Source organism: Buchnera aphidicola (Pseudoregma panicola) (assembly GCF_039376655.1).
GTDB lineage: Bacteria > Pseudomonadota > Gammaproteobacteria > Enterobacterales > Enterobacteriaceae > Buchnera_G > Buchnera_G aphidicola_C.
Genome location: NZ_CP135000.1, coordinates 288,358 through 403,700, shown reverse-complemented (window position 1 = coordinate 403,700; position 115,343 = coordinate 288,358). Strand labels below are relative to the sequence as shown.

Annotated in this window: 118 protein-coding genes, 14 tRNA genes, 2 rRNA genes, 1 other RNA gene and 2 pseudogenes (2 of these 137 only partly in view); 81 read left to right on the top strand and 56 right to left on the bottom strand. The window is 19.4% G+C overall.

The genetic code is table 11. The annotated features are described in order from the left end of the window. The 8 genes from RJT18_RS02035 to epmA form a co-directional block, all read left to right on the top strand. Positions 1 to 1,276, top strand: partial view of a UvrD-helicase domain-containing protein gene (locus RJT18_RS02035; RefSeq protein ID WP_343154775.1) — the 3' portion only. It extends 644 nt beyond the left edge of the window; the window shows 1,276 of its 1,920 coding nt (coding positions 645–1,920); its start codon lies off the left edge, out of view; it ends in the stop codon at positions 1,274 to 1,276. A 54-nt stretch (positions 1,277 to 1,330) separates the two neighbouring features. Next, the gene (gene trxA / locus RJT18_RS02030; protein ID WP_343154774.1) at positions 1,331 to 1,660 is read left to right on the top strand and encodes a thioredoxin; all 330 of its coding nucleotides are present in this window, start codon (positions 1,331 to 1,333) and stop codon (positions 1,658 to 1,660) included. A 197-nt stretch (positions 1,661 to 1,857) separates the two neighbouring features. Then, complete coding sequence (rho, locus tag RJT18_RS02025; protein ID WP_343154773.1) at positions 1,858 to 3,117, top strand: transcription termination factor Rho; 1,260 nt, start codon at positions 1,858 to 1,860, stop codon at positions 3,115 to 3,117. A gap of 226 nt (positions 3,118 to 3,343) precedes the next feature. Beyond that, positions 3,344 to 3,416 (top strand) — tRNA-His (locus RJT18_RS02020). A gap of 30 nt (positions 3,417 to 3,446) precedes the next feature. Further along, positions 3,447 to 3,520, top strand: a tRNA-Pro gene (locus tag RJT18_RS02015). A 76-nt stretch (positions 3,521 to 3,596) separates the two neighbouring features. Continuing rightward, positions 3,597 to 4,439 carry a diaminopimelate epimerase gene (gene dapF, locus RJT18_RS02010; protein ID WP_343154772.1) on the top strand — a complete coding sequence of 281 codons (843 nt, stop codon included), beginning with the start codon at positions 3,597 to 3,599 and terminating at the stop codon, positions 4,437 to 4,439. A gap of 190 nt (positions 4,440 to 4,629) precedes the next feature. After that, positions 4,630 to 6,126 carry a hypothetical protein gene (locus RJT18_RS02005; RefSeq protein WP_343154771.1) on the top strand — a complete coding sequence of 499 codons (1,497 nt, stop codon included), beginning with the start codon at positions 4,630 to 4,632 and terminating at the stop codon, positions 6,124 to 6,126. Between the two features lie 100 nt (positions 6,127 to 6,226). Further along, positions 6,227 to 7,210: an elongation factor P--(R)-beta-lysine ligase gene (gene epmA / locus RJT18_RS02000; RefSeq protein WP_343154770.1), complete on the top strand. Its 984-nt coding sequence runs from the start codon at positions 6,227 to 6,229 to the stop codon at positions 7,208 to 7,210. 31 nt (positions 7,211 to 7,241) lie between these two features. Here the strand turns inward: epmA and RJT18_RS01995 are convergent, their stop codons facing one another. The 3 genes from RJT18_RS01995 to hslV all read right to left on the bottom strand — a co-directional run bounded on the left by RJT18_RS01995 (position 7,242) and on the right by hslV (position 10,070). Further along, on the bottom strand, positions 7,242 to 7,991 hold the full coding sequence (locus RJT18_RS01995; RefSeq protein ID WP_343154769.1) for an FAD-binding oxidoreductase: 750 nt from the start codon (positions 7,989 to 7,991) through the stop codon (positions 7,242 to 7,244). 204 nt (positions 7,992 to 8,195) lie between these two features. Then, positions 8,196 to 9,530 carry an HslU--HslV peptidase ATPase subunit gene (hslU, locus tag RJT18_RS01990; protein WP_343154768.1) on the bottom strand — a complete coding sequence of 445 codons (1,335 nt, stop codon included), beginning with the start codon at positions 9,528 to 9,530 and terminating at the stop codon, positions 8,196 to 8,198. A gap of 9 nt (positions 9,531 to 9,539) precedes the next feature. After that, on the bottom strand, positions 9,540 to 10,070 hold the full coding sequence (gene hslV / locus RJT18_RS01985) for an ATP-dependent protease subunit HslV (RefSeq protein WP_343154767.1): 531 nt from the start codon (positions 10,068 to 10,070) through the stop codon (positions 9,540 to 9,542). Between the two features lie 180 nt (positions 10,071 to 10,250). Between hslV and rpmE the strand changes: the two genes are divergently transcribed. Further along, the gene (gene rpmE / locus RJT18_RS01980) at positions 10,251 to 10,463 is read left to right on the top strand and encodes a 50S ribosomal protein L31 (protein ID WP_343154766.1); all 213 of its coding nucleotides are present in this window, start codon (positions 10,251 to 10,253) and stop codon (positions 10,461 to 10,463) included. A 136-nt stretch (positions 10,464 to 10,599) separates the two neighbouring features. Here rpmE and RJT18_RS01975 read toward each other — a convergent pair. Both RJT18_RS01975 and orn read right to left on the bottom strand, forming a co-directional pair. Then, positions 10,600 to 10,673: transfer RNA gene (locus tag RJT18_RS01975), tRNA-Gly, on the bottom strand. Between the two features lie 65 nt (positions 10,674 to 10,738). Next, positions 10,739 to 11,281 carry an oligoribonuclease gene (gene orn, locus RJT18_RS01970; protein ID WP_343154765.1) on the bottom strand — a complete coding sequence of 181 codons (543 nt, stop codon included), beginning with the start codon at positions 11,279 to 11,281 and terminating at the stop codon, positions 10,739 to 10,741. Positions 11,282 to 11,418: 137 nt separating this feature from the next. On the opposite strand from orn, the gene pgi reads away from it, so the two are divergent. From pgi to rplI, 6 genes are all read left to right on the top strand, one after another. After that, positions 11,419 to 13,056, top strand: a complete 1,638-nt coding sequence (gene pgi / locus RJT18_RS01965; RefSeq protein WP_343154764.1) for a glucose-6-phosphate isomerase — start codon at positions 11,419 to 11,421, stop codon at positions 13,054 to 13,056. 139 nt (positions 13,057 to 13,195) lie between these two features. Further along, positions 13,196 to 13,741, top strand: a complete 546-nt coding sequence (gene miaA / locus RJT18_RS01960) for a tRNA (adenosine(37)-N6)-dimethylallyltransferase MiaA (RefSeq protein ID WP_343154763.1) — start codon at positions 13,196 to 13,198, stop codon at positions 13,739 to 13,741. Further along, positions 13,705 to 14,133 carry a hypothetical protein gene (locus tag RJT18_RS01955; RefSeq protein ID WP_343154968.1) on the top strand — a complete coding sequence of 143 codons (429 nt, stop codon included), beginning with the start codon at positions 13,705 to 13,707 and terminating at the stop codon, positions 14,131 to 14,133. Before miaA ends, RJT18_RS01955 begins: the two co-directional genes overlap by 37 nt. A gap of 65 nt (positions 14,134 to 14,198) precedes the next feature. After that, a complete protein-coding gene (gene rpsF / locus RJT18_RS01950) occupies positions 14,199 to 14,549 on the top strand; it encodes a 30S ribosomal protein S6 (protein ID WP_343154762.1) in 351 nt (116 codons plus the stop codon). Positions 14,550 to 14,579: 30 nt separating this feature from the next. After that, positions 14,580 to 14,807, top strand: a complete 228-nt coding sequence (gene rpsR / locus RJT18_RS01945) for a 30S ribosomal protein S18 (RefSeq protein ID WP_343154761.1) — start codon at positions 14,580 to 14,582, stop codon at positions 14,805 to 14,807. Between the two features lie 37 nt (positions 14,808 to 14,844). Continuing rightward, the gene (gene rplI, locus RJT18_RS01940) at positions 14,845 to 15,294 is read left to right on the top strand and encodes a 50S ribosomal protein L9 (RefSeq protein WP_343154760.1); all 450 of its coding nucleotides are present in this window, start codon (positions 14,845 to 14,847) and stop codon (positions 15,292 to 15,294) included. Positions 15,295 to 15,421: 127 nt separating this feature from the next. Here rplI and rph read toward each other — a convergent pair whose 3' ends face one another. After that, positions 15,422 to 16,153 (bottom strand): ribonuclease PH, encoded by a 732-nt coding sequence (gene rph, locus RJT18_RS01935; protein ID WP_343154759.1) that lies wholly within the window; start codon positions 16,151 to 16,153, stop codon positions 15,422 to 15,424. 59 nt (positions 16,154 to 16,212) lie between these two features. After that, positions 16,213 to 16,285, bottom strand: a tRNA-Ile gene (locus tag RJT18_RS01930). A 119-nt stretch (positions 16,286 to 16,404) separates the two neighbouring features. Here RJT18_RS01930 and RJT18_RS01925 point away from each other — a divergent pair. Beyond that, positions 16,405 to 16,477 (top strand) — tRNA-Asn (locus RJT18_RS01925). A 30-nt stretch (positions 16,478 to 16,507) separates the two neighbouring features. Next, positions 16,508 to 17,941, top strand: a complete 1,434-nt coding sequence (sbcB, locus tag RJT18_RS01920; protein WP_343154758.1) for an exodeoxyribonuclease I — start codon at positions 16,508 to 16,510, stop codon at positions 17,939 to 17,941. Here the strand turns inward: sbcB and RJT18_RS01915 are convergent. After that, on the bottom strand, positions 17,938 to 18,174 hold the full coding sequence (locus RJT18_RS01915; protein ID WP_343154757.1) for an oxidative damage protection protein: 237 nt from the start codon (positions 18,172 to 18,174) through the stop codon (positions 17,938 to 17,940). The two genes, sbcB and RJT18_RS01915, sit on opposite strands and share 4 nt — an antisense overlap. Positions 18,175 to 18,304: 130 nt before the next feature. Here RJT18_RS01915 and trmB point away from each other — a divergent pair, with 130 nt between their 5' ends. Then, positions 18,305 to 19,030: a tRNA (guanosine(46)-N7)-methyltransferase TrmB gene (trmB, locus tag RJT18_RS01910; RefSeq protein WP_343154756.1), complete on the top strand. Its 726-nt coding sequence runs from the start codon at positions 18,305 to 18,307 to the stop codon at positions 19,028 to 19,030. A 1-nt stretch (position 19,031) separates the two neighbouring features. Here the strand turns inward: trmB and hemW are convergent, their stop codons facing one another. The 6 genes from hemW to dusA form a co-directional block, all read right to left on the bottom strand. Then, entirely contained in the window at positions 19,032 to 20,171 is a 1,140-nt protein-coding gene (hemW, locus tag RJT18_RS01905) for a radical SAM family heme chaperone HemW (protein WP_343154755.1), read from the bottom strand. A 7-nt stretch (positions 20,172 to 20,178) separates the two neighbouring features. Further along, on the bottom strand, positions 20,179 to 20,598 hold the full coding sequence (gene ruvX, locus RJT18_RS01900) for a Holliday junction resolvase RuvX (protein WP_343154754.1): 420 nt from the start codon (positions 20,596 to 20,598) through the stop codon (positions 20,179 to 20,181). A gap of 3 nt (positions 20,599 to 20,601) precedes the next feature. After that, a complete protein-coding gene (locus RJT18_RS01895; protein WP_343154753.1) occupies positions 20,602 to 21,168 on the bottom strand; it encodes a YqgE/AlgH family protein in 567 nt (188 codons plus the stop codon). Continuing rightward, positions 21,165 to 22,148: a glutathione synthase gene (gene gshB, locus RJT18_RS01890; protein WP_343154752.1), complete on the bottom strand. Its 984-nt coding sequence runs from the start codon at positions 22,146 to 22,148 to the stop codon at positions 21,165 to 21,167. The genes RJT18_RS01895 and gshB overlap by 4 nt, the downstream gene beginning before the upstream one ends. Positions 22,149 to 22,260: 112 nt before the next feature. After that, the gene (gene dnaB / locus RJT18_RS01885) at positions 22,261 to 23,655 is read right to left on the bottom strand and encodes a replicative DNA helicase (protein WP_343154751.1); all 1,395 of its coding nucleotides are present in this window, start codon (positions 23,653 to 23,655) and stop codon (positions 22,261 to 22,263) included. Positions 23,656 to 23,719: 64 nt separating this feature from the next. Continuing rightward, the gene (gene dusA / locus RJT18_RS01880; RefSeq protein WP_343154750.1) at positions 23,720 to 24,703 is read right to left on the bottom strand and encodes a tRNA dihydrouridine(20/20a) synthase DusA; all 984 of its coding nucleotides are present in this window, start codon (positions 24,701 to 24,703) and stop codon (positions 23,720 to 23,722) included. 161 nt (positions 24,704 to 24,864) lie between these two features. On the opposite strand from dusA, the gene ssb reads away from it, so the two are divergent. Continuing rightward, positions 24,865 to 25,389: a single-stranded DNA-binding protein gene (ssb, locus tag RJT18_RS01875; protein WP_343154749.1), complete on the top strand. Its 525-nt coding sequence runs from the start codon at positions 24,865 to 24,867 to the stop codon at positions 25,387 to 25,389. 72 nt (positions 25,390 to 25,461) lie between these two features. Here the strand turns inward: ssb and RJT18_RS01870 are convergent, their stop codons facing one another. After that, the gene (locus RJT18_RS01870; protein WP_343154748.1) at positions 25,462 to 26,187 is read right to left on the bottom strand and encodes a hypothetical protein; all 726 of its coding nucleotides are present in this window, start codon (positions 26,185 to 26,187) and stop codon (positions 25,462 to 25,464) included. A gap of 364 nt (positions 26,188 to 26,551) precedes the next feature. On the opposite strand from RJT18_RS01870, the gene RJT18_RS01865 reads away from it, so the two are divergent. Next, positions 26,552 to 26,842, top strand: coding sequence for a NifU family protein (locus RJT18_RS01865; protein WP_343154747.1), 291 nt, complete (start codon positions 26,552 to 26,554; stop codon positions 26,840 to 26,842). Between the two features lie 55 nt (positions 26,843 to 26,897). On the opposite strand, the gene RJT18_RS01860 is transcribed toward RJT18_RS01865, so the two are convergent. Further along, positions 26,898 to 26,985: transfer RNA gene (locus RJT18_RS01860), tRNA-Ser, on the bottom strand. A 296-nt stretch (positions 26,986 to 27,281) separates the two neighbouring features. Here RJT18_RS01860 and aroK point away from each other — a divergent pair. From aroK to rplQ, 39 genes are all read left to right on the top strand, one after another. Next, positions 27,282 to 27,815, top strand: a complete 534-nt coding sequence (gene aroK / locus RJT18_RS01855; RefSeq protein WP_343154746.1) for a shikimate kinase AroK — start codon at positions 27,282 to 27,284, stop codon at positions 27,813 to 27,815. 34 nt (positions 27,816 to 27,849) lie between these two features. Next, positions 27,850 to 28,938: a 3-dehydroquinate synthase gene (aroB, locus tag RJT18_RS01850; RefSeq protein WP_343154745.1), complete on the top strand. Its 1,089-nt coding sequence runs from the start codon at positions 27,850 to 27,852 to the stop codon at positions 28,936 to 28,938. A 33-nt stretch (positions 28,939 to 28,971) separates the two neighbouring features. Next, complete coding sequence (gene rpe / locus RJT18_RS01845; protein WP_343154744.1) at positions 28,972 to 29,646, top strand: ribulose-phosphate 3-epimerase; 675 nt, start codon at positions 28,972 to 28,974, stop codon at positions 29,644 to 29,646. 81 nt (positions 29,647 to 29,727) lie between these two features. After that, positions 29,728 to 30,735, top strand: a complete 1,008-nt coding sequence (gene trpS / locus RJT18_RS01840) for a tryptophan--tRNA ligase (RefSeq protein WP_343154743.1) — start codon at positions 29,728 to 29,730, stop codon at positions 30,733 to 30,735. A 209-nt stretch (positions 30,736 to 30,944) separates the two neighbouring features. Then, the gene (gene tusD / locus RJT18_RS01835) at positions 30,945 to 31,331 is read left to right on the top strand and encodes a sulfurtransferase complex subunit TusD (protein WP_343154742.1); all 387 of its coding nucleotides are present in this window, start codon (positions 30,945 to 30,947) and stop codon (positions 31,329 to 31,331) included. 38 nt (positions 31,332 to 31,369) lie between these two features. Continuing rightward, the gene (gene tusC / locus RJT18_RS01830) at positions 31,370 to 31,729 is read left to right on the top strand and encodes a sulfurtransferase complex subunit TusC (protein WP_343154741.1); all 360 of its coding nucleotides are present in this window, start codon (positions 31,370 to 31,372) and stop codon (positions 31,727 to 31,729) included. A 15-nt stretch (positions 31,730 to 31,744) separates the two neighbouring features. Then, a complete protein-coding gene (tusB, locus tag RJT18_RS01825; RefSeq protein ID WP_343154740.1) occupies positions 31,745 to 32,032 on the top strand; it encodes a sulfurtransferase complex subunit TusB in 288 nt (95 codons plus the stop codon). A gap of 88 nt (positions 32,033 to 32,120) precedes the next feature. Then, positions 32,121 to 32,495, top strand: a complete 375-nt coding sequence (gene rpsL / locus RJT18_RS01820; RefSeq protein WP_343154739.1) for a 30S ribosomal protein S12 — start codon at positions 32,121 to 32,123, stop codon at positions 32,493 to 32,495. Between the two features lie 43 nt (positions 32,496 to 32,538). After that, on the top strand, positions 32,539 to 33,009 hold the full coding sequence (rpsG, locus tag RJT18_RS01815) for a 30S ribosomal protein S7 (RefSeq protein WP_343154738.1): 471 nt from the start codon (positions 32,539 to 32,541) through the stop codon (positions 33,007 to 33,009). An 88-nt stretch (positions 33,010 to 33,097) separates the two neighbouring features. Next, positions 33,098 to 35,212 (top strand): elongation factor G, encoded by a 2,115-nt coding sequence (gene fusA / locus RJT18_RS01810; protein WP_343154737.1) that lies wholly within the window; start codon positions 33,098 to 33,100, stop codon positions 35,210 to 35,212. Between the two features lie 63 nt (positions 35,213 to 35,275). Further along, positions 35,276 to 36,460: an elongation factor Tu gene (tuf, locus tag RJT18_RS01805; RefSeq protein WP_343154736.1), complete on the top strand. Its 1,185-nt coding sequence runs from the start codon at positions 35,276 to 35,278 to the stop codon at positions 36,458 to 36,460. A 184-nt stretch (positions 36,461 to 36,644) separates the two neighbouring features. Further along, positions 36,645 to 36,956: a 30S ribosomal protein S10 gene (gene rpsJ / locus RJT18_RS01800; RefSeq protein ID WP_343154735.1), complete on the top strand. Its 312-nt coding sequence runs from the start codon at positions 36,645 to 36,647 to the stop codon at positions 36,954 to 36,956. A 52-nt stretch (positions 36,957 to 37,008) separates the two neighbouring features. After that, positions 37,009 to 37,644, top strand: coding sequence for a 50S ribosomal protein L3 (rplC, locus tag RJT18_RS01795; RefSeq protein ID WP_343154734.1), 636 nt, complete (start codon positions 37,009 to 37,011; stop codon positions 37,642 to 37,644). Positions 37,645 to 37,656: 12 nt separating this feature from the next. Then, positions 37,657 to 38,274 (top strand): 50S ribosomal protein L4, encoded by a 618-nt coding sequence (rplD, locus tag RJT18_RS01790; protein ID WP_343154733.1) that lies wholly within the window; start codon positions 37,657 to 37,659, stop codon positions 38,272 to 38,274. Next, positions 38,264 to 38,563 carry a 50S ribosomal protein L23 gene (locus tag RJT18_RS01785; RefSeq protein ID WP_343154732.1) on the top strand — a complete coding sequence of 100 codons (300 nt, stop codon included), beginning with the start codon at positions 38,264 to 38,266 and terminating at the stop codon, positions 38,561 to 38,563. Before rplD ends, RJT18_RS01785 begins: the two co-directional genes overlap by 11 nt. Positions 38,564 to 38,592: 29 nt before the next feature. Next, positions 38,593 to 39,411 (top strand): 50S ribosomal protein L2, encoded by an 819-nt coding sequence (gene rplB, locus RJT18_RS01780; protein ID WP_343154731.1) that lies wholly within the window; start codon positions 38,593 to 38,595, stop codon positions 39,409 to 39,411. Positions 39,412 to 39,425: 14 nt separating this feature from the next. Further along, positions 39,426 to 39,722 (top strand): 30S ribosomal protein S19, encoded by a 297-nt coding sequence (gene rpsS / locus RJT18_RS01775; protein ID WP_343154730.1) that lies wholly within the window; start codon positions 39,426 to 39,428, stop codon positions 39,720 to 39,722. Positions 39,723 to 39,743: 21 nt separating this feature from the next. Next, the gene (rplV, locus tag RJT18_RS01770) at positions 39,744 to 40,073 is read left to right on the top strand and encodes a 50S ribosomal protein L22 (RefSeq protein WP_343154729.1); all 330 of its coding nucleotides are present in this window, start codon (positions 39,744 to 39,746) and stop codon (positions 40,071 to 40,073) included. A 26-nt stretch (positions 40,074 to 40,099) separates the two neighbouring features. Continuing rightward, the gene (rpsC, locus tag RJT18_RS01765; RefSeq protein ID WP_343154728.1) at positions 40,100 to 40,804 is read left to right on the top strand and encodes a 30S ribosomal protein S3; all 705 of its coding nucleotides are present in this window, start codon (positions 40,100 to 40,102) and stop codon (positions 40,802 to 40,804) included. Positions 40,805 to 40,825: 21 nt separating this feature from the next. After that, positions 40,826 to 41,239 (top strand): 50S ribosomal protein L16, encoded by a 414-nt coding sequence (gene rplP / locus RJT18_RS01760; RefSeq protein WP_343154727.1) that lies wholly within the window; start codon positions 40,826 to 40,828, stop codon positions 41,237 to 41,239. Beyond that, positions 41,233 to 41,436 (top strand): 50S ribosomal protein L29, encoded by a 204-nt coding sequence (locus RJT18_RS01755; RefSeq protein WP_343154726.1) that lies wholly within the window; start codon positions 41,233 to 41,235, stop codon positions 41,434 to 41,436. Before rplP ends, RJT18_RS01755 begins: the two co-directional genes overlap by 7 nt. After that, positions 41,429 to 41,677, top strand: a complete 249-nt coding sequence (gene rpsQ, locus RJT18_RS01750) for a 30S ribosomal protein S17 (protein ID WP_428994277.1) — start codon at positions 41,429 to 41,431, stop codon at positions 41,675 to 41,677. The genes RJT18_RS01755 and rpsQ overlap by 8 nt, the downstream gene beginning before the upstream one ends. Before the next feature lie 25 nt (positions 41,678 to 41,702). Further along, entirely contained in the window at positions 41,703 to 42,074 is a 372-nt protein-coding gene (gene rplN, locus RJT18_RS01745; protein ID WP_343154725.1) for a 50S ribosomal protein L14, read from the top strand. Between the two features lie 13 nt (positions 42,075 to 42,087). Further along, a complete protein-coding gene (gene rplX / locus RJT18_RS01740) occupies positions 42,088 to 42,402 on the top strand; it encodes a 50S ribosomal protein L24 (protein ID WP_343154724.1) in 315 nt (104 codons plus the stop codon). Positions 42,403 to 42,443: 41 nt separating this feature from the next. Beyond that, positions 42,444 to 42,983, top strand: coding sequence for a 50S ribosomal protein L5 (gene rplE / locus RJT18_RS01735; RefSeq protein ID WP_343154723.1), 540 nt, complete (start codon positions 42,444 to 42,446; stop codon positions 42,981 to 42,983). Between the two features lie 18 nt (positions 42,984 to 43,001). Continuing rightward, on the top strand, positions 43,002 to 43,307 hold the full coding sequence (rpsN, locus tag RJT18_RS01730; RefSeq protein WP_343154722.1) for a 30S ribosomal protein S14: 306 nt from the start codon (positions 43,002 to 43,004) through the stop codon (positions 43,305 to 43,307). Between the two features lie 41 nt (positions 43,308 to 43,348). Next, positions 43,349 to 43,729 (top strand): 30S ribosomal protein S8, encoded by a 381-nt coding sequence (gene rpsH / locus RJT18_RS01725; protein WP_343154721.1) that lies wholly within the window; start codon positions 43,349 to 43,351, stop codon positions 43,727 to 43,729. 51 nt (positions 43,730 to 43,780) lie between these two features. Next, positions 43,781 to 44,314 carry a 50S ribosomal protein L6 gene (gene rplF, locus RJT18_RS01720; RefSeq protein WP_343154720.1) on the top strand — a complete coding sequence of 178 codons (534 nt, stop codon included), beginning with the start codon at positions 43,781 to 43,783 and terminating at the stop codon, positions 44,312 to 44,314. Between the two features lies 1 nt (position 44,315). Continuing rightward, positions 44,316 to 44,675 carry a 50S ribosomal protein L18 gene (rplR, locus tag RJT18_RS01715; protein WP_343154719.1) on the top strand — a complete coding sequence of 120 codons (360 nt, stop codon included), beginning with the start codon at positions 44,316 to 44,318 and terminating at the stop codon, positions 44,673 to 44,675. A 10-nt stretch (positions 44,676 to 44,685) separates the two neighbouring features. Continuing rightward, complete coding sequence (rpsE, locus tag RJT18_RS01710) at positions 44,686 to 45,195, top strand: 30S ribosomal protein S5 (RefSeq protein WP_343154718.1); 510 nt, start codon at positions 44,686 to 44,688, stop codon at positions 45,193 to 45,195. Positions 45,196 to 45,199: 4 nt separating this feature from the next. Continuing rightward, positions 45,200 to 45,385 (top strand): 50S ribosomal protein L30, encoded by a 186-nt coding sequence (gene rpmD, locus RJT18_RS01705; protein ID WP_343154717.1) that lies wholly within the window; start codon positions 45,200 to 45,202, stop codon positions 45,383 to 45,385. 4 nt (positions 45,386 to 45,389) lie between these two features. Next, entirely contained in the window at positions 45,390 to 45,827 is a 438-nt protein-coding gene (gene rplO, locus RJT18_RS01700) for a 50S ribosomal protein L15 (protein WP_343154716.1), read from the top strand. Positions 45,828 to 45,844: 17 nt separating this feature from the next. Continuing rightward, positions 45,845 to 47,197 carry a preprotein translocase subunit SecY gene (gene secY / locus RJT18_RS01695; protein ID WP_343154715.1) on the top strand — a complete coding sequence of 451 codons (1,353 nt, stop codon included), beginning with the start codon at positions 45,845 to 45,847 and terminating at the stop codon, positions 47,195 to 47,197. Between the two features lie 14 nt (positions 47,198 to 47,211). Beyond that, entirely contained in the window at positions 47,212 to 47,328 is a 117-nt protein-coding gene (gene rpmJ, locus RJT18_RS01690) for a 50S ribosomal protein L36 (RefSeq protein ID WP_343154714.1), read from the top strand. Between the two features lie 35 nt (positions 47,329 to 47,363). Further along, positions 47,364 to 47,720 (top strand): 30S ribosomal protein S13, encoded by a 357-nt coding sequence (rpsM, locus tag RJT18_RS01685; protein ID WP_343154713.1) that lies wholly within the window; start codon positions 47,364 to 47,366, stop codon positions 47,718 to 47,720. Between the two features lie 30 nt (positions 47,721 to 47,750). Then, entirely contained in the window at positions 47,751 to 48,140 is a 390-nt protein-coding gene (gene rpsK / locus RJT18_RS01680; protein WP_343154712.1) for a 30S ribosomal protein S11, read from the top strand. A 22-nt stretch (positions 48,141 to 48,162) separates the two neighbouring features. After that, positions 48,163 to 48,783 (top strand): 30S ribosomal protein S4, encoded by a 621-nt coding sequence (gene rpsD, locus RJT18_RS01675; protein WP_343154711.1) that lies wholly within the window; start codon positions 48,163 to 48,165, stop codon positions 48,781 to 48,783. A 30-nt stretch (positions 48,784 to 48,813) separates the two neighbouring features. Next, the gene (locus RJT18_RS01670; RefSeq protein WP_343154710.1) at positions 48,814 to 49,797 is read left to right on the top strand and encodes a DNA-directed RNA polymerase subunit alpha; all 984 of its coding nucleotides are present in this window, start codon (positions 48,814 to 48,816) and stop codon (positions 49,795 to 49,797) included. A 59-nt stretch (positions 49,798 to 49,856) separates the two neighbouring features. Continuing rightward, the gene (rplQ, locus tag RJT18_RS01665; RefSeq protein WP_343154709.1) at positions 49,857 to 50,255 is read left to right on the top strand and encodes a 50S ribosomal protein L17; all 399 of its coding nucleotides are present in this window, start codon (positions 49,857 to 49,859) and stop codon (positions 50,253 to 50,255) included. Positions 50,256 to 50,334: 79 nt separating this feature from the next. Here the strand turns inward: rplQ and fmt are convergent, their stop codons facing one another. Both fmt and def read right to left on the bottom strand, forming a co-directional pair. Then, a complete protein-coding gene (gene fmt / locus RJT18_RS01660; protein ID WP_343154708.1) occupies positions 50,335 to 51,282 on the bottom strand; it encodes a methionyl-tRNA formyltransferase in 948 nt (315 codons plus the stop codon). After that, on the bottom strand, positions 51,279 to 51,782 hold the full coding sequence (gene def, locus RJT18_RS01655; RefSeq protein ID WP_343154707.1) for a peptide deformylase: 504 nt from the start codon (positions 51,780 to 51,782) through the stop codon (positions 51,279 to 51,281). The genes fmt and def overlap by 4 nt, the downstream gene beginning before the upstream one ends. Positions 51,783 to 51,921: 139 nt before the next feature. On the opposite strand from def, the gene RJT18_RS01650 reads away from it, so the two are divergent. The 6 genes from RJT18_RS01650 (at position 51,922) to cysS (ending at position 58,296) form a co-directional block, all read left to right on the top strand. Further along, positions 51,922 to 52,491 (top strand): L-threonylcarbamoyladenylate synthase, encoded by a 570-nt coding sequence (locus RJT18_RS01650; RefSeq protein WP_343154706.1) that lies wholly within the window; start codon positions 51,922 to 51,924, stop codon positions 52,489 to 52,491. Next, positions 52,484 to 53,326 (top strand): shikimate dehydrogenase, encoded by an 843-nt coding sequence (gene aroE / locus RJT18_RS01645; protein WP_343154705.1) that lies wholly within the window; start codon positions 52,484 to 52,486, stop codon positions 53,324 to 53,326. Before RJT18_RS01650 ends, aroE begins: the two co-directional genes overlap by 8 nt. A 115-nt stretch (positions 53,327 to 53,441) precedes the next feature. Next, a tRNA-Glu gene (locus tag RJT18_RS01640) sits at positions 53,442 to 53,514 on the top strand. Positions 53,515 to 53,670: 156 nt separating this feature from the next. Next, positions 53,671 to 56,641 (top strand): 23S ribosomal RNA (locus tag RJT18_RS01635). Positions 56,642 to 56,729: 88 nt separating this feature from the next. Further along, positions 56,730 to 56,844 (top strand): 5S ribosomal RNA (gene rrf, locus RJT18_RS01630). Positions 56,845 to 56,877: 33 nt separating this feature from the next. Continuing rightward, entirely contained in the window at positions 56,878 to 58,296 is a 1,419-nt protein-coding gene (gene cysS, locus RJT18_RS01625) for a cysteine--tRNA ligase (protein WP_343154704.1), read from the top strand. A 14-nt stretch (positions 58,297 to 58,310) separates the two neighbouring features. On the opposite strand, the gene folD is transcribed toward cysS, so the two are convergent. Continuing rightward, positions 58,311 to 59,168, bottom strand: coding sequence for a bifunctional methylenetetrahydrofolate dehydrogenase/methenyltetrahydrofolate cyclohydrolase FolD (gene folD / locus RJT18_RS01620; RefSeq protein WP_343154703.1), 858 nt, complete (start codon positions 59,166 to 59,168; stop codon positions 58,311 to 58,313). A gap of 123 nt (positions 59,169 to 59,291) precedes the next feature. Here folD and RJT18_RS01615 point away from each other — a divergent pair. Then, positions 59,292 to 59,365, top strand: a tRNA-Arg gene (locus tag RJT18_RS01615). Positions 59,366 to 59,373: 8 nt separating this feature from the next. On the opposite strand, the pseudogene RJT18_RS01610 reads toward RJT18_RS01615, so the two are convergent. The 4 genes and pseudogenes from RJT18_RS01610 to dnaX all read right to left on the bottom strand — a co-directional run bounded on the left by RJT18_RS01610 (position 59,374) and on the right by dnaX (position 63,460). After that, a pseudogene (locus tag RJT18_RS01610) lies at positions 59,374 to 60,023 on the bottom strand (adenylate kinase family protein). A gap of 35 nt (positions 60,024 to 60,058) precedes the next feature. Continuing rightward, complete coding sequence (htpG, locus tag RJT18_RS01605; protein ID WP_343154702.1) at positions 60,059 to 61,915, bottom strand: molecular chaperone HtpG; 1,857 nt, start codon at positions 61,913 to 61,915, stop codon at positions 60,059 to 60,061. 109 nt (positions 61,916 to 62,024) lie between these two features. Next, positions 62,025 to 62,354, bottom strand: coding sequence for a YbaB/EbfC family nucleoid-associated protein (locus RJT18_RS01600; RefSeq protein ID WP_343154701.1), 330 nt, complete (start codon positions 62,352 to 62,354; stop codon positions 62,025 to 62,027). A gap of 26 nt (positions 62,355 to 62,380) precedes the next feature. After that, on the bottom strand, positions 62,381 to 63,460 hold the full coding sequence (dnaX, locus tag RJT18_RS01595; protein WP_343154700.1) for a DNA polymerase III subunit gamma/tau: 1,080 nt from the start codon (positions 63,458 to 63,460) through the stop codon (positions 62,381 to 62,383). Positions 63,461 to 63,582: 122 nt separating this feature from the next. Between dnaX and ffs the strand changes: the two genes are divergently transcribed. Beyond that, positions 63,583 to 63,681, top strand: an RNA gene (ffs, locus tag RJT18_RS01590) — signal recognition particle sRNA small type. A gap of 14 nt (positions 63,682 to 63,695) precedes the next feature. On the opposite strand, the gene RJT18_RS01585 is transcribed toward ffs, so the two are convergent. The 5 genes from RJT18_RS01585 to clpP all read right to left on the bottom strand — a co-directional run bounded on the left by RJT18_RS01585 (position 63,696) and on the right by clpP (position 71,943). Next, entirely contained in the window at positions 63,696 to 65,450 is a 1,755-nt protein-coding gene (locus tag RJT18_RS01585; RefSeq protein ID WP_343154699.1) for an ABC transporter transmembrane domain-containing protein, read from the bottom strand. An 8-nt stretch (positions 65,451 to 65,458) separates the two neighbouring features. Further along, positions 65,459 to 67,219, bottom strand: coding sequence for an ABC transporter transmembrane domain-containing protein (locus RJT18_RS01580; RefSeq protein ID WP_343154698.1), 1,761 nt, complete (start codon positions 67,217 to 67,219; stop codon positions 65,459 to 65,461). Between the two features lie 282 nt (positions 67,220 to 67,501). Continuing rightward, a complete protein-coding gene (gene lon, locus RJT18_RS01575) occupies positions 67,502 to 69,859 on the bottom strand; it encodes an endopeptidase La (RefSeq protein WP_343154697.1) in 2,358 nt (785 codons plus the stop codon). Between the two features lie 181 nt (positions 69,860 to 70,040). Further along, on the bottom strand, positions 70,041 to 71,291 hold the full coding sequence (gene clpX, locus RJT18_RS01570) for an ATP-dependent Clp protease ATP-binding subunit ClpX (RefSeq protein WP_343154696.1): 1,251 nt from the start codon (positions 71,289 to 71,291) through the stop codon (positions 70,041 to 70,043). A gap of 40 nt (positions 71,292 to 71,331) precedes the next feature. Further along, complete coding sequence (gene clpP / locus RJT18_RS01565) at positions 71,332 to 71,943, bottom strand: ATP-dependent Clp endopeptidase proteolytic subunit ClpP (RefSeq protein ID WP_343154695.1); 612 nt, start codon at positions 71,941 to 71,943, stop codon at positions 71,332 to 71,334. Between the two features lie 275 nt (positions 71,944 to 72,218). On the opposite strand from clpP, the gene cyoA reads away from it, so the two are divergent. Genes cyoA through cyoE form a run of 5 tightly spaced genes read left to right on the top strand, consistent with a single transcriptional unit; the run spans position 72,219 to position 76,894 of the window. Next, a complete protein-coding gene (cyoA, locus tag RJT18_RS01560) occupies positions 72,219 to 73,073 on the top strand; it encodes a ubiquinol oxidase subunit II (RefSeq protein WP_343154694.1) in 855 nt (284 codons plus the stop codon). Between the two features lie 36 nt (positions 73,074 to 73,109). Then, the gene (locus RJT18_RS01555; RefSeq protein ID WP_343154693.1) at positions 73,110 to 75,068 is read left to right on the top strand and encodes a cbb3-type cytochrome c oxidase subunit I; all 1,959 of its coding nucleotides are present in this window, start codon (positions 73,110 to 73,112) and stop codon (positions 75,066 to 75,068) included. A 25-nt stretch (positions 75,069 to 75,093) separates the two neighbouring features. Next, a complete protein-coding gene (locus RJT18_RS01550) occupies positions 75,094 to 75,717 on the top strand; it encodes a cytochrome c oxidase subunit 3 (RefSeq protein WP_343154692.1) in 624 nt (207 codons plus the stop codon). Further along, complete coding sequence (locus RJT18_RS01545) at positions 75,714 to 76,037, top strand: hypothetical protein (protein WP_343154691.1); 324 nt, start codon at positions 75,714 to 75,716, stop codon at positions 76,035 to 76,037. The genes RJT18_RS01550 and RJT18_RS01545 overlap by 4 nt, the downstream gene beginning before the upstream one ends. Then, a complete protein-coding gene (gene cyoE, locus RJT18_RS01540; protein ID WP_343154690.1) occupies positions 76,034 to 76,894 on the top strand; it encodes a heme o synthase in 861 nt (286 codons plus the stop codon). Before RJT18_RS01545 ends, cyoE begins: the two co-directional genes overlap by 4 nt. Before the next feature lie 11 nt (positions 76,895 to 76,905). Here the strand turns inward: cyoE and RJT18_RS01535 are convergent, their stop codons facing one another. Then, positions 76,906 to 77,217, bottom strand: a complete 312-nt coding sequence (locus RJT18_RS01535) for a TusE/DsrC/DsvC family sulfur relay protein (protein WP_343154689.1) — start codon at positions 77,215 to 77,217, stop codon at positions 76,906 to 76,908. A 65-nt stretch (positions 77,218 to 77,282) separates the two neighbouring features. On the opposite strand from RJT18_RS01535, the gene RJT18_RS01530 reads away from it, so the two are divergent. Further along, positions 77,283 to 78,482 carry an MFS transporter gene (locus RJT18_RS01530; protein WP_343154688.1) on the top strand — a complete coding sequence of 400 codons (1,200 nt, stop codon included), beginning with the start codon at positions 77,283 to 77,285 and terminating at the stop codon, positions 78,480 to 78,482. A gap of 39 nt (positions 78,483 to 78,521) precedes the next feature. On the opposite strand, the gene nusB is transcribed toward RJT18_RS01530, so the two are convergent. Beyond that, positions 78,522 to 78,932, bottom strand: a complete 411-nt coding sequence (nusB, locus tag RJT18_RS01525) for a transcription antitermination factor NusB (protein ID WP_343154687.1) — start codon at positions 78,930 to 78,932, stop codon at positions 78,522 to 78,524. A gap of 125 nt (positions 78,933 to 79,057) precedes the next feature. Between nusB and RJT18_RS01520 the strand changes: the two genes are divergently transcribed. Beyond that, positions 79,058 to 79,134 (top strand) — tRNA-Met (locus RJT18_RS01520). 5 nt (positions 79,135 to 79,139) lie between these two features. Here the strand turns inward: RJT18_RS01520 and recD are convergent. The 8 genes and pseudogenes from recD to RJT18_RS01480 form a co-directional block, all read right to left on the bottom strand. Beyond that, on the bottom strand, positions 79,140 to 80,918 hold the full coding sequence (gene recD / locus RJT18_RS01515) for an exodeoxyribonuclease V subunit alpha (protein WP_343154686.1): 1,779 nt from the start codon (positions 80,916 to 80,918) through the stop codon (positions 79,140 to 79,142). Positions 80,919 to 80,937: 19 nt separating this feature from the next. Then, positions 80,938 to 84,387: an exodeoxyribonuclease V subunit beta gene (recB, locus tag RJT18_RS01510; protein WP_343154685.1), complete on the bottom strand. Its 3,450-nt coding sequence runs from the start codon at positions 84,385 to 84,387 to the stop codon at positions 80,938 to 80,940. Positions 84,388 to 84,406: 19 nt separating this feature from the next. Continuing rightward, positions 84,407 to 85,252: a hypothetical protein gene (locus RJT18_RS01505; RefSeq protein ID WP_343154966.1), complete on the bottom strand. Its 846-nt coding sequence runs from the start codon at positions 85,250 to 85,252 to the stop codon at positions 84,407 to 84,409. Between the two features lie 1,398 nt (positions 85,253 to 86,650). Beyond that, a pseudogene (locus RJT18_RS01500) lies at positions 86,651 to 87,415 on the bottom strand (exodeoxyribonuclease V subunit gamma); the annotation flags it as partial. A 98-nt stretch (positions 87,416 to 87,513) separates the two neighbouring features. Then, complete coding sequence (gene mscS, locus RJT18_RS01495; RefSeq protein ID WP_343154684.1) at positions 87,514 to 88,365, bottom strand: small-conductance mechanosensitive channel MscS; 852 nt, start codon at positions 88,363 to 88,365, stop codon at positions 87,514 to 87,516. Between the two features lie 60 nt (positions 88,366 to 88,425). Then, on the bottom strand, positions 88,426 to 89,517 hold the full coding sequence (gene fbaA, locus RJT18_RS01490; RefSeq protein ID WP_343154683.1) for a class II fructose-bisphosphate aldolase: 1,092 nt from the start codon (positions 89,515 to 89,517) through the stop codon (positions 88,426 to 88,428). Between the two features lie 22 nt (positions 89,518 to 89,539). Then, positions 89,540 to 90,688 (bottom strand): phosphoglycerate kinase, encoded by a 1,149-nt coding sequence (locus RJT18_RS01485; RefSeq protein WP_343154682.1) that lies wholly within the window; start codon positions 90,686 to 90,688, stop codon positions 89,540 to 89,542. A gap of 39 nt (positions 90,689 to 90,727) precedes the next feature. Further along, the gene (locus RJT18_RS01480; RefSeq protein WP_343154681.1) at positions 90,728 to 91,324 is read right to left on the bottom strand and encodes a YhgN family NAAT transporter; all 597 of its coding nucleotides are present in this window, start codon (positions 91,322 to 91,324) and stop codon (positions 90,728 to 90,730) included. Positions 91,325 to 91,646: 322 nt separating this feature from the next. Between RJT18_RS01480 and asd the strand changes: the two genes are divergently transcribed. Next, positions 91,647 to 92,774, top strand: coding sequence for an aspartate-semialdehyde dehydrogenase (gene asd, locus RJT18_RS01475; protein ID WP_343154680.1), 1,128 nt, complete (start codon positions 91,647 to 91,649; stop codon positions 92,772 to 92,774). A gap of 33 nt (positions 92,775 to 92,807) precedes the next feature. Here asd and tusA read toward each other — a convergent pair whose 3' ends face one another. The 9 genes from tusA to prfB all read right to left on the bottom strand — a co-directional run bounded on the left by tusA (position 92,808) and on the right by prfB (position 103,367). Continuing rightward, on the bottom strand, positions 92,808 to 93,035 hold the full coding sequence (gene tusA, locus RJT18_RS01470) for a sulfurtransferase TusA (protein ID WP_343154679.1): 228 nt from the start codon (positions 93,033 to 93,035) through the stop codon (positions 92,808 to 92,810). Positions 93,036 to 93,082: 47 nt separating this feature from the next. Then, complete coding sequence (locus tag RJT18_RS01465; protein ID WP_343154678.1) at positions 93,083 to 94,057, bottom strand: hypothetical protein; 975 nt, start codon at positions 94,055 to 94,057, stop codon at positions 93,083 to 93,085. 29 nt (positions 94,058 to 94,086) lie between these two features. Beyond that, complete coding sequence (leuS, locus tag RJT18_RS01460; RefSeq protein WP_343154677.1) at positions 94,087 to 96,621, bottom strand: leucine--tRNA ligase; 2,535 nt, start codon at positions 96,619 to 96,621, stop codon at positions 94,087 to 94,089. 37 nt (positions 96,622 to 96,658) lie between these two features. Further along, positions 96,659 to 97,504, bottom strand: coding sequence for a transporter associated domain-containing protein (locus tag RJT18_RS01455; protein ID WP_343154676.1), 846 nt, complete (start codon positions 97,502 to 97,504; stop codon positions 96,659 to 96,661). Positions 97,505 to 97,585: 81 nt separating this feature from the next. Further along, complete coding sequence (ybeY, locus tag RJT18_RS01450) at positions 97,586 to 98,020, bottom strand: rRNA maturation RNase YbeY (RefSeq protein ID WP_343154675.1); 435 nt, start codon at positions 98,018 to 98,020, stop codon at positions 97,586 to 97,588. Between the two features lie 58 nt (positions 98,021 to 98,078). Continuing rightward, the gene (miaB, locus tag RJT18_RS01445; protein WP_343154674.1) at positions 98,079 to 99,398 is read right to left on the bottom strand and encodes a tRNA (N6-isopentenyl adenosine(37)-C2)-methylthiotransferase MiaB; all 1,320 of its coding nucleotides are present in this window, start codon (positions 99,396 to 99,398) and stop codon (positions 98,079 to 98,081) included. Positions 99,399 to 99,501: 103 nt separating this feature from the next. Continuing rightward, positions 99,502 to 100,749: a diaminopimelate decarboxylase gene (gene lysA / locus RJT18_RS01440; RefSeq protein WP_343154673.1), complete on the bottom strand. Its 1,248-nt coding sequence runs from the start codon at positions 100,747 to 100,749 to the stop codon at positions 99,502 to 99,504. Positions 100,750 to 100,795: 46 nt separating this feature from the next. Next, positions 100,796 to 102,268: a lysine--tRNA ligase gene (gene lysS / locus RJT18_RS01435; protein WP_343154672.1), complete on the bottom strand. Its 1,473-nt coding sequence runs from the start codon at positions 102,266 to 102,268 to the stop codon at positions 100,796 to 100,798. A gap of 2 nt (positions 102,269 to 102,270) precedes the next feature. Then, positions 102,271 to 103,367, bottom strand: a protein-coding gene (gene prfB, locus RJT18_RS01430) for a peptide chain release factor 2 (protein WP_343154965.1) whose coding sequence is annotated in 2 segments (ribosomal slippage) — positions 102,271 to 103,313 and positions 103,313 to 103,367 — 1,098 coding nt in all. Because the reading frame shifts where the segments join, the coding sequence is not laid out codon by codon here. Positions 103,368 to 103,521: 154 nt separating this feature from the next. Here prfB and RJT18_RS01425 point away from each other — a divergent pair. Together RJT18_RS01425 and gmk are read left to right on the top strand one after the other, a co-directional pair. Next, on the top strand, positions 103,522 to 104,487 hold the full coding sequence (locus tag RJT18_RS01425; RefSeq protein WP_343154671.1) for a hypothetical protein: 966 nt from the start codon (positions 103,522 to 103,524) through the stop codon (positions 104,485 to 104,487). Between the two features lie 12 nt (positions 104,488 to 104,499). Then, the gene (gene gmk, locus RJT18_RS01420; RefSeq protein ID WP_343154670.1) at positions 104,500 to 105,135 is read left to right on the top strand and encodes a guanylate kinase; all 636 of its coding nucleotides are present in this window, start codon (positions 104,500 to 104,502) and stop codon (positions 105,133 to 105,135) included. A 2-nt stretch (positions 105,136 to 105,137) separates the two neighbouring features. Here gmk and typA read toward each other — a convergent pair whose 3' ends face one another. From typA to glnS, 4 genes are all read right to left on the bottom strand, one after another. Beyond that, complete coding sequence (gene typA / locus RJT18_RS01415) at positions 105,138 to 106,946, bottom strand: translational GTPase TypA (protein WP_343154669.1); 1,809 nt, start codon at positions 106,944 to 106,946, stop codon at positions 105,138 to 105,140. A 118-nt stretch (positions 106,947 to 107,064) separates the two neighbouring features. Next, the gene (locus tag RJT18_RS01410) at positions 107,065 to 107,922 is read right to left on the bottom strand and encodes a 5'-3' exonuclease (RefSeq protein WP_343154668.1); all 858 of its coding nucleotides are present in this window, start codon (positions 107,920 to 107,922) and stop codon (positions 107,065 to 107,067) included. Between the two features lie 27 nt (positions 107,923 to 107,949). Further along, the gene (gene eno, locus RJT18_RS01405) at positions 107,950 to 109,230 is read right to left on the bottom strand and encodes a phosphopyruvate hydratase (RefSeq protein ID WP_343154667.1); all 1,281 of its coding nucleotides are present in this window, start codon (positions 109,228 to 109,230) and stop codon (positions 107,950 to 107,952) included. A gap of 53 nt (positions 109,231 to 109,283) precedes the next feature. Beyond that, positions 109,284 to 110,930, bottom strand: coding sequence for a glutamine--tRNA ligase (gene glnS / locus RJT18_RS01400; protein ID WP_343154666.1), 1,647 nt, complete (start codon positions 110,928 to 110,930; stop codon positions 109,284 to 109,286). A 164-nt stretch (positions 110,931 to 111,094) separates the two neighbouring features. On the opposite strand from glnS, the gene RJT18_RS01395 reads away from it, so the two are divergent. The 4 genes from RJT18_RS01395 (at position 111,095) to rpiA (ending at position 112,106) form a co-directional block, all read left to right on the top strand. Beyond that, positions 111,095 to 111,168: transfer RNA gene (locus tag RJT18_RS01395), tRNA-Met, on the top strand. A gap of 38 nt (positions 111,169 to 111,206) precedes the next feature. Then, positions 111,207 to 111,289, top strand: a tRNA-Leu gene (locus RJT18_RS01390). 30 nt (positions 111,290 to 111,319) lie between these two features. Further along, positions 111,320 to 111,391, top strand: a tRNA-Gln gene (locus tag RJT18_RS01385). A 52-nt stretch (positions 111,392 to 111,443) separates the two neighbouring features. Next, positions 111,444 to 112,106 (top strand): ribose-5-phosphate isomerase RpiA, encoded by a 663-nt coding sequence (gene rpiA / locus RJT18_RS01380; RefSeq protein ID WP_343154665.1) that lies wholly within the window; start codon positions 111,444 to 111,446, stop codon positions 112,104 to 112,106. 21 nt (positions 112,107 to 112,127) lie between these two features. Here rpiA and gshA read toward each other — a convergent pair whose 3' ends face one another. From gshA to alaS, 5 genes are all read right to left on the bottom strand, one after another. Further along, on the bottom strand, positions 112,128 to 113,633 hold the full coding sequence (gene gshA, locus RJT18_RS01375) for a glutamate--cysteine ligase (protein WP_343154664.1): 1,506 nt from the start codon (positions 113,631 to 113,633) through the stop codon (positions 112,128 to 112,130). A 95-nt stretch (positions 113,634 to 113,728) separates the two neighbouring features. Further along, positions 113,729 to 113,802: transfer RNA gene (locus tag RJT18_RS01370), tRNA-Arg, on the bottom strand. Between the two features lie 61 nt (positions 113,803 to 113,863). Next, positions 113,864 to 113,951: transfer RNA gene (locus RJT18_RS01365), tRNA-Ser, on the bottom strand. A gap of 109 nt (positions 113,952 to 114,060) precedes the next feature. Then, positions 114,061 to 114,240: a carbon storage regulator CsrA gene (gene csrA / locus RJT18_RS01360; protein WP_343154662.1), complete on the bottom strand. Its 180-nt coding sequence runs from the start codon at positions 114,238 to 114,240 to the stop codon at positions 114,061 to 114,063. 67 nt (positions 114,241 to 114,307) lie between these two features. Next, positions 114,308 to 115,343: the final stretch of an alanine--tRNA ligase gene (gene alaS, locus RJT18_RS01355; protein ID WP_343154659.1), read on the bottom strand. Its footprint extends 1,529 nt past the window's final position; 1,036 of the gene's 2,565 nt are visible here — the last part of the coding sequence; its start codon lies off the right edge, out of view; its stop codon occupies positions 114,308 to 114,310.

Genomic DNA, 115,343 nt, shown 5'->3' with positions numbered 1-115,343 from the left:
ATATCAAGATACTAATATTGTTCAATATAAACTTATAAAATTGTTGAACAATTCTAAAAATTTTACTTTAGTTGGAGATGATGATCAATCAATATATTCTTGGAGAGGTGCTAATCCTAATAATTTTTTTTTATTAAAAAATGATTATCCAAATTTAAAAATAATAAAGCTAGAACATAATTATAGATCTTCGGGAAGAATCTTAAATGCTGCAAATATGTTAATTTCTAATAATTCTCATTTATTTTCTAAGAAATTGTTTTCTAATCTTGAATATGGTTCTTCTATAAATATAATATCCGCTAATAATGAATTTGATGAATGTAACAGAGTAGTTAATGAAATAAATAAATTTTGTATTTTAAATAATTATAAATATAATGATTTTGCTATTTTATATAGAAATAATCAACAAGTAAAAATTTTAGAAAAAATTCTTTTAATAAGGTCTATACCATATAAAATATTTTCTAATACTTCTTTATTTGATACGTTAGAAATAAAAAATTTGTTAAATTATTTAAAATTAATAATAAATCCAAATAATGATTTTTCTTTTTTACAAGTTATTAATACTCCTAATAGAAAAATAGGAAAAATTACTTTATCCAAATTAAAAATATTATCTAAAAAAAATAATATTAGTTTGTTTAAATCATGTTTAAATAAAAAATTAGATAAGTTTTTAAATAAAAATAGTATAAATAATTTAAAAAATTTTATTTTTTGGTTTAATAAAATTCTATTTTTTTCAAAACATAATCCTAGTAAAGTATTATATAAAATAGTGGAAGATACAAATTATATTAATTGGATAAAAAGAAAAAATTATAATAAAGAAAAATTAAATCTTTCTATAAAAAATTTAAAAATTTTTTTGTTATGGGTAAAAAATTTTTGTAAGAACAAAAATAAAAATTATAAATTAATTTTTCAAGAAATAATAGAAAAAATGTTAGTAGAAGATGAAAATGAAAAAAAAGATTTTAAAGAAAAACAATTTGTAAAATTAATGACTTTACATGCATCTAAAGGATTAGAGTTTCCATTTGTTTTTATAATAGGAATGGAAGAAGGAATATTACCCCATTATACTAGTATAGTTAATAATGATATTGATGAAGAAAGAAGATTAACATATGTTGGTATAACAAGAGCTAAAAAACAGTTAACTTTAACTTTTTCTAAAATTAGAAAAAAATTTGGTGAAAATATTAATACTACTCCTAGTAGATTTATAAATGAATTACCTAAAAAAGATTTAAAATGGATTTAATAATTTTAAATTTTTTATAAAATATTTTACATCTTTTTTTTATAGATAATATTTATGACAACAAATAAAATAATTGAATTAAATGATAGTAATTTTAAAAAAAAAGTTTTAGAAAAAAAATGCTTAATATTAGTAGACTTTTGGGCTAACTGGTGTAGTCCTTGTAAGATTTTAATGCCAATTTTAGAAGATTTATCAAAAGAATATATAAATAAAATAAAAATTGGTAAAGTTGATGTAGAAAAAAATAATTATATATCAAAAAAATATTTTATTAAAAGTATACCAACTTTAATTTTATTTAAAAATGGAATTATTAAAGAAACTAAAATAGGTTCTATTTCTAAAAGTCAATTAAAAAATTTATTTAATAATTATATATAAAATTAAAATTTAAAAAAGCGGTTTTATTTATTAAAACCGCTGGTTTATGTATATAAAATATAATATAATTTATATTATATAAGATCTTAAAATAATTAAAAATAATTTTATTAATTTTTTGTATTTAAATAAAAATTATTATCTATTTAATAATAGTTACAAGATTTAAATCCCAGTTTACTAAGAATATAAAAATAATGAATCTTACCGAACTAAAAAATAACCCGGTTTCTGAACTAATTATTCTCGGTGAAAAAATGGGGCTAGAAAATTTAGCAAGAATGAGAAAACAAGATATTATTTTTTCAATACTTAAGCAACATTCAAAAGGAGGAGAAGATATATTTGGAAATGGAGTATTGGAAATATTACAAGATGGTTTTGGATTTTTAAGATCTTCTGACAGTTCTTATTTAGCTGGTCCAGATGATATATATGTTTCTCCTAGTCAAATAAGAAGATTTAATTTAAGAACTGGAGATACTATATCTGGAAAAATAAGACCACCTAAAGAAGGTGAAAGATATTTTGCTTTATTAAAAGTTAATGAAGTTAATTATGATAAACCTGAGAGTTCTAGAAGTAAAATTTTATTCGAAAATTTAACTCCATTACATGCTAATTCTAGATTAAGAATGGAAAGAGGTAATGGTTCTACAGAAGATATAACTGCTAGGGTGTTAGATTTATCGTCTCCTATAGGAAGAGGGCAAAGAGGATTGATTGTTGCTCCTCCAAAAGCTGGAAAGACAATGTTATTACAAAATATTGCTCAAAGCATAGCTCATAATTATACAGATTGTGTTTTAATGGTATTGCTAATAGATGAAAGACCAGAAGAAGTTACAGAAATGCAAAGATTAGTTAATGGAGAGGTTGTAGCTTCAACTTTTGATGAGCCAGCTTCTAGACATGTTCAAGTTTCTGAAATGGTTATAGAAAAAGCAAAACGTTTAGTAGAGCATAAAAAAGATGTTGTTATTTTATTAGATTCTATAACTAGATTAGCAAGAGCTTATAATACTGTTGTTCCAGCTTCTGGAAAAGTTTTAACAGGTGGTGTAGATGCTAATGCATTACATAGACCTAAAAGATTTTTTGGCGCTGCCAGAAATGTAGAAGAAGGAGGAAGTTTAACTATAATAGCTACAGCATTAATAGATACTGGATCTAAGATGGATGAAGTTATATATGAAGAATTTAAGGGAACAGGAAATATGGAATTACCTTTATCTAGAAAAATTGCTGAAAAAAGAGTATTTCCTGCAATAGATTATAATAGATCTGGAACTAGAAAAGAAGAATTATTAACTTCTAAAGAAGAATTAAAAAAAATGTGGATTTTAAGAAAAATAATACATCCTATGAGTGAAATTGATGCAATGGAATTTTTAATTACCAAATTATCTATGACTAAAACTAATAATGATTTTTTTGAAATGATGAAAAGATCATAGAAAATTTATAAAATTTACAATATTTTAAAATAAAAATTTTAAAAATTTTTAAACATATTATTAATTTTATTAAATAATATTTTAAATATTTTATTGAAATATTTTTTTTATGTAATATAATTATTATATATTTTTATATAATATATAAATATTTTTAATAATAAAAAAATATTATTTAATAAATTTTTATTTGTATATTATATTTATTTTTTAATTAAATAAATTGGTGATTATAGCTCAGTTGGTAGAGCCCTGGATTGTGGTTTCAGTGGTCATGGGTTCGAATCCCATTAATCACCCATAACACTGTTTATTTTTATAATATATATCGGCGAATAGCGCAGCTTGGTAGCGCAACTGGTTTGGGACCAGTAGGTCAGAGGTTCAAATCCTCTTTCGCCGATCAATTTTTTGTTTTTTATTATGTACATTTTTTTGAAATTATTTAAATTATATTTTATATAAGAAAAAATTTTATTATGTTAATAAATTTTTCGAAAATGCATGGTTTAGGAAATGATTTTGCAATATTTAATAATATAAATAATAAAATTATTTTTACAAAATCTATTGTTAGAAAACTTTCAAATAGAAATATTGGAATAGGTTTTGATCAATTAATTTTGGTAGAAGAAAGTTTAAATCAAAAAATAGATTTTTTTTATAAGATTTTTAATTCTGATGGAACAGAGGTTTTTCAATGTGTTAATGGTGTAAGATGTTTTGGAAGATTTATATATTTAAAAAATATTTCTAAAAAAAAAGACATTTTTGTTATGACTAAGAATCAAACAATTTTTTTGAAGAATATAAATAAAAATATTGTTTCAGTTAAATTATCTCAACCTATTTTTGATCCATGTAAGATTCCTTTTTTGAAAGAGTATTCTAAAAATGGATATCATGTTTTAATAAATTCAAAAAAAATAAAATATTTTATAGTATCTTTAGGAAATCCTCATTGTGTAATTTTTGTAGATAACATTTCTTTAGCTGAAGTAGACATGATAGGATCATTTTTAGAAAAATATTTTTTGTTTCCTATGGGTGTTAATGTAAATTTTGTAGAAATAGTATCTAGAAAAGAAATTAATGTTAGAACATATGAAAGAGGTGTTGGAGAAACTAAATCATGTGGAAGTGGTGCATGTGCTTCAGTAGTAATAGGTGTAAAAAATAATTTTTTAAATAAAAATGTTTTAGTTAATTTAAATGGAGGCAATTTAAATATTTTTTACGAAAAAAAATTAAAAAATATTTTATTGTCTGGAAATACTGCTCATGTATATGATGGTAAAATAAATATAAATAATTTTTTATAATTTATTTTTTTATTAATTGTAATAAATTTTTTAATATTTATATTATTTTTTTTAATTTTTTTAATATCTTTACATACATTTATAAAATATTTAAAAATTTATATTTTTTTTGATTAAATAAATTACTTGACTAAATATAAAAAATTTAATTAAACTAAAATTATAGAATATGCATTTAAGGCATAATATTATGTCATATGTTTATAATATAAGTAAAATAACATCTTCAAAAAATGTTATAAATGTTAATTCTAAAGATAGTACTAAAGAAAACGAAAAAGATATGTTTCAAGATTATAAAGTTGATTCAATTGAAAATCCTGAAGTAAGTGCAATAATTACATTAGTGCCTGAAAAAAAGCCATTTTTTAATAATAATATAAAAAAAACTGTTATAAAAATATCTAACAATAATTTAAATAAAAAAGATAATGCAAAAGTATTAAAGAAACATGAAAAAGTTGTTAAAAAAAATGAAAACGATTTATCATCACTAACTATTAATAAATTTCAGATAATAAAACATATTAATGAAGGTGAAGAATCTGCAAAATTTACACTTTTTTATGATAAAATTAAACATGAAATTTCATTCACATCTAAATTATTTAGGTATAAAGGTTCTAAAATTGATAATTTAGAAAATGATGTTGAAGATAATGATTTAATATCTACTGTGTTACCAAGTTTAACTGTTTTTAAAGAAGATTATAAAAATAAAGTTAAAATTAATGCTAAAATGTCATATTCTGCTATTTTAGAAGGTTCAAATAAATTTACTAATATATATAGTTCTAAAGATATAACTTTAGACATTAGTAAAAATAAATTTTTAAACAAAAATTTGACTAAAAATGTTAAAGGTATAAATAAAAAAAATAAAAGTAATTTACATAAAGCTCTTCATGTTACAAATCCTTTTCAAGGTTATGATATTTTAAAAGACAAAAGTGTAGATCCTATTTCTTTTTATAAACCTAAAAGTATTAAAGATCCTGTTGAAAATAAAGTTGGTTATAAACATGATGCAAAAGTTGTTCATATGAATGGATTTCCTTTACATAATAGATGTTGTGAAGTGGTGTCTAAAGTTGATGAAACAAAATCTAATAAACAAATAGAAGAAAAAGATAATCAAGGAAATGAATGGAAATTGCTTAACGATGCTAATGAATCTTTTTCTTTAGTAAAATTTGGAAAAGATATAAGAAGTCATTTTGATTATTTAAATAGAAACAATGAAGAAGATTTGCATAAAATTTTTATGTCTGAACTAGGTCATGTTGAAATGTCTATTAATGGAAAATCTATAACAAAAAACAAAGATCCTAGAGAAATTTTAAAAAAATTTAAAAATTTATTACCTAATATATCAGATAGAAAATTAGTATCTTGTTTTGCTCAAGAAGGAGTTTTAGCAAAATCTTTCTTTGGAATTATATCTAAATATCCAGATATATTAAAATGTACTTTTTATCATCCAAAAATTTCTTATAATATACATAGAATTGACGAAAATAGTTTTGAAGTAGACATATGCAGCATTACTAAATCTAGAGATTTTAATGATTTTAATAATGTTGGAGCTCCATATTTAAATACAATAAGTTCATATGGTATGAAAACTAATGTAGTTTTTTCTAAAATTAGTAATCCAATAATTAAAAATTTATTTTTTATTAAATAAATAAATATTTTTTTATCACTTATATAATTTGTTAATTTTTAAAAAAGTTTACAAAACAATTGTTTGTTTTGTAAACTTACAAAAATTTTTTAATATTTTTATGAATAAAAGAAAAAAATATAATAATTTTATAAATAAAAAAGATTTAATATATAGATCTAAAATTCTGTTTAAAATTAGAAAATTTTTTAATAATTTAAATATTATTGAAGTAGATACTCCTATGTTGTCTAGACATGCAGTTCCTGATTGTAATATAAAATGTTTCAAAACTAAATACTATGATAATAGTATTAAAAATAATATAGATTTATGGATGATACCTAGTCCCGAATATCATATGAAAAGATTACTTTCTTTAAAAATAGGATCTATATATCAAATATGTCATAGTTTTAGAGATGAAGAATTTGGAAAATATCATAATCCTGAATTTACTATTCTTGAGTTTTATATAATAAATTGTAATATGTTTAAATTTATTAAAAAAATAGATTTTTTTTTTCAAAAAATATTTAATTTTAAAAAATCTGAAATTTTTTCTTATAAAGAAATATTTATAAAATTTTTAAATATTGATCCATTTGAGTCAAATAAAGAAGATTTAGTAAAAAAAATAATATATTTAGAACATTTTCATTTAATAAAAAATTTAAAATTTTTGTATAAAAAAGATTTACTGGAAATATTATTTTTAATAGGAATAGAAAAAAATTTGGGAAAAGACAGACCAATTTTTATTTATCATTTTCCTTCTGATCAATCTCTATCATCATCTATAAATAAAAAAAATAATAATTTAGCTAATAGATTTGAGGTTTTTTTTAAAGGAATAGAAATAGCAAATGGATTCAATGAATTAATAGATAGAAAAGAACAAGAAAATAGATTTAATAATGAAAATTCTATTAGAAAAAAAATAGGATTAGAAAAAGTAAAATTAGATAATTTTTTTCTAGATGCATTGTCAAAAGGAATACCAAAATGTTCAGGAGTTGCTATAGGTATAGATAGAATAATTATGATAAAACTAAAAAAAGATAATATTTCTCAAGTAATTCCTTTTACAATATATAATTGTTAACTAAATTTAGTTTTAATAAAATATTTTATTTTTACCAATAATTTTCTGTTGTTATGTTTCCAGGTAATTTTCTTAAATTTTTTTTAAGTTTATATTTTTTTATTAATATCTGTTTTGTATCTTTTACCATGTCAGGATTTCCACAAATCATAAAATGCGAATTTTTATTATTTATTTTTATATTCATTTTTTTTTCTATGACATTATCATTTAATAATTTTGGTATTCTTCCAAATAAATATTTTTTATTTAATTTTTCTCTACTTACTACTTTTTGAAATATAAAATTATTATATTTTAATTTTATTTTTTTTAATATTTTTTTATAATTAAGTTGATTTTTATATCTAACTGCATGTATTAATATTATTTTATTAAATTTTTTTATTTCTTTTCCTCCATATTGTAATATAGATAAATATGGACCTATAGCAGTTCCTGTTGATATCATCCATAAGTATTTTGTTTTTGGTATTTCTGTTAATGTAAAAAATCCAAAAGATTTTTTGCTTATAATAATTTTGTTTCCAGGATTTAGATCATATAAATGTTTTGTTATAACTCCATTTTTTACATATGTTACATAAAATTCTAAATTTTTATTTTTTGGAGAATTTACATAAGAATATGCTCTTTGTATTTTTTTTCCATTTTTTAATATTGCTATTTTTGTGAATTGTCCTGCTTTAAATGGTAATATTTTTGCATTAACAATTATACTAAACAGTGGAAATTTCCATTTTTTTATTTTTATTATTGTTGCTTCTATCCATTCTGTCATTTTTATACCTATGATATTTTTAAAAAATTTTATTTATTTTATATTATATACTATAATATATTGTAGTGAAAAAAAAATAAAAAAATATTTTTGATTTAATATTTTAAAATTATATAAAATTTATTAATTATATTTTTAGTTAGTTTTCTTATCTTAGATTGTTTCTAAGATAAGAAAAAAATTTTATATTTATTTTTTAATATTTTATAGTACAAATTTGCTAAGATCTTCATTAGAAACAAATTTTTCTAAATGTTTTTCTACATATTTTTTATTTATTTCTACTGATGTATTTTTTTTATCGTTTGAATTGAATGAAATATCTTCCATTAATTTTTCCATAACTGTATGTAATCTTCTAGCTCCTATATTTTCCATTGATTGATTAACTTTCCATGCAGCTTCTGCTATACATCTTATACCACTTTTTTTAAAATTTATTTCTATTCCTTCTGTTTTCATTAAAGCTTTATATTGAATTGTAATAGATGAATTAGGTTCTGTAAGAATTCTTTCAAAGTCTTTTATAGTTAATGATTTTAATTCAACTCTAATAGGTAATCTTCCTTGTAATTCTGGTATTAAATCTGATGGAGTAGATATTTGAAAAGCTCCAGATGCTATAAATAATATATGATCTGTTTTTACAGTTCCATATTTTGTAGATACTGTGCATCCTTCTACTAACGGTAATAGATCTCTTTGAACTCCTTCTCTAGAAATGTCAGGTCCTGAATTTATACCACTTCTTCTACATATTTTATCTATCTCATCTATAAATACTATACCTTTTTGTTCTACTGCATTTATAGCTTTTTTTTTAATTTCTTCTGGATTAATTAATTTAGATGCTTCTTCTTCTATTAAAATTTTCATTGCATCTTTTATTTTTAATTTTCTAGTTCTTTTTTTACTACTTCCTAAATTTTGAAATATTGATTGCAATTGATTTGTTAAATCTTCCATTCCTGGAGGAGCCATTATTTCTACTCCTAGTGGTGTTACTGAAACATTTATTTCTATTTCTTTATCATCTAACTTTCCTTCTCTAAGTTTTTTTCTAAATGATTGTATTGTTGCTAATGGTCTTTGATTAGAATCTTGAATTCCCCAGTTATTTTGAACTGTTGGAACTAATACTGATAATATTTTTTCTTCTGCTATTTTTCTTACTTTTTCTTTATTTTTTTCTATTATTTGAACTCTCACTATTTTCATAGCTAAATCAGTTAAATCTCTTATTATAGAATCTACTTCTTTTCCTACATATCCAACTTCAGTAAATTTTGTTGCTTCTATTTTTATAAATGGAGAATTTGCTAATTTTGCTAGTCTTCTAGCTATTTCTGTTTTTCCAACTCCAGTAGGTCCTATCATTAATATATTTTTAGGAGTGATTTCATGTCTAATATCTTTTTTTACTTTCATTCTTCTCCATCTATTTCTTAATGCTATTGCTACTGCTTTTTTTGCTTTTCTTTGTCCTATTATAAATTTATCTAATTCTTTAACAATATTTTTGGGAGTCATTTCTGACATATTTAATCCTTATTTTTCTGAAGATAGTTCTTTTATTGTAAAAATTTGATTTGTATATATACAAATATTAGATGCAATTGTTAAAGATTCTTTAACAATTTCTTTTGCTGTTAAGTTAGAATGTTTTAATAAAGCTTGAGCTGACGCTTGAGCATATGATCCTCCTGATCCTATTGCAATCAAATCATTTTCAGGTTGTATAACATCACCATTACCTGTAATTATAAGAGACGTGTTTTTGTCTGCTACAGCTAATAAAGCTTCCAATTTTCTTAATATTTTATCTGTTCTCCAATCTTTTGCTAATTCTATAGCAGATCTTTGTAATTGACCTTGATGAACTAAAAGTTTTTTTTCAAATAAATCGAATAGAGTGAAGGCATCTGCTGTACCTCCAGCAAATCCAGCTATAACTTTTTTATTATATAAATTTCTAACTTTTTTTACATTACTTTTTATTACTGTACTTCCTAGTGTTGCTTGACCATCTCCACCTATTACTACTTTTTTTTTTAAACGTACACTCAATATAGTTGTCATAAAATTCCTTTTAGATATTTTAAAATATATTAAAATTTTTATATTAATGTTTTAATTATTTAAACACATTATGTTTTTAATACGTTGTTTTAAATTTTTATATATATTATATTTTTATTATCTATTTTATATAAATTTATATATTTAATTTTGTTTTATTTTAAAAAAGGTTTTAATATTATGAAAAAAAAAATACATCCTAATTATCAAAAAGTAAATGCTTTTTGTTCATGTGGTAATAATATAAAATTTTTTTCTACTATAAAAAAAAAATCTATTAATTTGGACATATGCGGTTCATGTCATCCATTTTTTACTGGGAAACAGCGTGTTGTTGATACTAGTGGTAGAATAGAAAGATTTAATAAAAGATTTAAAAATTTTCAAAATTAGTTATATAATTAAAAATATTGTTTTTAACATTTTTATTAGAATATTATATAATTTTGTTTTATATGTCTTAATTATTTAAGAACATTTACTAATATGAATTATATATTTTCTTATATTAAATTATTTAAAAAATTTTAGCGGGAAACGAGATTCGAACTCGTGACCTCAACCTTGGCAAGGTTGCACTCTAACCTACTGAGCTATTCCCGCTTATTTTGTAAATTATATATTAATATTTTTTTTTAGACAAGTTTTTATTTTATTGTAAATATTTTTTATTTACATATAAAAAATTTTTTTTTATAATATAAAAGTTCTTTTATAGATTCTTTTATATCTTTTATAGTAGTATGATTTTTATTTTTTTCAAATTTTTTATATTCTTCTTTTTTCCACATTTTAAATATTTCTTTAACAGTACTTACATCTATTGATCTATAATGAAAATAATTTAATAAATTTGGCATAAATTTTTTTAAAAAAATTTTGTCTACAAAATTAGAATTTCCACACATAGGAGATTCATTTTTTTTTACAAATTTTTTTATAAATTTTATAATTTTTTTTTCTGCAGATTTTTCATTATATTTACTTTTTTTTACTTTTTTTAATAAACCACTATGTTTATGTGTTTTTTTGTTCCAACTATCCATTTTTTTTAATACTTTTTTATTTTGATGTATAGTTACTGATATTCCTTTTGTTTTAATATTTAAATCCTTGTCTGTAATTATTATTCCAATTTCTAAAATAAAATTTTTTTTTGGATCTAATCCAGTCATTTCTAAATCTATCCATATTAATTTTTTATATTTCATATTTTTATATTTTTTTTAAATTATTTTTTTTTATAAATTGTGATGTTTTGTTTAAAATATTACTATAAACTTATTTTATGTTTATATAAAATTTAGTTTTATTTTTTTTTAATAATATAAATAAATTGAGAAATATTATGGAATATTGTTTTAATAAAAAAAAATATTTTAAAATGTTACATAAAAATTTTAAAAAAATTAAAAATTTACATATTAAAGACTTTTTTTTACATGATAAAAATAGATTTGATAAATTTTCTATAAATTTTATGGATATTATGGTTTTAGATTACTCAAAAAATATAATTAATGATGAAACTATGAAATTTTTATTTAAATTTGCAAAAGAAATTAAAATAAAAAAAGAAATAAAAAAAATGTTTTTAGGAAAAAAAATAAATAAAACTGAAAATAGTTCTGTATTACATATAGCTTTAAGAAAACCATGTAATTCTAATTTTTTTTTAAACAAAAAAAATATAATGATAAAAATTAAAAATTGTTTAAAAAAAATGAAAAATTTTTCTGAAAATGTAATAAATGGAAAAATTAGAGGTTTTACTAATAAAAAAATAACCGATATTGTTAATATTGGAATAGGTGGTTCAGAACTAGGTCCTAAAATGGTTAACAATGCATTAAAAGATTATAAAAATCATTTAAAAATACATTATTTATCTAACATAGATAATAATAATTTAATAGATGTTTTGAATAAAATAAGTTTAGATACATCTTTATTTTTTATAATTTCTAAAACTTTTACAACTTATGAAACTATTAAAAATGCTAAAAGTATAAAAAAATATTTTAATAAAAAATTTTATAATAATAATTTTTTTTATAAACATTTTTATGCTATTTCTAATAATAAAAAAGAAGTTATAAAATTTGGAATAAATAAAAAAAATATTTTTAAAATTTTTAAGTGGACTGGAGGTAGATATTCTGTTTGGTCATCAGTTGGTTTATCTATAATGTTATCTATAGGATATAAAAATTTTTTAAAATTTTTAGATGGAGCTAACAAAATGGATAATCATTTTTATGAAACAAGATATAATAAAAATATTCCAGTAATACTTTCTTTAATAAGTTTTTGGTATAATATTTTTTTTAATGCAGATACAGAAGCTGTTCTAGCATATAGTGATAGATTAAGTAAGTTTACTAAATATGTTCAACAGTTGAATATGGAGTCAAATGGAAAAAATGTTGATAAAAATGGTAAAAACATTTTATATAATACTAGTCAAATAATATGGGGTGGTGTTGGTACTAATTGTCAGCATTCTTTTTTTCAACTTTTACATCAAGGAACAAGATTTGTACCTTGTGATTTTATTTCTTTTGTAAATAATAATAATAAAATTTTTTGTGAGCATAATATAAACTTATTGTCTAATTTTTTTGCTCAAACAAAAACATTAGCTTTTGGAAAAAAAACTTTAAAAAAAAATATAAAAAAAATAGAATATTGTAAAAAAAATTTAAAATTATATAAAAAATTTTTAGGTAACATTCCTTCTAATACTATTTTATTTAAAAATATTGATCCTGAAAGTATAGGAGCATTATTATCTATGTATGAACATAAAATATTTGTTCAAGGTATAATTTTAAATATTTTTAGTTTTGATCAATGGGGTGTAGAATTAGGAAAAAGTTTATCTAATATTATATATGAACATTTAAAAAAAAATAAAAAAATTAATCATAAATATGATAGTTCTACAAGTGGGTTAATAAAATATTATAAAAAATGGAAAAAATAAAATTGTTTTAAAATTATTAATAATATATTATTATATATTATATATTAAAATTTTTATAGGTAACAAAATATGTTTCCATTTATAAACAATATAAAAAATTTATTAAGCATATTATATATATTAAATTCAAAATAATTTTATGAACAAAAACAATAACACAGTAATTTTTTTAATGGGGCCTACTTGTTGTGGAAAAACTGATTTAGCTATGAAAATTTATAATAAAATTAACGCAGAGATAATTAGTGTAGATTCTTCATTAGTTTATAAAAATATGAACATAGGAACTGCTAAACCTAATAAATATGAATTAGAAAAGTTTCCTCATAAGTTAGTTGATATAATATATCCTAATGAAGGATATTCTGTAGCAAATTTTTATTATGATGCATTACGAGAAATAAAATTATGTTTTTTAAAAAAAAAGGTTCCTTTATTAGTTGGAGGTACAATGTTATATTATAAAATACTTTTAAATGGACTAATAAATTTGCCTGAAAAAAATAAATATCTTATTAATAGAATTTTTGATTATATTAAAAATAATAGTTCTACAAATTTATATAAAAAACTTTTTAAAATAGATTTTAAAAGTGCTAATAATATAAATAAAAATGATATATATAGACTTTCTAGAGCTTTAGAAGTATATTATACTACTGGAAAAAAAAAAGTAGTTTTTTAAGAAAAAATAAGTTTCCATACAAAGTTTTACAATTTGTTTTAATACCTAAAAATATGGATTTTTTGAATAAAAATATAGTTTTAAGATTACAAAAAATGATAGATTCTGGTTTTGAAAAAGAAGTTTATGAACTTTTTAAAAATAATATTTTAAATATAAAATTTCAATCTATGAATTGTATAGGTTATTCGCAAATGTGGGATTTTATAAATAAAAAAATTACATATAACGAAATGTTTGAAAAAATATTTTTTGCTACAAAAAAGTTAGTAAAAAAACAAATGACATGGATAAGATCTTGGAAAAATTTATATTTTTTATCTTCTGAAGATTTAGAAGATGCTAAATATAAAATTTTAAAAGTTTTAGAAAAGAACATTTATATTATGTAATAATGTTTTTTAAATTTTTTATATATTTTTTAAATTAATTTTTTTTACATGGTATTTATTTTTATATGAAAAATTATGAAATAGTTTTAATATTCCATCCTGGAAATAGTAATTTAGTTACTAATATTTTAGAAAAATATATAAATTTTATAAAAGAAAATAAAGGAATTGTTCATAGATTAGAAAACTGGGGAAGAAGACATTTGTCTTATCCTATAAAAAAAATTCATAAGGGTCATTATGTATTAATTAATATAGAAATGTTAAAAGATACTATGAAAATTTTAGAAAATAAAATAAGATTTGATGAAAACATATTAAGAAATCTTATAATTTCTGTAAAAAATCCTATATTGAATAAGTCTCCTATGTTTTTAATAAAAGATGCTGAAAAAAAATTAAAAAATAGTAAATAATTTTTTAATATTTTAAAGAGATATAAAAATATGGTTAGATATTTTAGAAGAAGAAAATTTTGTAGATTTACTTCAGAAGGAATAAAAGAAATAGATTATAAAGATATAAATTTGTTAAAAAATTATATTACTGAAAATGGGAAAATAGTTCCTAGTAGGATTACTGGAACAAAATCAAAATATCAAAGAAAGCTTTCTAAAGCTATAAAAAAAGCTAGATATTTATCTTTATTACCTTATACTGATAAACATAAATAAAAATATAATATAAAATTAGAAATTTATTAAAAATTAAATGAAAATAATATTATCAGAAAAAGTATTAAATTTAGGAGAAAAAGGAAATATAGTTGATGTTAAGCCTGGATATGCTAGAAATTTTTTATTTCCTAATAGAAAGGCTATATTAGCTAATAAAGAAAATATTAAAAAATTTAATGAAAAAAGAATTTTAAGTCAAAAAATAATAGAAAATAAAATTTCATTTTTTCATGATATGAAGATCAAGCTGGACAATTTAAAAAAAATAAGAATTTTTGCAAAATCTAGTAAGGACGGAAAATTGTTCGGTTCTGTAAATTCTAAAATTATTGTACATAATTTAAAAAAAATTGGAATAATAGTAAATAAAAAAAATGTTTATATAGAAAATAATTTTATAAAAAAATTAGGAACTTATAATGTTTTATTTAAATTACATAAAAATATAAAATCTAATATTTATATAGAAATTTTACCAAAATAAAGTATTTATTTATTATAAAAAATATATAATAAATTATTATATTCTTATATCTATTTTAATGCAAAAATTTTAAAAATAAAAAAAAAATTATTATAGATATAAGAAAAATGTTAATAAAATTTTATTATTAAATTTTTTTTATTATATCTTTTTGTTTTTTTATTAAAAAATTTATGTTTTTTTTTGCTATTGATATAAGATTGTATAGATCTTTTTCTTTAAAAGTTTTTGTTTCTGCTGTTCCTTGTATTTCTACTATTTTTTCATTTGAATCCATTACTATATTAATATCTGAATATGCTCTTGAATCTTCATTATAGTCTAAATCGCACATATATTCATTATCTACTATTCCTACAGATATTGATGCTAATAAAGTTTTTATTGGATTTTTTTTTAATATTTTTTTTTTAACTAATTTTTTGCATGCTATAGCCATTGCTATATAAGATCCTGTTATAGATGCAGATCTTGTTCCTCCATCTGCTTCTAATACATCACAATCTAATAAAATTGTTCTTTCTCCTAATTTTTTTAAATTTATAGAAGCTCTTAAAGATCTTGAAATAAATCTTTGTATTTCTATTGTTCTTCCTTTTTGTTTGCCTTGTATAGATTCTCTTATATTTCTTTTATGAGTTGCAGTAGGAATCATTCCATATTCTGCATTTATCCATCCTATTTTTTGTCCTTTTATAAAGAAAGGTACTTTTTCTTGTATAGAAGCATTGCATAGAACTGATGTATTTCCTATTTTTATTAATATTGATCCGTCAGAATGAGAAGTATAATTTTGTTTAAAAATTACAGGTCTCATTTCTAAAAATGATCTATTAAATAATCTTTTTTTGTTTGTCATTATATATAAAAAATATTTGTATTTTTTAAAATTATTGAAAATTATTTAAAAATTTTTTTTGGCCCTTGCTGGATTTGAACCAGCGACCTAACGATTATGAGTCGTGTGCTCTAACCACTGAGCTAAAGGGCCATCATATATATTATTTATAAATTATATTATATATAATTTTTTTTTTCTATATATATTTTTTTTTTTTTTAAAATAATTTGACATTAATAATTTATTAATTAATAATAATAATTATAATTTCCTCTGTAGTTCAGTTGGTAGAACGGCGGACTGTTAATCCGTATGTCACTGGTTCGACTCCAGTCGGAGGAGAAAAAATTATTTTTTATATTTTTTTAAAAAATGTTATTAAAAAATTTTTATTTTATTTTTTATGATTATGAAACTTTTGGAATTAATTCATATTTAGATAAACCATTTCAATTTTCTTGTGTTATAACAGATTTTAATTTAAACATTATTAGTCCTGATATTTGTTTTTTCTGTATTCCTTCTGTAGATTATTTACCTAACATAGAATCTATTTTTATAACTAAAATATCACCTTTAGATTTATTTAAAAAAAAATATTTTAATGAATATTTTTTTGCAAAAAAAATAAATAAAATTTTTTCTAAAAAAAATACGTGTATTGTAGGATATAATAATTTTAATTTTGATGATGAATTTACTAGAAATATGTTTTACAGAAATTTTTTTGATCCATATAGTTGGCATTGGAAGAATAATAGTTCTAGATTGGATATTTTAATAATGTTAAGAGCTTATTATTCTTTTAGACCTGAAAATATAAAATGGCCACAAAGAAATAAAAAAAAATGTGTTAGTTTTAAATTAATAGATTTTACAAGAGAAAATAATATTTTTCATAAAAAAGCTCATGATGCAGTTTATGATGTTCGTGCTACTATTTCTGTTGCTAAATTTTTAAAAAAAAAAAATAAAAAATTGTTTTACTATATATTAAAAATGAGATTAAAAAAAAATGTTTTATTAATAATAAATAAAAATATTTGGAAACCAATTTTTTTTTCTTCTAGTCTTTTTAAAACAAAAAATTTTAATTTGTCTACTATTTTATTTTTATTTATTCATCCTAAAAATTCTAATATAGCTGTTATGTTTGATTTATCTAAAGATATAAAATTTTTTATATATTATATTTGTAAAAAAAAATATTTAAATTTAAAAATTAAAAAATTATTTTTATTTGGAATTTTATTTATTTATATTAATAAATCTCCAGTAATTGCTCCATTATCTGTATTAAGAAAAGAAGATTTTAAAAGAATTAAATTTAATTTAGAAAATAAAATTAATAAAATATTGTATATAAAACGTAAATGGAATTTTTTTTTATTATTAAAAAATTTTTTTTTAGAGAAAGATAAAAAAAATGAAATAAAAAATCTTGATGTAGACATGAAAATATATGAAAATTTTTTTAATTATAATGATAGAAATATTATGAAAAATATTCATAAATTAGATATAAAAAAAGTATTAAAAAAAAAATTTTTATTTTATGATTATAGAATGAATGAATTATTTTTTAGATTTAAAGCAAGAAATTTTATTGAAATTTTAAATTCTTCAGAAAAAAAAAAATGGAAAAAACATTGTTTTGAAATTATAAATTATAAATTTTTAAATAAATATATAAAAAATTTAAAAAAAAAAATAAAAAAAAATTATTTTGATAATACAAAAATTTCTTTAATAAAAAATATATTTTTATATATAAAATATGTAGTAAATATTATAAAAAGATATTAATTATTTTTAAATAAAAATTTTATCATATAATTTTCTAATTTTTTTATGTCATCTTCATATATCATATTTAATTTATTTTCATTTATTAACTTTATTTCTTCTAGTTTCCATTTTTTCCATGCTTTTTCTGATATTTTATTATATATTTTTTTTCCTATTTTGCCAGGGTATTCTTGTTTTTTTTGTTTTTTTAATTTTTTTTTAAAAAAATGACATTTTATAATTTTGTTCATATATATTTTAAATATTTATATATTTTATATAATTTAATTATTTATATTATAATATATAGTATAAATATTTTAAATATTTTTTTATAATAAAATTATAAAAATTTTAATTGATTTTTCTTTGACAAAGAATATGAAAATAAAAAATAATTTAAAAAAAATAAAAATTTTAAAAAAAGAAATATATTTAAAAGAAATACAAAGTTTTGTTATTAGGAGAAAAAAATTAAGTAGTTTTAATATTTCAATTATAAGAAATTTTTGGAAAAAATTTTGTATAGAATTTTCTTATATAAAAAAAAAATATATATTTGAAAATTGTTCATATCCTATAATTTTAGATATAGGATTTGGAAATGGAAGAAAATTATTTTTTGATGTTGTGAAAAATTCTAAAGCAAATTTTTTAGGAGTTGAAGTATATATAAATGGAATTTTATATTGTATTAAAAAATGCGAAAAACATAATATAAAAAATTTAAAAATAATTTATTTTGATGCATTAAAAGTTTTAAAGTATATGTTATTAAATAATTCTATATTTAAAATTCAAATATTTTTTCCTGATCCTTGGAAAAAAAAAAAACATAATAAAAGAAGATTAATAAATTTAATGTTTTTGTCTTTAGTAAGATTAAAATTGATAAAAAATGGTATATTACATATAATGACAGATTGTAAATTATATTATAAATATATTTTAAAAAATATAAAAATTTTTAATTGTTTTAAAAAATTTTTTTTTATTGAAAATAAACATAAAAATTCAAATGTTAAATTTAATATAAATACTAAATATGAAAATATAGCTAAAAATAAAAAAAAAAACATATATAATATAATATATAAAAAAATTTAAATTATACAAATATTTCTAATAAATTTTCTAAAAAATTTTTTCCCTTTTTTGTAGTTTCTATTTTTTTTTTTATTATTTTTATATAACCTTGTTTTTCTGCTTTATAAATTTTTTTATAAATTTTATTTATTTTTATTTTTGTATATTTATAAAAATCTTTTATTGAAAATTTTTTATATAATCTAAATTTGTTCATAAAAAATTCTAAAATTTTTTCTTTTTCATTTACAACTATTATTTTATATAAATACTTTTTTGAATTATATTTTTTTATATTTTTTTCTTTAATTGTTCTTATTATTTTTCCATTTTTCATAGTTATTTTCCCATGAGCGCCACATCCTATTCCTATGTAATCTCCAAAATTCCAATAGTTCAAATTATGTTTAGATTTGTTATTTTTTTTTGAATAAGAAGATATTTCATATTGTTTATATCCATTATTCTCTAATATAATTTTTCCATATTTTAATATTTTAAAATAAATTTTTTCTACAGTATTTTTTATTTTTCTTTTATAAAAAATAGTATTTTTTTCTATTTCTAATTTATACCAAGAAATATGATTTGGATTTAATTTACAAGCAATTTTTATATCAACTAGAGCTTCGTATAATGATTGATTAGGTAAACTATGAATAATATCTAAATTTATTTTAGTATTTTTATTTTTTTTACATTTTTTTACTATTTTTATAGCTTCTTTACATTTATACATTCTTTTTAATAATTTTAGTTTTTTATTATTAAAAGTTTGTATTCCTATAGATATTCTATTTATTCCTATTTTTTCATAAAATACTATATTTTTGTTTTTTACAGTTTTAGGATCCATTTCAATAGTTATTTCAATATTTTTAGAAAACTTTACTATTTGTTTTATTTTCTTTAATATTATATATATTTCTTTATGTGTTAATATTGTAGGAGTTCCTCCTCCTATAAATATAGTATTTATTTTTCTTTTTCTAATTAGTTTAGTATCTTTTTTAAGATCTTTGCACATATTTTTTATATATTTTTTAATATACTTTTTTTTTTTTTTTACGTTAAAAATTGAAATATTAAAATTGCAATAAGGACATCTTCTTATACACCATGGTATATGTATATATAAACTTAAATATATTTTTTTTTTCATATTTATATTATTTTTTTTTATAAAATACTTTTAAAAACCAACTTTCTAGTATTATTAATGCTGATGTAGAATTTATTTTATTTTTAGTTAAATTATTAAATCCTTTTTTAAACAAAATTCTTTTAGCTTCTATAGTGCTTAATCTTTCGTCATGCATATGAACTCTTATATTAAATTTTTTACTAATTTTAAAAGCAAAAATTTTTGTTTTTTTTGTAAATTTTTGTTCTGTGCCATCCATGTTTAATGGAAGACCAACTATTATAGATTTTGGATTCCACAATTTTATTATTTTTTCTATTTCTTTCCAATATATATTTTTATTTTTTATTTTTATAGAATTTAATATATTTCCTGTATTAGTTATTTTTTGTCCTACAGCTACACCTATATTTTTTGTTCCATAATCGAAGGATATATAGTTCATTTTTTATGCATGCCCAAAATTTATTGCAATTTTTTTTATATCAGCTCCTAGTATTTTTGCTGCTTCATCCCATTTTTTTTTCATAGGAACTTTGAACAAAACATAACTATTTGCTGGAGCTGTAAGCCATGAATTTTCTAATAATTCATTTTCTAATTGATTTTTTTTCCATGAACAATATCCTAGTGCTACTAGTATATTTTTAGGATTTTCTAGTTTTTCTATAGACTCAAGTATATCTTTAGAAGTAGTTATTAAAGTTTCTTTAGAAACTTTTATACTTGATGAAAATTTTTTTTTAGAAGAATGTAATATAAATCCTCTGTCTCCATATTGAGGACCTCCTAAAATAACAGGTTTATTTATTTCTTTATTTGCTTTTTTTATATCTTTTATTTTTAATTTTATTAATATATCTTTTATTTTTAAATTTTCTATAGGTTTATTTATTATTATTCCCATAGTTCCATTAGAATCATGTTTACATATGTATATAACTGATTTTTTAAAAAATGGATCTTCTATACCTGGCATAGCTATTAAAAAATGGTTTTGTAATACTGGTTTCATTTTTTATACCTATTTATATTTTTTATATTTTTTTTTAATACTTTTTTTTCTAAACAGTTTAATAATATTTTTGAAATAGAAATTTTATAAAAATCTTCTATTTCTCTAATACATGTAGGACTTGTAATATTTATTTCTGTTAATTTATTCCCTATTATATCTATTCCTGCTAATATTATACCCTTTTTTATTAAAAATTTACCAACTATTTTAGATATTTTAAGATCTTCTTTATTTATTTTTTTTAATTTAATTTTTCCACCTGCAGCTATGTTTCCTCTATTTTCTCCTTTTTTTGGAATTCTATGAACACACCATTTTATTGGAATTCCATTTATTATTATTATTCTTTTATCTCCATTTAATATTTCTTTTATATATTTTTGTGATATGCAATATTTAGTTTCTTTTTGTGTCATAGTTTCAACTATTACAGAAAAATTTTTGTCTTTTTCTTTTACTCTAAATATTGAATGTCCACCCATTCCATTTAGTGGTTTTATAATAATATCTTTATTTTTTTTTATAAATTTTTTTATTGTATTTTTTTTTGAAGTTATTAATGTTTTTGGAATAAATTTTTTAAATTCTATACTAAAAATTTTTTCATTAAAATTTCTTAAGCTGCTTGGTTTGTTAACTACTATTGCTCCGTTTTGCTCTGCTTTTTCTAAAATGTATGTTGAATAAATAAATTCCATATTTACTGGAGGATCTTTTCTCATAAGTATGATATCTAATTTAGACAATAAGATAGTTTTTTTTTTAATTATTTTAAACCATTTTTTTTTATTTTTTTTTACATTTATAATTTTTGTTTTAGAATATGCTTTATTTGAATATATATATAAGTCTTTTATTTCCATATAATATATAATATAATTTCTTTTTTGTGATTCGAGTAATATTGAAAAAGTAGAATCTTTTTTTATATTTATATTGTTTATAGGATCCATTACTACTCCTATTTTTATTTTCATAATTTATCTCATAATATTTTTTATTTTTTAAAATTATGTATATTTTTCATTATAATAATATTTTTAAAAAATTAAATTATTAGTTTAAACATTTTTAATATAATTAATATTTTTATTTATATTTTATTCCAGAATAATTATCAAATCTAGACCAATGACCATTGAATGTTAACCTAATAGTTCCTATAGGACCATTTCTTTGCTTTCCTATTATTATTTCAGCTATTCCTTTAAAATCACTATTTTCATAATATACTTCATCTCTATATATAAACATTATTAAATCTGCATCTTGTTCTAAAGAACCTGATTCTCTTAAATCTGAATTTAAAGGTCTTTTGTCTGCTCTTTGTTCTAGTGATCTATTTAGTTGAGATAAAGCTATTATTGGAACTTCTAATTCTTTTGCTAATGATTTCAATGTTCTAGAAATTTCCGCTATTTCTAATGTTCGATTCTCTTTTATAGAAGGTATTTTCATTAATTGTAAATAATCTATCATAATAAGACTAATTCCTTTATTTTCTCTATATATTTTTCTAGATCTAGATCTTATTTCTGTTGTAGTTAATGAAGAAGAATCATCTATATATATATTTTTTTTTTTTAATAAAATATTTATTGTACTAGATATTCTTGACCAATCTTCATCATTTAATTTTCCGGTTCTTATTTTAGACTGGTTAACTCTGGATAATGATGATAGTATTCTTATCATTATTTGTTCTACAGGCATTTCTAAGCTAAATATTAAAACTGGTTTTTCATATATCATAGCTACATTTTCACAAATGTTCATAGCAAATGTAGTTTTGCCCATTGAAGGTCTAGCTGCTATTATTATTAATTCTGATTTTTGTAATCCTGATGTTTTTTTATTTAAATCTTGATATCCAGTATTTATGCCAGTTATATCTTCAATTGGAGATTTCATTAAATTTTCTATATTAGATATAGTAGAATCTAATATTTGAACTATATTTTTAGGTCCTGATTTTTTTCTTGTTCTACTTTCAGAGATTTTAAATACTATAGATTCAGCATAATCTAATAAATCTTCACTATTTCTTCCTTCTGTATTATATCCTGCTGATATCATTTTATTAGCTGCTAATATTATTTCTCTTATTATTGCTCTTTCTTTAACTATGTTAGAATATGCTTTTATATTTGCTGTACTTGGGGTATTTTTAGATAGTTCTGCAAGATAAGAAAATCTTCCTACCATTTCTAGTTTTTTTTTTTGTTCTAAAGATTCTGATAAAGTTATTAAATCAATTGGATGTTCTAAATCTAATAAATTTTTCATTTCATTAAAAATTATTCTATGCTGAATTATAAAAAAATCTTTTTCTACTATTATTTCTGATACTGTATCCCATTTATTATTATCTAACATTAATCCACCTAATATAGATTGTTCTGCTTCTATAGAATGAGGTGGTATTTTTTTATTATTTTTTCTATTTTTATATAATTTTTCAAATATTTTTTTATTTTTTTCCATTTAAAATATCTAATTATTTTTTTATATGTTATTTATGTTTATTGTAATTATGTTATATTATATTTTATAATTTTTTATGCTTTATAAAATTTTTATATTTTTTAAAAATTTTTTTAATATTTTTTTTTTGATTTTTTTTTGATAATATCATTTTTTTCCATATATAAGAATAAGGTTTATTTTTAAAAATATTTATAATATGTCTAGTAATTTTATACATAGGAATTTTTTCTGATACTTTTTTATTAATATATTTAAATATTTTATATAAAATTTTTTTAGATTTATATTTTTTTTTATTATATATTTTATTGTCTACTGATTTTAAAATCATAGGTTTTTTATATATGTTTCTTCCAAGCATAACACCATCTGTATATTTTAAATGAATTAAAGATTCTCTTACGTTTTTTATTTCTCCATTTATTATTATTTTTAGATTTGGAAATTCTTTTTTTATTTTATAGACCAAATTATAATTTATTTTTGGTATTTTTAAATTTTTTTTTGTGCTTATATTTTCTAATATTGCTCTTCTAGCATGTATAATAAATATTTTACATGTACTTTTAGTAGATATATTATATATAAATTCTTTTAAAAATTTATAATCATCTTTTTTGTTTATTCCTATTCTAGATTTTATGCTAATTTCTATTGGAGTATTATTTGATATATTATTTATTGAGTTTATTATAATTTTTGGTTGTTTCATTAATATTGCTCCAAAATTTCCTTTTTGAGCTCTTATTGATGGGCATCCTATGTTTAAATTTATATATTTATAATTTTTTTTATAAGAAATTTCTGCACATTTTGATATTTCGTTTTCATTTGAGCCAGATATTTGTATTGCTATAGGGTTTTCTTTTTTTTTATTATATATAAATTTTTTAGATTTTTTTAATATTTCATTAGTAGATATCATTTCTGTAAATAATAGAGTTTTTTTACTAATTATTCTATATATTTTTCTGCAGTATTCATCAGTATATCCAAACATTGGAGCTACGCAAAATCTATAAATATTATTTTTTTTTTTAATCATTTTTTATAGTATAATATTAATTTGAAAATTTTATGTATTTTTTTTTAAAATAAAAATATTTTTTATATTATCATTTATGTTATTTTTTTTAAATTTAAATTTAAAACTAAAATTAAAAATATATAAAGTTTTTAATTTTTTAATTTATTTTAGAGGATTTTATGGCTAGTAGGGGAATAAATAAAGTAATATTAATAGGTCATTTAGGTCAAGATCCTGAAGTAAGATATATGACAAATGGAGTAGCGGTTGCTAATATGAATATTGCTACTTCTGAAATATGGAAAGATAAAAATACTGGTGAAACAAGAGAAAAAACAGAATGGCACAGAATTGTTCTGTTTAATAAATTAGCAGAAATAGCAAGAGAATATTTAAGAAAAGGCTCTCAAGTTTATATAGAAGGATCTTTGCAAACTAGAAAGTGGCAAGATCAAAATAATATAGATAGGTATACCACTGAAGTTGTTGTAAATATAGGAGGTACTATGCAAATGTTAGGAACAAGAAATAGTAACTCTGTTAAATCTTCAACAAAAGAAAATTCTGATTTAAAAAATTCAGATTCTAAAAAACAAAATATTTTAAAAAAAAATGATATTAAAGAAAATGAAAATTATTCTAAAAAAGATATTTTGTTAAATGAAAGAAATGATTCAGAATTTGATGATGAAATTCCTTTTTAACATTATTTATATGTAATTTTGTTTAGAAATTAGAATTTATAATTTAGACATTCTAGTTTTTAAACAAAAAATTTATTTTTTTTTTAAAATATAATTTATTATTTTTGACAATTGTTTTGTATGAGTTAAAAATGGTATATGACTAGATTTTTTTATTACAAAATATTCATTATTTTTTTTTATATAAATATTTTTATATATTTTATTAGAAATTAAAGTATCTAATTCTCCATATATTCTAAATATTTTAGATTTAGAATTTTTTATTAATTTTCTAATATCTATTTTTAACATTATATTAAAACATTTTTTTATACTATTTTTTTTAGGTATTTTTTGATTTGTTAATATTTTTTTTATAAATTTTTTATTTTTTGTATTTTTTATAAAAAAATTTTTAATTGTTTTTTTATAATTTTTTAATAAATTTTTTAAAATATTTGAAATTTTATTTTTTTTTATTCCTTCCCATGATTTTTTTTTTAAAAAACATGGAGAAGAGCATATTGTTATAATTTTAGATTTTTTATTATAATTATTTAATCCTATTTGCATTACAAATAGTCCACCTATAGACCATCCTATCCATATGGAATTTTTATTAAAACTTTTGTACATGTAATTTACTATATAATTAAATTTTTTTTTATTAAGATTGTTTTTTTCCAAAAATTTACATATTTCTAAAATAAATATGTTATATTTATTTTTTAAATGTTTTATTAAATTTTTCCATATTTTTTTTGTTATTCCCCATCCATGTACTAATATAATATTTTTTTTTTCTTTTTTTTTCATTTTTTTTTAAAAATCAGTTATTAAGAAATTTTTATATGTTATATTATTATAATAATATTAAAAAAAATGTATTGGAAATTTATATGATTACTATTTTTAAAAGTGCTGAAATATATTTAAAAAAATTATTATTAAAAAAAAAAATACACAAATTAGAATATTTGCAAAGAATTTAGGAACATATAAAGTTAAATTTGGAATAGTATATTGTGATATTAAAAATATTACAAAAAATGATTTAGTTTTTAATTTTGATGGTTTTTCTGTATATGTAAATAAAAATGATTATATTTATTTAAAAAATTCTAATATTGAATTAAAAAAGAAAAATACTGCTTTTAATTTGGTTTTAAATGTTCCTAATATGTGCTCAAAAAAAGATTATAAAAATTTTAATTTAGAAGAAAAAATAAAATTTTGGATAAATAATGAAATAAATCCAAATTTGTCTGTTCATGGAGGAAGTATCACATTTGTTAAAATAGATGAGAAAAAATATGTTTTTTTAAAATTCTTAGGAAGTTGTAATGGATGTTCTATGTCTAATTTAACATTAAAAAATTTTATTGCTAAACAAATATTAAAAAAATTTCCAGATATAAAAGATGTTAAAGATGTTACAGAACATGTTCATGGAAAACATTCATATTATTAATTTTTTTTAAAACGAAAACAAAATTTTGTTTATATAAAAATATTTATATAAATTTAGGTGAGAAAGGGATTCGAACCCTTGATACAAAAATTTTGCATACACGCTTTCCAGGCGTGCCCTTTAAGCCTCTCAGGCATCTCACCAAAACAAATTTATTATAATATAATATTTATACAAATAAAAGTTTTACTTTATTTATTTTATTATTTTTTATTTTTATAAAATTATTATAATAATAAAATAATTTAAAAATAAATTTTTTTTTTAAAAAAAAATATTTTTTTTAAAAAAAAATAGTTTAATTTTTAAAATTATAATATAATTAAAATTATTCTATTTTTTTTTAATAATATTTATTTTGTTAACTATATTAATTAGTATTTTTGATTTTTTTATATTATTATTATTAAATTAATTTGTATTTTTATAAAATAAAATTATGTTAGAAAAAAGAAATATTTTTTTAGTTGGCCCTATGGGGGCTGGAAAGAGTACTATAGGAAAGCAATTAGCACAAAAGTTAAATATGGATTTTTATGATTCAGATAAAGAAATTGAAAAAAGAACTGGAGCTGATATAGCTTGGGTTTTTGATGTAGAAGGAGAAAAAGGATTTAGAATTAGAGAAAATAAAATAATAGATGAATTAACTAAAAAAATAGGTATAGTTTTAGCTACTGGAGGTGGATCTATAGTTTCTGATAATATTAGAAACATATTATCTTCTAGAGGAACTGTAGTCTATTTAAAAACTACCATAGATAAGCAACTTATTAGAACTAAAAGAGATAAAAATAGACCTTTATTAAATAAAAAAAATATATCTAATCGTGCTATTTTAGAAAATTTAGCAAAAGAAAGAAATCATTTATATAAAAATATATCTGATTTAGTAGTAGATACAGATAAAAAAAGTGCTAAATCAGTGGCATTACATATTTTTAAAAAATTTAAATCAAACAATTTTTTATAATATATTTTATATTTAAAAATTAGGATAAAATATTTTGGAAACATTAGAAATATCATTGAGTAAAAATAAATATTATGTAAAAATAGGTTATAATATTATTAACAATAAATTTTTAATTTCTGAATTAAAAAAATTTAAAAATTCTATTTTAATAACTAATATAACTATATATAAAATTTATAAAAATAGTGTTATAAATGATTTAGAGGAATTAAATATTATTAATGAAAAAATAATATTAAAAGATGGAGAAATACATAAAACATTTGATTCTATTAAATTAATTATAGAAAAACTTATAAAATTAAATTGTGGAAGAGATATTACATTAATTTCATTTGGAGGTGGCGTAATAGGAGATATTACAGGATTTGCTGCATCTATTTATAAAAGAGGAATTAAATATATAAATATACCAACTACTTTATTGTCTCAAGTAGATGCTTCTATAGGAGGTAAAACAGGAGTTAATAATCATCTTTCTAAAAATGTTATTGGAACATTTTATCATCCAGAAATTGTAATAATTGATTTAATATTTTTAAATACTTTATCTAAAAAAGAAATTGTTTCTGGTTTTTCTGAAATAATAAAGTATGCAATTTTATTTGATAAAAATTTTTTTTACTGGATTAAAGATAATTTTAATAACATGCTCATGATGAATAGAAAAATTTTATTAGAATGTATTAAAAAATCTTGTAAATTTAAAATAAAAATAATTTCTAAAGATGAAAGAGAAAAAAATTATAGAATGTTATTAAACTTAGGACATACTTTTGGTCATGCAATAGAATCTTTTACAAAACATAAATGGTCACATGGTGAATCTGTTTCAGTTGGAATTGTAATGTCTACTATGTTTTCTAATTTTTTAGGAAAAATTTCTTCTTTAGAAATGAATGAAATAATTAATTTATTAAAATTATTAGGTCTTCCTATATTTGGTCCTAAAAATATGAATTCTAATGATTATCTAAAATATATGTTAAGAGATAAAAAAAATATTTGTAGTAAAAAAATTAGATTAATAATTCCAGAAAAAATAGGAAAATGTATTTTAACAGATAATATAGATACTAATATTTTAATTAGATTTATTAATAAAAACTTTATAAATTAATTTTTTTTGTATAAACATTTAGTGTAAAATTTTATGAAAAAATTTTTTATTGTTCCATCTATTTTATCAGCTAATTTTGCTAATTTAGGTAATGAAATAAAAAATGTTATAAAATATGGTGCTGATTTAATTCATTTCGATGTTATGGATAATAATTATGTTCCTAATTTAACATTTGGTCCTGTTGTTTTGAAATCTTTAAAAAAGAATGGAATAAAATTTGATACAGACGTTCATTTAATGACAAATACAGTAGATACCTTAATACCAGTTTTTGCAAAAGAAAAAGTTAAATTTATAACTTTTCATCCTGAATCTTCTATTCATATAGATAAAACTATATCTTTAATAAAAAGCTTTAAATGTAAAGCTGGATTAGCTATAAATCCTTCTACTTCATTAAATTGTTTAGAATATACTATAGATAGATTAGATTTAGTTTTAATAATGTCTGTAAATCCAGGTTTTGGAAAACAAGAATTTTTAACTTATACATTAAAAAAAGTTGAAAAAGTTAGAAATTTAATAAATAAAAAAAATCTTAATACTATATTAGAAGTAGATGGTGGAATTAAAAAAAATAATATATCAGATTTATTGAATGCTGGAGCTAATTCATTTGTAATAGGTTCTGAAATTTTTTGTTCTATAAATTATAAAAAAACTATTTTTGAAATTAGAGAGATTATAAATAAACATTTTATTTAAAATTTTTATATCATTTTTTTTATTTTTAATATTAAAAAAATGTATTTTTTAAAAAATTTATCTTTATTTATAATAATATTTATGAAAAAAAAAAATAAATCAAAAAAAAAAATGTTTAGTGCAATTCAACCTACAGGATTTTTAACATTAGCAAATTATTTAGGAGTTTTAAAACATTGGAAATCTATGCAAAAAAAGTATAAATGTATTTTTTGTATTGCTGATTTACATTCTTTGACTAATTTAAATAAAAACATTGATATAAAAGAAAATACGTTAGATACTTTAGCTTTTTATTTAGCTTGTGGTGTTAATCCTGATAAGAGTATAGTTTTCATTCAATCTCATGTAAATGAACATTGTAAGATAAATTGGATATTAAATTGTTTTTCTTATTTTGGTGAATTATCTAGAATGACTCAATTTAAAAATAAATCTAAAAAAAATGTAAATATAAATATAGGTTTGTTTAATTATCCAGTTTTAATGATGTCAGATATATTATTATATAATAGTAATTTTGTATTTATAGGAAATGATCAAAAACAACATTTAGAACTTACTAGAGTAGTAGCTAATAGATTTAATAATTTGTATGGAAATATTTTTACTATTCCTAATAGTATAATTTTTAAACAAGGTTCTAAAATTATGTCTTTACAGGATCCTAGTAAAAAAATGTCTAAATCTGATAAAAATAATAAAAGTAGTATTTTTTTATTAGATAGTAAATCAGAAATTTATAAAAAAATAAAATTTGCTTCTACAGATTCTGATAATCCTTCTAAAATATTATATAATTTAAAAAAAAAACCTGGAATATCTAATTTATTAAACATTTTTTCTATATTAAGCAATAATACTATTTTAGAATCAGAAAAAATTTTTAATAATTGTAATTATTATAAATTTAAAAAAATATTATCTAATATTATTTATAAAAAATTATATAGTTTGCAAAAAAAATATTTTTATTTTAGAAAAAAAAAAGAATATTTATTAGAAATATCTAAAATAGGTGCTGAAAGAGCTTCTATAGAATCAGAAAGTATAATAAGAACTATAGAAAAAAAATTTTTTTTTGTATAAAAATTATTTTTTTAAATAATTAGTATTTTTTAATAAAAATATATATTTATAAAAAAAAGAATTTAAAATTTTTTATATATTTTATATTTTTTAAATTTTATTAATAAAAAATAATATTGTTATTATAATTTTTATATAAATAAAATATTTATTTTTTATAATGTTGTATATTATAAAATTATATAATATTTTTTTTATTTTTTTATATTATGAAATATACTATATTAGTTACTGGTCCTTGTTATGGTACACAAAATTCTATTAGTTCTTTTTTGTTTTCTAAAAATTTAATTTTAAAAAAGCATAAAATAAAAAGTATATTTTTTTATTCAGATGGTGTGTATAATTCTAATATTATGAATTTTTCTAATTATAATGAAATTAATTTATTAAAATGTTGGAAGAAATTGTCTAATAAATTTAATATAAATCTTAAAATATGTATAGGATCTTCTTTAAAAAGAGGAATATTAACTAAAGATTTTGCTATTGAAAAAGGAATAAATTTCGTAAATATAGATTCGTCCTTTAAAATTTCTAGTTTTTCTGAATTAGCTAAAGATATTATTTCTTCTGAAAGAATAGTACAATTTTAAAATTGTTTTTAAATTTTGTTAATTAATGTTAATAATATATGAAAAAAATAGCTTTTTTGTTTTCTAAATCCCCTTATGGAAGTAGTAAATGTCAAGATTTGTTAGATTTGTCGTTATCAATATCTTTTTATTTTGAAGAAATAGCATTATTTTTTGTTGGAGATGGTATATTTCAGATATTAAAAAATCAGAATCCAAAAAAAATTTTTTCTAACAATTTTTCTAAATCTTTTTCTGTATTTAAATTATGTAAAGTATCTAATATTTATTTATGTAAAAATTCTTTAAAACAAAGAGGAATTATATCTTATAAAAATTTTTTTATGAATACATTTATTTTAAATAGTAAGTTATTTAAAAATAAGTTGGATTTGTTTGAAGCAGTTATAAACTGTTAACATAGGTAAATTATTATGTTGCATGTATTAACAAGTTCTCCTTTTTATATTGATATTAATGTTTTGTTAGGATTAATAAGTGAAAAAGATGATTTTATTGCTATTCAAGATGGAGTAATAATTTCTATAAAAAATAATATATTTTTAAAAAAAATTGTTAATTTGTCTAAAAATTTATATGTTTTAAAAGAAGATTTAGAAGCTAGAGGTATTTTAAAATTTGTTTCTAAAAATTTTTCTATAGTAAATTATTTTCATTTTGTTGATTTAACTGTAAAAAACAAATCTCAAATAAAATGGTAATATTTATATCTTTTTTTAACATTTTATAATAAATTTAATAAAAATATTTTTTTTGAAATGTGTCTAAATAGAGAGAAAATAATATTTTATGACTACTATAAATCAATTAGTTAGGAAATCTAGAAAAAGAAAGATTTGCAAAAGTAATGTGCCTGCTTTGGAAAAATGTCCTCAAAAAAGAGGAGTATGTACAAAAGTATATACTACAACTCCTAAAAAACCTAATTCTGCTTTAAGAAAAGTTTGTAGAGTTAAACTTACTAATGGTTTTGAAGTTACAGCCTATATAGGTGGTGAGGGTCATAATTTACAAGAACATTCAGTAATTTTAATTAGAGGAGGTAGGGTAAAAGATTTACCTGGAGTAAGATATCATGTTGTTAGAGGTTCTTTAGATTGTTCTGGTGTAAAAGATAGAAAGAAGAGTAGATCAAAATATGGTACAAAAAAAATAAAATCTTAATTACACAAGATTTTTTTATAAATTAAAATTATGAGAGACTAATATGTCTAGAAGAAAAATTGCTGAAAGTAGAAATGTTTTACCTGATACTAAGTTTTTTTCTGATACTATATCTAAATTTATAAATATAGTTATGGTGAATGGAAAAAAAACTGTAGCTCAAAATATTGTTTACAAATCATTAGAATTTTTATCTAAAAAAACTAAATTAGATGAATTAGAATCTTTTAAATTAGCATTAAAAAATGTTAAACCTGTAGTAGAAGTAAAATCTAGAAGAGTTGGAGGATCTACTTATCAAGTTCCAGTAGAAGTTAGACCTTTAAGAAGGAACACATTAGCTATGAAATGGATAATAAATGCAGCTAGGAAAAGAAAAGACAAGTCTATGTGTTTAAAACTTTTTAATGAACTTAATGATGCTATTAATAAAAAAGGTGATGCTATAAAAAAAAAAGAAGATGTTCATAAAATGGCTGAATCTAATAAAGCCTTTGCTCATTATAGATGGTAAAAATTTTATTTTATCAATTTTTTCTTTATAAACAATTTTATTAAAATATATTTTTATATTTTTAAAATATAACAAGATTATAAAAAATATGTCTAGAAAAACTAATATATCAAATTATAGAAACATAGGAATTAGTGCTCATATAGATGCAGGAAAAACTACTACTACAGAAAGAATTTTATTTTATACTGGAATAAATCATAAAATAGGTGAAGTTCATGATGGAGATGCAACAATGGATTGGATGGAGCAAGAGCAAGAAAGAGGAATTACTATCACATCAGCAGCTACAACTGCTTTTTGGTCAGGAATGTACAAACAATATGTCTCTCATAGAATAAATATAATTGATACTCCAGGTCATGTTGATTTTACTATAGAAGTAGAAAGATCTATGAGGATATTAGATGGTGTAGTAATGATATATTGTGCTGTAGGTGGAGTTCAACCTCAATCAGAAACTGTATGGAGACAATCTAATAAATATAAAGTGCCAAGAATTGCTTTTATAAATAAGATGGATAGAGTTGGTGCTAACTTTTTTAATGTTATAAATCAAATTAAAAATAGATTTAATATAATTACTGTACCTATACAATTGCCTATTGGTTCAGAAGAAAATTTTATTGGTGTAGTTGATTTAATAAAAATGAAGTCTATAATTTGGAATAATTATGATAAAGGAATTACTTTTAAACATTCTTCTATACCAAAAGATTTAATAGATATTTCTAATAAGTGGAGAAAACATTTAGTTGAAACTGTAGCAGAAGTTAGTGATAAATTTATGGAAATATATTTATCAGGTAAAGAATTTTCTGAAAAAGAATTAATAAAAGGTTTGAGAAAAAGATCTTTAAAAAATAAAGTTTTAATAATTACTTGTGGCTCTTCTTTTAAAAACAAAGGTGTTCAATCGTTGTTAGATGCAATAATAGATTTTTTGCCTTCTCCTAAAGATGTAAACTTTAATAAACATAATATTTCAAAGAATTTTTCTAAAAAAGAAAATTATAAAATAAAAAAACATGAAAATAATAAATATTTTTCTGCATTAGCATTTAAAATTTCTACTGATCCTTTTGTAGGAAGTTTAACATTTTTTAGAGTTTATTCAGGAATAATAAGATCTGGAGATATTATATTGAATTCTACCAAATCACAAAAAGAAAGACTTGGTAGAATAGTTCAGATGCATGCTAACAAAAGAGAGGAGATAAAAGAAGTTAGGTCAGGAGATATAGCTGCAGCTATAGGATTAAAAAATGTTACTACAGGAGATACTTTATGTGATCCTAAAAAAAAAATAATTTTGGAAAAAATAGAGTTTCCTGATCCAGTTATTTCTATAGCTATAGAACCTATGACTAAATCTGATCAAGAAAAAATGGGTATAGCTCTTGCTAGACTAGCCAAAGAAGATCCTTCTTTTAAGGTTCATATAGATCATGAATCTAATCAAACTATAATTTCAGGAATGGGTGAACTACATTTAGAAATAATCGTAGATAGAATGAAAAGAGAATTTGGAGTATGTGCTAATGTAGGAAAACCTAGAGTTGCATATAGAGAAACTATAAAGAACAAAGTTAATGATATAGAAGGAAAATATATAAAACAATCTGGAGGGAGAGGTCAGTATGGACATGTCGTAATAGATATATTTCCTATTGAAATGAATAAAGAAAATTATAAATTTATAAATAATATTAAAGGAGGTGTGATACCTTCTGAATATATTTCTGCTATAGACAAAGGAATACAAGAACAATTAAATTCAGGTCCTTTAGCTGGATATCCAGTAATTAATATAGGAGTTAGATTGCATTTTGGATCTTATCATGACGTTGATTCTTCAGAACTTGCATTTAAATTTGCTGCTTCAATAGCTTTTAAAAATGCATTTAAAATGGCAAAACCAATTTTATTAGAGCCTATTATGAAAGTGGAAATAGATACTCCAGAAGAATATATGGGTGATGTTATTGGAGATTTGAATAGAAGAAGAGGAAATATAGAAAATTTAGACGATAATTTTAATAATAAAATAATTGTTTCAAAAGTTCCATTATCAGAAATGTTTGGATATGCAACTGACTTAAGATCAAAAACTCAAGGTAGAGCTATGTATTCTATGGAATTTTTAAAATATTCAGAAATACCTGATAATATAACTTGTAAGATTTTAGAAAATAAAAAATAATAAGATTTTTTATATTTATATAATAAAAAAATTTTAACATATTAACAAAATAGAGTATAAAAAATGTCTAAAGAAAAGTTTGAACGTATAAAAACTCATATAAATGTTGGAACAATAGGACATGTTGATCATGGAAAGACAACTTTAACTTCAGCTATAACAACAGTTTTGTCAAAAAAATATGGAGGTTCAGCTAGAACATTTGAACAAATAGATAATGCTCCAGAAGAAAAGTCTAGAGGTATTACTATAAACACTTCTCATGTTGAATATGATACTTTAAAAAGACATTATGCTCATGTAGACTGCCCTGGACATGCTGATTATATAAAAAATATGATTACAGGTGCAGCTCAAATGGATGGAGCAATATTAGTAGTTTCTGCAACTGATGGTCCTATGCCTCAAACTAGAGAACATATACTTTTAGGAAGACAAGTTGGTGTTCCTTATATTATAGTGTTTTTAAATAAATGTGACATGGTAGAAGATGAAGAATTATTAGAATTAGTTGAAATGGAAGTTAGGGATCTTCTTACAGAGTATGATTTTCCTGGAGAGAAAACTCCAATAGTTAGAGGTTCAGCTTTAAAAGCTATAGAAGGAGATGAAAAATGGGAAAATAAAATTATAGAGTTATCTAATTTATTAGATACATATATTCCTGATCCTAAAAGGGAAATAAATGAACCATTTTTATTGCCTATAGAAGATGTATTTTCTATATCTGGAAGAGGAACAGTTGTTACAGGTAGAGTAGAAAAAGGAATAATAAAAGTTGGAGAAGAGGTTGAAATAGTTGGAATAAAACCTACTTCTAAAACTATATGTACAGGTGTAGAAATGTTTAGAAAATTGTTAGATGAAGGTAGAGCTGGTGAAAATGTAGGAGTTTTATTAAGAGGAACTAAAAGAGACGACATAGAAAGAGGTCAAGTGTTGTCAAAACCTGGATCTATTACTCCTCATAAAAAGTTTAGTTCTAAAGTATATATTCTTTCTAAAGAAGAAGGTGGTAGGCATACAGCATTTTTTAAAGGTTATAGACCTCAATTTTATTTTAGAACTACTGATGTAACAGGATTAATAGAATTACCTGATTCTATGGAAATGGTAATGCCTGGGGACAATGTTGAATTGAATATTACTTTAATACATCCAATAGCTATGACAGAGGGTTTAAGATTTGCTATACGAGAAGGTGGGAAAACTGTTGGAGCTGGTATAGTTTCAAAAATTATTGAATAAAAATTTCAGAAAAAGAGGAATTTATTATACCTCTTTTTCTATATAGTTAGTTTATACTAGTTTTTAAAATTTATATTTGATACAATTTATTTTTATATAAAAAATTTTATAATTTTTTATTTATTTTTTATTAACATATAATATTTTATATAAAAATTTATTTATGGAGAATATGTAATATATTATGAATAATCAGAGAATTAGGATAAGATTAAAAGCTTTTGATCACAGATTAATAGATCAATCTACTGAAGAAATTGTAGATACAGCTAAGAGAACTGGAGCTCAAGTTAGGGGACCTATACCATTACCTACTAGAAAAGAAAAATTTACTATATTAATATCTCCTCATGTAAATAAAGATGCTAGAGATCAATATGAAATATGTACTCATAAAAGACTTATAGACATTGTAGAGCCTACAGAAAAAACTGTTGATGCTTTAATGAGATTAGATTTAGCTGCAGGAGTAGATGTACAAATAGTTTTAGATTAGTATTAAATTTAAAAAAAATAATTTTAAACAATTTTATTATAGGTAATTTTATATGGTTGGATTAGTAGGTAAAAAGATAGGTTCTTCTATGATTTTTTCTAAAGAAGGAAATTTAATTCCAGTTACTATAATAGAAGTTAATAAAAATAGAATAGTTCAAGTAAAAAATTTAAAAAATGACAGATATTCTGCTATACAAGTTACTACTGGAATTAAAAATAAAAACAGAATTAATAGACCAAAATCTGGCCATTTTATTAAACATAATGTTCTTCCTGGAAGAGGATTATGGGAATTTAGAGTTAAAGAAAAAAATAATTTTTTTTCAGGTCAAATATTAAGTATTAGTATTTTGAAGAATTTTAATAAAGTAGATATAACCGGATTTTCTAAAGGAAAAGGTTTTTCTGGTACTATAAAAAGATGGAATTTTAGATCTCAGGACAATAGTCATGGTAATTCTTTATCACATAGAGCTCCTGGATCTATAGGTCAGAATCAAACTCCTGGTAGAGTTTTTAAAGGAAAAAAAATGTCTGGACATTTAGGAAACAAAAAAGTTACTATACAAAATTTAAGCATAGTTAGAATAAATGATAAAGATAATTTTCTATTTATAAAAGGAACTATTCCTGGATTTTCTAATAGTGATGTTATAATAAGACCATCTATAAAAGTTAAGAGGTAAATAATTTTTTATATGAAATTATTTTTGAAAGATAGTAATAATAATGATTTTATTAATTTATCAAATTCTATATTTAATAGATCTTTTAATATAAAATTAATACATCAAGTATTGTTATCATATATTTCTATTAGTAAGAAAGGTACTAAATCTCAGAAATCTAGAGCTGAAGTATCAGGTTCTGGAAAAAAACCATGGAAACAAAAAGGAACTGGTAGAGCGAGAGTAGGTTCAATAAGAAGTCCTATATGGAGATCAGGGGGTGTTACTTTTGCTTCTAGATGTAAAAATAATTTTAAAAAAATTAATAAAAAAATGTATAAAGGAGCTATAAAAAGTATTTTTTCTGAATTAATAAGAAAAAAAAAATTAATAGTTTTTAAAGAATTTAATATAAAATATCCTAAAACTAAATTATTAGTTAAAAAATTAGAATTTATAAATTTTAATAAGATATTAATAATATTAAATAATTTAAATAAAAACATATTTTTGTCTGCTAGAAACATGAAAAGAGTTTTTACGATAGAATATAGATTTATTAATCCAGTAGTATTATTATCTTATGATGTTGTAGTTACTAATTTAAATACTTTAAAAGAAATAGAGAAAAGTTTAAATGAAATTTAAAGAAAGAATTTTAAAAATTTTTAGAGGAATGCATATTTCTGAAAAATCTTCTATTATTTCTGAAAAAAAAAATAGTTTTATAATAAAAGTTTTAAAAAATGCTAATAAAAAAGAAATAAAAAAAATGTTAGAAAAAATTTTTAATGTAACTGTATTAAAAGTTAATACTTTAATAGTAAAAGGAAAAAGAAAAAACAATAGAAAAGGAACTTCAAATAAATATGGATTTAAAAAAGATTGGAAAAAAGTATATATAACTTTAAAAAAAGGTGATAGTTTTAATTTTTAAATATTTTTAAATATAATGGAAAATTTTATATGATAATAAAAAAAATAAAACCTACATCTCCTGGTAGAAGACATGTAATAAAGATAAAAAATAATAACTTATATAAAAAAAAACCTTTAAAATCTTTATTAAAAAAAATTGTAAAAACTGGTGGTAGAAATAATTCAGGAAGAATAACTACCAGACATATTGGAAGAGGTCATAAAAAAAAATATAGATATATAGATTTTAAAAGAAATAAGGACAATATACCAGCGATTGTTAAAAGAATTGAATATGATCCTAATAGGTCTTCAAATATAATTTTGATTTTATATAAAGATGGAACAAAAAGTTATATTTTAGAACCAAAAAATATTAAAATAGGTGATATTATTGTTTCAGGTAAAAAGGTTGAAATTAAATCTGGAAATTGTCTATGTATAAAAAATATTCCTACTGGAGAATATATACATAACATAGAAATTAAACCAGGAAAGGGCGCTCAAATATCTAGATCAGCTGGAAGTCATTCTCAACTTATATCTAAAGAAAAAAATTATGCATTTATAAGATTGCGTTCAGGAGAAGTTAGAAAGATACATTTAAATTGTAGAGCTACTATAGGTGAAGTTGGTAACATAAAACATATGTTAAGAAAGTTTGGAAAAGCTGGATGTAAAAGATGGTTAGGAATAAGACCTACTGTTAGAGGTACTGCTATGAATCCAGTAGATCATCCTCATGGAGGTGGTGAAGGAAAAAATTTTGGAAAACATCCTGTTAGTCCATGGGGTAAACAAACTAAAGGTAAAAAAACTAGAAATAATAAAAGAACGCAAAAATTTATTGTACATAGAAGAAAATAATAAAGGATAATATTATGCCTAGATCAGTTAGAAAGGGTCCTTTTATAGATGAAAGTTTATTTAAAAAAGTTGAAAAATCTTTAAAATTGAAAGATAGAAAACCAATAAAAACTTGGTCTCGAAGATCTACTATATTTCCTAATATGATAGGTTTAACTATTTCCGTACATAATGGCAGAAATCATATACCAGTTTTTATTACTGAAGAAATGGTTGGTCATAAATTAGGAGAGTTTTCTATGACTAGAACTTATAGAGGTCATAACATAGATAAAAAAATAAAAAAAAATGTTTCTGAAAAATCTAAATAATTTTTTTTTGGAGTTAAACAAATGGAAGTATATGCTATACATAAAAAAGCTAATTCTTCTTCTCAAAAAATTAGATTAGTTTCTAATCTTATATTAGGTAAAAGTGTTTCTTCAGCTATAGAAATATTAGAATTTAATAGAAAAAAAGCTTCTAATTTAATAATAAAAGTTTTATATTCTGCAATTGCAAATGCTGAGCATAATTATGGTTTAGATGTAGATAAACTTAAAGTAGTTAGAGTAAATATAGATAATGGACCTGTTATGAAAAGAATGATGCCTAGAGCTAAAGGTAGAGCTGATAGAATATTAAAAAGAACTAGTCATATAAAAATAGTAGTTTCTTATTAAGTATAAAAAATAAAAAGGTTAAAAATATGGGTCAAAAAGTTAATCCAAATGGTATGAGGCTAGGAATAATAAGACATTGGAATTCTATTTGGTATGCAAATAAAAAAAATTTTTCTAAAAATTTACAAAATGATTTTGAAGTTAGAAAATTTATATTTAAAAAATTAACAAAAGCCTCTATATCTAAAGTTGTTATTGAAAGACTTTCTAAAAGTATTAAAATAACTATATTTACTTCAAGACCTGGTATAGTAATTGGAAAAAAAGGAGAAGATATAGAAAAAATTAAATTAAAAATATTTAATTTAATTAAAATACCTGTGCAAATAAATATATCTGAAGTAAAAAGACCTGAATTAGATGCTAAATTAGTTGCTAATAATATAAGTTTACAACTAGAAAGAAGAATAATGTTTAGAAGAGTTATAAAAAGATCTGTTCAAAATGCTATGAGGCAAGGAGCAAAAGGAATAAAAATAGAAATTAGTGGAAGATTAGGAGGTGCTGAAATAGCAAGAAGAGAATGGTATAGAGAAGGCAGAGTTCCATTACATACATTAAGAGCAAATATTGAATATAGTTTTTCTGAAGCAAATACTACATATGGAATAATTGGTATAAAAGTTTGGATATTTAAAGGAGAAATTTTAGGAAAAATGGATGTTATGTTGAAATTAGAAAAACCTATTGTAAAATTTAAAAAAAATTTTAGAAGAAGAAGAATTAGATAAAAGGAGTAATATAAAAATATTATGTTGCAACCTAAGCGTACTAAATTTAGAAAGATGCATAAAGGAAAAAATAGAGGAACTTCTATAGGAAGTAATATTTGTTTTGGTAATTTTGGTTTAAAGGCTATTACTAGAGGAAGAATAACATCCAGACAAATAGAATCCGCTAGAAAAGTAATAAGTAGATTAATAAAAAAAGAGGGTAAAATGTGGATAAGAATATTTCCTGACAAACCTATTACTAGAAAGCCATTAGAAGTTAGAATGGGTAAGGGAAAAGGAAATGTTGAATATTGGGTGTTTTTAGTAAAACCAGGAAAAGTTTTATATGAAGTAGATGGAGTTACAGAAAAAATTTCCAGGAAAGCTTTTTTGTTAGCTTCAGCCAAATTATCTGTAAAAACAATTTTCATAAAAAAAGGTATAATATGGTAATAAATAAATATGATAATATAATAAATGATCTTAATGATAAGTTGTTTTTATTTTTAAAAGAAGAATTTAATTTAAAAATACAATTATTTTCAGGTAAATTAAAAAAAACTCATTTATTAAAATTTTGTAGAAAAAAAATTTCAAAATTGAAATTTTTAATTAGATTAAATGAGGTGAAGAATAAGAATAATGAATAATATTAAAACTTTAAAAGGATTAGTTATTAGTAATAAAATGAACAAAACTTGTGTAGTTTTAATAGAACGTTTTGTTAAACATAAAATTTATGGAAAATTTATTAAAAAACATACTAAAATTAAAGTTCATGATGAAAAAAATGAATGTTTTATAGGAGATTTAGTTGAAATTTCTCAGTGCAGACCAATATCTAAATATAAATTTTGGAAATTAATAAAAATTTTAAAAACCAGCAAATAATTTTAAAAAATTAAGGTTATAAAAAATGATTCAAGAGCAAACAATTTTAAATGTTGCAGATAATTCTGGAGCAAAATTAGTTCTTTGCATAAAAGTATTAGGTGGATCAAAAAGAAGATATGCAAATATTGGAGATATAATAAAAGTAGCAGTTCAAGAATCTTCTTCTAATGGAAAAGTTAAAAAAGGTGAAGTTTTAAAAGCTGTAGTTATTAGAACTAAAAAGGGAATTTCTAGATTGGATGGATCTTATATCAGATTTGATAAAAATTCTTGTGTATTGTTGAATAATGTAAATGAAACAATTATAGGAAGTAGAATTTTTGGTCCAGTTACTAGAGAAATTAGAGTGGAAAAATTTATGAAAATTGTTTCTTTAGCTTCAGAAGTACTTTAAGGGTAAATAATATATGTCTAAAAAGATTAGAAAAAATGATGAAGTAATAGTAATATCAGGGAAATATAAAGGTAAAAGAGGAATAATAAAAAAATTTATTTCTAAAAACAAAGTTATTGTTTCTGGAATAAATATTGTAAAAAAACATAAAAAAGCTGTTCCAGAAAAAAATGAATTAGGTGGTATAGTTGAGAAGGAATCTTATATACAAGTTTCTAATTTAAAAATTTTTAACAAAATTACAGGAAAATCTGATAGAGTAGGATTTAAATTTGAAGATGGTAAGAAAGTGCGTTTTTTTAAATCTAATAATAAAATTATAGATTAAAATAGTTTAAATAAAATAAATAAAATTTATGGAGATTAATAGTGTTGGAATTAAAAATTCTTTATAAGAGAAAAATAATAAATTATTTAATGAAAAAACTAAATTTTACATCTATTATGCAAGTTCCTAAGATTGAAAAAATTACTTTAAATATTGGAGATGGAAGTTGTAATTATAAAAAAAAAAATTTAATTAACATAATTTCTGATATTACTATGATTTCCGGGCAAAAACCAATAGTAACCAATGCAAAAAAATCTATATCTGGTTTTAAAATAAGACAAGGTCATCCTGTTGGTTGTAAAGTTACATTAAGAAAAAATAGAATGTGGGATTTTATAAATAGATTTATATATATAGTCGTTCCGAGAATTAGAGATTTTAGGGGTTTTAATAAAAAATCTTTTGATGGAAGAGGAAATTATAGTATAGGTATAAGAGAACAAATTATTTTTCCTGAAATAAATTATGAAAAAATAGATAAAACTAGAGGTTTAAATATTACAATAACTACTAATACTAATAATGATTCTTATTCGTTAGAATTATTAAAATCTTTAAATTTTCCATTTAAAAAGTAGTTTATAGAGAAAAATAACATGGCAAAAGAATCTATAAAAGCTAGAGAAAAAAAAAGAAAAATATTAAGTAAAAAATTTTTTAACATAAGAAAAAAATTAAAAAAAACTATATTTGATTTAAAAACTTCTGATAATGAAAAAATGAAAGCTATATTTAAATTACAAAAATTACCTAGAGATTCTAGTTTTTGTAGAATTAGAAATAGATGTTATATAACCGGAAGACCTCATGCGTTTTTAAGAAAATTTGGGTTAAGTAGAATAAAATTTAGAGAAGCTGCTATGAACGGAGAAATTCCAGGTTTAAAAAAATCAAGTTGGTAAAATTAATTTTTTATAAAAACATTATAGGATAATTTTTTAAAATGAGTATGCAAGATTCTGTTAGTGATATGTTAACTAGAATAAGAAATGGTCAATTTTCTAAAAAAATATATGTAATTGTAAAATTTTCTAAATTTAAAGTTTCTATTTTAGAAGTTTTAAAAAAAGAAGGATATATTAAAGATTTTTTAATTGATAAAAAAATAAAGATATTTTTAAAGTATTATAATGGTAATCCTGTAATAGAACATATAAAAAAGGTTAGTAAACCTAGTCTTAGAGTATATAAAAATAAAAAAAATATATATAAGGTAATTAATGGATTGGGAATTTCTATAATATCTACTTCTAGAGGTATTTTAACTGATTTTGAAGCTAGAAAATTAGGTATTGGTGGAGAAATATTATGTAATGTTTATTGATTTATAACATTAATTAATTTTTATTAATATAAAAATATTTGGAGTTTTTATATGTCTAGAATAGCTAAAAAGTCTATTTTAGTTCCTAATGATGTTAATGTAGTTATAAAAAAAAATAATATATATATAGATGGTATTTATGGTAAATTAAAATTTTTAATTAATAATTATGTATCTGTTAAATATGATAAAAATTTATTAATTTTTTGTGGTAAAAAAAATTTTAACAAATCATGGATGTATGCTGGTACTTGTAGATCTTTAGTATCTTCTATGATATATGGAGTTAAAAATAAATTTTTTAAAACATTAATATTGTCTGGAGTTGGATATAAAGTTTTTTTAAATGAAAATATTGTAAATTTAAATTTAGGATATTCTCATATAATAAAATATAAATTACCTAATGGAGTATTAGCTAATTGTAATTCAGCAACTAAAATAACTTTAAGTGGAGTAAATAAACAATTAGTTTTTCAAACTGCAGCAAATTTAAGATTATATAAAGTTCCTGAGCCATATAAGGGAAAAGGAATACATTATGAAAATGAAATAATAAGAAGAAAAGAGGCTAAAAAGAAGTAAAATGAGTATTTTTAAAAAAAAAGATGCTAGAATTAAAAGATTTTTGAAATATAGAGAAAAATTTAAAAAATTAAAAAGTATAAGATTAGTAGTGCATAGAAGTTCTAGAAATATTTATGCTCAAATAATTTCTTCAAATAATTTTGTAATAGTTTCTGCTTCTACATTAGAAAAAAATATTAAAAAAAATATTTGTTATCCTGGAAATAAAAAATCAGCAAAATTAATTGGTAAAAAAATAGCTTTACGTTCTTTAAAAAATGGAATAAAAAAAGTTTCATTTGATCGTTCTGGATTTAAATATCATGGGAGAATTAGAAAACTAGCTGAATCTGCCAGAAAATATGGTTTAAAATTTTAGGAATATTTTTATGAAAAATTTAGATAATAAAAAGAATAATGAATTTCAAGAAAAACTTATTTCAGTAAATAGGGTTTCAAAAACTGTGAAAGGTGGTAGAGTCTTTTCTTTTACTGCTTTGACTGTAGTGGGAAATAAAAATGGAAAAGTTGGTTTTGGATATGGAAAGTCTAAAGAAGTTCCTTCTGCTATACAAAAAGCTATGGAAAAAGCTAGAAAAAATATGATAACTTTTTTTTTAAATAAAAATACTTTACAATATTCTATTAAAGAAACTTTTACAGGTTCTACTATTTTTATGAAACCAGCTTCTGATGGAACAGGTATCATTGCTGGAGGAGCTATGCGTGCTGTTTTTGAAGTATCTGGTGTATTCAACGTATTAGCTAAAACTTATGGATCTACCAATCCTATAAATGTAGTTAGAGCTACTATAAATGGTTTGAAAAATATGCAATCTCCTAATTTAGTTTCTAAGAAAAGAAATAAAACAATAAATGTTTTTTTTGGAAAAAATTAAAAATATGAATTTTAAACGATTAAAAATAACTCAAATAAGAAGTTCAATAGGAATATTGCCTAAACATAAATTAACTTTGCTAGCATTAGGTTTAAAAAAAATAGGAAGTTTTAAAAATTTAGATAATAATCTTTCAATTTCTGGTATGATAAAAAAAATAAGTTATATGTTAAAAATAGAGGAATTATAATTTTATGTTACTTAAAAATATAATGTTATATAAAGACAGATCAAAAAGAAAAAAAAGATGTGGTAGAGGTATAGGATCAGGATTAGGAAAAACTTCAGGAAGAGGTCATAAAGGTCAAAAATCTAGAAAAGGATCTTCAATAAGAATAGGTTTTGAAGGCGGTCAAACGCCTTTATATAAAAGATCTCCTAAATTTGGTTTTACTTCTAAAAAAAATATTTTTACTAAAGAAATAAAATTTAGCAAAATAAATCATTTGTTAAAAAAATATGATTTTTTTAATTTAAATTTATTAAAAAATAACAGTATTGTTAAAAAAAATGTAAAATATGTAAAGTTTATAGGAACTGGAAATATAAATAAACCAATTATATTAAAAGGATTAAAAACTACAAAAAATTTGTCTTTTATAATAAAAAAGTTTGGTGGTAAAATAAAATAGGTAATATAATATATATTATGGTAAATAAATTAAATAATTCAGTTAATAAATTTTCTAATAAAAATTTTTCTAGAAATAAAAATGAATTAAAAAATAGAATTTTGTTTCTTATAATGGCAATTATTATTTTTAGAATAGGATCTTTAATACCAATTCCAGGAATTAATATTGAAGTTTTATCTAATATATTATATCAAAATAGTGGAAATTTGTTAGATATGTTAAATGTATTTTCTGGAGGATCTATTAGTAAAGCATCTATATTTTCTTTAGGTATAATGCCATATATATCTTCATCTATAATAATTCAACTTCTTACTTTTATAAGCACAAAATTTAAAAGCATGAAAAAAAATGGAGAAATTGGAAAAATACAAATTAATAGATATACAAAATATCTTTCTTTCATTTTATCAATTATTCAATCTATTTGTATATCTATTAGTTTGCCACACATATATATATTTAAAAATTTAGTTATAAATTCAGGAATATGTTTTTATATTTTATGTTCTTTAAGCTTGATGACAGGTACTATGTTTTTAATATGGCTTGGAGATCTTATTACTAAGTATAGTATAGGAAATGGAATGTCTATTATAATATTTTTAGGAATAATATCTGGCATTCCGCGTTCTATTATAAATGTTATAGAAAAATTTAGATTAGAAAATATTAATTATTTTTTATTTTTATTTTTAATTTTTTTTATATTTTGTGTAATTTTTTTAGTTACTTTTATAGAAAGAAGTTACTATAAAATAAATATTCAATATGCTAACATAAATCATAGAAAAATGTCGTATATTTCTAATAATAGTTATTTACCTCTTAAAGTAAATATAGTAGGAGTAGTTCCAGCAATATTTGCATCTAGTATAGTTTTATTGCCATATACAATACTATCTTGGATAGTAAGTTTTCATAAAAATGATTTTTTAATAAATTTTTTAAAATATTTTCAACCAAATAGTTTTTTTTATACATCTAGTTATATTTTTTTAATAGTATTTTTTTGTTTTTTTTATACTAATTTAACGTTTAATTCTAAGGATACGTCAGAAAATTTAAAAAAATCTGGAGCTTTTATAAAAGGAATTAGACCAGGTAATAATACTTCTGAATATATCAAGAAAATTGTTACTAAATTGACTTTTATAGGTTCTATATATATGTCTTTTATTTGCATGGTTCCTGAATTTGTAAAATATTTTTTAAATTTTAATTTATATTTTGGTGGAACTTCTTTGTTAATAGTAATAGTGGTTATTATAGATTGTATTAGTCAAATACAAAATATTATTGTTTCTAATATATATTATAAAAATTTTCAAAATTCTAGTAATAAAATTGAAAATAGTTTTTTTTAAATTAAAGGTTTTATATGAAAGTAAGAACTTCTGTTAAAAGATTATGTAAATCATGTAAAATAGTAAAAAGAAATAATGTAATTGTTGTAACTTGTAAAAATGATAAAAAACATAAGCAAAGGCAAGGGTAGTTATTAAAAATTTAAAATTAGGAATTTCATAAAATATGATTCGTATTCAAGGCATTAATATAGAAAATAATAAACATGTAAATATAGCTTTAAGTATGATATATGGTATTGGAAAATCAAGAGCTAATTATATTTGTAAAAATTTGAATATATCATATTTTTCAAAAATAGGTTCTTTGGATGAAAAATTATTAGATTTGTTAAGAGAAAGTATATCTAAATTTGTTATAGAAGGTGATTTAAGAAGAAAAAATAAATTATGTATAAAAAGATTAATGGATTTAGGTTGTTATAGAGGACTAAGACATAGAAGAGGTCTGCCAGTAAGAGGTCAAAGAACTAAAACAAATGCTAGAACTAGAAAAGGTCCTAGAAAAATATTGAAAAAATAATTTTTAATTAAAAATATAAAGAGTAATAAAATGAAAAAAGTTTTGACAAAATCTAAAAAAAAAATTAAAAAACATATTACAGATGGAATAGCTCATATTCATGCTTCTTTTAATAATACTATTGTAACTATTACAGATAAAAAAGGAAATACATTGAGTTGGGCTACATCTGGCGGATCTGGTTTTAGAGGATCTAGGAAGTCTACTCCATTTGCTGCTCAGGTTGCAGCTGAAAAATGTTCTGAATCTGTAAAATCTTATAATATAAAAAATTTAGAAATAATGGTAAAAGGTCCAGGTCCTGGAAGAGAATCAGCAATTAGAGCTTTTAATTCTGCAGGATTTAAGATAACTAATATTATTGATGTAACTCCAATACCTCATAATGGATGCAGACCTTCAAAAAAAAGAAGAGTATAAATATTATTATTAGGAAAAAAACATGGCAAAATATTTAGGACCTAAATTAAAATTAAGTAGAAGAGAGGGTACAGATTTGTTTTTAAAATCTGGGTTAAGATCTATAGATACTAAATGTAAAATTTCTAGTTTTCCTGGTCAACATGGTATAAAGAAAACTAGAATTTCAGATTATGGTGTTCAATTTAGAGAAAAGCAAAAAGTTAAAAGGTTATATGGAATTTTAGAAAAACAATTTAGAAATTATTATAAAAAAGCGTCAAAAATAAAGGGAAATACTGGAGAAAATTTATTAAAACTTTTAGAAAGAAGATTAGATAATGTAGTATATAGAATGGGTTTTGGAAGTACTAGATCAGAATCTAGACAATTGGTTAGCCATAAAACTATTTTAGTAAATGATAAAATAGTTAATATTCCATCATATCAAGTAAATATAAATGATATTATAAAAATAAAAAAAAGTTCTAAAAATCAATCTAGAATAAAGGCTTCATTAGAAATTTCTAAACAATATGAAAAATTTTTATGGATAGACGTTAACATTTCTGATATGATTGGAACTTTTAAACAAATACCAGAAAGAAATGATTTATCTTCTGATATAAATGAACATCTTATAGTAGAATTTTATTCTAAATAATATTTGTTTTAATTTAATAATGGAGGTATTATGTATCATAGTTTTATCTCTACACTATTAAAGCCAAAATTAGTTGATATAAAAAAAATTACTTCAAACAAATCTAGAGTTACTTTAGAGCCATTAGAGAGAGGATTTGGTAATACTTTAGGAAATGCTTTAAGAAGAATATTACTGTCTTCTATTCCTGGATGTGCTATTACAGAAGTTTTTATAGAAGGAGTATTACATGAGTATAGTACAAAAGATGGTGTTAAAGAAGATATAATAAATATATTGTTAAATTTAAAAGAACTTCCAGTTAAAATACATAGTAAAGATTTTTCATTTATGACTATAGAAAAATATGGAGAATGCAATGTTGTTGCTTCTGATATTTCTCATGATGGAGATATAGAAATAATAAAATTAAAACATTTTATTTGTAGTCTTACTTCTAAAAATTCATCAATAAAAATGAGAATTAAAGCAGAAAAAGGTATAGGATATTCTCCTGCTTCTAGTAGAATTGATAACAAAGATTCTTCTTTAGGTAGATTATTATTAGATGCTTGGTATAGTCCTATTAATCATATATCTTATAATGTAGAATCAGCTAGAGTAAAACAAAGAACTGATTTAGACAAATTAATAATATTTATAGAAACTAATGGAACAATTGATCCTGAGAGTGCGATAAGATATGCTTCTACAATTTTATCAGAACAGTTGGAATCTTTTATATACTTAAAAGATATTAAAAAAAATAAAGTAAAAGAGAAAAAGCCTAAGTTTGATCCAGCTTTGTTAAGACCAGTAGATGATTTAGAATTAACTGTAAGGTCTGCTAATTGTTTAAAATCTGAATCCGTGCATTATATAGGTGATTTAATACAAAAAACAGAAGTAGAGCTTTTAAAAACTCCTAATTTAGGTAAAAAATCTCTTACTGAAATAAAAGATGTTTTAGCTTCTAGAAATCTATTTTTAGGAACTAAATTAAAAAATTGGCCACCTAAAGATTTATTAGAGTAGAACTTTTGTATATTTTATTTTTATATTAAAAAATTTTATATTTTTTTTGGAGAGTTTTTATGAGACATAAAAAATCTGGAAAAAAATTTAATCGTACAAGAAGTCATTTTAAATCGATGATTAAAAATATGATGTGTTCTTTGTTTGAATATGAAAGAATTAAAACCACTTTAGAAAAAGCTAAAGAATTAAGAAAATTTTCAGAAAAAATAATTACTATTGCAAAAATAGACTCTTTACATAATAGAAGAATAGTTTTTTCTAGGATAAGGAATATATATATGGTAAAGAAACTTTTTATTGATATAGCACCATTTTTTTTAAAAAGACAAGGAGGATATACTAGAATTTTAAAATGTGGATTTAGAAGTGGAGACAATGCTTCAATGTCTTATATAGAATTAGTAGGTAGAAAAAAAACAATGTTGTTAAAAAAAAATTATAAAAAAAATGTATAAATATTTTTCATATGAAATATTATAAATAATAGTTATTTTTTATAACTATTATTTATATAAATTTTTATAAAATTTATTTTTATTTAATTACATCTCCGATTTTAAAAAAATTTTTATATCCATTATATATGTCTATAGAATTTATTATTTTTTTTCCTTCTAATTGAATTTTTTTTATTATTAGATAATTTTCTTTTGTTCCTACATATATTCCATTTTTTGAAATTTTAATTATTTTTCCATGTAAACACTTTTTTTTAGAAAAAAATATTTTAGATTCTATTATTTTGATTCTTTTTTTTTTATATATAAAATAATTTCCTGGATTTGGGAAAAAGGCTCTTATAGATCTTTCTATATCTATTGCTTTTTTTGACCAAACTAATTTTGTTTCTGACTTTTTAATTTTATGTGCATATAAATTATTATTTTTTATGTCCTTTTGTTTATGTTCTTTATTTTTATAAATATTTTTTAGGGTTAAAAACATACATTTTATTCCAATATTACATAATTTTTTAGATAAACTTAAAAATGTATCTTTTTTTTCTATTTTACATTTTTTTTTATATAATATGTTTCCTGAATCAATTTTTTCATTTATTAATATAATACTAATACCAGTTTCTTTATCTCCATTTAATATTGCTCTTTGTATTGGAGAGGGGCCCTTCCATCTTGGCAAAATAGAAGGATGTATATTTATTGCTTTTAGAGGAAAAATATTTATTATTTTTTCAGGTATTTTTTCTCCATATGCAACTATTATCATTATATCTGGATTTTTTTTTTTAATTTTTCTTATTATTTTTGAGTTATTTAAATTGGTTTTATAAATTACTGGTATAAAATTTTTTTTTGCAATTTTTTCCACTTCAGAAATACATTTTCTTTTAAAAAATATTCTTTTTGTTATAACTTTTGTTATTTTATGTTTTGATTTTATTAAAGATTTTAAGTATTTTTTAGCAAAATCAGTAGTACCAACAAAAACTATTTTTAGTCTTTTTTTTATTTTTGTTTTCATTTTATTTTTTTATACATTTTTTTCATCTTTTTTTTTATAATATTTTTTTTTAAATCAGAAAGATAATCTATAAAAAGTTTTCCTGATAAATGATCTATTTCATGTTGTATACATATTGATAGTAAAGATTTAGCTTTTATTTTTATTTTTTTTCCATAATAATTTAAAGCTTTTATATTTAAATATTTATATCTTGGAACAATAGCTTGTTGATTTGGAAATGATAAACATCCTTCACTTTTTAATATTTTTTTTTTTTTTTTTATTATTTTAGGATTTATTATTATAATCTTTTTGTTAACATTTTCTGTATCTATTATTGTTATTATTTGCAAAGGAATTCCAACTTGAATTGCAGATAAACCTATGCCATTTTCTAATATCATAGTTTTAAACATTTTATCTATTATATTTTGAATTTTTTTATCTATTTTTACTACGGGTTTTGATATATATCTTAATTTTTTATTAGGATATTTTAATATTTTTAATGTTTTCATTATTTTTTTGTTTAAAATATTTTTTTTATATGATAATATTTTATATTCATATAATTTTATTATCTTTAATTATATTAAATAAATCAATATAAAAATTATTATATGTATTTTGTTTATAATTTTTTTTTATAAGTTTTTTATGTATATTGAATGTCAAAAAAATATAAATAAATGTATTATGCATTTAAAAAATGGAAAATTAGTTATATATCCTACTGAATCAGTATTTGGAATAGGATGTGATCCTGATAATGAAAAAGCTATTGTAAATTTATTGAAAATAAAAAATAGAAATGTAAAAAAAGGTTTGATAATAATATCTCATGATTATAGACATGTAAAAAAATATATTTCTATAAAAAATGTTTCTAAAAATAATTTAAAAAAATTTTATAAATTTTGGCCTGGAAACTTTACTCTTTTACATCCTGCTAATAAAAATGTATCTTTTTATATAAAAGGACATTCTAAACTAGTAGCAATAAGAATAACTAAAAATAAATTTGTAAAAAGTTTATGTAAAAATTTTGGAAAAGCAATAATATCTACTAGTGCTAATTTAAGTGGTTTTAGTCCTTGTAGAAATATAAAAGAAGTTTTAAAGCAATTTGGTAAAAAATTTTGTATTATGAATGGTTATGTTGACTTAAAAAAAAATCCTTCTACTATAATAAATATTATAAATGGAGAATATATTAGAAATGGTTGATTTAGATAATTTTTATATTTCTCTTTTTGGAAATCCAGTTAGTCATTCTTTATCTCCAGTTGTACATAAAATTTTTTCTAAACAAATTAATATTAAATATTTTTATAAAACTGTTTTAACTCCAAAAAATTGTTTAAACATTTTTTTAAAAAAGTTTTTTAAAGAAAAATATAATTTAGGAGCTAATATAACATTACCATATAAAAAAAAAATAATTCAACATATAGATATTTTAACTAATAGAGCAAAAATTTGTGGATCAGTAAATACTTTAAAGAAAATTGAAGATAATGTTTTATTAGGAGACAATACTGATGGAATAGGTATTATAGCAGATTTAAAAAGATTAAATTTTCTTAAGGAAAAAAATAATATTTTGTTAATTGGTGCAGGTGGGGCTGCTTATGGAATAGTTCCAAATTTAATTTCTAAAAACAATAATATATATATATATAATAGAACTTTTTATAAAGCAAAAATTTTATCAGAAAAATTTAATAAATTTGGAAATATATTTTATTTAAAAAATAAAACAATAAAAAATTATAATTTTGATTTAATAATAAACGCCACTTCTAGTGGGGTTTTTAATCAAGTTCCAGATATTCCTAAATCTATTATTTCAGAAAATTCTTATTGTTATGATTTATGTTTTAAAAAAAATGGTAGAATAACTCCTTTTTTAAAATGGTGTAAAAAACATGGATCAAATTATTTACAAGATGGAATAGGAATGTTAGTTTGTCAAGCTGCTCATTCTTGTTTTTTATGGTTTAAAAAATTTCCGAATATAAAAAAAACTATAATAAAGTTAAAAAATAAAATAAAAATTTAATTTTTTAAAAAATAATTTAATAAACTTCTTGACTCTTTTTTTTCATTATGTAGTATTAATATTTATAGTATATAAAGTTATGTTATTAGAAAATTTATTTTAATATTTTTTTTTAGTCCCCTTCGTCTAGAGGTTTAGGACACTGCCCTTTCACGGCGGCAACAGGGGTTCAAATCCCCTAGGGGACAAGAAATTTATTTTCTTATAATATTTTATTTTTTCATATTATTGTTAATTTAATTTTATATAGTTAAATTAATAATAATGCTCTTTAAAAAATCAGAATTTAACAAAATTTTAATTATATTTTTATAAATATAAAATAAAACATTTGTGGGTTGTAAGGTTAAGCGTTTAAGCGTATATGGTGAATGCCTTGGCAGTCAGAGGCTATGAAGGACGTGCTAATCTGCGAAAAGTATCGGTAAGTTGATAAGAAACGTTTTAACCGATAATATCCGAATGGGGAAACCCGATGAATATAATCATCATTTTTAATTGAATATATAGATTAAAAAAGCGAACCAAGGGAACTGAAACATCTTATTACCTTGAGGAAAAGAAATCAATTGAGATTCCCTGAGTAGTGGCGAGCGAAATGGGAAAAGCCAGAGTAAATTATATTAATTAAAGTTAGTAAAACAATTTGGAAAAATTGGTAACAATTGGTGATAACCCAGTATACGAAAACTATAATTATTATATACTCAAAAAGTAGAACGAGACACGTGAAATCTTGTTTGAAGATAGGGGGACCATCCTCTAAGGCTAAATACTACTGACTGACCGATAGTGAACAAAGTACCGTAAGGGAAAGGCGAAAAGAACCCCGGTAAGGGGAGTGAAATAGATCCTGAAACCATATACGTACAAGCAGTAGGAGCTTTTTATAAATTTTTTTTTTAATAAAAAAGTGACTGCGTACCTTTTGTATAATGGGTCAGCGACTTGTATTCTGTAGCAAGGTTAACTTAAATAAGGGAGCCGCAGGGAAACCGAGTCTGAAACATGGCGATTTAGTTTCAGGATACAGACCCGAAACCCGGTGATCTAGCCATGGACAGGTTGAAGGTTAGGTAAAACTAACTGGAGGACCGAACCGACTAATGTTGAAAAATTAGCGGATGATCTGTGGTTAGGGGTGAAAGGCCAATCAAACCGGGAGATAGCTGGTTCTCCCCGAAAGCTATTTAGGTAGCGCCTCATGTAATTAATTTGCGGGGGTAGAGCACTGTTTCGGCTAGGGGTCATCTAGGCCTACCAAACCGATGCAAACTCCGAATACCGTATAATTTTATCATGGGAGACACACAGCGGGTGCTAACGTTCGTTGTGGAAAGGGAAACAACCCAGACCATCAGCTAAGGTCCCTAAGTTATAATTAAGTGGTAAACGATGTGAGAAGGCATAAACAGCTAGGATGTTGGCTTAGAAGCAGCCATCATTTAAAGAAAGCGTAACAGCTCACTAGTCAAGTCGTCTTGCGCGGAAGATTTAACGGGGCTAAATTATACACCGAAGCTATGGCAATAATTTAATATTTTTATGTAAAGAAAATTTTTATGTAAATATTTTTTTATTGGGTAGGGGAGCGTTCTGTAAGCTGTGGAAGATATGTTGTGAGACATGTTGGAGGTATCAGAAGTGCGAATGCTGACATAAGTAACGATAAAGCAAGTGAAAAACTTGCTCGCTGAAAGACTAAGGGTTCCTGTCCAACGTTAATCGGGGCAGGGTAAGGCGACACCTAAGGTGAGGCTGAAAAGCGTAATCGATGGATTACAGGTTAATATTCCTGTTCTTTATTTTACTGTGATGGGGTGACGGAGAAGGTTAGATCATCCAGGTGTTGGTTGTCCTGGTTTAATCGTGTAGGAGTTAATGATTAGGTAAATCCGATCATTTTTTAATCTGAGGCGTTATGACTAATTATGAAAATAGTGAAGTGATTTACACCATGCTTCCAAGAAAATCCTCTAAACTTTATGTAAAGTAAAATCGTACCACAAACCAACACAGGTAGTTGGGTAGAGAATACTAAAGCGCTTGAGAGAACTCGGGTGAAGGAACTAGGCAAAATGGTGCCGTAACTTCGGGAGAAGGCACGCTAGTATTATGTGAAAAAATTTACTTTTATAGCTGAAACTAGTCTAAGACACCAGCTAGCTGCAACTGTTTATTAAAAACACAGCACTGTGCAAACACGAAAGTGGAAGTATACGGTGTGACGCCTGCCCGGTGCCGGAAGGTTAATAAAAGGTGTTAAGATTTTTTTCTGAAGCTCTGGATTGAAGCCCCGGTAAACGGCGGCCGTAACTATAACGGTCCTAAGGTAGCGAAATTCCTTGTCGGGTAAGTTCCGACCTGCACGAATGGCGTAATGATGGCTAGACTGTCTCCACCCGAGACTCAGTGAAATTGAAATTGCTGTGAAGATGCAGTATACCCGCGGCAAGACGGAAAGACCCCGTGAACCTTTACTATAGCTTGACATTGAATGATGACTTTTGATGTGTAGAATAGGTGGAAGACTTTGAAAATTAATCGTCAGGTTAATTGGAGTCGAAAATTGAAATACCACCCTTTAGAATTTATTATTCTAACCTAATATCCGTTATCCGGTATAGAGACATTGTCTGGTGGGTAGTTTGACTGGGGCGGTCTCCTCCCAAAGAGTAACGGAGGAGCACAAAGATTGGCTAATTACGGTCGGAAATCGTAAGTTTAGTGTAAAGGCATAAGCCAGTTTAACTGCAAGCGTGATAATGCGAGCAGATGCGAAAGCAGGTCTTAGTGATCCGGTGGTTCTGTATGGAAAGGCCATCGCTCAACAAATAAAAGGTACTCCGGGGATAACAGGCTAATACCGCCCAAGAGTTCATATCGACGGCGGTGTTTGGCACCTCGATGTCGGCTCATCACATCCTGGGGCTGGAGCAGGTCCCAAGGGTATGGCTGTTCGCCATTTAAAGTGGTACGCGAGCTGGGTTTAGAACGTCGTGAGACAGTTCGGTCCCTATCTGTCGTGGGCGTAGGAAGATTGAAGGGATCTACTTCTAGTACGAGAGGACCGAAGTGGACGTATCACTGGTGTTCGGGTTGTCATGCCAATGGCATTGCCCGGTAGCTAAATACGGAAAAGATAAGTGCTGAAAGCATCTAAACACGAAACTTACCCTAAGATTAGTCTTCCCTAAACTAAATAATTTTAGTTTACTTAAAGGTTGTTGTAGACTACAACGTTGATAGGCTAGATGTGTAAGCATGGTGACATGTTAAGCTAACTAGTACTAATTACCTGAGAGGCTTAACCTTACAACACCAGAAATGTTTTATTAGTTTTGTTTTTTTCTGTTATTTTATAAAAAATTTTATGCATAATTTTTTTTGAACTATTTTATATCCTGGCGATATAGTGTTATGGTACCACCTGAATCCATATCGAACTCAGAAGTGAAACATTTCAACACCGATGGTAGTACAAGGTATCCTTGTGTGAGAGTAGGTAATTGCCAGGATATTAAAATTTTTTATTATTTTCAGAGATATAAATGTTAAAGATTTTTAATATTTTAAAGAACTTAAAAGAAAAATTTAAAACATTTTTTCCAAAAAAAGTTTTTATTTATGTTTGCGGAATTACTGTATATGATTTTTGTCATTTGGGTCATGGAAGAACATTTATTGTGTTTGATATGATAATAAGATATTTAAAACATATTGGATATGAAGTAAAATATGTTAGAAATATTACTGATATAGATGATAAAATAATTAAAAAATCATTGAAAAATAATGAAAAAATTTTTTCTTTAGTAAATAGAATTATAAAAAGTATGAAAAATGATTTTTTAAATTTAAATATTTTATTACCAGATTTTGAACCGAGAGTTACTGATAATATAAATATAATAATTAAATTTATAACAAAATTATTACATTTGAGGAATGCATATATATCTAATAATGGTGATATTATGTTTTCTATTTCAAGTTTTAAATCTTATGGAATATTATCAAAACAAATATTGTCTAATTTAATAAAAAAAAATAATAATATTGATTTTTTAAATAAAAGAACAAGTAAAGATTTTGTTTTATGGAAATTAGTTGATAAGAAAGATGAAAAAAATAAAAATAATATTTCATGGAACTCTCCTTGGGGGTATGGTAGACCTGGATGGCATATTGAATGTTCTGCATTAAGTTATAAATATTGTGGTAAAGTTTTTGATATACATGGAGGTGGATTAGATTTATTGTTTCCTCATCATGAAAATGAAAGATCTCAATCTTCTTGTTTTTTAAAAAATAAAAAATATGTAAAATATTGGATACATTCTGGATTATTAATTTATAAAAAATTTAAAATGTCTAAATCTTTAAAAAATTTTTATAGTTTAAAACAATCTATTTTGGATTATGATTCTGATACTATAAGACATTTTTTTTTATCTATTAGTTATAGAAAACCTTTGATTTATGATAAAAATAGTTTTAAAAAGTCTAGACTTTCTATGGAAAGATTATATTATTCTTTGTTAAATATGAAAATTAATAATTGTATAACAAAAGAATCAAAAATGTTTGAAAAAAAATTTATGTGTGCAATGAACGATGATTTTAATACTCCTAAAGCAATTTCTATATTATTTAGTATTTCTAAAAGAATAAATATAGAAAAAAAAAATAATATAATTAATTCAAATATTTTATCAACTAAATTGTTTTTTTTAGGTAGAATTTTAGGATTTTTTTATTTAAGTTTTGATGATTTTTTTAAAAAAAAAAAAAATAGAACTTTTAATAATATAATTTCTAAAGAAAAAATAGAAATTTTAATAAATACAAGAAATTTTTCTAGAAAAAATAAAAATTGGAGTAAATCTGATAATATTAGAAAAAAAATTAATTCAATAGGAATTTTTTTAGAAGATAGTAATTATAAAACTTTTTGGAAAATTAAATAAAAAATTTATTAGAACTAATTTTTGTAATATTTTTTATACATTATCAATGTATTTTCTAATAATGAAGTTACTGTCATAGGACCAACTCCACCTGGAACTGGTGTTATATAAGATATTTTTTTATATACTGACTTTAAATTTACATCTCCTATTATTTTACCATCTTTTGTTTTGTTAATTCCAACATCGAATATTATAGAGTTTTTTTTTATCCAAGATTTTTTTATAAAATTAGGTTTTCCTATAGCAACTATTAATAAATCTGCATTTTTAGTATAATTTATTAAATTTTTTGTATTTTTATTAGCTATAGTTATTGTACATCCAGATGCTAAAAGTTCCATACTTATTGGTTTTCCTACTATATTTGAAGCACCGATTATAAGAGCATTTAATCCAAAAATGTTTATTTTATATTTTTTTATTAATGTCATTATACCCTTTGGTGTGCATGGCGTAATTATAGAATTTTGTTGAAATAAATGTCCAGCATTATATGGATTAAGACCATCTACATCTTTTTTATGTGATATAGAACACATTATATTTCTATAATTTATATGATTAGGTAATGGAAGTTGGACTAATATTCCATCTATTTCTATACTTTTATTTAATTTTTTTATTAATTTTAATATTTCTATTTCTTTAATAGAATTTTTGAATTTCCAATATTTAAATACAAATCCTACTTTTTTACATGCTATTTTTTTTTTTTTTACATAAAGTTTTGAAGAAGAATTATTTCCTATTAATATAACTGCTATTCCAGGAGGTCTATTACCATTTTGAACTTTTTTCATTATTTTTTTTTTTATTTTTTTTTGTAAACATTTTGCTATTTTTTTTCCATCAATTATTTTACTTAACATTTTTACTCCATTTAAAAAAAAATTATATTATAATTTTTAAAAAGTGCTTGCAAATTTTATAAAAAAAATGCATTCTTATATTTTATATAATGAAATAATATATAATATATTTGTTTAAAAAATGCACTCTTAGCTCAGTTGGATAGAGCAACGGCCTTCTAAGCCGTGGGTCACAAGTTCGAATCTTGTAGAGTGCAAAAAATAATTAAATATATTTTTTTATTATTTTTAATATATTTTTACTTATTACTTTTTTTTCTAAGTTTCCATCTACTATATAATATATTTTATTGTTTAATATTTTTTTTATAAAATATTTTCTTATTTTTTTTATTTCTTTTTTATATTCTTTAAATCTTTTTTCTGCTATTTTTATTTTATCATCTTTTCTTTTTATTAATTTTTCTCCAGTAATATTATCTTTATTTTTAATTATTGGAGGGAAAAATATTTTATGATACGTTCTTCCTGATTTTTCATGCACTAATCTTCCTGATATTCTTTCTAATATTGTTTTTTTATTTGTTAAAATTTCTATTATGCAGTTTATTTTGATATTTTTATTAAATATACTTTTTAATTGTTTATATGTTCTTGGAAATCCGTCTAATATATATCCTTTTTTACAATCTTTTTTAGAAATTCTATTTTTTATTACTTTAATGGATATTTTATCGTCTACTAATTGTCCATTTTCAATTTTTTTTTTTATAATTTTTCCTAAATAATTTTTTTTTTTATATTTTTTCTAAATATTTCTCCTAAAGAAATTTTTTTTATATTATATTTTTTTGATATTACATTTGATTGAGTTCCTTTTCCACTTCCAGGAGCTCCTAATATAATTATTTTCATATTTATTTTTTCACATTTTTGTAAAATTAAGTTTATTACATAATATTTTTTGTTAACAAATAATTTATTCTTTTTACAAATTTATTAGGTTCTAAAAGAGATCCTTTTTCGTTTAAAAGAGATTGCTCAAATAACATTTTTACAAATTCTTTAAAATGTTTTTTATTTGAAATATTAGAAATTTTTTTTATTAATTTATGATTTGGATTTATTTCAAAAATATATTTAATTTCAGGTACTTTTTGTCCAGCCGCAGAAAATAATTTTGCCATTTGAGTACTAATTTCATTAGAATCTGTTGTCAGAGCTGCAGCTGTTTCTGAAAATTTATATGTTAAATTTACTTTTTTAACTTTATTTTTTAATATTTTTTCTATTTTTTTTATTAGATTGTTTATTTTTTCTGATGATTTTTCTTGATTTTTATTTTTTTTATTTACTATTTCATTTAATGTTTCATCAAATTTGTTTGCAGATTGAAATTTTATTCCTTTAAATTCTGTTAGATAGTTCATCATCCATTCATCTATTCTTTCATGAAGTATTAACACATCTATTTTTTTTTGTTTAAATATTTCTAGATGAGGACTATTTTTTGCTGATTTATAATTATCTGAAGTAATAAAATATATATTTTTTTGAGATTTTTTCATATTTCCAATATATTCATTTAAAGATAAATATTTATTTTCATTATTAGTTTTTATAGAAGAAAATAACAATAAATCACAAATTAGTTCTTTATTTTCTATATCTTCAGCTATTCCTTCTTTTATTATAGAGCCAAATTCTTGCCAAAAATTTATATATTTTTTTTTGTCAATATTTTTTATTAGTATTAATATTTTTTTAGTAATTATTTTTTTTATAATTTCTATGTTTTTGTTTTCTTGAAGTATTTCTCTAGATATGTTTAAAGATAAATCCTTAGAATCTATTATGCCTTTTACAAATCTTAAATAATGTGGTAAAAATTGTTCTACATTATCCATTATATATACTTTATTTATATATAATTTTAAACCATTTTTTTTTTCTCTATTCCATATATCCCATGGAGCTTTTGAAGGTATGTATAGTAAAATTATATATTCTATATTTCCTTCAACTTTATTATGAGTCCATATTAAAGGATCATGGTTATCATTTGTCATATATTTATAAAAATTAATATATTGTTCTTTTCTTATATTTTTTTTTTCTAATGTCCATATAGATTCTGCTAAATTTATTTTTTTCCATTTATATTTATTTTTTTTGTCATATTTTCTTATTTTTATAGGTATGTTTATATGATCTGAATATTTTTTTATAATGTTTTTTATTGTATAGTAATTTGTTAAATAACTTTCTGAATCTTTTAAAAATAATGTTACATCAGTTCCTACACTTTTTTTTTCTGATTTTTCTATTGAATATTTTCCATCACCATGTGATTTCCATATTATACCGAAATTATTTTTATCATATATTGATAATGTATTTACATGTACTTCTTTAGCTACTATAAAAGATGAATAAAAACCAACTCCAAATTTTCCTATAAAATTATTATTTTTATTTTTTTTTATAGATTTTATAAAAGATTTTGTTCCTGATTTTGCAATAGTTCCTAAATTTTTTATTATTTCATCTTTTTTCATTCCTATTCCATTGTCACTAATTTTTATTTGTTTATTTTTTTCATCTAGATATATTTTTATTTCATATTTTATATTAATATTTGAAAAATTTTCATTAGAAAGTAATAAAAATCTTGATTTTTCTATTGCATCAGATGAATTTGATATTAATTCTCTGATAAATATTTCTTTATTAGAATATAATGAATGTATCATTAAATTTAATAGTTGTTTTGATTCTGATTTAAATGAATATTTTTCTACTTTCATTTTTTTTCCTAGTTTAAATTTTATTAAACATTTTTAAAATATGTTTTATTAAATAATTTTATTTTTAATATTTTAAACTTTGTATAACTTTTTTTTAAATATTTTAATACTAAAAAGGAAAATTAAATCCATTAGGTAATTGTGAATTATTAGAAATATTGGACATTTTTTTCTTTTGCGCTTCAGATATTCTTCTTGATGCATCATTAAAAGCTGCTGTAGCTAAATCTTCCAATATTTCTTTATCATCTTCTAACAAAGTTGGATCAATTTCTACTTTCCTACAATTATGTATACCGTTTATTGTTACTTTTACTAAACCAGCTCCTGCTTCTCCAGTAACTTCTATTTTAGCCATTTCTTCTTGCATTTTAGACATTTTTTCTTGCATTTGTTGAGCTTGTTTCATTAAATTTCCTAATTTTTCGTTTGTAAACATTTTTCACCTTATTTTTATTAGTTTTTTTATAAAATTTTTAATAATGCCATTTCTACACATATTCTAGGATTTATAGAAAATTTAATTTCTTTTTTTCCTTTTATTATAGTTTTATAATATTTATATATTTTTGAAAATTTTATATTTTTTAATATTTTAAAAATTTCATCTTTATGATTTTTCATATACGTTTTTTTTTCTATAGAAAATCCAATTTTTTTTAAAACGGCGAGATGATGTAATAGTTTTAATATATTGTCTAGTATTATTTTCCATTGAAAATTAGATGCATTAATTTTGTTTAATATTTCAAAAACTTTATTTTTTTTTTTTGTTATTAAATATTTTGTTAATAAAAATATTTTTTTTTGATCTATTTTCCCTAAAATATTTATTATATTTTTTTCTGTAATTATATTTTTATTTAATAATATAGCTTGTTCTATAATATTTAAAGAACTTCTTATATTTCCTTTATATTCTTCATATATTATTTCTATTGCATTTTTTTCTATATTTATATTTTCTTTTTTTAATAAGTTAACTAAATATTTTTCTACTTGTTTTTTACTAATTTGTTTTAAATTAAAACATATGCATCTAGAAATTATTGTTTCTGGTATTTTTTTTATATTTGTTGTAGCTAATATAAATTTTATATGTTTATATGGTTCTTCTAAAATTTTTAATAAAGCATTAAAGCTATGTTTAGATAGCATATGTACTTCATCAATTATATAAATTTTAAATCTTCCTTTTATAGGAAGATATCTAGAATTTTCTAATATTTCTTTTATTTCTTCTACTTTAGTTTTAGATGCTGCATCAATTTCTATAAGATCTATAAAATTTCCATTTAATATTTCTATACAATTGTTACATTTTAAACAAGGAAGATATTTTATTCCAATTTTGCAACTTAAACTTTTTGATAATAGTCTTGATATAGTTGTTTTTCCTATCCCGCTTTTACCAGAAAATATCCATGATTGATGTATTTTTTTAAATTTAAAGCTATTATATATTGATTTTATTATATATTTTTGACCTACTACTTCTTTAAAACATTTTGGTCTATATTTTATAGCTAATATTTTATAACTCATAATTTTATAATTATATATTATTTTTATAAAAATTGTAATATTAAAATTTTTTCATCTTATATTTTTTGTTTAATATATTGTTGTTTTATATTAAATTTTATATTATAATAAAAAATATCTTCTGTTAGCCCTTATGTTCTGATAATTTAAACATTTGGTCAGATTTGGAAAAAAGCAGCCAATTTAAATTAAATCAGGTACTTAAGTTAAAGTTGACAGAAGATATATTTTTTTACTAAAATATTTTTTTGTTATGAAGTTGTAGTGTATACATTCTCCAATAAAACTTTTTGTTTTTCATCAATTTTTTATGATTTCCTTTTTCTATTATTTTACCTTTATTAAAAACAAATATTTTATCTGCTTGTATTATAGTAGAAAGTCTATGAGCTATTATTATTAAAGTTATATCTTTTTTTATTTTAAACAATATTTTTTGAATTTTTTTTTCAGTGTTAGAGTCTATATTTGCTGTAGATTCATCTAATATTAAAATTTTTGGTTTTTTTACTAATATTCTTGCTAGAGATATTAATTGTTTTTGGCCTTGTGAAATGTTGTTTCCTTTTTCGTTAATTTTCATATGAATTCCTTTTCTATTTTTTTTTACTAGATCATATAGTTCAACATTTTTTATAATTTTTATTATTTTTTTTTTAGAAACCTTTCTTTTCAATGAAATATTATTAAATAATGTATCTGTAAAAATAAATGGATCTTGTTGTACTATTCCTATGTCTTTTGTGATTACTTTTCTACTTATTTCTTCTATTTTTTTATTATCTATGTATATATTTCCTTTATTTATTTTATAATTTCCTATTATTAAATTAGCTAAAGTACTTTTACCACTTCCAGTATGTCCTACAAAAGCAACAAATTTTTTTTTTTTTATTTTTATGTTTATATTTTTTAATATTTTTTTTTCTTTATTTGAATAATAGAAACTTAAATTTTTTATATATATTTTACCATGTTTTATGGGATTATTATTAAGTCCATATTCTTGTTTTTGAGAATCTATTAATTTAAATATTCTTTCTCCTGAAACTATAGATTGTTGTAACGTAGATTGTTGATTTATTATAGATAGCATAGGTTCATTTAATCTATTTAAATAATTTATAAAAACATATAAAGTACTTACTTGAAACGATTCTTTTGGAAAAAAGTTAAACAATAATATTAATCCACATAGTATTATATTAGTACAAAAACTAAACAATGGTCTTAATAAAAATCCATCTAATTTTAATATTTTCATTCTATATAAATAATGTAATTTACTTATTTTTTTTATTTTTTTATAGAACATTCTTTCTTTATTAAATTGTTGTATTATTTGCATTCCATTTATTGTTTCATTAAATACATTATTTATTTCAGCAATGTAAGATCTTAATTTTCTTATTATTGGAGTGCTATATTTTTGATATATTACCATTATGGTAGTAATTACTGGAAACATTATTATTGATATGCAAGCCATTTTCCATTCTAATAAAAACATTGTTATTAATATAATTGTTATTAATATTGCATTTCTTATAGTTGAAGGAATAACTCTTTCATATAGCTCTTTTATAGTTTCAGTATCATTTGTAACTTTAGATACTATTTGTCCTATAGGTTTTTTGTCAAATATTTTTATTGGTTGATATAATGCTGATTTCATTACATTAAATCTAATTTTTTTTACTATTTTTGTAGATATTTTACTAAATATTATTATTTCAAAATAATTACATAATGCAGATATAATTTGTAAAATTATAAAACTAGAAATTATTAATATAAATGTTTTAGTTTCTATTGAATTTATTTCTATAATATTTTTTATAAAATAACTTATTAATATAGGACATATTACTTCACAAATTGATGAAGATAGTAATAATATTAATACATATAATATTTTTTTTTTATATAAAGTTCCATATTTCAATAATCTTATTAAAATAGGTGAAAAATTAAGTTTTATTTTATCCATATATAAATTTAATCTCTTTCGTTTGTTTCTTTTTTAAATTTTTTTTTCAATTGTTGATATTTAAACATTTTATAATACCATTTTTTATCTTTTATTAATTCATAATGATTTCCAATTTGATCTATTTTACCGTTTTTTAAGACTATTATTTTGTCAGCATTAATCAAAGTAGATAATTTATGTGATACTAATATTATTGTTTTATTTTTTTCTTTATTTTTGCTTAAATTTTTTAATATTTTATTTTCAGTTTTTTCATCTACTGCAGATAAAGAATCATCTAAAATTATTATTTTGGAATTAGTTAGTAATGCTCTAGCTATAGATAATCTTTGTTTTTGACCTCCAGATAGCATTATTCCTTTTTCTCCTATTTTAGTTTCATATTTTTTTGGAAAATCTAATATGTCTTTGTGTATATATGATAATTTTGCAACTTTTTTTATTTCTTTTTTAGAAGCATTTAAATTTCCAATTAGAATATTATTTTTTATAGTATCTGAAAATAAAAAATTATTTTGATTTACTACTGACAAATTAGATTTCCATTCTTCTTTTTTAATATTTTTTATACATACATTATTATAAAGTACTTTTCCTTTTATTAAATTTAGATTATTTTGTATTATATTTAATAAAGTAGTTTTTCCTGATCCTATAGGTCCACATATTCCTATAACATTTCCTAATTTTATTTTAAAATAAATATTTTTTAGAATTATATTTTTAGAATTTTTATAAGAAAATTTATATATTTTTATTTTCAAATTTTTGTAATATTTAGGCAGGTTTAAAAAAGATTTTTTTTTTTCTTTTTTTATATTTATTATTTTTTGTATTCTAAGTAGTGACACTTTTCCTCTTTCTGCTATATTGAACATCCAAGCTAAAGCTAACATAGGCCACATCATTAATCCTAAATACATAATAAAACTAGTTAGCTCTCCAAGAGTGATTTTGTTTTCTATTACTAATATTCCTCCTAATATTATTGCTAACAAATTAGAAATAGAAATAGAAATATGTATTATAGGATCAAATAGCGCATCTACTTTAGAAACTTCTATATTTTTTTTTCCAACATTTTTTATTACTTTTTTAAATTTTTTTAATTTAATTTTTTCTAATCCATATGATCTTATCATTCTTATGCTAGTTAAACTTTCTTGTGTATTATTGTTTAAAAGTGAAAATGCATTTTGAGATTTTTTAAATTTTTTATGTAATTTTTCTCCATATTTTTTTACTATATAAGCCATTATTGGCATTGGCAGCAATGATATTATAGTTAAATAAAAATTTATTTGAAATATCATTACTAATAATACTAATGATCCTATTACTATAGAATCTACTAATGTTAATACTCCTTCACCTGCAGCAGATACTACTCTATCTACATCGTTAGTAGATTTAGCCATTAAATCTCCAGTTTTATTTTTTAAATAAAAATCAGAGTTTTGTATACTTAAAAATTTGTATATTTTACTTCTAAGATTTATAGCTAATTTATAAGACGCTCCAAACAACAATACTCTCCACATATATCTTAATATGTATACTATAGTAGATATAATAAATATTGAAATTACTATATAAAAAATTTTATCACTCGAATGTTTTTTTTTTACAATAGTATCTATTAATGTTCCCATTAATTTTGGTGGTATTAGTTGTAATAAAGATATTGTAATAAGAAGAATTATAGCGCTAATATATTTTTTCCATTCTTTTAAAAAATACCAATTTAGTTTATAAAATAGTTGCACAAAATATCCTGTTTTTAAAATTTGTTTTCATATTAATTTTATTTTTATAGTAATTATATTATATTTTTAATTAAATTTTTAATTTTATAAAAATTAATAATTACAAAAAATTATTAATTACAAATGATATAATTATAATTATTATAATTACTTTTGCTAAAAAATTTTTTATCATTTTATTTGATTTAAAAAAAAATAAAAACATGTTTTTTTTAATATTTTATCATATATCTTGCATATTTTTATTAACTAGGCTGGCAATCATTTTTTGCCAGCATTATTTTATTTTTTTTTCGCATTTTTAAAATTTTTATATGGAAAATTTTTTAATGATAAAATTAATACTTCTTCTACTTCTTTTAATTTATATATTTTTAATCCTGACAAGATATTTTTTGGTATTTTTTCTAAATCTCTTTTGTTTTCATAAGGTATTAATACATTTTTTATACCTCCTCTATGAGCAGCTAACAGTTTTTCTTTTAATCCTCCTATATTTAATATTTTACCTTGTAAAGTAATTTCACCTGTCATTGCTATATTGGATTTTACTGGATTTTTTGTTAAACATGATGTTATAGCAGTATACATAGAAATTCCTGCACTAGGTCCATCTTTTGGAGTAGCTCCATCTGGAACATGTACATGTATGTCATGATCTTCATAAAAACTATTTTTTATTCCTAATTTTTTTGATTGTGATCTTATTATTATTAATGCTGCTTGTATAGATTCTTTCATTACATTACCTAAAGATCCAGTATAAGTAAGTTTACCTTTTCCAGGTACACAAGCTGCCTCTATATTTAATAATTCTCCTCCTACTTCAGTCCAAGCTAAACCTGAAACTTGTCCTATTTTATCTACTTTAGAAGTTTTTCCATAATCAAATTTTTTAATGCCTAAATATTTTTTTATATTTTTATTATTTATTTTAATTTTTTTTATTTTTTTATTTAATATTAAATTTTTTACTACTTTTCTACATATTTTAGATATTTCTCTTTCTAAATTTCTTATTCCAGCTTCTTTTGTATAGTGTCTTATTATTTTAGGTAATATGTTTTTTTCTATTTCTATCTCATTTTTTTTTAATATGTTTTTTTTTATTTGTTTAGGTATAAGATGTTTGTTTGCTATATTTAATTTTTCTTCTTCTGTATATCCAGATAATCTTAATATTTCCATTCTATCTAATAAAGCATATGGTATATCTAGAGTATTTGAAGTTGCTATAAACATTACTTCTGACAGATCATAGTCTATTTCTAGATAATGATCATTAAATGCAAAATTTTGTTCTGGATCTAAAACTTCTAATAAAGCTGAATATGGATCTGTTCTATTGTCATATGAAATTTTATCTATTTCATCTAATAAAAATAAAGGATTTTTTACTCCTACTTTTGACATTTTTTGAATTATTTTGCCAGGCATGGAACCTACATATGTTTTTCTATGTCCTCTTATTTCTGCTTCATCTCTTATACCTCCTAAAGACATTTTTACATATTTTCTTCCAGTAGCTTTTGCTATAGATTGACCTAAAGACGTTTTTCCTACACCTGGAGGTCCAACTAAACATAGAATAGGTCCATTAATTTTTTTTGATCTAGATTGTACAGCCAAATATTCTATTACTCTTTCTTTTACTTTTTTTAATCCATAATGATCTTTATCTAAAATTTTTTTCGCTGCTAATAAATTTCTTTTTATTTTTCCTCTTTTAGTCCATGGAATTTGTATAATCCAATCTATATAACTTTTTATAACTGCTGATTCTGATGACATATACGGCATTGTCTTAAGTTTTTTTAGTTCTATTTTTATTTTATTTTTTATTTCTTTTGGAGCTTTTATCAATGATATTTTTTTTAACAATATTTTTTCTTCATCATATTCATTATCTGTTTTATTTAATTCTTTTTGTATAGCTTTCATTTGTTCATTTAAATAATATTCTTTTTGACTTTTTTCCATTTGTCTTTTTACTCTATTTCTTATTTTTTTTTCTATTTTTAGAATATTAATTTCAGATTCCATTATTACCATAATATGTTCTAATCTTTTTTTAGAATTAGACATTTCTAATATATTTTGTTTATCTTTTATTTTTAAATTTATATATGAAGCAATTGTATCTGATAATTTTTCTATATTTTTTATTTTTTTTATATTGTTTAGTATGTCTACTTGTATTAATTTGTTTAGTTTTATATATTCTTCAAATTTTTTTATAGAAGTATTTATTAAAACTTTGCTTTCTTTATCTTTTTTTGCATTATCTTTTATAAACTTTATTTTTGCTAAAAAATATTCTTTATTTTTTTTTAATGAACAAATTTTTGCTCTTTTTAATCCCTCTGCTAAAATTTTTATTGTTCCATTAGGTAATTTTAAAATTTGTAATATTTTTGCAACAGTTCCTATTTTAAACAAATCTTTTTCTTTAGGTTTTTCTATATTTGGATCTTTTTGCGTAAGCAAAAATATTTTTTCTTTATTTTTTACAATTTTATTTATGCATTTTATTGATTTTTTTCTTCCAATAAATAATGATATTATCATGTTTGGATATACTACTATATCTCTAAGCGGCAACAAAGATATTTGCATTTTTTTATTAGGCTCAGAATTCATATATTTTCTCTCTTAGTTTTAATAATTATTCTATAGTATTAATGATATACATCAACATTTTAAAAAAAAATTAGTTTTTAATATAAAAAAATCTGAGAATTTTGGCATGATTTTTATTTTTTTTTATTAACAAAAAATATTAATAAATAATTTAAATATTTTTTATATGATAGAAAAGTTTTTATATTTTTTTAGTTATTAATATTGGTAAGGATCTTCTATTTATAACTGATTTATTAATTATTATTTTTTTTATGTTTTTTTTTGATGGTATGTCATACATAACGTTTAACAATATTTTTTCTAATATCAATCTAAGTCCTCTAGAACCGGTTTTTATAGAAATAGATTTTTTTGCTATTTCTTTTATAGCTTTTTTTGAAAATTTTAATTTTATTTTTTCCATTTTGAATAATTCTTTGTATTGTTTTATTAAAGAATTTTTAGGTTCATATAATATTTTTATTAAATCTTTTTTTTTTAATTTTTTTAATACTGTTATAATAGCTATTCTTCCTATAAATTCTGGTATAAGTCCAAATTTTATAAGATCTTTTGTATTTATTTTTTCTAATATATTTTTTTTATTTATTTTTTTTGTTTTTATTTTTATTTTATTGAATCCAAAATTATTTTTTTTTTTTGTTCTATTCAAAATAATTTTTTTTATTCCTGAAAATGTTCCACCAAAAATAAAAAGTATTTTTGAAGTATTTACTTTTATCAATTTTTGATCAGGATGTTTTCTTCCACCACTTGGAGATATTAATGCGTCTGTTCCTTCTATTATTTTAAGTAAAGATTGTTGAACACCCTCTCCTGATACATCTCTAGTAATAGATAAATTTTCTGATTTTTTAGATATTTTATCTATTTCATCAATATATATTATTCCTAATTCAGCTTTTTTAACATTAAAATTACAACTTTGCAACAACCTATATATTATATTTTCTACATCTTCTCCTACATATCCAGCTTCAGTTAAAGTTGTTGCATCTGCTATTATAAATGGTACATTTATTATTTTAGATAAAGTTTTTGCTAATAAAGTTTTTCCGCTTCCTGTTGGTCCTATTAATAAAATATTACTTTTATCTATTTTTATTTTTTTTTTGCTATTTACTTTCATATATTTATTTTTTTTATAATGATTATATACAGCAACAGATAATATTTTTTTTGCTTTTTTTTGTCCTACTATATATTTATCTAATTTTTTTTTTATATTTTCTGGAGTATATTTTTTTATATTTTTTTTTTTTTTTTTTGTTTTTTTTTCTTTTTTTATTATTTTTGAAAATGAGTTTATGCATTCATTACATATACAAGAATATATTCCTATAATCATTTTTTTTGTTTCTTTTTGATTTTTGTTACAAAAAGAACAGTATAATTTTTTTTTTGTATAATTATTTTTTTTTTCTTTCATATGTTATTCCTTTATTTAAAAATTTTTTTATTTTTTTATGTTATTTTCTTTTTTTTAATATAGAATCTATTAATCCATATTTTAATGCTTGTTTAGCAGACAAGAAATAATCTCTTTCTGTATCTTTTTCTATATCTTTAATATTTTTTCCTGTATGTTCAGACATTATTTTATTTATTTTTTTTTTAATTAATATTATTTCATTAGCATGTATTTCTATATCTGAAGCTTGCCCTTTATATTGCCCAATCGGTTGATGTATCATAATTCTTGAATTAGGTAATGAAAATCTTTTTCCATGAGTTCCAGTTGTTAATATAAAAGCACCCATAGAACAAGCTTGACCTATGCATATTGTATTTACATCTGGTTTTATAAATTGCATAGTATCATATATAGACATACCAGAAGTTATTAATCCACCAGGGGAATTTATATATAAATAAATTTCTTTTTTAATATTTTTAGATTCTAAAAAAAGTAGTTGAGATATTATATTATTTGATAAGTTATCATCTATAGTTCCTGTTAAAAAAATTATTCTTTCTTTTAAAAGTCTAGAATAAATATCATATGCTCTATCTCCTCTACTAGTTTTTTCAATTACAGTAGGTATTATTGTTGAATTATTTTCATTATTTATTTTAAACATGTTTTTAGTTAAAAATTTAATTTTTTAATTAATTTTTAATATACAATTATTTTTTGTTTAGATCAAAATAATAAATAATTGTATATAAATAATAGAATTATTTTGTTTTATTATAAAAATAATAATATTCTTATTAATTATTATTAAAAAATGTTTTTATTTTTAAAAGTTATATTTTTTTTAATATTTTTATATAATTGTTATATATTTTATATTATTAATTATATTTTTTTTAAAATTTTTATATTTTTTTTAAAAATATTTTAAGGAACTTTATGATAAAAAATTTTAATATATTAATATTTATCTTTTTTGTATTTTTTGTTTTTATAGTTTCTGAAATTAGATCTAAAATTTTTATACATAATTATAGTTATATTAGAGAAGAAGAAAACCATTTAATTTTTATTTTATTTTTTACTATGCTATTTGTAATAATACCTGTAATTTTTATGACAATATATTTTTCTTATAAATATAATGAAAATAATAAAAATAAAATTTACAATCCTAATTGGAAAGATTCATATATTATAGAATCTATAATATGGATATTACCTATAATAATAATTTTTTTTCTATCTATCATTTCTATAAATTCTACTAAAAGTTTAGATCCAAGAAAAAATATTAATAGTATTAACAAGACTATAGAAATTGATGTAGTTTCTTTAGATTGGTGTTGGTTATTTATTTATCCTAATCATAAAATAGCTACTATAAATGAAGTTTCTTTTCCTATTAATACTCCTATAAAATTTAATTTAACTTCAGGAACTGTTATGAATTCTTTTTTTATTCCTAATTTAGGAAGTCAAATATATACTATGCCTGGAGCTAAGACAAAATTATATTTGATTGCTAACCATTCTGGAATATATAAAGGATTTTCTTCAAATTATAGTGGAAATGGTTTTTCTGGAATGAAATTTTCTGTAATAGTTTTTGAAAATAATAATAAATTTTTTAATTGGATAAAAGATGTTAAAAAATCTAAAAATTCTTTAGAAAATATGAACAATTTTTATAATTTACAAATTAACAGAAAGAATAGAGAAATAGAATATTTTTCTAATGTTTGCCCTAATTTATTAAACAATGTTATTTCAAAATTTAATTGTATTAATTAATATTAAAAATTTTTTATATTTTGGAGATGATATAAAATGTTAGGAAATTTAACTTTTGGTGATATACCTATTAACGAACCAATAATAATTTTTACTTTTTTTTTCGTTTTTATATTTTTTTTTGTTATTTTATATTTTATTAATAAATTTAACAAGTGGAAATATATTTGGAAAAATTGGATTACTTCTTTGGATCATAAAAAAATTGGTATAATGTATATTATATTAGGAATAATAATGTTTTTTAGAGGATTTGTTGATGCTATTATGATGAAAAGTCAACAATTTTTTTCTTCATGCCAGCAAGGTATATATAATAAAAGCGGATTTCTTCCAGCTTATCATTACGATCAAATATTTACTGCTCATGGAGTAATAATGATTTTTTTTGTTGCTATGCCATTGATAATAGGATTAATGAACTTTGTTGTTCCTCTTCAAATAGGATCTAGAGATTTAGCTTTTCCATTTTTAAATAATTTAAGTTTTTGGTTAACAGTAAGTGGTGCTGCATTAATTAATATTTCTTTATTTATAGGCAGGTTTGCCTCTGCAGGATGGTTATCATATCCACCGTTATCAGAAATTAAATATAGTCCTGGAGTTGGAATAGATTATTGGATATGGAGTTTGCAAATTTCAGGAATAGGTACTTTGTTAACTGGAATAAATTTTATAGTTACTATTTTAAAGATGCGTACTTTTGGTATGTCATTGTTTAAAATGCCAATATTTACTTGGACATCTTTATGTTCTAGTATTTTAATAGTAGCATCGTTTCCAGTTTTATCAGCAACAATATTATTACTTACTTTAGATAGATATTTTGGATTTCATATTTTTACAAATGATTTAGGTGGAAATCCTATGATGTACATAAATTTAATTTGGATTTGGGGACATCCTGAAGTATATATTTTAATTTTGCCAGCTTTTGGAATATTTTCAGAAATAGTTGCTACTTTTTCAAGAAAAAGTTTATTTGGTTATAATTCATTAGTATGGGCTAGTTTATCTATTACATTATTATCTTTTATAGTATGGGCTCATCATTTTTTTACTATGGGTTCTGGATACAATGTAAACACTTTTTTCGGAATAGCTACTATGATAATAGCAATTCCTACTGGAGTAAAAGTATTTAATTGGATATTTACTATGTATAAAGGAAATATAAAAATGCATTCTTCTATGTTGTGGACTATTGGATTTATAATAACATTTTCTATAGGAGGTATGTCCGGAGTTATATTATCATTGCCTGCTGCAGATTTTATTTTACATAATAGTTTATTTCTAGTAGCTCATTTTCATAATGTAATTATAGGAGGTGTAGTATTTGGATGTTTTGCTGGGATAAATTATTGGTTTCCTAAAATGTTTGGTTTTACATTAGATGAAAAGTTTGGAAAGATATCTTTTTATTTTTGGATTATAGGTTTTTTTGTTACTTTCATTCCAGTATATTTTTTAGGTTTTTTAGGAATGACAAGAAGAATAAGTCAAAATATAGATTTTGAATTTCACAATCTTTTATTAATATCTTTATTAGGAGTTATTTTAATTTTTATTGGAATAATATTTCAAATTGTTCAATTTATAATTTCTTTTAAAAGAAAAAATATTAAAGATATTAGTTCGTCTGATCCATGGGATGGTAGAACTTTAGAATGGTCAACATCTTCTCCTCCAAAACATTATAATTTTATTTTTTATCCTAAAGTAAAAAATATAGATCAATTTTGGGAAAATAAACATATTAAACATGCTGGATATATTTTAAATAAACATGGTTTTAATATGCCTAAAAATACTTCTATAGGTTTTTATATTGGAATTTTTTCTATTTTATTAGGATTTGCAGCTGTTTGGAAAATTTTATGGATGTTTAGCTTTTCTTTTATAATTATTTTATTTTTTTTAATTAAAAATTTTTTCTATAATGTAGAAAAACAATTTATTAGTACTGACAAACATAGTAATAAAAAATTTTAATATATTTTTTCACAGGTTATTTATTATGAGTAATAATAATATTATGAAAAATAATAATTTTAAATTAACTAATTTTTCTTTTAATAAAATATTAAATTCAAATGTAATATTTGGATTTTTAATATATTTAATGAGTGATTGTATATTATTTTCTGTTTTTTTTTCAGTATATTTTGTAATTTCTTATAATTATGATTCTAGAATATTTAAAAATGATATCATTAATATATATTACGTTTTTTTAGAAACTTCTTTTCTATTGTTTAGTTCTTGTACTTATAGTATTTCTATGATTTTTTTAAAATATAAAAAAAATTTTTATTTTTATATTTTTATTATGTTAACTTTTTTATTAGGTTTTTTATTTATTATAATGGAATTAAATGAACTTATTAATTTATCTAAAATGGTTTTTTTTATATCTAAAAACGGATTTTATTCTTCTTTTTTTTCTTTATTAACATTACATGCATGTCATATTTTTTTTGGTTTATTATGGATAATTTTTATGATAATAAAATTTAGTTTTAATTCACTAAGTAACAATGTTTATGTTCAATTTTTTTGTTTAGGTTTGTTTTGGCATTTTTTAGACATTGTTTGGATGTTTATATTTAATTTTATATATTTATATGGGTTTATAAAATGAAAAATTATGTAAAAATAGAAAAATATATTAATTATTTTTTTTGGACATTTGTTTCTTTTACAATTTTTTTAATTTCTGTTTTTTTAATAAAATTTAATATTTTAAATAAAAATTTAAAATATTTTTTAATACTTTTATTTTCTATAGTTAATTTATTTATATATTTTAATATATTTTTACATATAAAATATAAAGATTATAAAAGTTATTATAATATAATTACTATAATTTTTACATTAATAATAATTTTTATAATAATTTTTGGATCTAGATATATTATGTTAAGTTTGCATAGTAATACTATGGTTAATAAAATATGAAATTTAAAAATATTAAATATTATTTTCAAATAATTAAACCAGGAATAGTTTTTGGTAATTTAATTACATTTTCTTCTTGTTTTTTATTTGCATCTAAAGGAAATATAAATTTAAATTTGTTTTTATTTACATTTTTTGGTTTATTTTTAATTATATCTGGAAGTTGTGTTTTAAATAATATTATTGATATTAAAATTGATAAAAATATGATTAGAACTAGGAATAGAGCTTTAGTTATAAAAAAAATTTCTATTACAAATGCTTATTTTTATGCTTTTTTTTTGCTTTTTTTAGGTTTTTTTATAATTTGTTATTTTATAGATTTTTTTTCTTTTTTTTTATCTTTTTTAGGTTTTTTTGTATATATATTTTTATATAGTATATATTTTAAAAAAAAATCTATTTTTTCTATATTTATAGGAAGCATTTCTGGCTCAATGCCTCCTATAATAGGATATTATTCTGCATGTAAAAAGTTAGATTTTGTTTTTTTATTGTTTTTTATTATATTTTTTTTATGGCAGATACCACATTTTTATATAATTTCAATATTTAGAATTAAAGATTATGAAAATGCAAAAATTCCTATTTTGCCTTTAAAAAAAGACATTTTTTTTACTGTTTGTATAATTTCTTTATGTATATTTTTTTTTACAATTTTTTCTGATTTTCTTTATTTATATAATTTTTTAGGAAAAAAATTTTTTATTTTTTCTATTTTAGTAAACTTTTTTTGGTTATTTTTTACTTTATTAGGATATTTTTATAAAAGTAACAAAATATTTTATTTTTCTTTTTTAATTTCTATATTTTCAAATTTTATAACTAGTTTTTTTATTGCATTTGATTACATATAATTTTTGTAAAATTATATACATATATTTGTTTTTGGTAATCCTGATATTTTACTGGAAATTTTAACAAAATTGTTATTAAATAGTTCATTTAAATTTATTTTATTGTTATTTTTTTTATTTAGAATTTTATGTACTATTAAAATAGATGGAACTCTTTTAAATTTTATATAAAATTTTCTAATTAATTTAATTATTATCCAATGTATTTTTTTTAGTATTATATTTTCTTTTATTGCTATTTTATTTGCAATTTCTTTGTTCCAATTTTTATAATTTTTTAAATATCCATTTTTGTCTAATATTTTTTTATTTTTTTTATTCATTTTTTAATTATATTATGTTTAATTATTTTATTTAAAATATAAATTTTATTATATAAGAAATTTTTATGAAAAAACATATTTCAAACAATTTTAGTAATTTAAGAACAATATTTATAATATTAATAATTTTTTTTATTAGGAATATAAGTTTGTTTTTTGTTTTTCCTATATTTAGTTTTTATTATTTAGAAATTGATGGAAATAGTAAATTTTTGAGTTGTTTGTGTTTAAGTATATATGGAATTTTTCAAATAATTTCTCAAGTTCCTTTATATTATTTTTCTTTAATAATAGGAAAAAAAAATACTGTTTTAATTAGTATGTTATTTTTTTTTATTGGAAATTTGATATGTTTTTTATATTGTTCAATTTGGGGAATTTTAATAGGTAGATCTTTTCAAGGTTTTAATTCTTCTTCTATATTAACTGATATGTTAATTATTAATACTAGTAAAGAAAATAGAGTTTTTTCTATTTTTTCTATAGGAATTGTATTTGGATTATCGTTTTTCTTATCTATGTCTTTTTCTATATTTGTGTTTAAAAATATAGGATTAAAAAATATTTTTTTTATTTCATCTATTTTGTCTTTATTATTGTTATTTTTTTCTTATTTTTTTATACCTAAAGATTCATTAAAAAAAAATATGAAGAAAAAATATTTTAATAAAAATAATTTTTTTTGTTTTTTTAAAAATAGTAATAATATAAATTTTTTAAAATATATTTTTATATCTAATTTTATTTTTTCTTCAAATTTTTCTGTATTTTCAAAAATTTTTTCTATTTTTTATATTGATAAAAATATTTATTATAAAATATATTTTTATATATTTTTTATGTCATTTTTTTTATCTATTATTTTTATTATTTTTATTAGAAAAAAAATTAATAATAATAATATTTATTTTTATTTATTTTTTTTATTTTTTATTTCTCAAATTATATTTTTTTTTAATAATAATTTAAAGATTTTATTATTTTTAAGTATGTTAATATTTTTTTTAGTTTATAATATATTATCATCTATTTTGCCTATTTTACTTAGAAAAAACTTTAATAGATCAAACTTATATGACAAAAATATTATTACATCTATATATACTACTTTTCAAATTTTTGGAATGTCTATTGGTAGTATTTTTAGTGGAACATTATGTAGTTTTTTAAATTTTAAATTAGTTTTTTTATTTTGTATGTTTTTGATATTTTTATATTTTTTAACTAGTAAAAAAGGATTTTTAAAAAAAATTAAAAATAATTAAAATTTTATATTTAAAAATTTTTAATAAAAATATTTTTATTTATTTTTTTGTTCTTATATAATTTGCAGCTTTATCTAAAATACCATTTATAAATTTATGGCTTTTAGCGGATCCGAAATGTTTTGCTAATTCTATTCCTTCATTTATAGCCACTTTATAAGGTATGTCATATCTTTTTGTTAATTCATAGAAAGATATTCTTAATATGGCTTTTTCTATTTGCCCTATTTTATTAATTTTTTTAGATATATATTTTTTTATAAGGTTATCTAAATATATATAATTTTTTGATATTCCTGAAATTATTTCATGAAAATAAATTAAATCTGCTCCTTTAGTTTTTTTTTCTTTTATAAATTGTGTTTCTATATCTTTTATATAATTTTTTGATATCTGCCATGAGTATAATAATTGAACTGCGCATTTTCTAGCTTTTCTTCTAGACTTCATATCAATAATTTCCTAAATTTCTAATTTTAAAAATATTTTATTAATTTTTGTTTATATTAAGTATTGCATAATATTATAAAAAATGTATAATAATTATAGTATATATTATATAATTTTTTTTTGTAAGCGGAGTGGAGCAGTTCGGTAGCTCGTCGGGCTCATAACCCGAAGGTCGTTGGTTCAAATCCAACCTCCGCAACCAACTTTTTATTTTATAGATTTTAAAAATATTTTTTTATCTGAAAAAATAATAGTTTTTTTTTTTGTTCTTGTTATAGCTGTGTATATAAGATTTTTATTTAAAATTTTATGTTTTTTATTTGGAATTATTATTATTGTTTCTTTAAATTCTGATCCTTGAGATTTATGTATTGTTATTGACCAAGCAACTTCATAATGTTTTATTGCATATTTAGGAATTTTTATAAAATTATTATCATAAGATTTAAAGAATATTTTTTTATTTTTATTTCTATCGTATAATAATATTCCTATATATCCATTAAATATATTCAAATCTCTTTGATTTTTTTTTATTATTATTGGTTTTCCTATATACCATTTTTTATTTTTCTTTATAATTTTTTTTTTTATCATAATTTTTTTTATATTTTTATTTATTTTTTTTATACCAAAAAATCCTTTTTTTATAGCACAAATAACTCTTATTTTATTAAATTCTTCTAATATTTTTTTAGGACTACTATTTTTTTTTACTAAATTCCAATATTTTTTATATTTTTTAAATATTATTTTTATCATATTTTTATATTCTTCAAAATTTGATATTTTTTTAAAAAATATGTTATCTAATTTGTTTTCTTGTATTTTTTTTTTTAACTTATTAATTTTATTTTTTAATATCATATTAGATATTTTATATATTCCAGAGTGTTTTTTAAACCTATAATTTTTTTTTAATATACATACATTATCATTTATATAACATTTTTTTTTTTTTGTTGAATTATGATAATTTATTGTATATTTTAATATTTTTAACATTTTTTTACTAAAATTATTATTGAAATTTTTGCATATTTGTTTAATTATATTTATATCATTTATTGGAGGTAATTGATTAAAATCTCCTAAAAAAATTATTTTTGTTTTTTTTTTTGTTGATTTAATTAAGCTATTTAACAATATTAAGCTTATCATTGAACATTCATCTATTATTAATAAATCTATATTTAATTTATTTTTTTTATTAAATTTTGGATATGTAATTCCTGGATTTATTTTTAGTAAACTATGTATTGTATAAGATTTTTTAGGAATTTTTTCTATATTTTTTTTTTTTATTTTAAATTTAGATAAATTTTTTTGTATAGATATTAATAAATGTGAAGATGCTCTACCTGTTAAAGAAGCTATTTTTATTTTTTTTATTTTTATACATATTTGTAAAATAAAAAAAATTATTACAGAAATTATAGTAGTTTTTCCAGTTCCCGGGCCTCCAAATATAAATGTTATTTTGTTAATAATAGACATTATAATAGATGTTTTTTGTAATTTATTTAATTTAATTTTTTTGTTTTCTTTAAATATTTTTTTTATTTTATTAGTTTTTTTTTTTATTTTATTTATATTTTTTTTTATTTTATTTTTATTAAAAATTTTATTAAAAAAGTTTTTTTTTATTAAAAATATTTTATTAAAATAAAATTTTTTTTTGTAAAATATTATAGGGTAATTATATGGTTTTTTAGTTCCTATAGTTTTACTTTTTTTTATAATTTTATAATAATTTTTTATGTTAAAAAAAATTTTATAAATTTTTTTTAAAATATTATTCTTTAATGTTTTTTTTTTATTAGTATTTAAAAATATTTTTCCTTTTTTATATGAATATATTAAGAGTATTATTATAGTTCTTACTAAAAAATTTTCTTTTTTTTTTAAAATTTTATATATTTTAATATCTATTTTATTAATTATTTTTTTATTTAACAATTTTTTTAATATTTTTTTATATTTCATTTTTATATTTAATTTTTATTTATCTTACTATTTTTTTTAAAAATTTTTCAGGAAATATAAAAAAATTTCCATATTTTTGATATTCAACTTTTTTTTCAAAAGGTCTTAAGAATAAATAAAATATACCTCCAAAATGCTTTTTAAATTTATATTTTTTAATATTTTTTTCTAAGTATTTGTTTATTCCAAATAAATAAATTTTATATTGAATATCATATTTATTTTTTAAAATATATTTTTTTATTTCCATATTACTATAATTTTTTTTTTCCTTTCCTAGATAATTAGATTTAAAATCTATAAAATAATATTTTTTTTTCCATAAAAAAACTATGTCTATAATTCCATTTAATATTTTTTTATGTTTTATATATATTTTTTTTTTATTTTTATTTGTATATATCAATTTATTAAATATTTTAATATCATTTTTTTTTTTAATTAATATATTAAATTTCATATCTTGCACAAAATTATTTTTTTTTATTTTAGATAATTTTATTCCATTTTTATTTATTTTTGTATTAATTATATTTTTCATCCAAAAATATATTATTTTTATCCATTTATAATTTAACCCATATTTATATATTTTTTTTTTTATCCAAGAAATTTTTGTATTATTTTTATTTATAAACTGTTTTAATATTTTATGTAATATTTTTCCAAAAATTTTTCCTTTAGGAAAATTATATGTATTAAAAACTATTTTTTTTTTATTTTTTTTAAAAAAAAAGTTTTTTATTTTATTTTTATTTTTATATTTTTTAATATTTTTATTAATTTTTGTAAAATTTATAATTTTATATTTTAAATATTTTTTTTTTAAATTTACTTTTTTTTCTTTATTTTTTTCCTTTTTTATTTTTTTACATTTCTTTATATTTTTTACTTTATTTATAACTTTTAAAAATTTTTCTTTTTTTAATTTTTTTATTATTTTTTTAAAATTTTTAAAATTTTTCTTTTTTTTGTTTTGTAAAATATTTCCGATTCCACTATTATGTACATCAGTATATTTTTTTTTTTTTTGGTTTTTTATAGCAGATATTATTATTGTACAGTGTACTATGGCTCTAGTTAAAGATACATATAATAATTTTATATCATCTTTTATATTTTCAATAAGTATTTTATTTTTATTTTTTTTTTTTTTTAAATCAATAAATTTTATAAATTTTTTTTTATCATAATATATAAAATTTTTTATTTTTTGAAAATTCATTAAAAATGGTATTATTACTATTGGATATTCTAATCCTTTAGACTTATATATAGTAGTTATTTTTATTTTATTTATTTTTTCATTTTTATTAAAAATTTTTTTTTTATTACTATTTTCTAGAAAAATTTTTTTTTCTAGCCAATACATAAATAAATTTATTTTTTTTATTTTATAAACTTTTTTTTCTAAATGTTTTGCTATATAAAAATATTTTTTTATATATTTTTCTGTTTTTTTTTTATTAAAAATATTTTTTTTAATTATATTATTTTTTATTACATGTTTTATTAAATTTAATATTCCTTTTTTTTTTAATATATTGTTATATTTTTTAAATATTTTTATTTGTTCAAAAAATTTTTTTTTATTAATATTTATTTTATAAATTTTTTTTATATTGTTTGAAATAATTTTAGTACTATTTGCATTTATAATTTTTTGTTTGTTTGAAAAATCTAATGTAGACTTTAACAAAATTAATATTTCTTTTATTTCTTCTGTTTTATATATATCAATTTTTTCTGATTGATAGTATGAATCTATTCCATATTTATTAAGAGATTTTTTTAAATAATTTTTTTCCAAATTGTTTTTTACTAAAATAACTATATCTTTTTTTTCTATAATTTTTTTTTTATTATATAATTTTATTATAGCTTTTTTTTCTTTTCCAAGAATTAACCAATTTAATATTTGTTTTGCACATTGTTCAGATGCCCATGAAAAATATTTTTCTAAGTTAATTTCAGATTTTTTATAAAATATTATTTGAAAATTTTTTTCTTCAAATTTGTTTATAATTATCTTTATATTATTATTTTTTTTTTTATATTTTGTTTTTATAAAGTTTATTTTTTTAGTTAAAAATGGATATTTATATTTTGAAAATATTTTATTTATAAATTTTATTATATTAGGAGATGATCTCCAATTAATATTTAAAAAATAATGATTTTTTATTTTTTTTTTAAATTTATTATATAATAATATATTAGATTTTCTAAAATTGTATATGCATTGTTTAGGATCTGAAAAAATTATCATTATATTTTTTTTGGATTTTGTATTATATATTTTAGAAATAATTTTTTGTTGACATATATCTGTATCTTGAAATTCATCAATTATAGTAATTGGATATTTTTTTTTTAAATATAAAAGTATATTTTTATTTTTTTTTATAGTTTTTTTAATACATTTTGTTAAATCATCAAAATTTATTTTAGATTTTTTTTTTTTTTTTATTTTTATAATATTTGGAAGTTCATTTATAATTTTATATATTATAAATTCTTTCATAAAAAATTTTTTTTTAAAAAATTTTTTAATATAATTTGAATAATATTTTATATCTTTATATACATATATATATTTTTTTATATTTTTTAAATTTATTATTTTTTTAATTTCTATTGGTATATCATAATTTTTTATTTTTTTTTTATACCATATATTTATTTTATTTTTATATCTTAATATTATTTTATGTCCTTTTTTATTTTTTTTTAAACATTTTATTATTTTATTAATAGTTTTTTTAATAGTTTTCCATTTTTTTTTTAATATAATAATTCTTTTTATTAATAAAATATGATACGATTTTATATTATTATTTTCAAATTCTTTATAAAATTTAGTTTTTATATTATTTATTAATATATTTTTTATTTCAATAAAAATATTTTTTGGTTGTTTCCAATAAAAATATATTATTTTTACTATTTCTTTTGGAAGTTCATAAAAATTTTTTCTCCAAAAATTTTTTATAGAACTTAATATTATTTTTTCTTCATCTTTTATTATTTTTTTATAAAAGCCTATATTAAATAAAAAATTATTTTCTTTTATTATTTTGTTACAAAATTGATGTATAGTTAATATTGAAGATCCATCAAATATTTTTTCTATTTTTGATAATTTTCTTATAATTTTTTTAGTATTTTTTATTTTTTTTATAATTTTGTTGTATACAATGTTATTGTTATTTTTATTAATACAGTATTGCTTAAATTCTGAAATCATTATTTTTATTTTCTTATAAATTTCGTCTTTAGTATAATTTGTAAATGTTAGTATTAATATTTTATTTATGTTTATATTTTGAATATTTTTATTTTTTATATTTATATTTAATGCTAATCTTAAAAATAATATAATTATACTAAAAGTTTTTCCCGTTCCAGCTGAAGATTCTATTAAAGAATTTTTTAAAAAATTTATTTTTAATATATTTAATTTTTTCATATTTTTATTATAAATTATTTTATTTTTTTATGTTTTTAAGAATAGGATAGTGCCATTTTAATGAAGAATTATATATTTTTTTAATATTCTTTTTATTTATATTTTTTATTATTTTTTTTATATAAACATTATTTTTTTCTCCATAAATATAATTATTTCCATTCCAATTTTTAATAAATTCTTTTTTTGATTTTTTTTTATTTTTTGTATTTATAAAACTTTCTATCCACATCATACCTGATTTTGTTAAAAAAATTGGATTTTTTATTCCATTAGAATATCCTATTAAATATTTTAAAATGTAATTGTATGATTTTTTTTTACTCAATTTTTTAAAAATTATTTTTGAATTTTTATAACCAAAAATTTTACTATTATTTTTGCATTTGTTTTTTATACAAAAAATTAAATGATTAAACCAAAATTTTATTTTGTCATATGAACTCAATATTTTAGGTTTCCATTTTATTAATCTTTTTGATGAATTAGTTTCTATATTTGTATATATTATAAAATTTTTTATTTTTATTTTTATTTTTTTTTTTTTTTTATTATTGTAAAATTTGTAAATTTTATTTTTTAAATTCTTGGAATTTTTTATAATTTCTTCAAAAATTATTTTTCCAAAATTTTTTTTTGGAAAAATTCCTAAAGATACGTAATATTTAAATATTTTTTTAGTATTTATATTTTTTAAAACATTTTTAAATACTTTTTTATTTATTTTATTTTCTATATTTCTATTTAATATAAATGGTTCTTCATCTAAATTTTCTTTTTTATAATATTCAAACAAATTTATTTTAATAGTGTTTTTTAAAAAATATTCTATTGGATTGTTCCAAAAGTTTATTACATTTTTCATATTTATTTTTATTTTTTTTTTAATTTCTATATTTTTTATTTTTTTTTTAATTTCTATATTTTTTATTTTTTTTTTGTTTTTTTTATATTTTTTTATTTTTTTATAACTTACATATGATATGTCTTCTTTATATTTTTTTATTATATGTGAAATAACATTTTTTTTATTTTCTAAAATATTTTTTGAAAAATTTTTATTAAAATAATAATTTTCAGATATATGTTGTATCAATATATCTAATATTTTTATATTTTCACTTTTATTAAAATTTTTAGTATAACTCATATAAAAATATTTTTCTGAAGATAACATTAATAATATTATATTGCTAATATAATTATATTTTTCTTCATAGTATTCATGATTTTTTTTTTTATATATTAAATTAAAATTTTTATATAAATTTATATATTTTTTTTTATAATTATTAATTCCTATTAAATATATTACTTTAAAATTTATGTTTTTTATTTTATTAAAATTACAAAATGTTATAGAATTTAAAAATATTTTTTTGCTAAAATGTTCTTTTTTTATTAGATTTTTAAAAATTATTTTTAATTTATTTATACATATTTTTTTTTTATATTTTATTTTTATTCCAGATTCTAAAATTTTATTTAATGTTTTTTTTATATTTTTTTTTAATATATTTTTTTTATAAGATATAAACTCTTTTAAAGTTTTATTTAATATATTTTTCCATTCATAAAGTTTTCTTGATTTTGAAAATCTTGTTTTCCATTTTTTTATTAAATATATAAAATTTATTAATTTTTTTAATAGTTTGATATTATAATAATTCGTTTTAATATACGGAGATATATTTCTATAAATTAAATTTTTTTTGTATATAATTGTTCCTAGTAAAAATTTTTTTATTCCATAAAACCAAGTGTTTTCTTTTCCTATATGTTTATATTTTTTTTTTATTGTTTTATGATCTATACCAAATTTTATAAATATATCTGAAATCCATGTTTCTAATATATTTATTTCTTCATTTTTTATATTATATTTTTTTTTTATGAAATCGGTGTTTAATATATTCATTACTTCTGTTTTAGTAATTTTTTTGTTTTTTAAATTAAATATTTTATTAATAAATTTTAAACATTTTTCTTCTTTATAATTAAATTTTTTTATTATTTTATATGGTATATAATTTTTATGTTTTTCTTTATGAAATATACTTTTTATATATGGAAAATATTTTTCTATTTTTTCTGAAATTATAACTATATCATCAAAATTTATATTTTTTTCTTTGTTTAGTATTTTTATTAAATTTGTATGTAGAACTTCTATTTCTTTATATTTACTACAGCAAGAAGATATTAAAATAGAATTATCTTTTTTAGATATTTTTTTAAAATTAGATTTGTTAAAAATTATATTTTTTTGTATGTTTTCTAATAAAGTATTATTATTTTTATTTTTTTTTATAAGTAAATTTATATTTTTTTTTTTAATATTTTTTATAAAATAAATAGAAGTTTTTACTAAGTATATTAATAATGGATTAACAATAATTTTTTTTAATTTTTTTACAATATTATAACTACTTAAATTTTTAAAATTATTTTTTTCTTTTATTAATATACCTAGTGGTGTGACATAAAACATTATTATAAAAAAATTTTTTTTTAATATATTAAAAAATGACATAAATAATTTATATTTATTATTAGTATTTATAATAAATATTCTTTTTATATTTTTTTTATTTATTATTTTTTTTTTTATGTAATTATGAAAATTGTTTTTTTTAAAATTTTTTAATGATTTCCATAATTTTATTTGAAATTTTTTTTTTTTAGATATTTTTAAATTATTTTTACAACTTAGTATAATTTTAGGTTTATATAATAAATATTTTTTAAAAATTTTTTTAATTTCTAAAGAAAATAAAATTTTTTTTTCTTCATTAAATTTATTTTTAAATATTTTTTTTATATATTTATTTTTTTGATTTAATAATATTTCCCAAAATAGATCTAGATCTTTAAAAAAAATTTTTTTTTTAAATATTTTACAAAAAAAATTTTCTATAGTATAAAATTTTATATTTGAAAAAATTCCTATTTTTTTAGTAATAAATATTTCTATCCATTTAGCTATTTTATAATTTTCTACAATAAAAATTTCTTCTGATAATATGTTTTTTTTTTTTTTATTATTTTACAAGCTTTTTCTATTAATAAACTAATTTTATTTGATATATATATTTTCATAATATGTATTATTAAATTTTATTATTTTTATTTTTTATATTTTTTATAAATATTTACATCAAGTTGTGGATATGGAATTGAAATATTATTCTTATCTAAAGATTTTTTAAATTTAGCCATTAGATCCCAGTATACAGAATTTAAATCACTATTATTACTCCAACATCTTATTATAAAATTTATAGAAGAAGGAGCTAATTCTGATAGACCAACTACTATATCTCTATCTTTTAAAACTCTATCTTCTTTATTTACTACTTCTTTTAAAATTTTAATAACAAAATCTACGTCTGTTTGATATGAAACACTTATATTAAACTCATTTCTTCTAGCTGGTTCTCTAGAATAATTTATTATGTTTCCTGATATTATTTTTCCATTTGGAACAATAACTATTTTCCCATCTAGAGTTCTTAAAGTTGTATAGAAGATATGTATGTTCAAAACAGTTCCAGCTGCATTTCCTAAGTCTACATATTCTCCTGTTTTTAAAGGTCTTAATGTTACTAATAATACTCCTGCAGCGAAATTTGATAAAGAACCTTGTAAAGCAAGTCCAATAGCCATACCAGCAGCTCCTAGTATTGCTATTACAGATGTAGTTTGCACTCCTATGCATCCTAGTGAAGCTATAAGAGAAAATGTTATTACTATATATCTAAATAAAGCTGATAAAAAATTTGAAATTGTTATATCAATTGATCTTGATATTAATACTTTATTAATTACATTTGACATTATGTTTGCAATAAAAGTACCAGTAGTAAATATTATTATTGAAGAAATAAAATTTATTATATAACTTAATACCAATTCTTGATTTCTTATTATCCAGTTGCTTGCATGATGAATATCATTTACTACATTGAAATCATTCATTTTTTTTCCTATATGTTTTTATTAATAAAATTTATTAATTTTTTAATAAAAATTATTTTTTTAAAATTTTTTGTTTAATATGTTTATAGAATTTAAATTTTCAAATATTTTTTTAATTTTCTTAATAGTATATTTTTGTGAATATCTTATCCAGTTTCTTGGATCATAATATTTTTTATTAGGTAACTTTTTTCCTTTAGGATTTCCTATTTGACTTTTTAAATAACTTTTATTTTTTTTGTAAAACTTAAATATTCCTTTCCACAAATTCCATTGTATATCTGTATCTACATTTATTTTTATAACTCCATATGAAATTGCTTTTTTTATAATACTTATTTTTGATCCAGATCCTCCATGGAAAACAAAATCTATAGGCTTATTATTTAAATTATATTTTTTACTTATATATTTTTGAGAATCTATTAAAATTTTAGGTTTTAAAATTATATTTTTATGATAGTAAACTCCATGCACATTTCCAAAAGACGCTGCTATAGTAAATAAATTACTTATTTTTATTAATTTGTTGTATGAATATGCTATTTCTTTTGGTGTGGTATATAAATGTTTCTTTTCTATATTTGTATTATCTACGCCATCTTCTTCTCCACCTGTACATCCTAATTCTATTTCTAATATGATATTTATATTTTTTATTTTTTTTAAATATTTAGAGCATATTTTTATATTATTTTTTATATTTTCTTTTGATAAATCTATCATATGAGAAGTAAACAATGGTTTTCCTTTTTTTTTGAAAAATTTTTTATCTTCTAATATTAATCCATCTAACCATGGTAATATTTCTTTATGACAATGATCGGTATGTAATATAACTGGTATATTATAAAATTTTGAAATTTTATGTATATATTTTGCAGCTATAGTAGCTCCTAAAATAGATTTTTCATGAATATTTTTTATTTCAATTTTTTTACCTATAAAAAATGATGATCCTGTATAAGAAAATTGTATTATTATAGGAGAATTTATTTTTTTAGAAGCTTCTAAAACACAGTTTATAGTATCAAAATTACAGCAATTTATTGCAGGTATAGCAAAATTATTTTTTTTAGCTATTTTAAATATTTTTTTTGCTTCCAATCCAGACATTACTCCACTTTTAATATTTTTTAATAATTTTTTCAAAATTATGTTACCTTTTAATTTTTTAAATTTTGTTTATCAAATCTATTACAGGTAAAGTTCCATTTACTAAAAATTCCAAGAAAGCTCCACCTCCAGTAGAAATATATGAAATTTTGTCTTTTATTTTTATTAAATCTATAATAGCTAAAGTGTCTCCTCCACCAGCTATAGAAAATGCATTACTTTTAGATATGCATTTAGCTAATGTTTTAGTACCATTTCTAAAATTAGGAAATTCAAATACTCCTAATGGGCCATTCCATATAATTGTTTTAGCTGTTTTTAATATTTTTTTTATTTTTTTTTCTGTTTTTTTCCCTATATCCATTATTTCTTCTTTACTTCTTATGTTAGAAACTATTTTATTTTTTATTTTTGTACTGTTAGAAAATTCTTTACCTACTCTAGAATCTACAGGTATTAGAAAATTAAATTTTTTACTTATTTTTTTTGCTTCTTTAACAAATTTTTTTTCGTATAAAGATTTTCCTACATTGTTTTTTATTGCTATAAAAGTATTAGCTATTCCACCTCCTAAAATTATTTTGTCTGACATTTTACCTAAAGATTTTAAAAGAGAAAATTTAGTAGAAATTTTTGAACCTCCAACAATAGATATTAAAGGTTTTTGGGGATTTTTTAATACTCTATTTATTGCTATTATTTCTGATTCAAATAATTTTCCAAAACAGGATTTTTTTGCAAATTTTATAATTCCATAAGTTGATGCATGCATTCTATGAGCACTTCCAAATGCATCCATTATAAATATGTCGCATAATTTTGAATATTTTTTAGAAAGTTTTTTAGAATTTTTTTTTTCTCCTTTATTAAATCTAACATTTTCTAAAAGACATATTTCTCCAAATTTCATTTTTATTGGATCAGAAATATTTTTATGAAATATAATATTAGTATTTTTTATTTTTTTTTTAAGATATTTAAATATTGGAAATAATGAATATTTTTTTTTAAATTTTCCTTCTTTGGGTCTTCCAAAATGAGACATTAATATTATTTTAGATTTTTGTTTAATTGCATATTTTATAGTAGGTAAAGATCTATCTATTCTTTCACTAGAAACTATTTTTTTTTTTATTATAGTAACATTAAAATCGCTTCTTATTATTATTTTTTTTTTAAATATATTTGTATTTTTTATTGTTTTCATAATTTTTATTCGTTTACTTTTTTAGTTTTTATATAAATTTTATTTATAGAACCAAGATTTTATTCCATCTAAAAACATTTGTGTTGATATCATTATTAATATTAACCCCATAAGTTTTTCTAATGCATTTACTACATTTTTACCAAATAAATTTATAAAAATTTCTGCAGATAATAATATGAACAAGCTAAATGTCCAGGCTATTATTAACGGAATTATTAATATTAATTTTTGATTATAGTATTGATGTGATAAAAGTATTAATGTAGCTAATATAGAAGGACCAGCTATTAGTGGAACAGCCAATGGTACTAAAAATGGTTCATTTTTTGATGATATAGTTTTTTCTACATTATTATTTTCATTTGAAAAAATCATTTTTATGGCAATTAAAAATAAAATTATTCCACCAGATATAGACACTATTTGAGTTTTTAAATTTAAAAATGATAATATTTTTTCTCCAGAAAATAAAAATAACAGCATTATTATTAATGCTATAAACATTTCTCTTATTAATATTATTTTTTTTCTTTTTTTTTTAAATTTATTTAAAATAGACATAAAAATAGGAAGATTTCCTAATGGATCCATTATTAATATTAATAATATAGTATTAGAAATTATTTTATTCATTTTTTCCTTGTAAATTTAATAAATTAATAATTTCATTTTTTTTAATTATAATTTTATATATTTTATAAAATTTTTTAAAAAAAATATAATTTAATATATTTATACATTATTTTTTTTATTATAAAATAATATATATTATTTATTTTTAAAATTAAACATTTTTATTATTTTTTTTATTTATTAATTATTGCTCATAACATTATTTAATAAAAAATTATTTTTTATATTATTTATTATTTTTTTTAATAAACAAAATTTTCATTGTATTAATATTTTTTATATAATATTTTATTATAATAACATTGTTAAAGTTTGGGATAATATGAAAAAAAAAGTTGGTTTTGTAGGATGGAGAGGATTGGTTGGATCAGTGCTTTTAGATAGAATGATTTTAAAAAATGATTTATTAAAAATTAATATAAAATTTTTTACTACTTCTCAAGTTGGTCATAATGGTCCCAAAATAAATAATATAAAGTTTGGCATTTTAGAAAATGCATATGATTTACAAAAATTAATAGAAATGGATATTATATTAACTTGCCAAGGTAGTGAATATACTAAGAAAGTATATTTTAATTTAAAAAAATTAGGATGGAATGGTTTTTGGATAGATGCATCATCTTATCTTAGACAATATAATTATTCTGTAATAGTATTGGATCCTATTAATTATGATTTTATAAAAAAAAGTATAGAAAATGGATGTAAAACTTTTGTAGGTGGAAATTGTACTGTTAGTTTAATGTTAATGGCTTTAGGTGGTCTATTTTCTAAAAATTTAATAAAAAGTATTTTTGTGTCTACATATCAATCTGTATCAGGAGCTGGATCTAATTATATAAAAAATTTATTATTAGAGATGGGTTATTTACATAATAGTGTTAAAAATGATTTAAAAAAAAATAATTCTTCAATATTAAAAATAGAAAATATAGTAAGCAATTTGCTTAAATCAAAAAAAAATGTTAATAATATTTTTAATAATTTTCCTCCGTTAGCTGGTAATTTAATACCATGGATAGATGAAGATAATGGTAAAGGAAAAAGTAAGGAAGAAATTAAAGGAGAATTTGAAACTAATAAAATATTAAATTTATCTAAATCTAATAGAGTAATTATAGATAGTATATGTGTTAGAGTAGGTGTTTTTAGATGTCATAGTCAATCTTTTTTAATAAAGCTTAAAAAAACAATTAGTATTGAAGAAATAAAAAATATATTAATAAATCATAATAAGTGGGTAAATATAATAAGTAATAACAAAATTAATACTATTAAAAATTTAGTTCCTTCTATGGTATCTGGTACTTTAAATATATTGTTAGGAAGAATAAGAAGATCTTCTTTAGGAAGTAAATATATTACTATTTTTTCTATAGGAGATCAATTACTTTGGGGGGCTTCAGAACCTTTAAGAAGAATGTTAAGTATATTAACAAAATTATAAATTTTATTTTTTATATAAAAAATTTTTAATATATTATTTTTGCAATAAATATTTAAACGGAGTAAATTCTATGTAAAATTCTATTATTTTATGATTCATAAATGCGCAAAAATTAGGTATATCCCATTTAGTAGATGGATCATTAGATATTATTAATATTATTTCTTTTTTTTTCATAGTTCTAATTTTTTTTCTTAAAAAAATTATTGAATCAGGACATTTATATTTTCTTAAATCTAACACATTTTTATATATTTTCATTTTTATAAATTATTTTATGTAAAAATTAAAATTATATTTTTATTATATTATTTTTTTAGTATTAATAATAAAATTTTTATTTTTTTCCAAAAATTAGTTTTTTTATTTTTTTTAATTTCTATTTCCATAATAGTTATATATCTTATTATTTTGTACATTTTATTTTTAGATATTTTTATTAAAATATTTTTTTGTATTATGTTTTTATATTTATTTATTTCAATTTTATTAAAATTAATTTCATATTTTTTATTTTTATTATACATAATAATATTTATTATTTTTTTATAAAGTGTTTTTATAATTATTTCTATATTATATTTTTTTTTACATATTTTATTAATAATTTTTATAGAATTTTCTATTTTTTCCATAAAAAATAAATTTATTAAATTTATATAATCAAATTCTGGAAACACATTAATAATATTTGCTATATTTTTCGTATATATTTTACTTTTTTTATAAAATAATATTTTACATTGTTTTATTATATGTGTTAGTTCCATAAAATTGTTTCTATATATATTTAAAAGTAATGTTTTAGCATTTTCTGTTATTTTTATTTTTTTTTTTTTAAAGTTATATTCAATCCAATTTATTATGTCATTATATTTTCTTATATTACAATTTATTAATTTATATTCTTTTATATTTTTTAATATTTTGTTCAATATTTTAAAATTTTTTAGTTTAAATAAATTTATTATAATTATTATTTTTTGATTTATTATTTTTTTTGTTTTTTTTATAAACTTTATTATGCTGTTAAAAAAATTTTTTTTAAAAGTATTTATTGTTATAATTTTTTTATTATAAAAAAAGTTTTGATTTATTAAATTTTTAAAATTTTTTTCACATTCTACTGTTTCATTAATAAAAAATCCTATTTTTTTTGCTCTTTTTAATATTACATTTATAGATTCATTTATTAATACTATTTCATTTCCAACTATTATAAAAAACGAAATATTTTTTTTAAAGTTTATATTTATTTTTTTGTTAAAATATATTTTTTCCATATTTTTTTTTATTTAATTGTTTTATATTTTTATATTGTCAAAATATTTATTATTTTATTTTTTACAAATATTGTTTTTTTTATTTTAGTATTTTTTAAATATTTTTTTAAATTTTTTTTTTGCATTATAATTTTTAGTATTTTTTTTTCTTTTATATTTTTTTTTGCATTAATTATATATCTTTTCTTTCCATTTATTTGTACTATAATTTTACAAAAATTTTCTATAATTGATTTTTTATCAGGAGTAGGCCAACATTTTTTTTTTAGTTTATATAAAATATTAAATTTTTTAAAAATATAAAAAATTACATGTGGTATAAATGGATTTAATAATTTTAATATTATTAAAAAAGATTCTATTATTATTAACGAATTTTTTTTATTATTAAATTTTTCTATTTTTTTTACTATTTTCATTATTTCAGATATAGAATTATTAAAATATTTTTTTTTCTTCATATTTTTTGATATTTTAACTATAATATGATGTACTTTACTTCTAATTTTTTTTTGTTCTTCATTTAAACTATTATGATCTATTTTTGATATTTTATTTTTTTTTAATATTAAATTGCTTAAGATCCATATTTTTTTTATAAATTTATATGATCCATTTATTCCTTCACTTTTCCATTCTATTGAATTTTCCACAGGAGCTGAAAATGTAATAAATAATCTTAAAGAATCTGATCCATATTTTTTTATTATGTTTTTTGGTTCTATTCCATTATTTTTTGATTTTGACATTTTAGTCATTCCTAAATAATGTATTTTTTTTTTGTCTACTTTATTTATAATTTTTTTTATTTTTCCCTTTTTGTTTTTTATTATTTTTATTTTATCTTTTGATACCCATATTTTTTTTCCATTTGAAATTTTATAAAATGTTTCTGATAATACCATTCCTTGACATATTAAACTTTTTACGGGCTCATCAAATTTTATTATTTTTAGATCTTTTAATATTTTACAATAAATTCTGAAATATATAAGATGCATAGTTGCATGTTCTATTCCTCCAACATAAAAATCCACTGGAAGCCAATATTTAGAATCTTTAGGATTAACTATACCTTTTTTATATTTAGGACTAGCATATCTTATATAATACCATGAAGATTCTATAAAAGTATCAAAAGTATCTTTTTCCAATATACCTAATTTGCCATTTACTAATATTTTTCTTTTTTTATTATATTTTTTTCTAACATTTTTAAATATTATTGGTAATGTTTTTTTTGAAACACAAGATAATTTTTTGTTTTTCAAAGTTACTATAGGTATAGGACAACCCCAATATCTTTGTCTTGATATATTCCAGTCTTTTATTTTAAAAGTATTTTTTATATAAATTTTTGTAATTTTATTAAGTTTTTTTTTTATTATTTTAGTTGCTTTTTCGCTGCATAATCCATTTATTTTTTTGTATGAATTATATAGTATTCCTTTATATAAAATTGGTTTTTTATAAAATTCATTTTTTTCTTTTATAATATTTTTTATTACGAATTTAATTTTTATTTTATATTTTTTTGCAAAAAACCATTCTGACATATTATGAGCAGGACATGCTAATATAGATTTTTTTTTAAAATCTTTATCTAAAAAATAATTAGATATCCATATAGGAATTTTTTTATTTGTAATTGGATGTATTGCATTAAAATTTGTTTTATATGCAAAATTTATATTTTTTTTTTTTTTTTCATTACATTTTTCAAATATTTTTTTTATATTTATATTTTTTTTTATATTTTTTTTAATAAATTTTGATTTATAAAATAATAATATAAATGTTGCTCCACATATTGTATCTAATCTTGATATATATACAAAAATTTTATTATTATTTTTAATTTTAATTAATATTTTTATTTTTTTTTTATATCCTATCCATTTTTTTTGCATAGCAATTACTTTTTTTGGCCATTTTTTTAGATATTTCATATCTTCTAATAATCTTTTTGCATATTTTTTTGTTTTTATAAACCATTGATTCATTTTTTTCATTTTTACTTTATTATTACATCTCCAACATCTTTTATTTATAACTTGTTCATTAGCTAATACTGTTTTATCATTTTCACACCAATTTACTAATGATTTTTTTTTATATACAATTTTTTTTTTATATAATTTTATAAATATATATTGTTCCCACTTATAAAATTCAGGATCACATGTAGATATTTCTCTAGACCAATCATAACTAAATCCCATAGATTTTAATTGTTTTTTCATATTTTTTATATTTTTTAAAGTCCATTTATGAGGTTCTACATTATTTTTTATAGCCGCTTCTTCAGCTGGTAATCCAAATGAATCCCATCCTATTGGATGCAATACATTTTTATTTAACATTCTATTATATCTTGCAATTATATCGCTTATTGTATAATTTCTAATATGACCCATATGCAAATTTCCTGATGGATATGGAAACATAGATAAACAATAATATTTTTTTCTTTTTTTATCTGTGCAGACTTTAAAATATTTTTTTTTTTTCCAATATTTTTGAACACTATTTTCTATTTTTTTATGATCATATTGTTTTATCATATATTTTTATCTCTTTTAAAAAATAATTTTTATTTTTTTAATTTTTTATTTTTTTTATCTTCATTTTAATTATTCTTATACTATTTGTTTCTATTATTTTAAAATAGAAGTTTTTTGTTTGAATTTTTTCTCCTATTTTTGGTAATTTTCCAAAATATTTTAATATTAACCCTCCAATTGTATCTACTTCTGAATCTTTAAAATTAGTTTTAAAATATGAGTTAAAATCTGAAATTTTTGTTAGTCCTTTTACTATAAAATTTTTATTTTTTTTTTTTATTATGTTAGATTTATTAATATTATTAAATTTGTATTTTATTTCTCCTATTATAAGTTTTAATATGTCTTTTATTGTAATTAATCCAGATACTGTTCCAAATTCATCTATTACTATTGCCATATGCAGTTTTTTAGATTTAAGTTCATATAGAGCTATATCTACATATTTACTTTCTGGTATTATTATTAAAGGCTTTAATATTTTTTTTATAGAAAATCTTTTTTTTTTATTTTTTATGAAAGGTATAAAATCTTTAATTGTAACAAATCCTTTTATTTTTTTTTTTTTATTAATAACTGGAAATTTTGAATGATAAGACTTAAATATTATTTCTAAACATTCATATAAATTATTTTCTGATTTTATAGTTACCATTTGTAATTTTGGAACCATTACTTCTTTTACTCTTTTTTTTGTTGTTTGAATTACTTTTTCTAATATATTTCTAGTATTTTTACTTATTAATGAATTTTTTTCAAAATTTTTTATTAATAATATTAGTTCATCTCTATTTTTAGGTTCTTCATAAAATAGTTGCTTTCTAAAAATGTTTAGAAATCCTTTTTTATTTTTTTTTTCTTTATTTTTTTCTTTATAATTCATTTTATTATTTTATTTTATAATAAAACATTTTTTTATATATTATATATTAATAAAATATAAAATGTTATTGGTAATAATTATTTAATAAAAATTTTTATATCCTAATTTATACATTATTTTTTTTTCTAATTTTTTAATTTTTAAATTTTTTGAATTATTGTTATAAAGTAAATGCAACGCTCCATGTATTATAATGCTAGCCCAATAAGAAAGTAATGTTTTTTTTTTTTGTAATGATTCTTCATATATAATTTGATTACAAATTATTATTTCTCCTATAAAATTGTTTTTTAAACAATGTGTTTTTTTGTATGCAAATGTTAATATATTAGTTGGATAATTTTTATCTTTATATTTAAAATTAAGTTTTTTCATTTCACTTTTTTTTATCATAACAATATTTAGTTCTACTTTTTTTTTAAATATTGACTTTAACCATGTTAGTATTTTTTTCTTTTTAGGATAAAAATGTTTTGCTTTATATTTTTTTTTAATATTTATTTTTATTATAGACATTATTTTTCCAAATTTTTTATATTGTTTTTAATTAAAAAAATTTTTTTTATAAATATTTTTAATCTACCATTTTTCCTTCAAAATATTTTTTCTTCATTTTTGTAATTTCTACTTTTACTATTTTTCCTATTTTGTTTTCAGAACCACTAAAACATACTGTTCTGTTATTTTCTGTAGTTCCTATTAGTTTTTTTGATAATTTTTCATGTTTTTTATGAACTAATATATTTTGTATTGTGCCTATAGTTCTTCTATTCCATTGATTTTTTTTATATAAAAGAATTTTTTGTATTTTATATAATCTTTCTTTTTTTTCTTGTAATGTAACATTGTCTAACATTGTACTTGCAATAGTATTAGGTCTTTTAGAATATATAAAACTAAAACTATTATCAAAATTTATTTCAGATATTATTTTTAATGTTTTTTCAAAATCTTTTTTAGTTTCTCCAGGAAATCCTATTATAAAATCTGAACTTATTTTCATATTTGGTCTTATTTTTAATATTTTTTTTATAATTTTTTTATATCTTTCTACATTATATCCTCTTTTCATTAATTTTAAAATTTTGTTTGAACCACTTTGTATAGGTAAATGTAAAAAATCTACTAATTTAGGTATTTTTTTATATGAATCTATAATTTTATTACTAAAATCTTTAGGATGGCTTGTAATAAATCTTATTCTTTTAATTTCATCTATTTCAGAAATTTTATATAATAATTTTGAAAATGTATATGTATAAATTTTATTTTTATAAAAATAAGAGTTTACATTCTGTCCTAATAGAGTGATTTCTTTTATATTATTTTTTACCATATTTTTTATTTCTAATATTATATCTTTATGAGATCTACTTATTTCTTTTCCTCTAGTGTTAGGAACTATACAGAAAGTACATTTTTTATTACATCCCTCCATTATGGTTATATATGCACTTAAATTTTTTTGCTTATAAAATGTATTTACATTAAATTTTTTTACTGTTTTTAATTGTGTATTTATTAGTACATTTTTATTTTTTTTTTTTTCATATATCATTTTTGGTAATTTATGTATTGTTTGAGTTCCAAATATAATATCTACATAAGGAGCTCTTTTGTATATTTTTTTTTCTTCTTGATTTGCGACGCATCCACCAACCGCTATTATTATTTTGGGATTTTTTTTTTTTAATGTCTTCCATCTTCCTAATTGATGAAACAATTTTTCTTGAGATTTTTCTCTTATTGAACATGTATTTAATATTAATATGTCTGCTTTTTTATATTCTGTTGTATTCTTACAATTTATTTTTTTCTCTAGAATGTTTTTTATAATAAACGAATCATATTCGTTCATTTGACATCCCCATGTTTTTATATATATTTTTTTCATATTTTTATTTTATATTTAATGGTTTTGTTTAAATTTTTATTGTTTTTATTTTATAAATTTTATATTTTAATATAAAAATTTTGTACATTTTTATAATATATTTTTATTTAATTTTTTCTAGTTTTATTAAATCTTTTATTTTTTGACTTTTTCGTATCATTTTAATTTTATTTTTTTTTGTTAATAAAAATTCTTTTATAAATGGTCTACTATTATAATTAGATGACATAGAAGATCCATATGCTCCTACATCATGAAATAATAAATTATCTCCAATAGAAATTTTTGGTAAATCTCTTGTTTCTATGTCTCCATTTTTTTTAACAGTAAAAATGTCTCCAGATTCGCATAATGGTCCTGATATTACAACTTTTTCAGTTTTTTTAAAATCTATTTTTTTATTATTTTTTTTTATTATAGATATTTTATGATAACTTCCATACATAACTGGTCTTATTAGATCATTAAATCCAACATTTACTAATATAAATTTATACTTTCTAGTTTTTTTAATTGCTCTAACTTCAGATATTAAAAATCCTGATTTTGCCATTAAAAATCTTCCAGGTTCTGTTTCCAATATAATTTTTTTATTTATATGTTTTTCTACTTCTTTTTTTGCTTTTATCCATTTTTTAATATATTTTTTTATATTTATTTTTTTTTCAGTTTTCTTATATGGAACTGATATTCCTCCTCCTGAAGATATTATATTTATTTTTTTATTTATTTTTATTATTTTTTTTTTCATATATTTGCATATTTTTTTTAAATTGTTTAAATTTATTCCTGACCCAGCATGTATATGAAATCCTAATAGTTTTAACCTATATTTTTTAACCTTTTTAATTGCATCATTTATATTCCATATACCATGTTTACTATTTTCTCCTCCTGTATTAGTTTTTTTACTATGTCCATATCCAAATTTAGGATTTATTCTTAACCATATTTTATGTCCTGGAGAAATTTTCCCTATTTGCTTTATCATATCTGTAGATCCTATGTTTACAGTAATATTTAATTTTTTTATTTTTAATAAAGTTTTTTTTTCAAATATATCTGAAGTAAAAACTATTTCATCATTTTTTGCTGAAAAACCAGATTCTATAGCTCTTTCTATTTCTCCTAATGAAATAGCATCTATTTTTAAATTATTTTTTTTCATTATTTTTAATATGTTTATATTGGAACAAGATTTTTGTGCATATCTTATTACATCAAATTTTTTTAATTTTTTTATTTGTTTTAAAATAGTTCTTTCTTCATATATCCAAAAAGGTTCTGTGTTTTTTTTTATAATTTTTTTTATTGCATAAAATATATTTTTTTTACACATTTTTTTTTTCATTTTTTTATTTGTCTCTATTTTTTAATTTTTATTTTTTAAATAATTTTTAATTTTTTAAAGATGGGAAAAAAATTATATCTCTAATATTTTTAGAATTTGTTAATAACATTATTAATCTATCTATTCCAATACCAATTCCAGAAGTAGGAGGTAATCCATATTCTAATGCTTTTATATATTCTTTATCATAAAAATTTTTACTTGTATTTTTTTCTTTAATTTGTTTTTTAAATCTTTTTTTTTGATCTATAGGATCATTTAATTCTGAAAATCCATTGCTAATTTCCATTCCAGATATAAATAATTCAAATCTTTCAGTTAAATTTTTAGAATTTTTTTTTCTTCTAGCTAATGGTGATGTTTCTACAGGATAATTAGTAATAAATGTAGGTTGTATAATATTTTTTTCTACAGTATGTTCAAATATTTTTATTATTATTTTGTCTATATTGTAATATTTTTTTATTTTTATTTTTTTATTTATTGCTATTTTTTTTATATTTTTTATTTTTTTAATATCATTAGCTTTTATATCTTTATTAAATTTTAAAATTGCTTTTGTAATTGTCATCTTATTAAATTTTTTTTTAAAAATTATTTTTTTATTATTGTATATAATAGAATTTTTTATTTTTATTTTTTTAAATATATATTTAAATAGTTTTTCTATTAATTTCATCATATATTTATAGTTAGAATATGCTGAATATGCTTCTATCATAGTAAATTCAGGATTATGTTTATTTGATATTCCTTCGTTTCTAAAGTTTTTACTTATTTCAAATATTTTTTCAAAACCTCCTATAATAAGTTTTTTTAAATATAATTCTGGAGATATTCTTAAATACATTTTTTTTTTAAGTTTATTATGATGTGTTATAAATGGTTTAGCTGAAGCTCCTCCTGGTATATTTTGAATTATTGGAGTTTCTACTTCTATAAATTTTTTTTTATAAAAAAAATTTCTTATTAAGAATATTATTTTAGATCTTATTAAAAATTTTTTTATAGATTTTTTATTAGTTATTAGATCTAAATATCTGTTTCTATAACATTTTTCTTTGTCTAATAAACCATAAAAACTATTAGGAATTGGTCTTAGTGTTTTATTTAATAGTTTTAATTTTTTACATTTTATTGTTATTTCTTTTGTTTTAGTTTCAAAAACTGTTCCATATATTCCTATTATGTCTCCTATGTTCCATTTTTTAAAATGATTTTTATAAAATTTTTTTTTTATATATTTTTGTGAAATATATAATTGAATTTTACCACTCATGTCTTTTATTTCACAAAAAGATGCTTTTCCCATAATTCTAATTTTAATTATTCTTCCAGATATTTTTATTTTTTCATTTTTTATATTTTTTTTTTCTTTATTTTTATATCTTTTTATTATTTTTTTGCATGTAGTGTTTGGATGAAAATTATTTGGATAAATAAAATTATATTTTTTTATATATTTTATATTATTTTTTTTTATTTCTAACATTTGTATATTTTTTTTTTCTTTTATCATTTTTAAATTCCTAATTTTAAAGTTTTTTTTATGAATTTTTCTAAATTTCCATTTAGTACTGATTGTATATCATTTGTTTCTATTCCTGTTCTAATATCTTTTACTTTAGAAATGTCTAAAATATAAGATCTAATTTGTTTACTCCAAGTAATTTTAGATTTTTTTTCTTCTATTTTTTTTTTTTTCTTTTTGTTGTTCTCTATTTCTAAATTATATAATTTACATTCCATTTGTTTTATTGCTTTTTCTTTGTTTTTATGCTGTGATCTATAATTTTGACATTGTGTAACTAAATTTGTTGGTATATGAGTTATTCTAACAGCAGATTCTGTTTTGTTAACATGTTGACCTCCTGCTCCAGAGGATCTGTATACATCTATTTTAATATCAGAATATGATATTCTTGATTTTATTTTTTTTTTTATTTCTGGATATACGTATATAGAAGCAAAAGATGTATGTCTTTTTCCTGTAGAATTAAATGGACTTTTTCTAACTAATCTATGTATTCCAGTTTCTGTTCTAAACCAACCAAATGCAAAATTTCCTGATATATGAACAGTAGAAGATTTTATTCCAGCTATTTCTCCTCTTGATTCTGATATTATTTTAGTTTTAAAATTTTTTTTTTGAGCCCATTTTAAATACATTTTTAATAACATATTTGTCCAATCTTGTGATTCTATTCCTCCAGATCCTGATTGAAGATCTAAATAACAATTTAATCTATCATATTTTTTATAAAACATTTTATAAAATTCTATTTCTTTTGTTACTTTTTCTATTTCTTTTATTTCTTTATTTATATCTTTTAATATTTCATAGCTTTTTAATTGTTTTGAAAGTTTTATTAGATCTATAAGATATTTTATTTTTATAAAATTTTTTTTTATAGGATTAATTTTATTTTCTATTTTTTTTTTATTTTTTTTTAACTTCAACATTAATTTAGTATTTTTCCATATTTTTTCTTTTTTTAAATTATGTTTTATATTATTTAATTTTTTTTCTTCTTCATAATATTTTATTATATTTTTTAAATTTTTATTTTTTTTTTTATTCTTTTTATTTTATTTTCTATTTTTAATATTTCCATAATTTTCCTATTATATACTTTTTGTATATGATATAATTAATTTTAATTTTTTTAATAATGTATAAAAATATTTTTATATAAATTATTTTATTTTAAAAGTATTTTTTATATTTTTTTTATTAAAAATAAAATAAATATATTTTTTTAAGGATTTTTTTTGGAAAAAAATTTTTTTTCATATTATTTTAATAAACTTTTTTATCATACTAAACCAATATTAATGAATTTAAAAAATATTTCTATAACTTTTATTTCAGGAAAAGATAGAAAAGAATATTTACAAAATCAATTTACAAATGATTTAAATATATTAAAAAAAAACAAATATAGTTATGGTACATGTTGTAATATAAAAGGTAAAATAATAAGTATATTTTTAATTTTTGATTATTTTAATAATAGTTATGCTTGTCTGCATAGAAATAGTATTTCTAAAATACAATTTGATGAAATTAAAAAATATTCTGAATTTTCTAAAGTTGATATTTTAATAAAAAAAAAAATAAAAATTTTTGGTATTTTTGGAAAAAAATCTAAAACTTTATTAGAAAAATGTTTTAAAATATCTTTTAATAAATTTAATGTAATAAAAAAAAATAATTTTATTTTTTTAAAAATAGATAATGAAATAGAAAGATTCATAATTATTGTTTCTAATAAAGAAGTTGATTTTTTTAAAAAAAAATTTTTTAAAAAATTTAAAATAAAGAAATGTATAGCATGGGATTTTATATCAATGAAGTTTGGATTTCCAATATTAGAAATAGAAAATTGTAAAAAATTTAATCCAATTTCTTTAAATTTAGAAAAGTTTAATGCTTTAAGTTTTAATAAAGGTTGTTATAAGGGTCAAGAAATTTTATCTAAAATAAAATATAAGAATTTTAATAAAAAAAAAATATTTTTAATATATAGTATTTCAAAAAAAAAACCAATAATAGGATCTAGAGTTTTTAAAATTTTAAATAATGATTTGATTTTTTTTGGAACAGTTTTGTTTTCTATTAAAATAAAAAATTTTGTTTTAGTTCAATGTATTTTTAATAATTTTGTTGATGAAAAAGTTTTATTTAAAATAGAAAATATTAAAAAAAGTATATTTTTTTTAAAAAATTTTATATAAAATATTAATTATATGAAAAATAATAAAAATTATGGTACATGTTTTATCTTTTCAGCACCTAGCGGTACCGGTAAATCTAGTTTATTACAAAATTTTATTAGTAAGAATATTTTAAATAATATATTTTTATCTATTTCTTATACTACTAGATTAAAAAGAAAAAAAGAAATAGATAAAATACATTATAATTTTGTTTCTAAAAAAATTTTTAAAAATATGATTAATAAAAAAAAATTTGTAGAATATTCAAAAGTTTTTAATAATTATTATGGTACTAATTTTAATACATTATATGAAAATATTATTATAGGTAGAGATATATTTTTAGATATTGATTATAAAGGTGCTTGTCAAATAAAAAAAAAAATTAAATTCGCTAAAAGTATTTTTATATTACCTCCTTCTAAAATAGAGATAATAAAAAGATTAAAACTTAGAAATCAAGATAGTACAATAAATATAATAAATAGAATGAAAAATTTTTCTAAAGAAATAAAAAATTATAAAAAATATGATTATTTAATCATTAATGATGATTTTAATAAAACATTAAAAAATATTAAAATAATAATAAAATCTGAAAGATTAAAAACTATTCATAATAAATATAAATATTCTAGATTATTGAATAACTTACTTAATAAGTAGTTTTATTTTTTATATTTTTTTCTTTCACTTTCTGTTAAATATTTTTTTCTTAATCTTATTTTTTTTGGTGTTATTTCTATGAGTTCATCATCATTTATAAAATTAAATGCTTTTTCTAATGTTATAGTTATTGGATTTATTAAATTTATAGCTTCATCTGTTCCAGACGCTCTCATATTAGTTAATTTTTTACCAGATAGGCAATTTACTGTTAAATCATTTGTTCTATTATTAATTCCTATTATTTGACCTTCATATACTTCTTCACCATGAGAAATAAATAATTTTCCTCTTTCTTGTAATGAAAATAAAGAAAATCCTAATGCTTTTCCTCTTTTGTTAGATATTAAAACTCCATTTTTTCTTTGTCCTATTTTATAATTTTTTTTTATATCATATTTGTAGAATGAAGAATAAAATATTCCAGTTCCTGAAGTTATATTATTAAATTCGGATCTAAATCCTATTAGTGCTCTACTAGAAATGTTATAGTCTAAACATATTCTATTTTTTTCATTGCTTGAAATTATATTTTTTAAATCTCCTTTTCTTTCTCCAATAAAGTTCATTATGCTTCCTTGATGTTTTTTTTCTATATCAATTATTAAATTTTCATATGGTTCATATATTTTTTCTTTATCTTTTTTAAAAATTATTTTAGGTCTAGATAATTCCATTTCAAATCCTTCTCTTCTCATAGTTTCTATTAGGATAGATAAATGTAATTCTCCTCTACCTGATATACAAAATGTGTTTGAATTATTTTTATAATCTATTTCTAAAGAAACATTTTTAGATTTTTCTTGTTTTAATCTATTTAATATTTGTCTAGAAGTTAAATATTTTCCTTCTTTTCCTGCAATCGGAGATGTATTTACTGATAAAAATATTTTTACTGTGGGTTTATCTATTGATAAATCAGGAAATGGTTTAATATCTTTTTTATCACATATAGTATCAGATATTTCTATGTCTTCTAATCCTGATATTAAAACTATTTCTCCTGCATTAGATTTTTTTATTTCTATTTTTTCTAAACCACAATAATGTAATATTTTATTAACTTTTCCAATTTTTTTTTTGTTTTTATTATTTTTTATATAAACAGTTTGATTTTTTTTTATTTTTCCAGATTTTATTTTTCCTATTCCTATATTTCCTAAATAATTATCATAATCTATTTGAGATATTTGCAATTTTAAATTTGTATTTTTTTTTATTTTATGAGTTGGAGTATGATTTATTATTGTTTTTATTAGAGGAATCATATTATGTTTTATTTTTTTTAAATCTGTACCTGAAGTTCCTAATGATGCAGAAGTATATACTATTGGAAAATCTAATTGTTTTTCATTTGCATTAAGATTTATAAATAAGTCAAATATTTTATTTAAAACCCATTCTGGTCTAGAATTTTTTCTATCTATTTTGTTTATTACTACTATAGGATTTAAATTATATAAAAAAGATTTTTTGGTAACAAATCTTGTTTGAGGCATAGGTCCTTCTAAAGAATCTACTATTAATAAAACTGAATCTACCATTGACATTATTCTTTCTACTTCTCCACCAAAATCTGCATGTCCTGGAGTATCTACTATATTTATTTTATATTTTTTCCAAAATATGGATGCATGTTTTGATAATATTGTAATTCCTCTTTCTTTTTCTAAAATATTAGAGTCCATTATTCTATTTTCTTTATTATTTTTTTCTTTAAATTGTGTAGATGATCTTAATAATTTATCTATTAATGTTGTTTTTCCATGGTCTACATGAGCTATTACTGCTATATTTTTTATTTTTTTCATATTTTATATAATAAAATGTTTTAGTTATTATTCATTATTTATTTTTTTATTTTTTAATAAAAAATAATTATTTAAAAAATATTTTATATTTATTATTTTTTATTAAAACTTTATATTTTTAATTTATTATTTTATATTTAAATTTATTTTTTTTAAAAAATATATTTAATTTTTTTATATTTGGATTTTTTAATTTTAAATTTTTAAATTTACTTTTTATTTTAAAATGCAAATTTAATCTAGTAAGATTTAATGAAAAAATTGTTTCTTTTTTTTTTCTTTTTAAATTTTTTATTATTTTTATCTTATTTTTTATGTTTAAATATTTTATTTTTTCTATATTTTTATATATATTTTTTAAATTTTTATATTTTTTTATAAGTTTTTGTGCTGTTTTTTTTCCTATGCATGGTACTCCTGGTATATTGTCAGATCTATCTCCTACTAACGATAGGTAATCTGGAATATTTTTTGGAAAAATTTTATATTCTTTTTTTACTTCTTCTTTTCCTATTATTTTATTAAAATTTTTTAAAATAAATGTTTTTGAATTTATTATCTGATACATATCTTTATCATTAGTCAATATAAATACTAAATTTTTTTTTTTGTTTTCTATTTTTGATAATATTCCAATAGCATCATCTGCTTCTATTAGTGGTATACTTACTATAGGTATTCCAAGATTTTTTATTAAAAAATTTAATGGTTTTATTTGATCTATAATTTCTTTAGGCATAATAGGTCTATTTTTTTTATATTTTTTATATATTTTTTTCCTAAAATTTTTTTTTTTTGAATCAAATACAAATATTATTTTTTTTGGATTATATTTTTTATAAATTATATTAATCATATTAATAAATCCATATATTATGTTTATTGGTTTTCCAACATTATTTTTTAACATTGGTATTGCAAAATAATATTTGTACATATAATTAGTTCCATCTATTATAAAAGTTTTATTTTTCATTTTTGTAAAAACGTTTTAATTTATTTTTTATATTTTTATTTCATATTTTGTTTTAATTAATTTTTCTTCTATTCTAATTAGTCTATTGTATTTGCAAGTTCTTTCTGATCTAGACATAGATCCTGTTTTTATTTGACCTGATATAGTTCCTATAGATAAATCTGATATAAAAGTATCTTCTGTTTCTCCAGATCTATGAGAAATAATTGTATTATATTTATATTTTTTTGCTATATTAATAGTTTTTAATGTTTCTGTTAAAGTTCCTATTTGATTTAATTTTATTAAAATAGCATTTGCTGCTTTTTTTAAAATTCCTTTTTTTAATATTATAGGGTTAGTTACAAATAAATCGTCTCCTACTATTTGTATATCATTTCCAATATGTTTTGTTTGATATTGAAATCCTTTCCAATCATTTTCTTCTAATCCATCTTCTATAGATTTTATAAAATACTTATTGGATATTTTTTTTAAATATTTTGTAAATTCTTTATAATTTAAAAATTTGTTTTCACTTTTTATTTCATATTTATTTGTTAATTTATTATATAATTCCGATCCAGCACAATCTATAGCAATGTTTATATCTTTTCCTAATACATATTTTGTTTTTTTAATTGCTTTTTCTATTAATTTTAAAGCTTCTTCATTATTTTTTAAGTTTGGTGCAAAACCGCCTTCATCTCCTACTGATATACTTATGTTATTTTTTTTTAATATTATATATAATGAATGAAAAATTTCACATCCCATTCTAATAGATTTTTTTATTGATATATTTTTTGATGGTTGTATCATAAATTCTTGTATATCTAAATTATTATTAGAATGTTTTCCTCCATTTATTATATTAATCATAGGTCTAGGAACTATTATTTTTTCTTTTTGATCAGATAATTTGTATATATGTTCATATAAATTAATTTTTTTATATTTGGCATATGCTTTAGCCACAGATAACGACACAGAAAGTATTGCATTAGATCCTAAATTAGATTTATTTTTTGTTCCATCTTCTTTTATCATTATTTCATCTATCTTTTCTTGTTCTTTTGCATTTTTATTTTTTAATATTTTTGATATTATGCAATTAACATTTTTAACTGCTTTTAATACTCCTTGTCCAAAAAAATATTTTTTATTATTATCTCTAAGTTCTAATGATTCTTTTGACCCTGTAGAAGCTCCTGAAGGGACACTTGCTTTACCAAAAGATCCATCTTCTAAATATACTTCAGATTCTATTGTAGGATATCCTCTAGAATCTATTATTTCTCTAGCAAATATTTTTTTTATTTTTATCATTTTTTTTTAATTTTTATTTAAAATAGTTTTTAAAAATATTTTATAAAATTATATTATTTTTTGAATTTTGTTATGCATGTGAAAGTAATATTTTTATTTTTTTTTAAATTATTTAACATAAAATATCCAATTCTTTCAAATTGTATATAATTTTTTAAAATTTTAGATAATATATCTTTTTGTGAAAAACCTATTTTAACTTTTTTTGATTTTTTATCTATATATTGTATCATATTTTTTTTCTTTTCAGGATATTTAGTTTTAAATAAGTTTTTATATATTTTAAATTTTGTTTTAATAGAATCTTTTATAGATACCCAATGTATTATTGATATTTTTTTTTTTTTTTTATTTTTTTTATTAATTATGTTTTTATAACATTTGCAATAAATTTTTTCTATTTTATTTAGTTTATTTTTTTTTATTTTTTTAGCTTTTATAAAATATGAATATCTTAATTTTACTTTTCCATTTATAAAAAGTTTTTTTTTATTTTTTGATGTTTCTTCAAAATCTTCTTTTTCTATATATATTTCTTTTCTAAGAACAATTTTTTGTGTGCCAAATTTTTTTATTTTAGGATGATTTGGTATTTTTATTATTTTTTTATAATTTTTTGGCAAATTATATATTATAATTTTTATAGGATTCAATACAGCCATAGCTCTTTTTACTTTGTTTTTTAAATCTTCTTTTATAAAATGTTCTAAATAAGACATTTGTATAAAATTTTCTTTTCTAGTTACTCCTATATAATTACAAAAATTCATTATTGATATAGGAGTATATCCTCTTTTTCTTAATCCTGATATTGTTAATAATCTTGGATCTGACCAATTTTTTACTATTTTTTTTTTTATTAATTTTTTTATTTTTCTTTTAGAAATAATGTTGTTTTCGATGTTTAATCTAGAAAATTCATATTGTTTTGGTCTATTTTTAGTTCCTATATTTTTTAGTATCCAATTATATAAAATTTTATTATTTGTAAATTCTGTAGTACAAATAGAATGAGTAATTTTTTCTATATAATCCGATATACAATGAGAAAAGTCATATGTAGGATATATACACCATTTATTTTTAGTTTGATGATGTTTTTTTATCTTTATAACTCTATATAATACTGGATCTCTCATTATTATTATTTTTGATTTCATATTTATTTTGGCTCTAAGACATATACTTCCATCTTTAAAATATCCATTTTTCATTTTTTTAAATAAATTTATATTTTTTTCAATTTTTCTGTTTCTAAATGGACTATTTTTTCCTTCTTTTATCAAACTTCCTCTATATTTTCTTATTTGATTTTTTGTTAAATTATCTACGTATGCTAATCCTTTTTTTATTAATATCATTGCATATTTATAAAATATTTTAAAATAATTAGATGCATATTTTATATTTTCGTTCCATTTTAATCCTAACCATTTTATATCTTTTTTTATAGAATTTATATACTTAATTTTTTCTTTAGATGGATTAGTGTCGTCAAATCTTAGATTGCATTTACCTAAATATTTTTTTGATATATTAAAATTTATAAAAATTGATTTTGCATGACCTATATGCAGATGACCATTTGGTTCTGGAGGAAATCTTGTTTTTATATTTAATGAATTATTTTTAAGTATGTCTTTTTCAATTATTTTATATATAAAATTTGTATTTATTTTTTTATTTTTATTTATTTTCATTTTTTTTATAAATTATTTATCATAATTTTTTTATTATATAATAATTTAGATGTATTTTTTATTTTTTTATTTTTAAAAACATTTTCAAAATTTGTTGATAATTTATGTATAATTTAGTATATTTTAATTTTAAAAATGTTTTTATTAATAATTTTTATAATAATAGCTATGTAGCTCAGATGGTTAGAGCGCAGCACTCATAACGCTGAGGTCATGGGTTCGATTCCCGTCATAGCTAAGATTTTTTTTAATTTATGTAAAAACTTTAAAAATATAGCGGAGATGGCGGAATAGGTATACGCATCAGATTTAGGTTCTGACGCTTGTAAAGCATGCGAGTTCAAATCTCGCTCTCCGTATTTTATTTATTTAATAAAATTTATTTTTTTTGGGGCATGGCCAAGTGGTTAAGGCATCGGTTTTTGATACCGGGATCCCTGGTTCGAATCCAGGTGCCCCAGTTTTTAACATTTTTTTTGAATTTTTCAACGTTTTCTATGTAAGATTATTTTTATGAATATAAAAAAATTAAAGAAGATGTCTTCTATTGCTGCATTAAAATATATTAATAAAGATTCTATTATAGGAATAGGAACAGGTAGTACAGTAATAACTTTTATAAAAGAATTAAAAAAAATTTCTAATTATATAAGAGGTGTTGTATCTAGTTCTAAAATTTCTAGCTTTTATTTAAAAAAATATAATATAAAAATATTTGACACTAAAGAAATAGATAGTATAGAAATTTATATAGATGGCGCAGATGAAATAAATAATAATATGCAAATGATAAAAGGAGGTGGAGGAGCTTTAACAGGAGAAAAAATTTTAGCAGGTATGTCAAAAACTTTTATTTGTATAGCAGATTTTACTAAAAAAGTTAGTATTTTGGGAAAAAATAATCCAATTCCTGTAGAAATTATTTCTATTTCTTATTCTTTTGTAAAAAATAAAATAATTCAATTAGGTGGTTATCCAGTATTAAGAAAGAATTTTTTAACAGATTATAATAATATTATTATAGATATATATAATATATTTTTAAAAGATCCTGTAAAATTAGAAAAAAAAATAAACAATATACCAGGAGTAGTTACTGTAGGAATATTTTCTATTAGAAAAGCAGATATTGCTTTGATTTCTTATGAAAACAAAATAGAAGAAATAAAAAAATAATATTTTTTATTTAAAAATATATTATTTAATATATTTACATTTTTTATCAATTATTTTTTTTTCTTTTATTGATATGTATTTTTCTTTAATAAATTTTATTTTATTTTTATTTTTTATTTTTTTTCCTATACTTTTTTTTAAATATTTTTTAGAAATTTTTAAACCAAAATTTTTAATACCATATTTTTTTATATTTTTTAGAATTTTTGAAGAATATGTTAATTTTTTATTTTTTAAAATTTTTTTAACTTTTTTATAAGATTCTTCATATTCTTTTAAATTTGTATTAGAATCCAATATCTTAGCAATTTTTTTTATTTTATTTAATATTTTAAAACTAATTTTTATAAATGTTTTTTTTTTTTTATTTATATATATTTTTTGTCCAGATTTTTTTCCATTTATACATATATTTTCCCAGTTTGTATTTATTTTTTTCATTTCAGATTTTTTTATATATGGAGATTTTATAGATATACACCAAATTAAAAATAAATCTAAAAAAAGAATTTGATATTTTTTTATTCCTATATTAGTAAATGGATTTATATCTAATGATCTTATTTCTATATATTTTATTCCTCTTTTTTCTAAAGCATTTATTTGAGTTTCGTTTTTTTTAGTATTTTGCTTTGGTCTTATTTGAATATATAGTTCATTTTCTAATTGTATTATATTATCATTTATTTGTTGCTTATTAATTTTTATTTTTTTAAATTTGTTTTCTTTTGTATTTAGTGCTTTTTTTACTTTTTTTATATATTCTGATAAAGAGTTAAATTTAATTTTTATTTTTTTTTTTATATTATTATAATTTCCTAGTTTACTGTTTCTTAATGAAGTAGACCATTTTGAAAACAATATATCTCTTTTTTTTTTAAGATTATATTTTTTTGTTTTTATTTTAATTTTTTTTGAGATATATGGAGAAGCTCCAAAAACATATGATATAAAATAACCAAATCTATAATAATTTCTTATTATATGCATATATCCTTTTGAAATTATATTTTTATTTATTTTTTTTTTTCTTACATATTTTTTCCAAAATTCTATAGGAAAAGAAAAATTGTAATGTATTCCAGATATTATATTTTTATAAGTTCCATATCTATTTTTTAATCCTATTCTATATAGTTCTTTTTTTTTTCCTATGTATGAATTTCCATATTGTGCTATTTTTATTATTTTTTCATTTTTTGGATAATATGGAGGAATGCTAAGAGGCCATAACATTTCTTTATCTAAATTATTTATTGTATATATATATATATCTTTTAAAAATCTTTTTAATTTTTTAATACTTTTTGTTTTTGGACTTACAAATTCTATTAAATTTTCTGAAAAATCAGTAGTTATCCATTTATGTGTTAATGAAGATCCTAGTTTTTCAGGATGAGATTTTTTAGAAAAATTTCCATTTTTATCTATTCTTATAGATTCTCTTTCTATTCCTCTACAAATTTTTTTAAATATTTTTTTATTTTTTTTTATCCATTTTAAGTTGCAAAAATATTTTGATATCAAAATTTTTACTCCATATTTTTAATATTTTAAATAATTGTTTATTAAAAAAAAATATTTTTAATTTTAATATTTAAAAATATTATAATTTTGTATATTGCATCCGGAAGGATTCGAACCTTCAACCTCTCAGTTCGTAGCTGAGTGCTATATCCTAATAAGCTACGGATGCTAATTTTTATGTTAAAAATAAAATTTTTATTTTATTAAAAAATATTTTTAATATTAAAAATAGGTGAGAGAGGGATTCGAACCCTCGATACATTTTTTGTGTATGTTCCCTTAGCAGGGGAATACCTTAAGCCTCTCGGTCATCTCACCAAATATTTTTGTTACAAATTAGATTTTACTTTTTTTGAACATTAAGTCAAATGTTTTTTTATAAAATTTTAACTACGTCTTGCTTATAATCAAAGCAAGACGTGTTATTTTATTTAACTATTTTTTTTTCTGATTGAATTCTTTCATATATCTCTTCTCTATGTACAGATATATTTTTTGGGGCATTTATACCAACTCTTACTTGATTTCCTTTTATTCCTAATACGGTTACTGTTATTTCATCACCTATTACTAAAGTTTCTCCTATTCTTCGAGTTAGTATAAGCATAATTTTTCCTTTTTATATTAATATAATATTTTTATTTATGTTAAAATATTTTTAAAAAAAATTTATTTTATTTATATGGAAACCAAATATTTATTTCTTTTAATATTTTTTTTGTTAAATTTATGTTTTTATTGCCTCCTTGAGCTAAATTATTTTTTCCTCCTCCATTTCCATTAGTTTTTAAGTTTATTATTTTTAATATTTTTTTAGCACTTATTTTTTTTGGCATATTTTTTGAAACTTTTACAATTATAGATATATTTTTATTTTTTACATTTGCTATTATTATTATTATTTTATTTTTTATTTTTTCTATTTTATCTATAAATTTTCTTATTAATATATTATTTTGATTTTTTAAAAATTTTATTGCTATATAAAATTTATTTATTTTGAATATATTTTTTAATACTTTTTTTATTTTTTTATTTAATAATTTTTCTTGTAATAAAAATATTTTTTTTTCTAATAATTCATTTTTTTTATTTATTAAATTAATATATTTTAATATATTTTTTTTATTTATTTTGTTTTTTATTGATATATTATTTATTATTTTTTCGTTTTTATATATTTCTTTTAATGCATATTTTCCTGTAAAAGATTTTATTCTATAATTTTTATTTGATATTTTATATATTTTAAAAATTTTGAATATTCCTATTTCTCCTGTATTTTTAACATGAGTTCCTGAACATGGTTCTAAAGAAAAATTTCCTATTTTTACTATTCTTATAGTGTCGTATTTTTTTTTTTCTAAATTATTTTTTTTATAAAATTTTTTGTATTCTTTTTCATTAATTATATTTGTTTTTACAATATTATTTTTTCTTATTTCCTTATTTACAGTTTTTTCTATTTTATAAATTTCACTTTCTAATATTTTATTATTATATGAAAAGTCAAATGTAAAATATTTTTTTTTAATATTTGATCCTTTTTGTTTTATTTTTTTTCCAAGAATTTTTTTTAAAGTTTTATGAAGAATATGAGTTGATGTATGATTGGATTGTATAGATAGTCTTTTTTTATAATCTATTTTTGTTTTTATTTTATCTTTTATAAAAAAGTTTCCTTTTATTACTTTGCCTATATGAATTATG

Excerpts from the sequence above, each read along its gene's own strand:
- rpsC (WP_343154728.1), top strand. The coding sequence starts at position 40,100 with ATGGGTCAAAAAGTTAATCCAAATGGTATGAGGCTAGGAATAATAAGA.
- rplP (WP_343154727.1), top strand. The coding sequence starts at position 40,826 with ATGTTGCAACCTAAGCGTACTAAATTTAGAAAGATGCATAAAGGAAAA.
- glnS (WP_343154666.1), bottom strand. The coding sequence starts at position 110,930 with ATGAAAATAAATAAAAATAAAAAAATAAATACAAATTTTATATATAAA.
- sbcB (WP_343154758.1), top strand. The coding sequence starts at position 16,508 with ATGTTATTAAAAAATTTTTATTTTATTTTTTATGATTATGAAACTTTT.
- rpsM (WP_343154713.1), top strand. The coding sequence starts at position 47,364 with ATGATTCGTATTCAAGGCATTAATATAGAAAATAATAAACATGTAAAT.
- RJT18_RS01530 (WP_343154688.1), top strand. The coding sequence starts at position 77,283 with ATGAAAAAACATATTTCAAACAATTTTAGTAATTTAAGAACAATATTT.
- RJT18_RS01755 (WP_343154726.1), top strand. The coding sequence starts at position 41,233 with ATGGTAATAAATAAATATGATAATATAATAAATGATCTTAATGATAAG.
- tuf (WP_343154736.1), top strand. The coding sequence starts at position 35,276 with ATGTCTAAAGAAAAGTTTGAACGTATAAAAACTCATATAAATGTTGGA.
- ruvX (WP_343154754.1), bottom strand. The coding sequence starts at position 20,598 with ATGAACTATATATCCTTCGATTATGGAACAAAAAATATAGGTGTAGCT.
- dnaB (WP_343154751.1), bottom strand. The coding sequence starts at position 23,655 with ATGGAAAAAAATAAAAAAATATTTGAAAAATTATATAAAAATAGAAAA.
- cyoA (WP_343154694.1), top strand. The coding sequence starts at position 72,219 with ATGATAAAAAATTTTAATATATTAATATTTATCTTTTTTGTATTTTTT.
- trpS (WP_343154743.1), top strand. The coding sequence starts at position 29,728 with ATGAAAAAAAAAAATAAATCAAAAAAAAAAATGTTTAGTGCAATTCAA.
- rpmE (WP_343154766.1), top strand. The coding sequence starts at position 10,251 with ATGAAAAAAAAAATACATCCTAATTATCAAAAAGTAAATGCTTTTTGT.
- cyoE (WP_343154690.1), top strand. The coding sequence starts at position 76,034 with ATGAAATTTAAAAATATTAAATATTATTTTCAAATAATTAAACCAGGA.
- rplF (WP_343154720.1), top strand. The coding sequence starts at position 43,781 with ATGTCTAGAATAGCTAAAAAGTCTATTTTAGTTCCTAATGATGTTAAT.
- lon (WP_343154697.1), bottom strand. The coding sequence starts at position 69,859 with ATGAATTCTGAGCCTAATAAAAAAATGCAAATATCTTTGTTGCCGCTT.
- rplN (WP_343154725.1), top strand. The coding sequence starts at position 41,703 with ATGATTCAAGAGCAAACAATTTTAAATGTTGCAGATAATTCTGGAGCA.
- gshB (WP_343154752.1), bottom strand. The coding sequence starts at position 22,148 with ATGAAAATAAAAATAGGAGTAGTAATGGATCCTATAAACAATATAAAT.
- RJT18_RS01865 (WP_343154747.1), top strand. The coding sequence starts at position 26,552 with ATGTGCTCAAAAAAAGATTATAAAAATTTTAATTTAGAAGAAAAAATA.
- rplI (WP_343154760.1), top strand. The coding sequence starts at position 14,845 with ATGAAAATAATATTATCAGAAAAAGTATTAAATTTAGGAGAAAAAGGA.
- rpsQ (WP_428994277.1), top strand. The coding sequence starts at position 41,429 with ATGAATAATATTAAAACTTTAAAAGGATTAGTTATTAGTAATAAAATG.
- rpsH (WP_343154721.1), top strand. The coding sequence starts at position 43,349 with ATGAGTATGCAAGATTCTGTTAGTGATATGTTAACTAGAATAAGAAAT.
- RJT18_RS01785 (WP_343154732.1), top strand. The coding sequence starts at position 38,264 with ATGAAATTTAAAGAAAGAATTTTAAAAATTTTTAGAGGAATGCATATT.
- RJT18_RS01545 (WP_343154691.1), top strand. The coding sequence starts at position 75,714 with ATGAAAAATTATGTAAAAATAGAAAAATATATTAATTATTTTTTTTGG.
- tusC (WP_343154741.1), top strand. The coding sequence starts at position 31,370 with ATGAAAAAAATAGCTTTTTTGTTTTCTAAATCCCCTTATGGAAGTAGT.
- RJT18_RS02005 (WP_343154771.1), top strand. The coding sequence starts at position 4,630 with ATGTCATATGTTTATAATATAAGTAAAATAACATCTTCAAAAAATGTT.
- mscS (WP_343154684.1), bottom strand. The coding sequence starts at position 88,365 with ATGAATGATTTCAATGTAGTAAATGATATTCATCATGCAAGCAACTGG.
- def (WP_343154707.1), bottom strand. The coding sequence starts at position 51,782 with ATGAAAACATTAAAAATATTAAAATATCCTAATAAAAAATTAAGATAT.
- fusA (WP_343154737.1), top strand. The coding sequence starts at position 33,098 with ATGTCTAGAAAAACTAATATATCAAATTATAGAAACATAGGAATTAGT.
- leuS (WP_343154677.1), bottom strand. The coding sequence starts at position 96,621 with ATGATAAAACAATATGATCATAAAAAAATAGAAAATAGTGTTCAAAAA.
- rph (WP_343154759.1), bottom strand. The coding sequence starts at position 16,153 with ATGACAAACAAAAAAAGATTATTTAATAGATCATTTTTAGAAATGAGA.
- htpG (WP_343154702.1), bottom strand. The coding sequence starts at position 61,915 with ATGAAAGTAGAAAAATATTCATTTAAATCAGAATCAAAACAACTATTA.
- dnaX (WP_343154700.1), bottom strand. The coding sequence starts at position 63,460 with ATGAGTTATAAAATATTAGCTATAAAATATAGACCAAAATGTTTTAAA.
- epmA (WP_343154770.1), top strand. The coding sequence starts at position 6,227 with ATGAATAAAAGAAAAAAATATAATAATTTTATAAATAAAAAAGATTTA.
- rpsE (WP_343154718.1), top strand. The coding sequence starts at position 44,686 with ATGAAAAATTTAGATAATAAAAAGAATAATGAATTTCAAGAAAAACTT.
- RJT18_RS01870 (WP_343154748.1), bottom strand. The coding sequence starts at position 26,187 with ATGAAAAAAAAAGAAAAAAAAAATATTATATTAGTACATGGATGGGGA.
- trmB (WP_343154756.1), top strand. The coding sequence starts at position 18,305 with ATGAAAATAAAAAATAATTTAAAAAAAATAAAAATTTTAAAAAAAGAA.
- rpsJ (WP_343154735.1), top strand. The coding sequence starts at position 36,645 with ATGAATAATCAGAGAATTAGGATAAGATTAAAAGCTTTTGATCACAGA.
- tusB (WP_343154740.1), top strand. The coding sequence starts at position 31,745 with ATGTTGCATGTATTAACAAGTTCTCCTTTTTATATTGATATTAATGTT.
- recD (WP_343154686.1), bottom strand. The coding sequence starts at position 80,918 with ATGAAATATAAAAAAATATTAAAAAAATTGTTAAATAAAAAAATAATT.
- orn (WP_343154765.1), bottom strand. The coding sequence starts at position 11,281 with ATGAAATATAAAAAATTAATATGGATAGATTTAGAAATGACTGGATTA.
- rplO (WP_343154716.1), top strand. The coding sequence starts at position 45,390 with ATGTTACTTAAAAATATAATGTTATATAAAGACAGATCAAAAAGAAAA.
- rplX (WP_343154724.1), top strand. The coding sequence starts at position 42,088 with ATGTCTAAAAAGATTAGAAAAAATGATGAAGTAATAGTAATATCAGGG.
- rpmD (WP_343154717.1), top strand. The coding sequence starts at position 45,200 with ATGAATTTTAAACGATTAAAAATAACTCAAATAAGAAGTTCAATAGGA.
- rho (WP_343154773.1), top strand. The coding sequence starts at position 1,858 with ATGAATCTTACCGAACTAAAAAATAACCCGGTTTCTGAACTAATTATT.
- rpsG (WP_343154738.1), top strand. The coding sequence starts at position 32,539 with ATGTCTAGAAGAAAAATTGCTGAAAGTAGAAATGTTTTACCTGATACT.
- rplV (WP_343154729.1), top strand. The coding sequence starts at position 39,744 with ATGGAAGTATATGCTATACATAAAAAAGCTAATTCTTCTTCTCAAAAA.
- rpmJ (WP_343154714.1), top strand. The coding sequence starts at position 47,212 with ATGAAAGTAAGAACTTCTGTTAAAAGATTATGTAAATCATGTAAAATA.
- hslU (WP_343154768.1), bottom strand. The coding sequence starts at position 9,530 with ATGTCAGAAATGACTCCCAAAAATATTGTTAAAGAATTAGATAAATTT.
- nusB (WP_343154687.1), bottom strand. The coding sequence starts at position 78,932 with ATGAAGTCTAGAAGAAAAGCTAGAAAATGCGCAGTTCAATTATTATAC.
- hemW (WP_343154755.1), bottom strand. The coding sequence starts at position 20,171 with ATGAAAAAAAAAATATATTTAAGTTTATATATACATATACCATGGTGT.
- rpsD (WP_343154711.1), top strand. The coding sequence starts at position 48,163 with ATGGCAAAATATTTAGGACCTAAATTAAAATTAAGTAGAAGAGAGGGT.
- clpX (WP_343154696.1), bottom strand. The coding sequence starts at position 71,291 with ATGAAAGAAAAAAAAAATAATTATACAAAAAAAAAATTATACTGTTCT.
- rpsN (WP_343154722.1), top strand. The coding sequence starts at position 43,002 with ATGGCAAAAGAATCTATAAAAGCTAGAGAAAAAAAAAGAAAAATATTA.
- gmk (WP_343154670.1), top strand. The coding sequence starts at position 104,500 with ATGAAAAATAATAAAAATTATGGTACATGTTTTATCTTTTCAGCACCT.
- typA (WP_343154669.1), bottom strand. The coding sequence starts at position 106,946 with ATGAAAAAAATAAAAAATATAGCAGTAATAGCTCATGTAGACCATGGA.
- folD (WP_343154703.1), bottom strand. The coding sequence starts at position 59,168 with ATGTTAAGTAAAATAATTGATGGAAAAAAAATAGCAAAATGTTTACAA.
- RJT18_RS01505 (WP_343154966.1), bottom strand. The coding sequence starts at position 85,252 with ATGAAAAATGTAATAAACTTTTGGAACAATCCAATAGAATATTTTTTA.
- RJT18_RS01650 (WP_343154706.1), top strand. The coding sequence starts at position 51,922 with ATGTATATTGAATGTCAAAAAAATATAAATAAATGTATTATGCATTTA.
- ssb (WP_343154749.1), top strand. The coding sequence starts at position 24,865 with ATGGCTAGTAGGGGAATAAATAAAGTAATATTAATAGGTCATTTAGGT.
- csrA (WP_343154662.1), bottom strand. The coding sequence starts at position 114,240 with ATGCTTATACTAACTCGAAGAATAGGAGAAACTTTAGTAATAGGTGAT.
- rplB (WP_343154731.1), top strand. The coding sequence starts at position 38,593 with ATGATAATAAAAAAAATAAAACCTACATCTCCTGGTAGAAGACATGTA.
- RJT18_RS01535 (WP_343154689.1), bottom strand. The coding sequence starts at position 77,217 with ATGAATAAAAAAAATAAAAAAATATTAGACAAAAATGGATATTTAAAA.
- fmt (WP_343154708.1), bottom strand. The coding sequence starts at position 51,282 with ATGAAAACAAAAATAAAAAAAAGACTAAAAATAGTTTTTGTTGGTACT.
- cysS (WP_343154704.1), top strand. The coding sequence starts at position 56,878 with ATGTTAAAGATTTTTAATATTTTAAAGAACTTAAAAGAAAAATTTAAA.
- RJT18_RS01895 (WP_343154753.1), bottom strand. The coding sequence starts at position 21,168 with ATGAAACCAGTATTACAAAACCATTTTTTAATAGCTATGCCAGGTATA.
- tusA (WP_343154679.1), bottom strand. The coding sequence starts at position 93,035 with ATGAAAATATATAAAAATGTGTTAGATTTAAGAAAATATAAATGTCCT.
- RJT18_RS01455 (WP_343154676.1), bottom strand. The coding sequence starts at position 97,504 with ATGAATTATAAAGAAAAAAATAAAGAAAAAAAAAATAAAAAAGGATTT.
- RJT18_RS01995 (WP_343154769.1), bottom strand. The coding sequence starts at position 7,991 with ATGACAGAATGGATAGAAGCAACAATAATAAAAATAAAAAAATGGAAA.
- RJT18_RS01480 (WP_343154681.1), bottom strand. The coding sequence starts at position 91,324 with ATGAATAAAATAATTTCTAATACTATATTATTAATATTAATAATGGAT.
- RJT18_RS01465 (WP_343154678.1), bottom strand. The coding sequence starts at position 94,057 with ATGGAAAAAATATATTTTAACAAAAAAATAAATATAAACTTTAAAAAA.
- rpsR (WP_343154761.1), top strand. The coding sequence starts at position 14,580 with ATGGTTAGATATTTTAGAAGAAGAAAATTTTGTAGATTTACTTCAGAA.
- lysA (WP_343154673.1), bottom strand. The coding sequence starts at position 100,749 with ATGAAAAAAAAAATGTGTAAAAAAAATATATTTTATGCAATAAAAAAA.
- rpsL (WP_343154739.1), top strand. The coding sequence starts at position 32,121 with ATGACTACTATAAATCAATTAGTTAGGAAATCTAGAAAAAGAAAGATT.
- RJT18_RS01550 (WP_343154692.1), top strand. The coding sequence starts at position 75,094 with ATGAGTAATAATAATATTATGAAAAATAATAATTTTAAATTAACTAAT.
- dusA (WP_343154750.1), bottom strand. The coding sequence starts at position 24,703 with ATGATTAAAAAAAAAAATAATATTTATAGATTTTGCGTAGCTCCAATG.
- rpiA (WP_343154665.1), top strand. The coding sequence starts at position 111,444 with ATGAATATAAAAAAATTAAAGAAGATGTCTTCTATTGCTGCATTAAAA.
- recB (WP_343154685.1), bottom strand. The coding sequence starts at position 84,387 with ATGAAAAAATTAAATATATTAAAAATAAATTTTTTAAAAAATTCTTTA.
- RJT18_RS01915 (WP_343154757.1), bottom strand. The coding sequence starts at position 18,174 with ATGAACAAAATTATAAAATGTCATTTTTTTAAAAAAAAATTAAAAAAA.
- RJT18_RS01585 (WP_343154699.1), bottom strand. The coding sequence starts at position 65,450 with ATGGATAAAATAAAACTTAATTTTTCACCTATTTTAATAAGATTATTG.
- rpsK (WP_343154712.1), top strand. The coding sequence starts at position 47,751 with ATGAAAAAAGTTTTGACAAAATCTAAAAAAAAAATTAAAAAACATATT.
- rplC (WP_343154734.1), top strand. The coding sequence starts at position 37,009 with ATGGTTGGATTAGTAGGTAAAAAGATAGGTTCTTCTATGATTTTTTCT.
- aroE (WP_343154705.1), top strand. The coding sequence starts at position 52,484 with ATGGTTGATTTAGATAATTTTTATATTTCTCTTTTTGGAAATCCAGTT.
- miaB (WP_343154674.1), bottom strand. The coding sequence starts at position 99,398 with ATGAAAAAAATATATATAAAAACATGGGGATGTCAAATGAACGAATAT.
- clpP (WP_343154695.1), bottom strand. The coding sequence starts at position 71,943 with ATGTTTAAAATAAATAATGAAAATAATTCAACAATAATACCTACTGTA.
- hslV (WP_343154767.1), bottom strand. The coding sequence starts at position 10,070 with ATGACAACTATATTGAGTGTACGTTTAAAAAAAAAAGTAGTAATAGGT.
- tusD (WP_343154742.1), top strand. The coding sequence starts at position 30,945 with ATGAAATATACTATATTAGTTACTGGTCCTTGTTATGGTACACAAAAT.
- ybeY (WP_343154675.1), bottom strand. The coding sequence starts at position 98,020 with ATGTCTATAATAAAAATAAATATTAAAAAAAAATATAAAGCAAAACAT.
- asd (WP_343154680.1), top strand. The coding sequence starts at position 91,647 with ATGAAAAAAAAAGTTGGTTTTGTAGGATGGAGAGGATTGGTTGGATCA.
- RJT18_RS01670 (WP_343154710.1), top strand. The coding sequence starts at position 48,814 with ATGTATCATAGTTTTATCTCTACACTATTAAAGCCAAAATTAGTTGAT.
- trxA (WP_343154774.1), top strand. The coding sequence starts at position 1,331 with ATGACAACAAATAAAATAATTGAATTAAATGATAGTAATTTTAAAAAA.
- dapF (WP_343154772.1), top strand. The coding sequence starts at position 3,597 with ATGTTAATAAATTTTTCGAAAATGCATGGTTTAGGAAATGATTTTGCA.
- RJT18_RS01555 (WP_343154693.1), top strand. The coding sequence starts at position 73,110 with ATGTTAGGAAATTTAACTTTTGGTGATATACCTATTAACGAACCAATA.
- pgi (WP_343154764.1), top strand. The coding sequence starts at position 11,419 with ATGGAATATTGTTTTAATAAAAAAAAATATTTTAAAATGTTACATAAA.
- RJT18_RS01410 (WP_343154668.1), bottom strand. The coding sequence starts at position 107,922 with ATGAAAAATAAAACTTTTATAATAGATGGAACTAATTATATGTACAAA.
- rpsF (WP_343154762.1), top strand. The coding sequence starts at position 14,199 with ATGAAAAATTATGAAATAGTTTTAATATTCCATCCTGGAAATAGTAAT.
- eno (WP_343154667.1), bottom strand. The coding sequence starts at position 109,230 with ATGATAAAAATAAAAAAAATATTTGCTAGAGAAATAATAGATTCTAGA.
- secY (WP_343154715.1), top strand. The coding sequence starts at position 45,845 with ATGGTAAATAAATTAAATAATTCAGTTAATAAATTTTCTAATAAAAAT.
- miaA (WP_343154763.1), top strand. The coding sequence starts at position 13,196 with ATGAACAAAAACAATAACACAGTAATTTTTTTAATGGGGCCTACTTGT.
- rpe (WP_343154744.1), top strand. The coding sequence starts at position 28,972 with ATGAAAAAATTTTTTATTGTTCCATCTATTTTATCAGCTAATTTTGCT.
- rpsS (WP_343154730.1), top strand. The coding sequence starts at position 39,426 with ATGCCTAGATCAGTTAGAAAGGGTCCTTTTATAGATGAAAGTTTATTT.
- rplD (WP_343154733.1), top strand. The coding sequence starts at position 37,657 with ATGAAATTATTTTTGAAAGATAGTAATAATAATGATTTTATTAATTTA.
- RJT18_RS01600 (WP_343154701.1), bottom strand. The coding sequence starts at position 62,354 with ATGTTTACAAACGAAAAATTAGGAAATTTAATGAAACAAGCTCAACAA.
- rplQ (WP_343154709.1), top strand. The coding sequence starts at position 49,857 with ATGAGACATAAAAAATCTGGAAAAAAATTTAATCGTACAAGAAGTCAT.
- aroK (WP_343154746.1), top strand. The coding sequence starts at position 27,282 with ATGTTAGAAAAAAGAAATATTTTTTTAGTTGGCCCTATGGGGGCTGGA.
- RJT18_RS01485 (WP_343154682.1), bottom strand. The coding sequence starts at position 90,688 with ATGAAAACAATAAAAAATACAAATATATTTAAAAAAAAAATAATAATA.
- lysS (WP_343154672.1), bottom strand. The coding sequence starts at position 102,268 with ATGATAAAAGAAAAAAAAAATATACAAATGTTAGAAATAAAAAAAAAT.
- rplR (WP_343154719.1), top strand. The coding sequence starts at position 44,316 with ATGAGTATTTTTAAAAAAAAAGATGCTAGAATTAAAAGATTTTTGAAA.